The organism is Cellulomonas gilvus ATCC 13127 (assembly GCF_000218545.1).
Taxonomy (GTDB): Bacteria; Actinomycetota; Actinomycetes; order Actinomycetales; family Cellulomonadaceae; genus Cellulomonas; species Cellulomonas gilvus.
Genome location: NC_015671.1, coordinates 3313707 through 3429049 on the forward strand (window position 1 = coordinate 3313707; position 115343 = coordinate 3429049).

The 115343-nt window shown below is 74.7% G+C and carries 104 protein-coding genes, 1 tRNA gene and 1 riboswitch (2 of these 106 cut by a window edge); of the genes, 46 read left to right on the plus strand and 59 right to left on the minus strand.

From position 1 onward, the window contains the following. From CELGI_RS15150 to CELGI_RS15160, 3 genes are all read right to left on the minus strand, one after another. On the minus strand, positions 1 to 1755 hold the 5' portion of the coding sequence (locus tag CELGI_RS15150) for an ABC transporter ATP-binding protein (protein ID WP_150104762.1). It extends 267 nt beyond the left edge of the window; only the first 1755 of its 2022 coding nucleotides appear in the window; the start codon lies at positions 1753 to 1755; the stop codon falls past the left edge of the window. 166 nt (positions 1756 to 1921) lie between these two features. Then, positions 1922 to 2269, minus strand: a complete 348-nt coding sequence (locus CELGI_RS15155) for a hypothetical protein (RefSeq protein ID WP_013885017.1) — start codon at positions 2267 to 2269, stop codon at positions 1922 to 1924. A 92-nt stretch (positions 2270 to 2361) separates the two neighbouring features. Further along, a complete protein-coding gene (locus tag CELGI_RS15160; protein ID WP_013885018.1) occupies positions 2362 to 3846 on the minus strand; it encodes a glycoside hydrolase family 43 protein in 1485 nt (494 codons plus the stop codon). A gap of 125 nt (positions 3847 to 3971) precedes the next feature. Here CELGI_RS15160 and CELGI_RS15165 point away from each other — a divergent pair, with 125 nt between their 5' ends. Next, a complete protein-coding gene (locus CELGI_RS15165; protein ID WP_013885019.1) occupies positions 3972 to 5678 on the plus strand; it encodes a zinc metalloprotease in 1707 nt (568 codons plus the stop codon). A gap of 95 nt (positions 5679 to 5773) precedes the next feature. After that, positions 5774 to 7522 carry a putative bifunctional diguanylate cyclase/phosphodiesterase gene (locus CELGI_RS15170; protein ID WP_013885020.1) on the plus strand — a complete coding sequence of 583 codons (1749 nt, stop codon included), beginning with the start codon at positions 5774 to 5776 and terminating at the stop codon, positions 7520 to 7522. 4 nt (positions 7523 to 7526) lie between these two features. Here CELGI_RS15170 and CELGI_RS15175 read toward each other — a convergent pair whose 3' ends face one another. From CELGI_RS15175 to CELGI_RS15195, 5 genes are read right to left on the minus strand one after another with little or no spacing between them, the layout of a single operon-like run. Further along, positions 7527 to 7886: a fluoride efflux transporter FluC gene (locus CELGI_RS15175; RefSeq protein WP_013885021.1), complete on the minus strand. Its 360-nt coding sequence runs from the start codon at positions 7884 to 7886 to the stop codon at positions 7527 to 7529. Then, positions 7883 to 8317, minus strand: coding sequence for a fluoride efflux transporter FluC (locus CELGI_RS15180; RefSeq protein ID WP_013885022.1), 435 nt, complete (start codon positions 8315 to 8317; stop codon positions 7883 to 7885). The genes CELGI_RS15175 and CELGI_RS15180 overlap by 4 nt, the downstream gene beginning before the upstream one ends. Positions 8318 to 8324: 7 nt before the next feature. Further along, positions 8325 to 8870, minus strand: coding sequence for a universal stress protein (locus CELGI_RS15185; protein ID WP_013885023.1), 546 nt, complete (start codon positions 8868 to 8870; stop codon positions 8325 to 8327). Further along, complete coding sequence (locus tag CELGI_RS15190; RefSeq protein WP_013885024.1) at positions 8867 to 9169, minus strand: sulfurtransferase TusA family protein; 303 nt, start codon at positions 9167 to 9169, stop codon at positions 8867 to 8869. The genes CELGI_RS15185 and CELGI_RS15190 overlap by 4 nt, the downstream gene beginning before the upstream one ends. A gap of 57 nt (positions 9170 to 9226) precedes the next feature. Further along, positions 9227 to 10066, minus strand: coding sequence for an SDR family NAD(P)-dependent oxidoreductase (locus tag CELGI_RS15195; RefSeq protein ID WP_013885025.1), 840 nt, complete (start codon positions 10064 to 10066; stop codon positions 9227 to 9229). Positions 10067 to 10115: 49 nt separating this feature from the next. On the opposite strand from CELGI_RS15195, the gene CELGI_RS15200 reads away from it, so the two are divergent. From CELGI_RS15200 to CELGI_RS15210, 3 genes are read left to right on the plus strand one after another with little or no spacing between them, the layout of a single operon-like run. Then, positions 10116 to 11069: an LLM class flavin-dependent oxidoreductase gene (locus tag CELGI_RS15200; protein WP_013885026.1), complete on the plus strand. Its 954-nt coding sequence runs from the start codon at positions 10116 to 10118 to the stop codon at positions 11067 to 11069. A gap of 50 nt (positions 11070 to 11119) precedes the next feature. Continuing rightward, positions 11120 to 11542: an ArsR/SmtB family transcription factor gene (locus CELGI_RS15205; protein ID WP_013885027.1), complete on the plus strand. Its 423-nt coding sequence runs from the start codon at positions 11120 to 11122 to the stop codon at positions 11540 to 11542. Continuing rightward, on the plus strand, positions 11539 to 12465 hold the full coding sequence (locus CELGI_RS15210) for a cation diffusion facilitator family transporter (RefSeq protein ID WP_013885028.1): 927 nt from the start codon (positions 11539 to 11541) through the stop codon (positions 12463 to 12465). The genes CELGI_RS15205 and CELGI_RS15210 overlap by 4 nt, the downstream gene beginning before the upstream one ends. Before the next feature lie 6 nt (positions 12466 to 12471). Here the strand turns inward: CELGI_RS15210 and CELGI_RS15215 are convergent, their stop codons facing one another. From CELGI_RS15215 to CELGI_RS15235, 5 genes are read right to left on the minus strand one after another with little or no spacing between them, the layout of a single operon-like run. Beyond that, on the minus strand, positions 12472 to 13689 hold the full coding sequence (locus tag CELGI_RS15215; protein WP_013885029.1) for an MFS transporter: 1218 nt from the start codon (positions 13687 to 13689) through the stop codon (positions 12472 to 12474). 26 nt (positions 13690 to 13715) lie between these two features. Continuing rightward, complete coding sequence (gene narI / locus CELGI_RS15220) at positions 13716 to 14462, minus strand: respiratory nitrate reductase subunit gamma (RefSeq protein ID WP_013885030.1); 747 nt, start codon at positions 14460 to 14462, stop codon at positions 13716 to 13718. Then, positions 14462 to 15094 (minus strand): nitrate reductase molybdenum cofactor assembly chaperone, encoded by a 633-nt coding sequence (gene narJ / locus CELGI_RS15225; protein ID WP_013885031.1) that lies wholly within the window; start codon positions 15092 to 15094, stop codon positions 14462 to 14464. The genes narI and narJ overlap by 1 nt, the downstream gene beginning before the upstream one ends. Before the next feature lie 14 nt (positions 15095 to 15108). Next, positions 15109 to 16803: a nitrate reductase subunit beta gene (gene narH, locus CELGI_RS15230; RefSeq protein WP_013885032.1), complete on the minus strand. Its 1695-nt coding sequence runs from the start codon at positions 16801 to 16803 to the stop codon at positions 15109 to 15111. 13 nt (positions 16804 to 16816) lie between these two features. After that, positions 16817 to 20551: a nitrate reductase subunit alpha gene (locus tag CELGI_RS15235; RefSeq protein WP_013885033.1), complete on the minus strand. Its 3735-nt coding sequence runs from the start codon at positions 20549 to 20551 to the stop codon at positions 16817 to 16819. A gap of 113 nt (positions 20552 to 20664) precedes the next feature. Between CELGI_RS15235 and CELGI_RS15240 the strand changes: the two genes are divergently transcribed. Both CELGI_RS15240 and CELGI_RS15245 read left to right on the plus strand, forming a co-directional pair. Further along, positions 20665 to 22578, plus strand: a complete 1914-nt coding sequence (locus CELGI_RS15240) for a M3 family metallopeptidase (RefSeq protein ID WP_013885034.1) — start codon at positions 20665 to 20667, stop codon at positions 22576 to 22578. Next, the gene (locus tag CELGI_RS15245; RefSeq protein WP_013885035.1) at positions 22575 to 23276 is read left to right on the plus strand and encodes a nucleoside/nucleotide kinase family protein; all 702 of its coding nucleotides are present in this window, start codon (positions 22575 to 22577) and stop codon (positions 23274 to 23276) included. The genes CELGI_RS15240 and CELGI_RS15245 overlap by 4 nt, the downstream gene beginning before the upstream one ends. Positions 23277 to 23318: 42 nt before the next feature. Here CELGI_RS15245 and CELGI_RS15250 read toward each other — a convergent pair whose 3' ends face one another. Beyond that, positions 23319 to 23537: a hypothetical protein gene (locus CELGI_RS15250; RefSeq protein ID WP_013885036.1), complete on the minus strand. Its 219-nt coding sequence runs from the start codon at positions 23535 to 23537 to the stop codon at positions 23319 to 23321. Between the two features lie 123 nt (positions 23538 to 23660). Between CELGI_RS15250 and CELGI_RS15255 the strand changes: the two genes are divergently transcribed. The 4 genes from CELGI_RS15255 to CELGI_RS15270 all read left to right on the plus strand — a co-directional run bounded on the left by CELGI_RS15255 (position 23661) and on the right by CELGI_RS15270 (position 27845). Next, entirely contained in the window at positions 23661 to 24941 is a 1281-nt protein-coding gene (locus CELGI_RS15255; protein WP_041574839.1) for an MFS transporter, read from the plus strand. A 29-nt stretch (positions 24942 to 24970) separates the two neighbouring features. Further along, positions 24971 to 25552 carry an RNA polymerase sigma factor gene (locus CELGI_RS15260; protein ID WP_013885038.1) on the plus strand — a complete coding sequence of 194 codons (582 nt, stop codon included), beginning with the start codon at positions 24971 to 24973 and terminating at the stop codon, positions 25550 to 25552. A 3-nt stretch (positions 25553 to 25555) separates the two neighbouring features. After that, positions 25556 to 26434: a hypothetical protein gene (locus CELGI_RS15265; RefSeq protein ID WP_013885039.1), complete on the plus strand. Its 879-nt coding sequence runs from the start codon at positions 25556 to 25558 to the stop codon at positions 26432 to 26434. 163 nt (positions 26435 to 26597) lie between these two features. Continuing rightward, the gene (locus CELGI_RS15270; RefSeq protein ID WP_013885040.1) at positions 26598 to 27845 is read left to right on the plus strand and encodes an RNA polymerase sigma factor; all 1248 of its coding nucleotides are present in this window, start codon (positions 26598 to 26600) and stop codon (positions 27843 to 27845) included. Between the two features lie 3 nt (positions 27846 to 27848). Here the strand turns inward: CELGI_RS15270 and CELGI_RS15275 are convergent, their stop codons facing one another. Together CELGI_RS15275 and CELGI_RS15280 are read right to left on the minus strand one after the other, a co-directional pair. Beyond that, positions 27849 to 29036: an Nramp family divalent metal transporter gene (locus CELGI_RS15275; RefSeq protein ID WP_081465444.1), complete on the minus strand. Its 1188-nt coding sequence runs from the start codon at positions 29034 to 29036 to the stop codon at positions 27849 to 27851. A 289-nt stretch (positions 29037 to 29325) separates the two neighbouring features. Further along, positions 29326 to 29958: a YgjV family protein gene (locus CELGI_RS15280; protein WP_013885042.1), complete on the minus strand. Its 633-nt coding sequence runs from the start codon at positions 29956 to 29958 to the stop codon at positions 29326 to 29328. Positions 29959 to 30037: 79 nt separating this feature from the next. Between CELGI_RS15280 and CELGI_RS15285 the strand changes: the two genes are divergently transcribed. Beyond that, complete coding sequence (locus CELGI_RS15285) at positions 30038 to 31171, plus strand: GNAT family N-acetyltransferase (protein WP_013885043.1); 1134 nt, start codon at positions 30038 to 30040, stop codon at positions 31169 to 31171. Between the two features lie 91 nt (positions 31172 to 31262). Here the strand turns inward: CELGI_RS15285 and CELGI_RS15290 are convergent, their stop codons facing one another. After that, on the minus strand, positions 31263 to 32063 hold the full coding sequence (locus CELGI_RS15290) for a PadR family transcriptional regulator (protein ID WP_013885044.1): 801 nt from the start codon (positions 32061 to 32063) through the stop codon (positions 31263 to 31265). Between the two features lie 111 nt (positions 32064 to 32174). Here CELGI_RS15290 and CELGI_RS15295 point away from each other — a divergent pair, with 111 nt between their 5' ends. Further along, a complete protein-coding gene (locus CELGI_RS15295; RefSeq protein WP_150104766.1) occupies positions 32175 to 32441 on the plus strand; it encodes a hypothetical protein in 267 nt (88 codons plus the stop codon). A 49-nt stretch (positions 32442 to 32490) separates the two neighbouring features. Here CELGI_RS15295 and CELGI_RS15300 read toward each other — a convergent pair whose 3' ends face one another. The 5 genes from CELGI_RS15300 to map form a co-directional block, all read right to left on the minus strand. Next, positions 32491 to 33261 carry an SRPBCC family protein gene (locus CELGI_RS15300; RefSeq protein WP_013885046.1) on the minus strand — a complete coding sequence of 257 codons (771 nt, stop codon included), beginning with the start codon at positions 33259 to 33261 and terminating at the stop codon, positions 32491 to 32493. A 107-nt stretch (positions 33262 to 33368) separates the two neighbouring features. Next, positions 33369 to 34445, minus strand: coding sequence for an ABC transporter ATP-binding protein (locus CELGI_RS15305; RefSeq protein ID WP_245528121.1), 1077 nt, complete (start codon positions 34443 to 34445; stop codon positions 33369 to 33371). An 11-nt stretch (positions 34446 to 34456) separates the two neighbouring features. Beyond that, entirely contained in the window at positions 34457 to 36235 is a 1779-nt protein-coding gene (locus CELGI_RS15310; RefSeq protein WP_013885048.1) for an ABC transporter permease, read from the minus strand. Between the two features lie 7 nt (positions 36236 to 36242). Then, on the minus strand, positions 36243 to 37352 hold the full coding sequence (locus tag CELGI_RS15315) for a thiamine ABC transporter substrate-binding protein (protein WP_013885049.1): 1110 nt from the start codon (positions 37350 to 37352) through the stop codon (positions 36243 to 36245). Between the two features lie 72 nt (positions 37353 to 37424). Further along, positions 37425 to 37538: riboswitch (TPP riboswitch) on the minus strand. A gap of 44 nt (positions 37539 to 37582) precedes the next feature. Beyond that, positions 37583 to 38365: a type I methionyl aminopeptidase gene (gene map / locus CELGI_RS15320; RefSeq protein WP_013885050.1), complete on the minus strand. Its 783-nt coding sequence runs from the start codon at positions 38363 to 38365 to the stop codon at positions 37583 to 37585. Between the two features lie 109 nt (positions 38366 to 38474). On the opposite strand from map, the gene CELGI_RS15325 reads away from it, so the two are divergent. Continuing rightward, entirely contained in the window at positions 38475 to 38765 is a 291-nt protein-coding gene (locus tag CELGI_RS15325; RefSeq protein ID WP_013885051.1) for a DUF4235 domain-containing protein, read from the plus strand. A gap of 45 nt (positions 38766 to 38810) precedes the next feature. Here CELGI_RS15325 and CELGI_RS15330 read toward each other — a convergent pair whose 3' ends face one another. Beyond that, positions 38811 to 40298 carry a phytoene desaturase family protein gene (locus CELGI_RS15330; protein WP_013885052.1) on the minus strand — a complete coding sequence of 496 codons (1488 nt, stop codon included), beginning with the start codon at positions 40296 to 40298 and terminating at the stop codon, positions 38811 to 38813. A gap of 144 nt (positions 40299 to 40442) precedes the next feature. Here CELGI_RS15330 and CELGI_RS15335 point away from each other — a divergent pair, with 144 nt between their 5' ends. Beyond that, on the plus strand, positions 40443 to 40889 hold the full coding sequence (locus tag CELGI_RS15335; protein ID WP_013885053.1) for a hypothetical protein: 447 nt from the start codon (positions 40443 to 40445) through the stop codon (positions 40887 to 40889). Beyond that, on the plus strand, positions 40886 to 41797 hold the full coding sequence (locus tag CELGI_RS15340; protein WP_013885054.1) for an HTTM domain-containing protein: 912 nt from the start codon (positions 40886 to 40888) through the stop codon (positions 41795 to 41797). Before CELGI_RS15335 ends, CELGI_RS15340 begins: the two co-directional genes overlap by 4 nt. Before the next feature lie 30 nt (positions 41798 to 41827). Here the strand turns inward: CELGI_RS15340 and mnhG are convergent, their stop codons facing one another. From mnhG to CELGI_RS15370, 6 genes are read right to left on the minus strand one after another with little or no spacing between them, the layout of a single operon-like run. Continuing rightward, positions 41828 to 42202, minus strand: a complete 375-nt coding sequence (mnhG, locus tag CELGI_RS15345; protein ID WP_013885055.1) for a monovalent cation/H(+) antiporter subunit G — start codon at positions 42200 to 42202, stop codon at positions 41828 to 41830. Next, a complete protein-coding gene (locus CELGI_RS15350) occupies positions 42199 to 42594 on the minus strand; it encodes a monovalent cation/H+ antiporter complex subunit F (protein ID WP_013885056.1) in 396 nt (131 codons plus the stop codon). Before CELGI_RS15350 ends, mnhG begins: the two co-directional genes overlap by 4 nt. Beyond that, a complete protein-coding gene (locus tag CELGI_RS15355) occupies positions 42591 to 43157 on the minus strand; it encodes a Na+/H+ antiporter subunit E (protein ID WP_013885057.1) in 567 nt (188 codons plus the stop codon). Before CELGI_RS15355 ends, CELGI_RS15350 begins: the two co-directional genes overlap by 4 nt. Then, positions 43154 to 44725: a Na+/H+ antiporter subunit D gene (locus CELGI_RS15360; protein WP_013885058.1), complete on the minus strand. Its 1572-nt coding sequence runs from the start codon at positions 44723 to 44725 to the stop codon at positions 43154 to 43156. Before CELGI_RS15360 ends, CELGI_RS15355 begins: the two co-directional genes overlap by 4 nt. After that, positions 44722 to 45222, minus strand: a complete 501-nt coding sequence (locus CELGI_RS15365; RefSeq protein WP_013885059.1) for a Na(+)/H(+) antiporter subunit C — start codon at positions 45220 to 45222, stop codon at positions 44722 to 44724. Before CELGI_RS15365 ends, CELGI_RS15360 begins: the two co-directional genes overlap by 4 nt. A gap of 5 nt (positions 45223 to 45227) precedes the next feature. Next, entirely contained in the window at positions 45228 to 48302 is a 3075-nt protein-coding gene (locus CELGI_RS15370) for a Na+/H+ antiporter subunit A (protein ID WP_013885060.1), read from the minus strand. Positions 48303 to 48487: 185 nt separating this feature from the next. On the opposite strand from CELGI_RS15370, the gene CELGI_RS15375 reads away from it, so the two are divergent. Continuing rightward, positions 48488 to 50665: a (Fe-S)-binding protein gene (locus tag CELGI_RS15375; protein ID WP_013885061.1), complete on the plus strand. Its 2178-nt coding sequence runs from the start codon at positions 48488 to 48490 to the stop codon at positions 50663 to 50665. A gap of 51 nt (positions 50666 to 50716) precedes the next feature. On the opposite strand, the gene CELGI_RS15380 is transcribed toward CELGI_RS15375, so the two are convergent. After that, positions 50717 to 51856, minus strand: coding sequence for a hypothetical protein (locus CELGI_RS15380; RefSeq protein WP_013885062.1), 1140 nt, complete (start codon positions 51854 to 51856; stop codon positions 50717 to 50719). Positions 51857 to 51860: 4 nt separating this feature from the next. Further along, complete coding sequence (gene dcd, locus CELGI_RS15385; RefSeq protein WP_041574232.1) at positions 51861 to 52436, minus strand: dCTP deaminase; 576 nt, start codon at positions 52434 to 52436, stop codon at positions 51861 to 51863. A gap of 235 nt (positions 52437 to 52671) precedes the next feature. Between dcd and CELGI_RS15390 the strand changes: the two genes are divergently transcribed. The 4 genes from CELGI_RS15390 to CELGI_RS15405 all read left to right on the plus strand — a co-directional run bounded on the left by CELGI_RS15390 (position 52672) and on the right by CELGI_RS15405 (position 58008). Next, positions 52672 to 55140 (plus strand): GH36-type glycosyl hydrolase domain-containing protein, encoded by a 2469-nt coding sequence (locus tag CELGI_RS15390; protein WP_013885064.1) that lies wholly within the window; start codon positions 52672 to 52674, stop codon positions 55138 to 55140. A 1-nt stretch (position 55141) separates the two neighbouring features. After that, positions 55142 to 56110, plus strand: coding sequence for an aldose 1-epimerase (locus CELGI_RS15395; protein WP_013885065.1), 969 nt, complete (start codon positions 55142 to 55144; stop codon positions 56108 to 56110). Positions 56111 to 56203: 93 nt separating this feature from the next. After that, positions 56204 to 57061: a LolA-like protein gene (locus CELGI_RS15400; protein ID WP_013885066.1), complete on the plus strand. Its 858-nt coding sequence runs from the start codon at positions 56204 to 56206 to the stop codon at positions 57059 to 57061. A gap of 104 nt (positions 57062 to 57165) precedes the next feature. After that, positions 57166 to 58008: a hypothetical protein gene (locus tag CELGI_RS15405; RefSeq protein ID WP_150104768.1), complete on the plus strand. Its 843-nt coding sequence runs from the start codon at positions 57166 to 57168 to the stop codon at positions 58006 to 58008. Between the two features lie 20 nt (positions 58009 to 58028). Here CELGI_RS15405 and CELGI_RS15410 read toward each other — a convergent pair whose 3' ends face one another. Beyond that, positions 58029 to 58643, minus strand: coding sequence for a GNAT family N-acetyltransferase (locus CELGI_RS15410; protein ID WP_013885068.1), 615 nt, complete (start codon positions 58641 to 58643; stop codon positions 58029 to 58031). A 409-nt stretch (positions 58644 to 59052) separates the two neighbouring features. Between CELGI_RS15410 and CELGI_RS15415 the strand changes: the two genes are divergently transcribed. The 6 genes from CELGI_RS15415 to CELGI_RS15440 all read left to right on the plus strand — a co-directional run bounded on the left by CELGI_RS15415 (position 59053) and on the right by CELGI_RS15440 (position 64261). Beyond that, a complete protein-coding gene (locus CELGI_RS15415) occupies positions 59053 to 60750 on the plus strand; it encodes an AMP-binding protein (RefSeq protein ID WP_013885070.1) in 1698 nt (565 codons plus the stop codon). A gap of 64 nt (positions 60751 to 60814) precedes the next feature. After that, complete coding sequence (locus CELGI_RS15420) at positions 60815 to 61702, plus strand: hypothetical protein (protein WP_013885071.1); 888 nt, start codon at positions 60815 to 60817, stop codon at positions 61700 to 61702. A gap of 78 nt (positions 61703 to 61780) precedes the next feature. After that, positions 61781 to 61851 (plus strand) — tRNA-Gly (locus tag CELGI_RS15425). A gap of 47 nt (positions 61852 to 61898) precedes the next feature. Further along, positions 61899 to 62357 (plus strand): hypothetical protein, encoded by a 459-nt coding sequence (locus CELGI_RS15430; RefSeq protein WP_150104769.1) that lies wholly within the window; start codon positions 61899 to 61901, stop codon positions 62355 to 62357. A 252-nt stretch (positions 62358 to 62609) separates the two neighbouring features. Next, positions 62610 to 63863 (plus strand): ATP-binding protein, encoded by a 1254-nt coding sequence (locus tag CELGI_RS15435; protein WP_013885073.1) that lies wholly within the window; start codon positions 62610 to 62612, stop codon positions 63861 to 63863. A gap of 152 nt (positions 63864 to 64015) precedes the next feature. Beyond that, complete coding sequence (locus tag CELGI_RS15440; RefSeq protein ID WP_013885074.1) at positions 64016 to 64261, plus strand: hypothetical protein; 246 nt, start codon at positions 64016 to 64018, stop codon at positions 64259 to 64261. A gap of 58 nt (positions 64262 to 64319) precedes the next feature. Here the strand turns inward: CELGI_RS15440 and CELGI_RS15445 are convergent, their stop codons facing one another. Then, positions 64320 to 65939, minus strand: a complete 1620-nt coding sequence (locus CELGI_RS15445; RefSeq protein WP_013885075.1) for a methyl-accepting chemotaxis protein — start codon at positions 65937 to 65939, stop codon at positions 64320 to 64322. Positions 65940 to 66224: 285 nt separating this feature from the next. On the opposite strand from CELGI_RS15445, the gene CELGI_RS15450 reads away from it, so the two are divergent. Both CELGI_RS15450 and CELGI_RS15455 read left to right on the plus strand, forming a co-directional pair. Next, the gene (locus tag CELGI_RS15450; protein WP_041574235.1) at positions 66225 to 68738 is read left to right on the plus strand and encodes a circularly permuted type 2 ATP-grasp protein; all 2514 of its coding nucleotides are present in this window, start codon (positions 66225 to 66227) and stop codon (positions 68736 to 68738) included. Beyond that, positions 68735 to 69655: a transglutaminase family protein gene (locus CELGI_RS15455; RefSeq protein WP_013885077.1), complete on the plus strand. Its 921-nt coding sequence runs from the start codon at positions 68735 to 68737 to the stop codon at positions 69653 to 69655. The genes CELGI_RS15450 and CELGI_RS15455 overlap by 4 nt, the downstream gene beginning before the upstream one ends. Positions 69656 to 69670: 15 nt before the next feature. On the opposite strand, the gene CELGI_RS15460 is transcribed toward CELGI_RS15455, so the two are convergent. From CELGI_RS15460 to CELGI_RS15490, 7 genes are all read right to left on the minus strand, one after another. Then, complete coding sequence (locus tag CELGI_RS15460; protein WP_013885078.1) at positions 69671 to 70555, minus strand: hypothetical protein; 885 nt, start codon at positions 70553 to 70555, stop codon at positions 69671 to 69673. Positions 70556 to 70738: 183 nt separating this feature from the next. Beyond that, entirely contained in the window at positions 70739 to 71065 is a 327-nt protein-coding gene (locus CELGI_RS15465; protein ID WP_013885079.1) for a hypothetical protein, read from the minus strand. A gap of 2 nt (positions 71066 to 71067) precedes the next feature. After that, positions 71068 to 71598, minus strand: coding sequence for a DinB family protein (locus CELGI_RS15470; RefSeq protein WP_013885080.1), 531 nt, complete (start codon positions 71596 to 71598; stop codon positions 71068 to 71070). A 58-nt stretch (positions 71599 to 71656) separates the two neighbouring features. Then, positions 71657 to 72016, minus strand: coding sequence for a DUF779 domain-containing protein (locus CELGI_RS15475; protein ID WP_013885081.1), 360 nt, complete (start codon positions 72014 to 72016; stop codon positions 71657 to 71659). Positions 72017 to 72148: 132 nt separating this feature from the next. Then, a complete protein-coding gene (adh, locus tag CELGI_RS15480; RefSeq protein ID WP_013885082.1) occupies positions 72149 to 73672 on the minus strand; it encodes an aldehyde dehydrogenase in 1524 nt (507 codons plus the stop codon). 159 nt (positions 73673 to 73831) lie between these two features. Then, positions 73832 to 74611 carry a deoxyribonuclease IV gene (locus CELGI_RS15485; RefSeq protein WP_013885083.1) on the minus strand — a complete coding sequence of 260 codons (780 nt, stop codon included), beginning with the start codon at positions 74609 to 74611 and terminating at the stop codon, positions 73832 to 73834. Next, positions 74608 to 75858, minus strand: coding sequence for a GAF domain-containing protein (locus CELGI_RS15490; protein ID WP_013885084.1), 1251 nt, complete (start codon positions 75856 to 75858; stop codon positions 74608 to 74610). The genes CELGI_RS15485 and CELGI_RS15490 overlap by 4 nt, the downstream gene beginning before the upstream one ends. A gap of 127 nt (positions 75859 to 75985) precedes the next feature. Between CELGI_RS15490 and CELGI_RS15495 the strand changes: the two genes are divergently transcribed. The 3 genes from CELGI_RS15495 (at position 75986) to CELGI_RS15505 (ending at position 79906) form a co-directional block, all read left to right on the plus strand. After that, entirely contained in the window at positions 75986 to 76591 is a 606-nt protein-coding gene (locus CELGI_RS15495; RefSeq protein WP_013885085.1) for a TetR/AcrR family transcriptional regulator, read from the plus strand. Then, the gene (locus CELGI_RS15500) at positions 76588 to 77847 is read left to right on the plus strand and encodes a methyltransferase (RefSeq protein WP_013885086.1); all 1260 of its coding nucleotides are present in this window, start codon (positions 76588 to 76590) and stop codon (positions 77845 to 77847) included. Before CELGI_RS15495 ends, CELGI_RS15500 begins: the two co-directional genes overlap by 4 nt. Before the next feature lie 142 nt (positions 77848 to 77989). Next, positions 77990 to 79906, plus strand: a complete 1917-nt coding sequence (locus CELGI_RS15505) for an NHL domain-containing thioredoxin family protein (RefSeq protein WP_013885087.1) — start codon at positions 77990 to 77992, stop codon at positions 79904 to 79906. A gap of 14 nt (positions 79907 to 79920) precedes the next feature. On the opposite strand, the gene CELGI_RS15510 is transcribed toward CELGI_RS15505, so the two are convergent. The 4 genes from CELGI_RS15510 to CELGI_RS15525 form a co-directional block, all read right to left on the minus strand. After that, a complete protein-coding gene (locus tag CELGI_RS15510) occupies positions 79921 to 81333 on the minus strand; it encodes a GGDEF domain-containing protein (RefSeq protein WP_041574236.1) in 1413 nt (470 codons plus the stop codon). 88 nt (positions 81334 to 81421) lie between these two features. Beyond that, the gene (locus CELGI_RS15515; protein ID WP_013885089.1) at positions 81422 to 82096 is read right to left on the minus strand and encodes a biliverdin-producing heme oxygenase; all 675 of its coding nucleotides are present in this window, start codon (positions 82094 to 82096) and stop codon (positions 81422 to 81424) included. Between the two features lie 169 nt (positions 82097 to 82265). Further along, positions 82266 to 82487, minus strand: a complete 222-nt coding sequence (locus CELGI_RS15520; RefSeq protein WP_013885090.1) for a DUF6458 family protein — start codon at positions 82485 to 82487, stop codon at positions 82266 to 82268. Between the two features lie 93 nt (positions 82488 to 82580). Beyond that, positions 82581 to 84662 (minus strand): S9 family peptidase, encoded by a 2082-nt coding sequence (locus CELGI_RS15525; RefSeq protein ID WP_013885091.1) that lies wholly within the window; start codon positions 84660 to 84662, stop codon positions 82581 to 82583. A gap of 772 nt (positions 84663 to 85434) precedes the next feature. Between CELGI_RS15525 and CELGI_RS16640 the strand changes: the two genes are divergently transcribed. Further along, a complete protein-coding gene (locus CELGI_RS16640) occupies positions 85435 to 85827 on the plus strand; it encodes a hypothetical protein (RefSeq protein ID WP_150104770.1) in 393 nt (130 codons plus the stop codon). Between the two features lie 194 nt (positions 85828 to 86021). On the opposite strand, the gene CELGI_RS15535 is transcribed toward CELGI_RS16640, so the two are convergent. Next, positions 86022 to 88088 carry a cytochrome c oxidase assembly protein gene (locus tag CELGI_RS15535; protein WP_013885092.1) on the minus strand — a complete coding sequence of 689 codons (2067 nt, stop codon included), beginning with the start codon at positions 88086 to 88088 and terminating at the stop codon, positions 86022 to 86024. Between the two features lie 193 nt (positions 88089 to 88281). Between CELGI_RS15535 and CELGI_RS15540 the strand changes: the two genes are divergently transcribed. The 4 genes from CELGI_RS15540 (at position 88282) to CELGI_RS15555 (ending at position 91837) form a co-directional block, all read left to right on the plus strand. Further along, positions 88282 to 90108: an MDR family MFS transporter gene (locus CELGI_RS15540; protein ID WP_013885093.1), complete on the plus strand. Its 1827-nt coding sequence runs from the start codon at positions 88282 to 88284 to the stop codon at positions 90106 to 90108. A gap of 73 nt (positions 90109 to 90181) precedes the next feature. Next, the gene (locus CELGI_RS15545; protein ID WP_013885094.1) at positions 90182 to 90706 is read left to right on the plus strand and encodes a QcrA and Rieske domain-containing protein; all 525 of its coding nucleotides are present in this window, start codon (positions 90182 to 90184) and stop codon (positions 90704 to 90706) included. 2 nt (positions 90707 to 90708) lie between these two features. Further along, positions 90709 to 91125: a hypothetical protein gene (locus tag CELGI_RS15550; RefSeq protein WP_013885095.1), complete on the plus strand. Its 417-nt coding sequence runs from the start codon at positions 90709 to 90711 to the stop codon at positions 91123 to 91125. 10 nt (positions 91126 to 91135) lie between these two features. After that, positions 91136 to 91837, plus strand: coding sequence for a histidine phosphatase family protein (locus CELGI_RS15555; protein WP_013885096.1), 702 nt, complete (start codon positions 91136 to 91138; stop codon positions 91835 to 91837). A gap of 36 nt (positions 91838 to 91873) precedes the next feature. Here CELGI_RS15555 and CELGI_RS15560 read toward each other — a convergent pair whose 3' ends face one another. From CELGI_RS15560 to hisC, 4 genes are all read right to left on the minus strand, one after another. Continuing rightward, the gene (locus CELGI_RS15560; protein WP_013885097.1) at positions 91874 to 93340 is read right to left on the minus strand and encodes a dihydrolipoamide acetyltransferase family protein; all 1467 of its coding nucleotides are present in this window, start codon (positions 93338 to 93340) and stop codon (positions 91874 to 91876) included. 44 nt (positions 93341 to 93384) lie between these two features. Continuing rightward, the gene (locus CELGI_RS15565) at positions 93385 to 94503 is read right to left on the minus strand and encodes an alpha-ketoacid dehydrogenase subunit beta (RefSeq protein ID WP_013885098.1); all 1119 of its coding nucleotides are present in this window, start codon (positions 94501 to 94503) and stop codon (positions 93385 to 93387) included. Further along, entirely contained in the window at positions 94500 to 95657 is a 1158-nt protein-coding gene (gene pdhA / locus CELGI_RS15570) for a pyruvate dehydrogenase (acetyl-transferring) E1 component subunit alpha (RefSeq protein WP_041574850.1), read from the minus strand. Before pdhA ends, CELGI_RS15565 begins: the two co-directional genes overlap by 4 nt. Before the next feature lie 438 nt (positions 95658 to 96095). Further along, a complete protein-coding gene (gene hisC / locus CELGI_RS15575) occupies positions 96096 to 97163 on the minus strand; it encodes a histidinol-phosphate transaminase (protein WP_013885100.1) in 1068 nt (355 codons plus the stop codon). A gap of 93 nt (positions 97164 to 97256) precedes the next feature. Between hisC and CELGI_RS15580 the strand changes: the two genes are divergently transcribed. Continuing rightward, positions 97257 to 97646, plus strand: coding sequence for a phage holin family protein (locus CELGI_RS15580; protein ID WP_013885101.1), 390 nt, complete (start codon positions 97257 to 97259; stop codon positions 97644 to 97646). 4 nt (positions 97647 to 97650) lie between these two features. On the opposite strand, the gene CELGI_RS15585 is transcribed toward CELGI_RS15580, so the two are convergent. The 5 genes from CELGI_RS15585 to CELGI_RS16645 are packed head-to-tail and all read right to left on the minus strand — an operon-like array spanning position 97651 to position 101822. After that, positions 97651 to 98199, minus strand: a complete 549-nt coding sequence (locus CELGI_RS15585) for a hypothetical protein (protein ID WP_013885102.1) — start codon at positions 98197 to 98199, stop codon at positions 97651 to 97653. Next, positions 98196 to 99521 (minus strand): DUF58 domain-containing protein, encoded by a 1326-nt coding sequence (locus CELGI_RS15590; RefSeq protein ID WP_013885103.1) that lies wholly within the window; start codon positions 99519 to 99521, stop codon positions 98196 to 98198. The genes CELGI_RS15585 and CELGI_RS15590 overlap by 4 nt, the downstream gene beginning before the upstream one ends. Beyond that, positions 99518 to 100504 (minus strand): AAA family ATPase, encoded by a 987-nt coding sequence (locus tag CELGI_RS15595; protein WP_013885104.1) that lies wholly within the window; start codon positions 100502 to 100504, stop codon positions 99518 to 99520. The genes CELGI_RS15590 and CELGI_RS15595 overlap by 4 nt, the downstream gene beginning before the upstream one ends. Further along, entirely contained in the window at positions 100501 to 101097 is a 597-nt protein-coding gene (locus tag CELGI_RS15600; RefSeq protein WP_013885105.1) for a hypothetical protein, read from the minus strand. The genes CELGI_RS15595 and CELGI_RS15600 overlap by 4 nt, the downstream gene beginning before the upstream one ends. Continuing rightward, entirely contained in the window at positions 101094 to 101822 is a 729-nt protein-coding gene (locus CELGI_RS16645) for a DUF4129 domain-containing protein (protein WP_013885106.1), read from the minus strand. The genes CELGI_RS15600 and CELGI_RS16645 overlap by 4 nt, the downstream gene beginning before the upstream one ends. Positions 101823 to 101994: 172 nt before the next feature. On the opposite strand from CELGI_RS16645, the gene purB reads away from it, so the two are divergent. Together purB and CELGI_RS15615 are read left to right on the plus strand one after the other, a co-directional pair. Beyond that, positions 101995 to 103431: an adenylosuccinate lyase gene (gene purB, locus CELGI_RS15610; protein WP_095532388.1), complete on the plus strand. Its 1437-nt coding sequence runs from the start codon at positions 101995 to 101997 to the stop codon at positions 103429 to 103431. A gap of 252 nt (positions 103432 to 103683) precedes the next feature. After that, entirely contained in the window at positions 103684 to 104541 is an 858-nt protein-coding gene (locus CELGI_RS15615; protein ID WP_245528247.1) for a hypothetical protein, read from the plus strand. Between the two features lie 117 nt (positions 104542 to 104658). Here the strand turns inward: CELGI_RS15615 and CELGI_RS15620 are convergent, their stop codons facing one another. Next, positions 104659 to 105912 (minus strand): glutamyl-tRNA reductase, encoded by a 1254-nt coding sequence (locus tag CELGI_RS15620; RefSeq protein WP_150104771.1) that lies wholly within the window; start codon positions 105910 to 105912, stop codon positions 104659 to 104661. A gap of 45 nt (positions 105913 to 105957) precedes the next feature. On the opposite strand from CELGI_RS15620, the gene hemE reads away from it, so the two are divergent. The 6 genes from hemE to hemL all read left to right on the plus strand — a co-directional run bounded on the left by hemE (position 105958) and on the right by hemL (position 112846). After that, the gene (gene hemE / locus CELGI_RS15625) at positions 105958 to 107025 is read left to right on the plus strand and encodes a uroporphyrinogen decarboxylase (RefSeq protein WP_013885110.1); all 1068 of its coding nucleotides are present in this window, start codon (positions 105958 to 105960) and stop codon (positions 107023 to 107025) included. A 14-nt stretch (positions 107026 to 107039) separates the two neighbouring features. After that, a complete protein-coding gene (gene hemG, locus CELGI_RS15630; protein WP_013885111.1) occupies positions 107040 to 108506 on the plus strand; it encodes a protoporphyrinogen oxidase in 1467 nt (488 codons plus the stop codon). Between the two features lie 164 nt (positions 108507 to 108670). Then, positions 108671 to 109690 (plus strand): hydroxymethylbilane synthase, encoded by a 1020-nt coding sequence (hemC, locus tag CELGI_RS15635; RefSeq protein ID WP_013885112.1) that lies wholly within the window; start codon positions 108671 to 108673, stop codon positions 109688 to 109690. After that, the gene (locus CELGI_RS15640) at positions 109687 to 110532 is read left to right on the plus strand and encodes a uroporphyrinogen-III synthase (protein ID WP_013885113.1); all 846 of its coding nucleotides are present in this window, start codon (positions 109687 to 109689) and stop codon (positions 110530 to 110532) included. Before hemC ends, CELGI_RS15640 begins: the two co-directional genes overlap by 4 nt. Then, complete coding sequence (gene hemB, locus CELGI_RS15645; protein ID WP_013885114.1) at positions 110529 to 111530, plus strand: porphobilinogen synthase; 1002 nt, start codon at positions 110529 to 110531, stop codon at positions 111528 to 111530. Before CELGI_RS15640 ends, hemB begins: the two co-directional genes overlap by 4 nt. Then, a complete protein-coding gene (hemL, locus tag CELGI_RS15650) occupies positions 111527 to 112846 on the plus strand; it encodes a glutamate-1-semialdehyde 2,1-aminomutase (protein ID WP_013885115.1) in 1320 nt (439 codons plus the stop codon). Before hemB ends, hemL begins: the two co-directional genes overlap by 4 nt. Before the next feature lie 4 nt (positions 112847 to 112850). Here hemL and CELGI_RS15655 read toward each other — a convergent pair whose 3' ends face one another. From CELGI_RS15655 to CELGI_RS15670, 4 genes are all read right to left on the minus strand, one after another. Then, the gene (locus tag CELGI_RS15655) at positions 112851 to 113780 is read right to left on the minus strand and encodes a sulfite exporter TauE/SafE family protein (protein ID WP_013885116.1); all 930 of its coding nucleotides are present in this window, start codon (positions 113778 to 113780) and stop codon (positions 112851 to 112853) included. Positions 113781 to 113907: 127 nt separating this feature from the next. Next, complete coding sequence (locus tag CELGI_RS15660) at positions 113908 to 114366, minus strand: RrF2 family transcriptional regulator (protein WP_013885117.1); 459 nt, start codon at positions 114364 to 114366, stop codon at positions 113908 to 113910. Positions 114367 to 114420: 54 nt separating this feature from the next. Continuing rightward, positions 114421 to 114876, minus strand: a complete 456-nt coding sequence (locus CELGI_RS15665; protein WP_013885118.1) for an RrF2 family transcriptional regulator — start codon at positions 114874 to 114876, stop codon at positions 114421 to 114423. Positions 114877 to 114885: 9 nt separating this feature from the next. Next, positions 114886 to 115343: the 3' end of a sulfate/molybdate ABC transporter ATP-binding protein gene (locus CELGI_RS15670; RefSeq protein WP_013885119.1), read on the minus strand. Its footprint extends 562 nt past the window's final position; 458 of the gene's 1020 nt are visible here — the last part of the coding sequence; its start codon lies off the right edge, out of view — the gene reads right to left on this strand; its stop codon occupies positions 114886 to 114888.

Here is a 115343-nt window from a genome sequence, read left to right on the forward strand (position 1 = left end):
CAGCTCCGCGACGCGGCCGCCGTCGAGCACGACGATCCGGTCGGCGCGTCGCACGGTGGAGAAGCGGTGCGAGATGACCAGGCTGGTCACCCCGCGCGTGAGGTCCAGGAACGTGTCGTAGAACTCGGCCTCGCCGCGGGCGTCGAGCTGCGCGGTCGGCTCGTCGAGCACCAGCACGCGCGCGCCGTGCCGCACCGCGAACAGCGACCGGGCGAGCGCGAGGCGCTGCCACTGCCCACCGGACAGGTCCCGCCCGCCGGGCAGCGCGCGGGTCAGCGGCGTGTCCAGGCCCGCGGGCAGCTCGGCCAGCAGCCCGCCCAGGCCCACGCGCTCGATCTCGGCGATCAGCCCGGCGTCGTCGTCGCGGTGCGCGATCGCGGCCATCGCGACGTTCTCGCGCAGCGGCAGCTCGTAGCGCAGGTAGTCCTGGAACGTGATGGCGAACGCGCGCTGCCACGCGTCCACGTCGAGCGTGCGCAGGTCCCTGCCGTCGACGAGCACGCTCCCCTGGTCGGGGGTGTACATGCCGGTGAGCACCTTGACGAGCGTGGTCTTGCCCGCGCCGTTGACGCCGATCAGCGCGGTGGACGTGCCGACGGGCAGGTCGAGGTCGAGGCCGGCGAGCACGTCGTGCCCCGGGCGATAGGCGAACCGCACGTCCGCGAGCCGGACCCCCTCCTCGGGGACGACGCGCTCGCGCGTGCACCCGGCGGCGGGTTCGGGGCCGGACCGCCGCGCGATGTCCTCGAGCTCGAGGAGGGCCTCCCACGCGCTGCGGCCGTAGACGAGCTTGACGTCCGACTCGGGGAAGATCACGCCGAACCGGCCGCACAGGATGAGCGCCTGCACCGCGAGGCTCACGGCCGCGACGGACACGTCCGCGCGCGCGACCACCAGCAGCGCGACCACCGATCCGACGAGCGCCGCGAGCGTGTACGCGAGGAACGGTGCGCCGTAGACGCGGCGCCGCTCGCTCCACAGCCGGTCCAGCACGGCGCGGTTCTCGGTGACGTACCGCTGGTCCAGCCAATCGACCAGCCCGAGCGTCCGGATCTCCTTGGCGGCGCGCGTCCCGGTCGCGAGCTCGCGCACGTACGACGCGCGCCGACGCCCGGGCTGCAACGAGCGGATCACCTGACCCCACCGGTGGAACGCCTCCGTCTGACCCAGCCGCGCGACGAGCGCCACCAGACCGCCCGCGAGCGCGGCCCACGGTCCGGCGGCGACGACGAGCACGACGAGCGCGCCGACCAGCTGCGTGTACCGCGCGGTGAGTGCGAGCGCGCCCTCCACGGCGGCACCGGGTGTGAGCGTCCACTGCTCGAAGGCCTCGTCCGCCTGGCTGAGCCGGTCGGCGACCTCGGGCCGCTCGAGCCCGGCCAGTGACGCCCCGGTGAGCGCGAACGACGAGAGCCGCTCGAGACATGCGGCGTCCACGCGCCGCTGCACGCGCCGGGACAGCACCAGCTGCACGGGGGCCAGCAGCTGCTGGACCAGGAACGCGAGCGCGGCGACGACGAGCCACGCGCCCGGGCCGTCGCCCGCCGCGACGCTGCCGAGCGCGAGACCCGTCCCCACCAGGAACGCGACCGGCGCCGCTCCCGCGACCAGGTGCACGCCGACCGTCCCGGTCACCAGCGGCGCCCCCGCGTAGCGCGTGAGCTCGCGCAGCTGCGCGGCGGCCACGCGCCGCTCACGCCACCGGCGCGCGAGCGCAGCGGTGGGCGCCTCCCGACGGGAGGCCGGACGCGACACGGCCGGACGCGACACGGCCGGAAGCGACACGGCCGGAAGCGGGTCGCTCGGGCGTGGGTCGGGCGTCGTCATCGGCGGTCCTCTCGGCTCAGGTGCGGCGTGGGAACGCTCCCGCGCCGCACGTGCGCCGCGCCAGGGATTTCCGGCGGCGATGCGTCGGTCGGCGCTAGTCGGCGCCCAGGATGCGGCGACGCGCGCCGGCGCGCTCGTCGTCGGTGATGACGCCCCGGCGGTGGAGGACCTCCACCTCCGCCAGGCGCTGCTCGGTAGTCGCTCGGGTGTCCGGCGGCGCGAGCATCTGCGACTGGTGCAGACGCCCGAGCACCTGCACGTCGGCGGTGAGCGGGTCGAGGCCGGCGTCCTTGGCCGCGCGCCACCGCTTCACGGTGGAGATCACGCCCACGACGACGACCAGGAGGATCACGCCGAGCACCCCGACGAACAGGTAGCCGAAGCCGCCCCCGAACAGGTCCCTATCCTCGAGCGACGTCACAAGCCCGCGTGCGGTGTCCATGCCCGGCCGTCCTCTCCCCCGCGTCGCCCGGACCGCCCGTCAGGCCGCCCGCTGCTGGACGCAACCCTAGCGGCTCGCACGTCCCGGCCGGGTCAGCTCTCGGGAGGCGCGGTGCACCGGTAGGACCGCACGTCGATCGCGCCCTCCCGGCACACGAGCCCCACCATGCGACCCGTGAACCCGCCCGCGATCTCGGTGGAGACGTACCGGCCGTCGATCCGGCCGAGCTCGTGGGTGCCGTGCGCGTCGTGCAGCAGCGCGACCACCTCGTCGGGCCCCTGCTCGCGCGCGTAGGTCGCGGCGGTCGAGGGGACGACGCGCAGCTCGAGCGCCGCCTCGTCGTCGGCCTCCGCGGCGCCGAGCACGGAGGTCAGGTCACCCACGTGCGCGACGGCGCGGACGGTCCGGCCCTCGCGCTCGAGCGTGAGCGCGTGCCACGGGTCGAGGCGCACCTCGAGCCCACCCACGCCGGCCGCGGCGGCCACGGACGCGTGCGCGCTGACGAACCGGTGCTCCTGACGGTGGCCGACGAACGTGCGCTCGTCGTCGCGCGCGGTGAGCACCCACGCGTCGGGACCGGGCCGCAGCACGTCGTCGGGGAACACACCCGACCCCACCCACGCACGCGGCAGCGCACCCGTGGCGGCGCCCGGGAGCTCGTGCGCGGGCGCACCGTCCGGCCCGGCGACTGGCTCGATCGGACCGGCGAGGCGCGGCCAGCCGTCCTGCCAGGCGACGCGCACCGCGAACGTCTCCCGGCCCAGCACGTGCCAGCCCGGGAACCGGCCCGCGTGCCGCACACCCAGGAACACCGCGGCCCAGGTGCCGTCGGCGAGCTCGACCAGGTCGGCGTGACCGGTGCACTGCACGGGGTGGTCGGTGCCGCGCGCCGTGAGGAACGGGCCGGCGGGGTCCGGCTCGAACGGGCCCGCGGGCGACGGGCCGCGCGCCACCGAGACCGCGTGGCCCAGGCCCGTGCCGCCCTCGGACACGAGCAGGTACCAGTGCTCACCCACGCGGTACAGGTGCGGTCCCTCGGGGTCACGGCCCCCTGTGCCGCTCCACAGGCGCCGCGGCGTGGTGAGCAGCGCTCCGGTGCGCGGGTCCAGCTCGGCCTGGACGATCCCCCCGTCGGACCACGTGAGGTAGCACGTGCCCGCGTCGTCCCACGCGACGTCCGGGTCGATTCCACCGGCCTCGATGCGGACGGGGTCCGACCACGGGCCCGCGGGATCGGGGGCCGTCACCAGGAGGTGGCCGGGACCGTCGGTGACGTTCGTCGTGACGAGCCAGAACAGGCCGTCGTGGTGGCGCAGCGTCGGCGCGTACACGCCGCCCGACGGGCCGACGTCGCGCAGGCCCAGCTGCGTGGGCCGGTCCAGCGCGTGCCCGACCAGCTCGAACGACGCGAGGTCGCGCGAGCGGAACAGCGGGACGCCCGGCGCGTACTCGAAGCTCGAGCACGCCACGTACAGGTCGGGCCCCACCCGGCACACGGTGGGGTCGGGGTGGAAGCCGGCGATGACCGGGCGGCGGGGCAGGTGGCGGACGGCGGTGTCGTTCACGGCGTCGATCATGCCGCCCACCGGGGACGGGCGACGAACGGCGCACGGTCCTGGGTCCGTGTCGGCGCGCTGCCCTATCCTCACTCGGACCGCGATCCGCAGGGGGCCGCGGGTCCGGTCGAGAGCTGAGGCAGTCCATGGCACCACGTCCCGCGCGCCGCGCCCTGTCCGTCGGCGTGGGCGTCGCCCTGGCGATCACTGCGCTGGTCGGCCCGGCGTCCGCCCAGCCGGTCGACGAGCAGGTCACGGGCGAGCTGCTCCGCGCGCTCCCGGAGACGGGCTCGGCCGCGGGTCCGGGTGGCGCGGTGCACGCCGAGTCGTCCGACGAGGCGATGCTCCTGCTCGACACGGCCGAGGGCATACTCACGCTCGAGCCGACACCCGAGCTGGCGCGCGTCGCGACGGGGACGACCGTCACGGTCTCGGTGGACGACGCTGCGGTCGGCGGGACCACGCGCGTGCTGGACGTCGTGGACGTGCGGGACGTCGAGCAGACGGTCGGCACCGCGGAGGCACAGCCGGCGGCGACGTCGACGGCGCACCGCGCGTACGTCGTGGTCGTCAGCGACCCGACCGTCGAGGGTGACTTCACGCAGACGTCCGCGACCGCGCTGACCAAGCAGGCGGCGGCCTACTGGGTCACGCAGTCGCGCGGTGCGATCTCGGGCTTCACGCAGGCCGCCGTGCGGACGCGCACCATCGCCGACAGCTGCGCCGTGACCGCCTCCGACCTCTGGAACGAGGCCGCTGCCGCCTACCCGGGGGTCGTGTTCAGCGCGTCGTCCCGCAACCACCTCGTGGTCTACTCCCCGGCCGGGTGCGCCGAGTCCTACGGGTACGCCGGGCTGGCCACCGTGTCGGACACGAAGTTCGCGTCGGGTGGCTACGTGCACGTCGTGCACGACGCGATGGGCGTGCTCGCGCACGAGCTGGGACACAACTTCAGCCTGGGTCACTCCAACCTGGTGACGACCTCGCCGGCGCGCACGATCTTCGAGTACTGGGCGCTGTTCGGACCGCAGCAGCTCCAGTACGGCGACTACCGGCCCGGCGCGCTCGACGCCGCGTACCGGGCGTTCCTGCGGGTCCCGGACGTGGCGCGGCAGACGCGCACCGTGCGGTGGGGCGTCTCGACGACGCAGGCGCTGTCGCCCGTGACCGCGACGACCGGCACGACGGCGATCAAGTTCACGGACCCCTCGACGGGCGTGACGTACTTCCTGGAGCTGCGCGCGGGCGGCGGCGGTGACGCGGCCGCCTTCTACGCCGACCGGTCCGCGCGGTACGGGTTCGACTTCGACGGCCAGAAGGTCGTCTTCGCACCCGGCGTCCGGGTGACCCGGCTGCGGGGCGCCGCCATCGACACGCTCGCGCAGCGGGTCGGGGGCGAGCAGTGGACCACCGTGCGCGCGCGCGAGACCTATCGCGCGGCGGACGGCGCCTTCGGGTTCCAGGTCGTCTCGGCCACCCGCTCGGGCGCCGTGGTGCGGCTCGTCACCGGCTCCACGGCGGGCATCGCGGCGCCGGTCACCCGGCCCGCGGACGTCTCCTACGAGATCGCCGCACCGCGCGCCACGGTCGCATCCACCACCGCGGTGACCGCCACGCAGGCGGCCGCGGGCAGGCCCGTCGTCGTCAAGGTCGCGGTGAAGGCGGCACGCACCGTCGGCGGCTTCGTGTCGCTGTACGCGGGGACCACGAAGATCGCCGACGCGACGGTGATCGACGGGGTCGCCACGTTCTCCGTGACGCGTCCGCGGGGTGCCGTCACGTTCACCGCGAAGTACGCCGGCAACCCGGAGATCCGCGCGTCGAGCGGGAAGCGCACGTACGCCGTCCGCTAGCGATGCGCCCGTTCAGGTGACGCACGGGGTGAAAGCGTGCGTGGCATGGGGCGGCGCACCCTGGTGCGCGCGCGGGCGAGAGAGTCCAATGCCTCATGGCCACCATGGCGGCGCACAGCTGGGCCGGGAGGGTCCTGGCGCGTGCCACCGCGCTGCTGTACGGCGTCGGCGGCGCGGTGACGGGGCTCCTCGCGGCGAACGCGTCGGGCACCGACCCGGCGCGGGCCGCGACGCTCGGCACCATCGCGGTGGGTGCGCTCGTCCTCGGCTCGTTGCTCGCGTCGGCCGGCACGCGGCTGCCCGCACCCGCCATGAGCCTGGCGCTCTTCATGGCCGCACTGGTGCTCGCCGCCGGCACGTTCATCACGGACGAGCCGACGGTCGCCGTCGCCACGTCGTCGCTCACGGCGCTCGTGGTGATCGACGCGGTCGTGTTCTTCACGCCGGCCGTGGCGTGGACCCACGTCGGGCTCGCGACCGGCCTGCAGGCCGTCGCCCTGACGCTCGGGCCCGGCGTCCCCACGCTCGTCACGGCCGGGCTGGTGCTGTCCTGGTGCGGCATCGCGGTCGCCATCGGGTTGCTCGCCCGGCAGGCGTCGAGCGCGCGCGTCGACTCGCTCACGGGCCTCCTGAACCGCCGCGGCTGGGACACCGCGCTCGACGAGGCGATCGAACGCGCACAACGCCGCGGTGAGGACCTCTCGGTCGCGCTCATCGACGTCGACCACTTCAAGGCGGTCAACGACCTGCACGGGCATGCCGAGGGTGACGCGCTGCTGGCCACGATCGCCGCGACGTGGCGTGCGCACGTCGACGAGTCCGTGGTCCTCGCGCGCCGCGGGGGTGACGAGTTCGCGGCGCTCATGCCGGGTCGCGACGTCTACCAGGCGCTCGAGCAGGCCGAGGCGATGCGGCGCGTATCAGCGGCCCCGGTGTCCTGCGGCGTCGGCCAGCACGTGCCGGGTGAGCCCGCCGGTCATCTGCTGCGGCGCACGGATGCGGCGCTGTACGCGGCCAAGGCGGCGGGCCGTGGCCGTACGGTCGCGTCCGCCAACCCGGACGTGGGCCTGGTGCGGGACCTGGCCGACGCGATCGAGCACGGCCAGATCCACGTCGCGCTGCAGCCCGTGGTCGAGCTCGACACCGGGTACTCGCGCGGCATCGAGGCGCTCGCGCGGTGGCACCACCCGACGCTGGGCGACATCGAGCCGGACCAGTTCATCCCGATCGCCGAGGACGGCGGGCTGATCACCGCGCTCGGTGCCGCGGTGCTGCGCCAGGCGTGCGCGGACGCCCACGCGCTGTCCCGCACGTGGGACCGGGAGATGATCCTGGGCGTCAACGTCTCGGGACGTGAGCTGGTGTCCCCGGGGTACGCCGAGGAGCTGCTGCGCGTGCTCGAGGAGGTGCGGTGGCCACCCGAGCGCCTGGTGCTCGAGGTGACCGAGAGCCTGGTCGACGCGTCCTCGACCGAGGCGGGTGATGCGCTCGCGCGGCTGCGGAGCGCGGGCATCGCGATCGCGATCGACGACTTCGGCACCGGCTGGTCCTCGCTCAGCCGGCTCGACGAGCTGCCGGTCGACTGGCTCAAGCTGGACCGCTCGTTCCTCACGTCGCTCACCACGTCGGCACGCCGCCGCGCGATCGTGCGCGCGCTGATCCGGCTGTGCGACGAGCTCGGCATCCTGGTGCTCGCGGAGGGTGTGGAGAGCCGAGAGCAGGAGGACCTGCTGCGAGGTCTGGGCTGCCGGTTCGCGCAGGGGCACCTGTACGGTGCCGCGTCCCTGCTGGTCGACCTGCCGGCGCCACCCACGTTGCGAGCCGACCAGCCGCCGGGGCCGTGACGGCTCAGGACGTCAGCGCGAGCCCGGCCCAGGCCGCCGCCAGGCTGGTCAGCAGCATCACGGTCGCGTGCAGCACCGCGGCGCGCGGCCGGCCCGCGCGCAGCAGCCGTGCGGCCTCGACGCTCGCGGTGCTGAACGTCGAGTAGCCGCCCAGGAACCCCACGCCCAGCACGGCCTTCGCCCCCGAGCCGCCGTGCACGGCGACCCATCCGGTCACCATGCCCAGGAGCAGGCACGCGGTCACGTTCACGACGACCGTGCCCGCGGGCACGGACAGGCGCTGGTGCCGGGCCACGAACGCATCCACCTCGAAGCGCGCGACCGCGCCGAGTCCGCCGGCGAGTGCGGCGAGCAGCACGATCACGCGACCACCCCACGCGCGCGGCGCGCGAGCGTCATCCCCGCGCCGGCTGCCAGGACACCCAGCACCACGCTCGCCACGGGGTAGGCGAACGCGCGCGCGAGCTCACCGTCGGACGCGAGGCGCTCGACCTCCAGGACGAAGGTCGAGTACGTGGTGAACCCGCCCAGCACGCCCGTGCCGCAGGCGAGCCGGACCGCGCGCCGCCGCCCCACGTCGGGACCACCGCGCGCGAGCCGCTCGAGCAGCGCACCCAGCACGAACGACCCGACCACGTTGATGACGAACGTCGCCCAGGGCCAGCCCGTGGGGCGCGCCCACGTCTCCTCGATCACCCAGCGCAGGGCGGTGCCGAGCGCGCCACCGGCGAAGACCAGGCCGACGAGCCGCACGTGCGCGCGTCGCGCGGCCCACGCACGGGCGGCATCGGTCACGGGTCGGTCACCGGCCCCACGGCGACCGGGTCTGCGACCAGTCCACGACGTCGAGCGGGACCGTGAGCACGGGGCGGTGCTGGTGGTGGGCCAGGTGCACGGCGACCGATCCCTCGAGCAGCTCGCGCATGCGCGCCGCGGTACCGGGTGCGCGCGTGCCGACCACGATCGCGGCGGCGTCCACGGCGCGTGCCAGGTGCGTGAGCGCGCGATCCGGCCGGCCCGCGAGGTAGTGCAGCGACCACGGCACGTGCGTGGGCGCGAGCACACCCTCGGCCCAGGCCCGCAGGGCGGCCTCGGTGGCGCGCCAGTCCTCGTCGGCACCGTCGGGGTCGAGCGACGCGTGCCGCACCGAGCCGTCGGGCTGCTCGTCGACGACGTAGCGTGCGGTGTCGACGAACGCGAGGTGCAGCGCCCCCCGCGTCGCGGCGGCCCACCGCGCGGCCGTGAGCGCGACGAGCGCGGGCTGACCGGGGACCACGCCCACGACGAGCGGACGAGCCGCGGGGTCGACGATCCGCTCGACCGCGGGCTGCGGGACGCGACGGCTCACGAGACCCTCCCGTGCTCGGTGGCGGGACGCCGCCAGGGGTTGGTGGGATCGGTGGGTGCCGGGCTCGCGGTCACGCGCACCGCGTACGTCGGCACGTCGGTGCCCGCGACGGTGCCGAGGTAGTCGTGCCCGGTCATGCGGCACCACACGGGCAGGTCGATCGGCGCGACGGGGTCGGACGTGGACAGGTGCACGACCGTCCCCTCGTCGAGCTCGGCGACGCGGGCGCGCAGCAGCACCAGCAGGCGCGCGCAGCCCAGATCACCCCCCTCGATGACGACGACCTCATGTGGCACCACCCGCTGATCGTCCCACCCGGCGCTGCTCGGTCGCACAGGACCCGCGAGACGGGCGGCTCAGCCGTGCGGCGTGAGCCCGAGCATCGCGGCGCTCGCGTCCCACAGCGCGGCGGCGAGCGCGGGGTCGGCGGCCTCGGGCGGGCCGGGCACGCGCACGTCCCGCTCGTAGTACGCGCCCGGCTCCCAGTCGCGGCCGGGCGTGCCGCACGCGAGCCGGACCAGACGCTCACCGCCGCGGACGGGGGCCTCGAGCACCAGGCGGGACAGCGGCGTGCGGTAGACGTACCGGAACCAGCTGGTCGATCCCGCGGCGAACGACGTGGCGATCATGCCGGGGTGGAACGCGACCGCGGCGAGGCCGTCGGGTCCGCCGTGGCGACGTTGCAGCTCCGCGGTGAACAGGATGTTCGCGAGCTTCGCGTCCCCGTACGCCGCATTCGGCGTGTAGCGGCGCTCGTTCTGCAGGTCGTCGAGGTCGAGGTGCCCGAAGCGCCGCGCGGCGACGGACGACGTCTGCACCACCACGGCGCGGCTCTCGAGCAGGCGGGGCAGCAGCAGGTGCGTGAGCAGGAACGGCGCGAGGTGGTTGACCTGGAACGTGGCCTCGAACCCGTCGGCCGTGACGTGGCGCGCGCCCATGATCCCGCCCGCGTTGTTGGCCAGCACGTCGATGCGCGGGTACGCGTCGCGGAGCTCGTCGGCCAGGCGCCGCACCTGGGCCAGCTCGGCGAAGTCCGCCACGTGCGCGGGCGCCCCGAGCTCGTCCGCGAGCGCGCGCGTCTTGGCGGGTGACCGGCCGACGAGCACGACGCGCTCACCGGCCGCGGCGAGCAGTCGTGCAGCGGCGGCACCCACGCCGTCGCTCGCTCCGGTCAGGACGACGGTGCGTGCGGTCACGGCCCCACCCTGCCACCTGACCTGCGGCGGCGTGCACCACACTGGAGCCATGGCCTCTCCCGCGATCGGTGTCCTGCTCCCCCGCGACCTGCCGGCCGGCGAGGTCCTGGACTTCGCGCGGCGCGCCGACGCGCTGGGGTTCGACGAGCTGTGGGTGGTCGAGGACCTCGGGTTCCGGGGCGGCGTCGCGCAGGCGGCGGCGGCGCTCGCGGCGACCACGCGCATCCACGTCGCGGTCGGCATCCTGCCCGCGGCCGCGCGCAACGCCGCGTTCGCGGCGATGGAGGTCGCGACGCTCGCGCAGCTGTTCCCGGGCCGGCTGACGATCGGCGTGGGCCACGGCATGCCGGACTGGATGCGCGCAGCGGGCGCCTGGCCCGACCGGCCCCTGGGGCTGCTGGGGGCGCACGTGCGCGCGCTGCAGGACCTCCTGCGGGGCCGGCACGTGACGCTCGACGAGGCGGGTGTGCGGCTCGACGTCGCGCTGGACGCGTCGGCCGTGCCGGAGGTCGTCCCCGACGTGCTGCTGGGCGTGCGCGGCCCGCGCTCGCTCGCGCTGTCCGGGCAGGTGGCTCAGGGCACGGTGCTGGCCGAACCCACCACGCCCGAGTACGTCACGGCCGCGCTCGCGCACGTCGCGGCCCCCGGTCCGCACCGGATCGCGGGGTACAACGTGACGGCGGTGCACGACGACGAGGCCACCGCGCTGGCCGCGGCCCGTCCGGCACTCGCGTGGATCGGCGACCCGGACTGGGCGCCGCACCTGGCGCCGCTGCCGTTCGCCGACGAGATCGTGGCGCTGCGGGCCGCGAGCGCCACGCGCGAGGAGTTCGCGCAGGCGCTGCCCGACGCCTGGGTGGCGCAGCTCGCGCTCGCGGGCACGCCGGAGCAGGTGCGGGCGCGTCTCGGGGCGCTCGCGGACGCGGGTCTCACGAGCGCCGTGCTGCTGCCGGCCTCGGGTGACCCGGCCGAGGGCCTGGAGTCGTTCGCGCGGCTGCTGTGACGCGCGGGCTTCCCGGCACGCATCTCGCGGGCTAACATCGCCGAGTGACGATGGAATCGACTCAGGACGATGAGTTGGGCGTGGCCGCGGCCGCCACTCTGTACCGCGCCCTGGGCGACCCCACGCGCCGGCTGATCGTGCAGCACCTGTTCAACGGCCCGCACCGCGTGCGGGACCTCACCGACCACCTGGGCCTGGCGCAGAGCACGGTCTCCGCGCACGTCGCATGCCTGCGCGAGTGCGGCCTGGTGGACGCCGAGCCGCAGGGCCGCGCCACGCGGTACTCGCTGTCCGAGCCCGAGCGTCTGACCGAGCTGCTGCGGGCCACCGAGGGGCTGCTCGCTGCGACGGGCGCGGCGGTCACGCTGTGCCGCCACCTGCGCGCCGACGACGCCGGGTCCACCGCGGCCCACGCGTCCGGCGAGGCCGTCGAGTCCGTCGGGGCCACGACGGCCGCGGAGGCCGCACGATGAGCCACGACCACGGCCACGCGCACGGACACGGTCACGGTCACGACGACCGCCGGCGCCTCGCGATCGCGTTCGGGATCACCGCGACGATCCTGGTGGCCCAGGCGCTCGGCGCGCTGCTCACGGGCTCGCTCGCGCTGCTCGTGGACACCGCGCACATGCTCACGGACGCCGCGGGGCTGCTCATCGCGCTCGTGGCGGCGACGCTCGCCGCACGCCCACCGACGCCGCGGCGCACGTGGGGCTTCCGGCGCGCGGAGGTGCTGGCCGCGCTCGCGCAGTCGGCCGTGCTGCTCGCGGTCGGGGTCTACGTGCTGGTGGAGGGTGTCCGACGGCTCGTCGAGCCCCCCGCCATCGCGCCCCGTGAGCTCGTCGTGTTCGGCGTCGTCGGCCTCGTCGGGAACGTCGTGGCGCTGCTGGTGCTCGCGCGCGGGCGCTCGTCGAGCCTCAACCTGCGCGCCGCGTTCCTCGAGGTGGTCAACGACGCGCTCGGCTCGGTGGGCGTGATCGTCGCGGCCGTGGTCATCGCGACCACGGGCTGGCTGCAGGCCGATGCGGTGGCGGGCCTGCTGATCGGCGCGCTGATCCTGCCGCGCGCGCTGACGATCCTGCGCGAGGCCACCGCGGTGCTGCTCGAGACCACACCGCCGGGCCTCGACCTCGCGGACGTGCGCCGCCACCTGCTCGAGGTCGAGCACGTGAGTGACGTGCACGACCTGCACGCGTCGCTCATCGCCACGGGCCTGCCCGTGCTGTCCGCGCACGTCGTGGTGGACGCACGCTGCTTCAGCACGGGCCACGTGCCGCACATCCTGGACACGCTGCAGGAGTGCGTCGCGACGCACTTCGACGTCGCGGTCGAGCACTCCACGTTCCAGATCGAGCCCGCGGCGCACGCCGCGCACGAGGCGCCCGGCCACCCCTGACCGGCGTCAGGGTGCCTGACGCGCCTCACGGGGCAGGCGCCACAGCGTGAACGCGAACGCGACCAGCGCGGTCGCCACCAGGAGCGTGAGCCCGACGGTGTACGACTGCGCCTCCGCGTCGTACGTCGCACCCATGACGAGCGGCGGGAAGTAGCCGCCCAGCCCGCCCGCGGCACCCACCACGCCGGTCACGGCACCCACGCGGTCCGCCGGCACCCGCCGCGCGACCCACGCGAACACGCCACCCGAGCCGAGGCCCAGGAAGAACGCCATCGAGATCGAGACCAGGCCAGCCGGCACCTCGGGCGCCGGCTGGAGCGCCATGAGCACGGCCGAGACGGCGGCGCCCCCGAGCGAGATCAGCACGATGGTCTTGGGGTGCACGCGGTCGGACAGGATGCCGCCGAGCGGGCGGGCCACCACGGCCGCGATCGCGAAGCCCGCGGTGCGCGTCCCGGCTCCGGCGAGGTCGAAGTCGTACACGTCCTTGAGGTACGTCGGCAGGTACGTCGAGAACGCGACGAAACCGCCGAACGCGACCGCGTACAGGAAGGACATCTGCCAGGTCACCGCGAGACGGGACGCCGCGCGCAGCTTCGGCAGCACCGACTCGGGGTTGGGCCGCCACGCGGGGGCGTCACGCGCCAGGAGCAGCACCGCGACACCCGTGACCGCGAGCGCGGCGGCGACCGTCAGGTGCGCGGGCACGTACCCGAACCAGCCGACGAAGCGCGGGGTGAAGAACGACGAGAGCGCGGTGCCGCCCATGCCGATGCCGAACACCCCGGTCGCGAAGCCGCGGCGCGCGGGCTCGTACCAGGCGTTGACGAACGGGATGCCCGCGGCGAACGACGTGCCGGCGACGCCGAGCAGGAACGCGAACGCGAGCAGCAGCGCGTAGGACCCCGCACTGCCCGCCCACATCACCAGAAGCACGGGCACCACGGACAGGAAGCACAGCGTGGACAGCATCCGCCGGCCGCCCAGGCGGTCGGTCAGCGCACCCACCGGGATCCGGCCGAGCGCGCCGACGAGCACGGGCGTCGCGATCAGCAGCGCCTTCTGGCTCGCGGACAGGCCCATGTCCTCGGCGTAGCGGACGGCCAGCGGCCCGATGAGGTTCCAGGCCCAGAACGTGATGGCGAAGACCCACGCCGCGAGGGCGAGGTTGAGGGCACGCGGCGTGGTGCCCCGCGTGACCGGTGCGCTCGTCGTCGAGCTCATGTGCTGCCTCTCGGTGATGATCGCGCTCAGCGGTCCCGGTCCCGGGTCCCGACCGGGTCCCAGCCCCGCTTCGGTGCGCTCGCACCGGGGATGGGCCGGCGGTCGCGGCTGCGGTAGACGATGTACGGACGGAACAGGTAGTGCACCGGCGCCGTGAAGGCGTGCACGAGCCGGCTGAACGGGAACAGCAGGAACAGGCCCAGGCCCAGCAGGACGTGCAGGTGGAACTGCAGCGGCGCGGCGGCCATGGCGTCGACGTCCGGGCGCAGCACGAACAGCGAGCGGAACCACGGCGAGACCGACTCGCGGTAGTTGTGCGCGTCTTGACCGTCGGAGAACGCGATCACCGTGGTGGCCAGCCCGAGCACGATCGTCGTGGTGAGCACCAGGTACATGAGCTTGTCGTTCTTCGTCGTCGCCATGAACACCGGACCGGTGCGCCGTCGCCGCAGGATGAGGATGGCGATGCCCGCGAGCGTGCAGATGCCCGCGATCGTCCCCAGGCCGAGCGCGCCCGCGTGGTACATCGACTCGGTCACGCCCACCGACGCGGTCCACTCCTCCGGGATGAGCAGGCCGACCACGTGCCCGCCGATCACGAACACGAGGCCGAAGTGGAACAGCGGCGAGCCGATGCGCAGCAGGCGCGACTCGTACAGCTGCGACGAGCGTGTGGTCCAGCCGAACTGGTCGTACCGGTACCGCCACACGAGCCCGCCGACGAACGTCACGACGACGAGGTACGGCAGCACCCCCCACAGGACGACGTCCATCAACCTCTCCCGTTCCCGTACCCGGCGAGCGGCAGCAGCCGGGGGTCGGCCGAGTCCAGTCCCACCGACTCGGTGGGCGGCCCGGCGGCGGCCATGCGGTGCACCGCGGCGCGGTCGGCGGGCGACTCGCCCGGCAGCGTCGAGCACACGGCCTCGAGCACGCCCGCGTACGGCGTGCCCGCGTCGATCAGTGCGAACCGCGTGAGCTCGAGGCTCGCGCGGTACTCCTGCAGCAGCGCGGTCCCGTCCTGCGGGTCGGCGACCGCGGCGTACTCGAGCACCAGCGGCAGGTGGTCGGGCAGCTCACCGCGGGTGTCCACCAGGAACCCGCTCGCGCGGTACCGCTCCTTGAAGCCCGCGAGCACCTCGCCGCGGCGGCGCGTGTCGCCGTCGGTCCAGTAGGACAGGTACAGCGCCTGCTTGCGGGACAGGTCGAAGATCCGCACGTAGTCGGTCCGCAGCACGTCGGCCGGCGTCGCCACGGCGTGGTCCAGGAACCCGCGCAGCCCGTCGCGCGCACGTCCGCGCGGCAGCTCCTCGGTGGCCGCCGTCAGGAGCGGGAGCCGCTCGACGAACGCGTCGTCGGGGTAGCCCAGGCACCACGACGCGATCTGGTGGACCAGACGCGTCATGTCCGTGCGGCGCCTCACGACGCACCCCGCTCGTCGTCGGCCCGTGGTGGTGGCGCGTCCTTGCCCGGGAACAGGCCCGGGGGCGTACCCACACCGTCCCAGTTGAGCAGGTTGACGCGGCCCCTCATCTCGTCCGAGGGCGCGATGCCCTCGGACGTCTGGCGCTGGCGCAGCGCGTGGAACGTCTCCACGGCCACCGGGACCGGGCGCCCCGAGGCCTCGCCGAACGCCGCCGACTCGTACATGCCGGGACCCTCGTCGTAGTCGAGCGAGCAGCCCAGCTCCTCGAGCTCGTGCCCGCGCTCCTCGTGCGCCTTGGGGATCACGTAGCGGTCCTCGTACTTCGCGATCGCCAGCAGGCGGTACATCGCGTACATCGCCTGACCGGTCATCCCCACGGCCCGCGCCACGGACTCGTCGGCGCCGTCGCCCATGGTGATGCCGCGCAGGTAGGAGCGCATGGCCGCGAGCCGCTTGAGCACGTTCGTCACGATCTCGGTGTCGCCCGCCGTGAAAAGCTCGGCCAGGTACTCCACCGGGATGCGCAGCGCGTCGATCGCGCCGAACAGGTTGCCGTGGTCCTCCGCGTCGTGCCCCTGCTCGCGCAGCAGGTCCACCACGGGCGACAGCGGCGGGACGTACCAGACCATCGGCATCGTCCGGTACTCCGGGTGCAGCGGCAGCGCGACGCGGTACGTCTTGGCCAGCGCGTACACCGGCGAGCGCCGCGCTGCGTCGATCCAGTCCGCCGGGATGCCCTGCTCACGCGCGGCCGCGAGCACCGCGGGATCCTCCGGGTCGAGCATGAGGTCCAGCTGGGCCTCGTACAGGTCCTTCTCGTCGGGCACCGACGCGGCCTCGGTGACGCGGTCCGCGTCGTACAGGAACACCCCGATGTAGCGCAGCCGGCCCACGCACGTCTCGGCGCAGACCGTCGGCAGGCCGACCTCCAGGCGCGGGTAGCAGAACGTGCACTTCTCGGCCTTGCCGGTCTTGTGGTTGAAGTACACCTTCTTGTACGGGCAGCCCGTGATGCACTGCCGCCAGCCGCGGCAGCGGTCCTGGTCCACCAGGACGATGCCGTCCTCGGCGCGCTTGTAGATCGCACCCGACGGGCACGACGCCATGCAGGACGGGTTGAGGCAGTGCTCGCAGATGCGCGGCAGGTAGAACATGAACGTCCGCTCGAGCTCGAAGCGGATCTTGTCCTCCGACTCGCGCCGCACCTTCTCGACGATCGGGTCCAGGTGGCCCAGCTCGGACGTGCCGCCCAGGTTGTCGTCCCAGTTGGCCGACCAGCGGATCTTGGTGTCCTCACCCGTGATGAGCGACTTGGGCCGGGCGACCGGGAAGTCGTCACCCAGCGGCGCCTCGACGAGCGTCTCGTAGTCGTACGTCCACGGCTCGTAGTAGTCCTCGAGCTCGGGCTGCACGGGGCTCGCGAAGATCGAGAGCAGGCGCTTGGCGCGTCCACCGGTCCGCAGCTCGAGGCGGCCGCGCTTGTTCAGGTGCCAGCCGCCGCGCCACCGCTCCTGGTCCTCGTACCGGCGCGGGTACCCCTGACCGGGCCGCGTCTCGACGTTGTTGAACCACACGTACTCGACGCCCGCGCGGTTCGTCCACGCCTGCTTGCACGTCACCGAGCAGGTGTGGCACCCGATGCACTTGTCGAGGTTCATCACCATGGCGACCTGGGCCATCACGCGCATGTCCCCACCCCCCTCAGTACTCGACGTCCTGCGCACGGCGCCGGATCGTGGCGACCATGTCGCGCTGGTTGCCGGTGGGTCCCAGGTAGTTGAACGCGTAGGACAGCTGCGCGTACCCGCCGACGAGGTGCGTCGGCTTGACCATCACGCGCGTCACCGAGTTGTGGATGCCGCCGCGCCGGCGGGTCTTCTCCGTCTTCGGGACGTCGATCGTGCGCTCCTGCGCGTGGTGCACGAACACCACGCCCTCCGGCATGCGGTGGCTGACGATCGCGCGCGCCACGAAGATGCCGTTCGCGTTGCTGCACTCGATCCACTCGTTGTCCTTGGCGCCGATCGCCTCGGCGTCCGCGGGGCTCAGCCAGCACGTCGGACCGCCGCGGGACAGCGAGAGCATCAGCAGGTTGTCCTGGTACTCCGAGTGGATCGACCACTTGTTGTGCGGCGTCAGGTACCGGACCGTGACCTGCTTGGAGCCGTCGGGGCCCAGCTCGGGCTCGCCCAGCAGCCGGTGCAGGTCCAGCGGGGGCCGGTAGATCGGCAGCATCTCGCCCAGGTCCTTGAGCCAGCCGTGGTCCAGGAACAGGTGCATGCGGCCGGTCAGCGTGTGCCACGGCTTGAGCCGCTCGACGTTGAGCGTGAACGGCGCGTACCGCCGCCCCCCGGTCTCCGAGCCCGACCACTCGGGCGACGTGATGACCGGCACGGGCCGCGCCTGCGTGTCCGGGAACGTGATCCGCTTCTCCTGCGAGCCCTCGGCCAGGTCGCTCAGCTGCTTGCCCACGCGCCGCTCGAGCGAGCGGAAGCCCTGCGTCGCGAGCTCGCCGTTCGTCGTGCCCGACAGGGACAGGATCGCCTCGGCCATCTTCACGTCGGTGTCGAGCGCGGGCCGGCCGTCACCCGCACCGCCCAGCATGACGCCGTTGAGCCGGCCGAGCCGCTCCACCTCGTGCTCGAGGCGGAACGTGACGTTCTTGACCGTGAAGCCGAGCGAGCTGGCCAGCGGGCCCAGGCTGCCGAGCTTGTCCGCGATCGCGGTGTAGTCACGCTCGACCACCTGCAGCACGGGCATGGTCACACCCGGGACCGCGGGTGCGTCGCCGCGGCGCCAGTCGCCGCTCTCGCCGCCGTCGCGCGGCATCTCGCCCGGGGTGTCGTGCTGCATCGGCACGCTCACCAGGTCGTGCCGGACACCCAGGTGCGTGCGCGCCAGGTCGGAGAACCGGCGGGCCACCAGGTGGAACGCGTCGAAGTCGCTGCGCGCCTCCCAGGGCGGGTCGATCGCCGGGGAGAACGCATGCACGAACGGGTGCATGTCGGTCGAGGACAGGTCGTGCTTCTCGTACCAGGTGGCCGCGGGCAGCACCACGTCGGACAGCATCGTCGTGGACGTCATCCGGAAGTCCGCGCTGACCAGCAGGTCGAGCTTGCCCTCGGGGATGTCGTCACGCCACGCCACGTCCTGCGGACGCGCCGTCGGCTCGGGCGCCTGCACGTTCGAGTGCGTGCCCAGGAGGTACTTGAGGAAGTACTCGTCGCCCTTGGCGGACGAGCCCAGCAGGTTGGACCGCCACAGCACGAGCGTGCGCGGCCAGTTCTCCGGCGCGTCCACGTCCTCGACCGCGAACCTGAGGCTGCCCTCCTTGAGGCGGCCCGCCACGTGCGCGGCCGCGTCGGGCGCCGTGCCCTCGTCGGCCGCGGCGCGCGCCTCGTCGGCCAGGTCCAGCGGGTTGCGGTCGAACTGCGGGTAGAACGGCATCCACCCGCGCCGCGCCGAGGACGCGATGGTGTCCGCGGTGTGCATGCCCGCCAGGTGCCCGTCGGCGAGCGGCCACGCGAGCTCGTCGGCCGCGTAGCCGTCGAACCGCCACTGGTCGGTGTGCATGTACCAGTAGGACGTGCCCGTCATGGTGCGCGGCGGACGGGACCAGTCGAGCGCGTTGGCCAACGAGATCCAGCCCGTCAGCGGCCGGCACTTCTCCTGACCCACGTAGTGCGCCCAGCCGCCGCCGTTGCGCCCGAAGCAGCCCGTGAACGCCAGCAGCGCCAGGATCGCGCGGTACGTCGCGTCGCCGTGGAACCACTGGCAGATGCCCGCGCCCATGATGATCATCGAGCGGCCCTGCGACTTCTCGGCGTTCGCCGCGAACTCGCGCGCGATGCGCGTGCACGCCGCGGCCGGGACCGACGTGATCGCCTCCTGCCATGCGGGCGTGCAGCCTGCCGACGCGTCGTCGTAGCCCGTGGGCCACTCGCCGGGCAGGTCCTCGCGGCCCACGCCGTAGTGCGCGAGCGTCAGGTCGAACACCGTGGTGACCAGGTGGCCGTTCACGCGCGTCACCGGCACGCCCCGGCTCTGCACGCCGCCCGCACCGCCCGGCTCGTCGAACCGTGGGAGCAGCACCTCGACCGCCTCGCGCGGCGCGTCGGCCGCGTCCCGGATGCTCAGCGCGGGCGTCACGCCCTCGAGGTCCAGGTTCCACCGGCCCTCGCCCGAGTCGGTGTACCGGAACCCGAGCGAGCCGTTCGGCACCACCGGGCGGCCCGTGGGCCCGTCCAGCAAGACCGTCTTCCAGTCGGCGGCCTCGCCGCGCGGGCCCGCGACGTCGTCGGTGGCCTGCTCGTCGGACAGGTCCGAGGCCCGCAGGAACCGGCCCGGGACGTACGCGCCGTCGCGTTCGGTCAGCGTGACCAGGAACGGCAGGTCGGTGTACTGCCGCACGTAGTCCGCGAAGAACGGCACCTGCCGGTCCACCAGGAACTCGCGCAGCACCACGTGCCCCATGCCCATCGCGAGCGCGCCGTCGGTCCCCGCCGCTGCGGGCAGCCACTCGTCGGCGAACTTGGTGTTGTCCGCGTAGTCGGGCGAGACCGTGACCACCTTGGTGCCGCGGTAGCGCACCTCGGCCATCCAGTGCGCGTCGGGCGTGCGCGTGACCGGCACGTTCGAGCCCCACATGAGCAGGTACGTGGCGTCCCACCAGTCACCCGACTCCGGGACGTCCGTCTGGTCGCCGAACATCTGCGGGCTGGCCACGGGCAGGTCCGCGTACCAGTCGTAGAAGCTGGTCATCACGCCGCCGATGAGCTGGATGAACCGCGTGCCCACCGCGTGCGAGACCATCGACATCGCCGGGATGGGCGAGAAGCCCGCGCACCGGTCCGGCCCGTACGTCTTGATCGTGTGCACGTGCGCCGCGGCCACCATCTCCACGGCCTCGTCCCACGAGACCCGGACCAGGCCGCCCTTGCCGCGCGCCTGCTGGTACCGCCGGCGCCGCACCGGGTCGCCCACCACGTCGGACCACGCGAGCACCGGGTCCTTGAGCCGCGCCTTGGCCTCGCGGTACATCTCGACGAGGACGCCGCGCGCGTACGGGTAGCGCACGCGCGTCGGCGAGTACGTGTACCAGGAGAACGCCGCACCACGCGGACAGCCCCGCGGCTCGTAGTCCGGGCGGTCGGGGCCCGCCGACGGGTAGTCCGTCTGCTGCGCCTCCCACGTGATGATCCCGTCCTTGACGTAGACCTTCCACGAGCACGACCCCGTGCAGTTCACGCCGTGCGTGGACCGGACCACCTTGTCGTGCCGCCACCGGTCCCGGTAGAAGACGTCGCCGCGTCTGCCACCCTCCCGGAACACCGCGCGACCGTCGTCGGTCTCGTCCCATCGCGTGAAGAAGCGTCCGGCACGCAGCAGGGCGTCCGACGCGGGTCCGTCGAGTCCGGGCAGCTGGGGGTCCGCCATGCGCACGACCCTACCGATGCCTGTGACCTGCGCCACCTGGTTCCGGCCGTGGAAAATCCGAGCCGCGGGAATCCCTGCGCGTCGTGTCGCAGGCCGTGTGTACGGTCGGCGCCATGACGCTCGAGCCCCTGCAGCTGCCCGCGGACGCGGACGCCTGGCCAGACTTCCTGACGACCGTGGTGGACGCCGCGCTCGACGAGGCGCGCGCCCACGTGGCCACGCTGAAGGACGGCACGCCGCGCAGCGCCGCCCAGGTGCTCGAGCTGTGGAACGCGAGCGACGCGGCGCTCGGCCAGGCGTCGGCGGCGGCCCACCTGCTGGCCGAGGTGCACCCCGACGCCGAGGTCCGCACGGCGGCCGAGGAGCGTGCGCAGGCCGCCGAGGACTTCGCGACCGAGCGCGGCCTGGACCGTGAGCTGTGGGAGGCGTTCGCCGCGACGGACCCGTCCGGCCTGGACGCGGACGCGCGGCGCGTGCACGCGCACGTGCTGCGCGACTTCCGGCGCAGCGGCGTCGACCGCTCGCCGCAGGAGCGCGAGACGCTGCGGACGCTCGCGCAGCGGTGCACCGAGCTGGGCCTGGAGTTCGCGCGGAACATCCGGGAGGGCGCCCGCAGCATCCGGGTCCGCCCCGAGCAGCTGGCCGGACTGCCCGCGGACTTCCTCGAGTCCCACCCGGCGGACGACGAGGGCCTGGTCACGCTCACCACCGAGTACCCCGACCTCATCCCCGTGCGCACGTACGCCCGTGACGCGCACGTGCGCCGTGCGCTGACCAGCGAGTACCTGCGCATCGCGTCGCCGGTCAACGCACCCGTGCTCGCGGAGCTGCTGCGCCTGCGCGACGAGCGCGCGCACCTGCTGGGCTACCCGGACTGGCCCACGTACGACGCCGAGGTCAAGATGATCGGCTCGGGCGCGGCGATCGCGGACTTCATCGAGCGCCTCGACGCGCTGACCGTCGAGGCGGCGCGGCGCGACGTCGCGGTCCTGCTCGAGCGCTTCCGCGCCGACGACCCGTCCGCGAGCGCGGTCACGCCCGCCGACAGCCTCTACTACGACCAGGTGATCCGGCGTGAGCAGTACGACGTCGACGCCCAGGAGGTCCGGCGCTACTTCCGGTACGCCCAGGTCCGCGACGGCGTGATGTCCACGATCGGGCGCCTGCTCGGCCTGACGTTCGAGCGTGTGGACGTCCCCGCGTGGCACGAGAGCGTCGAGGCGTACGACGTGCGGTCCGAAGGCGAGCGCATCGGGCGGTTCTACCTCGACATGCACCCGCGCGCGGGCAAGTTCAACCACGCCGCGCAGTTCTCCCTGGTGCCCGGCCTGGCCGGTGTGCGGCTGCCCGAGGGCGTGCTGGTGTGCAACTTCCCCACCGGGACCATGGAGCACGACGACGTCTGCACGTTCTTCCACGAGTTCGGGCACCTGGTCCACGAGATCGTGGGCGGGCACCAGCGCTGGGCCGAGTTCAGCGGCGTCGCCACCGAGTGGGACTTCGTCGAGGCGCCCTCGCAGCTGCTCGAGGAGTGGGCCTGGGACGCCGGGGTGCTGCGCACGTTCGCCACCGACGAGTCGGGTGAGCCCATCCCCGAGGCGCTCGTGGAGCGCATGCGAGCGGCCGACGCGTTCGGGCGCGGCTCGTGGACCCGGCGGCAGCTGAACTTCACCGCGCTGTCCTACGGGCTGCACGCGGACCCGCCCGCCGACCTGGACGCGTTCACCGCGCAGGTGGACGCGCGCTTCGGGCCGTTCGCGCCGCTGCCGGACACGCACCAGACCACGGGGTTCGGGCACCTGGACGGGTACGGGTCGGGGTACTACACGTACCTCTGGAGCCTGGTCATCGCCAAGGACCTGCTCACGGCGTTCGGGGGCGACCTGATGAACCCCGAGGTCGGCCGTCGGTACCGCGAGGCCATCCTGGCCCCCGGCGGCTCGCGCGACGCGGCGGACCTGGTGACCGGGTTCCTGGGGCGGCCGCACACGTTCGACGCGTTCACCTCCTGGCTCGCCGCGACGTGACCGCGCCGCGCGTGCGGCCGGACTCCGACGCCGGGCCATCCGGTCGGGACCAGGTGCTCGCGGTCGTCGCCGACCGGGTCGAGGTACTGCGCGGGCGCGGCCGGCCCGTGCGGGTCGGGGTGGACGGTGTGGACGGTGCGGGCAAGACCACGTTCGCGGACGCGCTGGGCGCGCACCTCACGGACCGGGGCGTCCCCGTGGTGCGGTCGTCCGTCGACGGGTTCCACCGGCCCCGCGCGCAGCGGTACCGGCAGGGCCCGGCGTCACCGCGCGGCTTCTTCGAGGACTCCTACGACTACGCCGCGCTGCGCCGCGAGCTGCTCGACCCCCTCGGCCCGCACGGCGACCGGCGGTACCGCACCGCGGTGCACGACGTGCGTTCCGACGAGCGCGTCGACGAGCCCGTCCGCACGGCACCGGACGACGCGGTGCTCGTGGTCGACGGGATCTTCCTGCACCGCGACGAGCTCGCGGGCGTGTGGGACCTGTCGGTGTTCCTCGACGTGCCGTTCGCGGTGACCTATGCGCGCATGGCCGTGCGGGACGCGTGCCCGCCGGACCCCGCGGACCCCGCGAACCGCCGCTATCTCGAGGGTCAGCGGCTGTACCTGGCGGCGTGCGACCCGGCCGCGCGCGCGAGCCTCGTGGTCGACAACACCGATCCCGCGCACCCGCGGGTGCTGGCGGGGCGGGACTGACCCGCCGGCTCGTCGTCGAGGCGGCGGGTCAGCGGACGGGGCTCAGGAGACCAGCGCACCCAGGAGCGCGGACACGGCCAGGCCGAGGGCCATCCACGCGAGCATCGAGCCGGCGACGTAGCCGACGAACGCCCAGCGGTGGGCGGCGGAGCCCTCGAACCGCGGCGCGGGTGCGAAGCGCACCATCTCGACGAAGCGGCGGACGCGCATCGCGCGCGAGGACGGGGTGGGGCGGGACGGGGTCAGGGCGAGCGCGGACACGACGGGGCTCCTCGTGGGATGGGTGCTGGAGTTGTGGCCGGGGTCGCCGGCCCGGCCATCGTCTCACAGTCTGGACACTCGCCCTGGGTCCGGGGTCCCACGCGCGGGTACCGTCACCCGGTGCTGCACCGGATCGTGGAGACGCTCGTGCCCGCCCGGCTCGGCACGGGCTTCCGTTGGGTGCTTGCCTCGTCCTGGACGACGAACCTGGGCGACGGCATCGTGCTCGCGGCCGGGCCGCTGCTCGTCGCGTCCCGCACCGACGACGCGTTCCTCGTCGCGCTCGCGGCGCTGCTGCAGTGGCTCCCGCCGCTGCTGTTCGGGCTCTGGGCGGGCGCGCTGACCGACCGGCTGGACCGGCGTCGGCTCATCATCACGGTCGACACCGCGCGGGCCGTCGTCGTCGGGCTGCTCGCGGCAGCGGTCGCGCTGGACCATGCCTCGATCGCGCTGGTGCTGACCGCGATGTTCCTGCTGGGCACGGCGGAGACGTTCGCGGACAACGCCTCGAGCACGCTGGTGCCGATGCTGGTGCCGCGCCTGGACCTGGCTGCGGCCAACCAGCGCATCCAGGCCGGCTTCATCACGGTCAACCAGCTGGCCGGGCCGCCGCTGGGTGCCGCGCTGTTCGCCGCTGGTCAGGCGACGCCGTTCGCCACGCATGCGGTGCTCGTGGCCGCGGGCGCCGTGATGGTCTCGCGCCTGCGCCTGCCCCCGCACGCGACGGACCGCGGCGAGCGCACGCACATCCGCGCGGACATCGCCGAGGGCGTGCGCTGGGTGTGGCACCACGCCGCGGTGCGCACGCTCGTGCTGACCATCCTCATCTTCAACGTCACGTTCGGTGCCGCCTGGTCCGTGCTGGTGCTGTACGCGCAGCAGCGCCTCGGGCTGGGCGACGTGGGCTTCGGGGTCATCACCACCGTGCAGGCGGTGGGCGGGCTCGTCGCGACCGCGGGGTACGGCTGGCTCACGCGCCGGGTCACGCTCGCCGACCTCATGCGCATCGGCCTGGTCATCGAGACGCTCACGCACCTCGCGCTCGCGCTGACGACCACGGCGTGGGTCGCGATGGTCGTGTTCCTCGTGTTCGGCGCGCACGCATTCGTCTGGGGCACGACGAGCGTGACGATCCGCCAGCGCGCGGTCCCGACCGCGCTGCAGGGCCGCGTCGGGTCCGTCAACCTCGTCGGCGTGTTCGGCGGGCTCGTCGTCGGCGCGGGCGTCGGCGGCGTGCTCGCGCAGCACGGCGGCGTCACCGCACCGTTCTGGTTCGCGTTCGTGGGCTCGGCGGTCTTCGTCGTGCTCATCTGGCGCCAGCTGCGGCACGTCGCGCACGCCGACGAGCAGGACGCGCCGCTGGACTCCCCCGCGCCGCCCGCATCCGACGCACCGGCGACGTAACCCCCGGCCCCGTGCGAACACTTCCAGGTGTGAGCGACGACGAGACGCCCGACGCCCGACGGTTCTCCGAGCTGTGGGACCGCTACGCACCCCGCATCCAGGCCTACGCGCTGCGGCACGTGGACCGGGACGAGGCCCCCGAGATCCTGGCGGAGACGTTCCTGGTCGCGTGGCGCCGCCTGGTGGACGTCCCCGGTGAACCGCTGCCGTGGCTGCTGGTCGTCGCGCGCAACACCATCGCCAACCACCACCGGTCGCGGCACCGCGCCCGCGTGCTGGCCGACGAGCTCATGCGGCTCCAGCTGGTCGCCGCACCCGGACCGTCCCCCGCGGACGGCGTCGCCGAACGTGACGCGCAGCTGCGCGCCCTCGCGGCGCTGACCACGACCGAGCGCGAGGCGCTCCTGCTCGTCGCGTGGGACGGCCTGGCCCCGGCGCAGGCGGCGCTCGTCGCCGGCTGCTCCACCTCCGCGTTCAAGGTGCGCCTGCACCGCGCCCGCCGGCGCCTCGACTCGAGCCTCCAGCAGGGGGACCTCGACGAGCGCGCCGCCGGCCCCGCCAGCACGCCCCCGTCCGACGCGGCCCTGTCCCTCGTCCCTCAGGAAGGCTGACCCGTGCACCTCACCGACCTGCGCCCGGACCGGACCGTCGACCCCGACGGCCTGACCGCCGCGCACACCCTGCTCCGCACCCGGATCGACGCGTCGAGCCACCCGGCCGACGACCTCGCACCCCGCCGCCGCCGCCGCGGCGCGCGGCGCCTGGCCCTCGTCGGGGTGGCCGCGGTCGCCGCGGCGGGCGTCGCGCTCGCCCTGCCCAACCCCACCGACGCGCCGGCGTTCGCGGGGTGGACCGCGCTGCCGGCCCAGTCCTCGCCCGCCGACCTGGCGACCGCGGGCGCGCAGTGCCTCGAGCTGCGCACCGCTGCCGCACCCGACGACCCGCAGAACCTCGCGGGTGCGCACCCCGTGGTGACCGACCGCCGCGGGTCGACCACGTTCACGGTGCTCGCGTCCGAGGCCGGCCTGCAGTCGTGCCTCATCGGGCCGCACGTCAGCTCGTCCACGGTCGTCACCGGGCAGGGCGGCTCGAGCCTGCAGTCGTCGTCGGACGACGAGACCGGGTCGAACGTGCACATCGGCACCATCCGGGAGGACGTCCCGCCCCCCGCGGACGGCGCGACGTTCGTCGGCGGCGAGACCCAGGGCTTCGGCAGCGACGAGCCATGGGGCTCGGCGGTCGGACGCGTCGGCGCGCAGGTCACCTCGGTGGAGGTCGGGCTCAGCGACGGCACGACGCTCACCGCGAGCGTGCACGACGGCGTGTGGGCCGGCTGGTGGCCGGGCGAGAGCCACGTCGCGTCGGTCACGCCGACGCTCGCCGACGGCAGCACAGGGACCGCGCCGGAGATCGAGCGGTACGACCTCACGGTGGTCGAGGGCTCGCAGTCCGGCGGCAGCGCGGAGGGCACCGAGGTCGTCGAGGACGACTGACACCCACGACGAGGGCCCCGGGGACGTCGATCCCCGGGGCCCTCGCGCGTCATCGTCGCGACGGGCACGTCGCCGGCGCATCCGGCGGCCGGACGGACGCGTGGGACGCGCTGACGGGACGGGGCCCGCACGGCACAGTGGTGCCCCGGCGGAGAGGAGCCCCATGGACGACCCGGCCCAGCAGGCGTTGGCGGCGGCCTGGCGTGACTCGTGGTCGCGGGTCGTCGCGCTGCTCGTCGCGCAGTACCGGCGGCCCGACCTCGCCGAGGACGCGGCCGCGGACGCGTTCGAGGCGGCGGCGCGGACGTGGCCGAGCGCGGGCGTGCCCACCAACCCGGGCGCGTGGTTGCTCACCGCGGCGCGGCGGCGCGTGCTGGACCGGCTGCGCAGCGAGGTGGTGCACCGCCGCAAGGAGCCGCTCATGGCGGTCGACGACGAGATGCGCGCGCTGGCCGCCGCCGCGGTGGACCCGGGTGCGCACGTGGCCGACGAGCAGCTGCGGCTGGTGTTCGCGTGCGCGCACCCCGCGCTCACGCCCGACGACCGCGTCGCGCTCACGCTGCGGTTCGTCCTGGGGCTGTCCACGGCGGAGATCGCGCGCCTGCAGCTGGTCCAGGACACCGCGATGGCGGCACGGCTCACGCGGGCCAAGAAGCGGCTCGCATCCTCGGGCGTGCCGTTCCGCACCCCCGAGCCCGCCGAGCTGCCGGACCGCCTCGACGTCGTCGCGACCGTGGTGTACCTCGCGTTCACGTCGGCGTACCAGCCCGGCGCGTCGGGCCTGCACACCGACCTGGGTGACGACGCGATCCGGCTGGCGCGCACGCTCGACGCGCTCCTGCCGGGCCACGACGCGGTGCGTGCGCTGCTCGCGCTCATGCTGCTGCAGCACTCGCGCCGCGACGCACGCGTGGCCGACGACGGGACCCTGGTGCTGCTGCCCGACCAGGACCGCAGCCGCTGGCACCGCGACGAGATCGCGCAGGGCGTCGCGCTGCTCGCCACGCTGCCGGACCAGCCCGAGACGCGGCTGGGTGCCGAGTACCGCCTGCAGGCCCGGATCGCTGCGGAGCACGCGACCGCCGCGACCTCGGCGGACACGCGCTGGACCGTGATCGCGGAGCACTACGCCACGCTCGAGCAGCTCACGGGCTCGCCCGTGGTGCGCCTCGCGCGGGCGGTCGCGGTCGCCGAGGTCGCGGGCCCCCGCGCAGGCCTCGAGCTGCTCGAGGGTCTCGAGGTCGGACTCCCCCGCCACCACCGGCTCCCGGCCGTGCGGGCGGAGCTGCTCACGCGTGCGGGCCGGCCGGATGCCGCACGCGCCGCGTACGACCGCGCGATCGCGCTGACACCCAGCCCCGCGGAGGCCACGCTGCTGCGCGCGCGCCGCGCCGCGCTGCCGCTGACGTGAGGGCTACCCCGCCACGAGCAGCGCGAGCAGCGTCGCGTTGAGCCCGACGACGAGCACGCACACGGTGACGAGCGCCGCATGCAGCCGGGCGCCCGTGCGCGCCTCGCCCATCACGTCCCGCGACCGCGTCAGCCGCACCAGCGGGATCACGGCGAACGGGATCCCGAAGCTCAGCACCACCTGGCTCACCACGAGCGTCCACGTGGGGTCCGCACCCGCCGCGAGCAGCACCACCGCCGGGATGATCGTGACCACGCGGCGCACGAGCACCGGGATCCGCCGGTGGATCAGGCCCGCCATGATCGTCGCGCCCGCGTAGGCACCCACCGACGTCGACGCGAGGCCCGACGCGAGCAGCCCGACGGCGAACGCGACGCCCACCACGGGGCCCAGCGCGGACGTGATCGCCGCGTGCGCGCCCTCGATCGAGTCCGTGCCGGGCACGCCCCGCAGGCCCGCGGCGGCCAGCAGCAGCAGGCCGATGTTGACGACACCGGCGACCACCAGCGCGATACCCACGTCCCATCGCGTCGCACGCAGCAGACGGTCCCGCCACGGTCCGGGCTCGGCGTGGCCGTGGCGGTCCCGCGCGAGTGCGGAGTGCACGTAGATCGCGTGCGGCATGACCGTGGCCCCGAGCATGGACGCCGCGAGCAGCACCGAGTCCGTGCCCTCGAACCGCGGGACCAGGCCCGCCGCCATGCCACCCGCATCCGGCGGGCTCACGACGAGCCCCGCGAGGAACCCGAGCGTGATGACCGCGAGCAGCGCCACGATCACGTGCTCGAACCGCCGCTGGCCGAACCGGTCCTGCGTGGCCAGCAGCGCGAGCGAGACCAGCCCGACGACGACACCGCCCAGCCACAGCGGCAGACCGAACAGCAGGTGCAGCGCGATCGCCCCGCCGACCACCTCGGCCACGTCGGTCGCGGCCGCGACGAGCTCCGCCTGCGCCCAGTACCCGAGCCGCGGCCCGCGGCTCAGCCGCTCGCCCAGCACGTCCGGCAACGACCGGCCCGTGACCAGCCCGAGCTTGGCGGACTGGTACTGGACCAGCACCGCCATCACGTTCGCGGCGACCAGCACCCAGAGCAGCAGGTAGCCGTACCGCGCCCCGGCCGTCAGGTTGGCCGCGACGTTGCCGGGGTCCACGTACGCGATGGCCGCGACGAAGGCCGGCCCGAGCAGCATCGCCCGGCCCGGGACGGACCTGACCGTGACGTCGCGCACCTGCGTCACACGCCCCACCCCACTCCAAAGTTCGGCTCTCCGAACTCTACGCCACCCCGTCCCCGCGACCTGGCGGACACCACCACCCGCGAACTGGCGGATAGGTACCAGTTCGGCGGGGTGGGGAGGCGAGCCGGGCACGCCCCACCGCGAGCTGGCGGATAGGTACCAGGTCGGCGGGGTGGGAGGGGAGCCGGGCGCCCGGTCACCCGCGAACTGGCGGATAGGTACCAGTTCGGCGGGGTGGGGGTCAGGGGGTGGGAGGGAGGGGGTGGGTCCAGGGGGTGGAGGGGGTGGCGGGGGCGACGAAGCCGACGCGGCGGAAGTAGTCCTGGTTGGCCGGCACGGGCTCGACGACGAGCCGCTCGAACCCGCGCTCGCGGAACACGCCCGAGCGCCGGTAGACGAACTCGCCGGGCGTGAAGTCGCGGAACCGCGGCGTGACGTAGTCGAGCTGCACGCGTCCCGTGCCGGCGCCCTCGTCGTGCACCTGGACCACGCCGACCGTCTCGTCGCCGCGGACCACCAGGAACGCGACCGAACCGCTGCGCGGCCCGGCGTAGCCCGGGGCGAACCGCGCGATGTCGGCGGCGTGCACGTCGAGCACGCGGGCCAGGTACGCGTCGTCCGGGCGGACCTCGACCACCTCGTACGCGGCCTCGTCGTGCCGCTCGCGCAGCAGCCGGGCGAGCCAGTACACGTCGATGATCGCGATCGCGCCGTTCATGGCGGCGAACGGCCACACGCCGATCGCGATGTTGTAGCCCGTGGCGATCACGGCACCCACCAGGTTGAGCACCCGGAAGCGGAGCACGCGGGCCTGCATGAGCGAGACGACGACCAGCACGGAGCCGATCCAGCCGATGACCTCGAGCCAGTTCATGGCCCCGAGGCTAAGCCCCACCGCGCGCGGCGCCGGAAATCGGTGGCGCCGGCCGCGCGACCGCCGGAGGGTGGCACGCATGACGACGGTCCGGCGGGTCCTGCCCACGGCCACGGCGACGGAGCCGGCGGCCGCCCTCCTGCGCGGCTACGTGGACGCGCACAACGAGATCTCGCTGCACACGTGGGGGGACGACGACTACGTCCGCACGCCCCAGGAGGTGCACGGGGCCACGCGCGACGACGCGTACGAGAAGGTGGTGCGCCTGGTCGCGCTCGACGACGACGCGCCCGACGAGCCGGAGCCCGACGCGGTGCACGGCCTCGGGATCGTCGTGCTGCCGATGCAGGACAACACGGCGTGGGCGTACGTGGGCGCCGAGGTCCGGCCCGGACGTCGCGGACGCGGCGTGGGCACCGCGCTGTACGGCGCGGCGCTCGAGATCGCGCGGGCGCACGGGCGCACCACGCTCATGGCGGAGACCGACCACGCGGCCGAGCCCGCGCCCGGCGCGGCGTCGCTGGCCGCACCGACCGGCTCGGGCCGCGTGCCCGCGGACGACGCGGGTGCGCGGTTCCTGACCGCACGGGGCTGGCAGCTCGAGCAGGTCGCGCGTCGGTCGATCGTCCGGCTGCCGCTCGACGCCGACGAGGTCGAGCGGGCGCGCGCCGAGTCCGCCGCGATCGCGGGCCCCGAGTACCGGACCGTCGGCTGGGAGGGGCCCGTGCCGCCGCGGTGGCGTGCGGGCATGGCCGCGCTGTTCACGGTCATGAGCGACGGGGTCCCGCTCGCGGGGCTCGAGTACGAGCAGGAGCGGTGGGACGACGAGCGCGTCCGCCTGCGCGACGACGAGCACGCGCGCCGCGGCATCGTCGACTGGACCACGGCGGTCGAGCACGTGCCGTCGGGCACGCTCGTCGGCTACACGGTGCTGCAGGCGATCCCCCCGGCGGTCCACTACGTGCACCAGGAGGACACGCTCGTGGTGCCCGGGCACCGGGGGCGCCGGCTCGGCATGCTGCTCAAGGCGACCAACCTGCAGCGTCTCGCGGCGGCCCGTCCGCAGACGCGACGCGTGGGCACGTGGAACGCCGAGGAGAACGACCACATGCTCGCGATCAACATCGCGCTCGGCTTCCGCCCCGCGGGGTGCTCGGGCGAGTGGCAGCTCCGGCTCGGCGACGCCGCACCCGGGGACGTCGCCCGGCCGTGAGCAGACCCGGCAGCCGGCTGATGCGGGCTGCCGGGCCTCGCTGCGAGCGCGCGGCGCGGCGGCCGCCGCAGCGGCCGGTCGGTGCCGACGGTCAGGCGTCGACGGGCCCGGTGGGCTCGGCAGGCGTCGCCGGTGCCGTGGTCGGCGGGGCATCCGTCGGCTCGTCGGCCAGCAGGCGGTACAGCGCCCGCCGCGTGGCGTCGATGGACGCCGCCGCGCTCGCGACCTGCTCGGGCGTGCCGGTGCGCGCGACCTGCTCGGCCGCGCCCGCGAGCGCGTGCAGCGCCGAGCGCAGCACGTGCGCGGGGTGCTCGGACCGCTCGTTGGCGGCCTGCCACGGGTCGCCGAGCTCGTCGGCGCGTTCGGTCACGTACGTGCGGCCCGCCTCGGTCAGGGTCGCGAGCTTGCGGCCCGACGCGCGCTCGATCGTGACCAGGCCCTCGTCCTCGAGCATCGCGAGCGCGGGGTAGATCGCGCCCGGGCTCGGGCGCCACCGCCCCTGCGTGCGCTGGTCGATCTCCTGGATCAGCTGGTAGCCGTGCATCGGCTGCTCGGCGAGCAGCAGCAGGACCGCGGCCCGGATGTCCCCGCGGCCGGCGCGACGGCCGCGGTGCCCGCGCCCGCCCGGGCCCGGGCCGTGCGGTCCGCCGGGGCCGAAGAACCGGCCCCCGCGCGGGTCGTCGTCCGGGCCGAACCCGGGACCGCCGGGCCCGCCGAAGCCGGGACCGAAGCCCGGGCCGCGTCGGCCCCGGGAGGGGCCCCAGGTCGGGTCGGCGGCGAACGGACCGTCCGGGCGCCGACGGCGCTCGTCACGGTCACGGGGGAAGAAGGTGTCGGTGGGGTCGGGGCGCTGGTCGCGCCGCTCGAACCCCGCGTCGTGGTGGTGTCGCATGAGGTTCTCCTCAGGTCAGGGGCCACCGGATGTCGGCGACACGGTCACGATATATCGTTGATACATCGCTGACAACCCCGATGGGCATCCGCGTACAGTCCGGACCCGGAGGTGGCCATGCCCGTGGTGCTCGCGGCAGTCGGCGGCGTGATCGTCGGGCTGTTCGTCGCGCACGTGCGCCGGACCGGCCGGACGCCCCTGATCGTCCTGGTCGGTGCCGCGCTCACGCTCGCGTTCGTCGCGACCGCCTACCTCGCGTGGTCGTCGGCCGCGGGCCGGCTCCCCTGGATCGCGTTCCTGGTGGCCTACGTCGTCACGTACGCCGTCTCGCCGCTCGAGCCGCGACGGAGCCCGGACGGCCGCGCACCGACGTCCTGAGCGTCACCACCCGCGCCCGCCCGGACGCACCCGGTGGGGCCGCGCCCGCCTACCGGCCGCCGACGACCGCGGGCGGCGCGCCCGCGGCCTGCCACCAGCCCGACCAGCGCTGCATGACCTGCTCGAACGTCTCGTCGTCGATCCCGTAGACCGACAGCACCGCGTCCACGGTGCCGTGCGGCGGGTGGCTGCCAGCGGGCCGTTCGCGGATCACCAGCAGCGACTCGGTGATGCCGTGCAGCTGGAGCCCCAGCTGGTGCTCGGTCTTGTACAGCACCGTCCCGCCCAGCAGCGTGCCGTCCGGGCGTCGCGCCTGCAGGTGCCCGCCCACCGGCACACCACGCACGCCGTGCAGCCCGGCCCGGTCGAGCAGGCGGTCATGACGGTCGCCCGCGTCCAGCCCGTCGGCGGACAGCGTGCGCCGCTCCTGGCCCGGGTGCACGCGCAGCGCGAACCGCAGCTGGTGCGCATCGGCGAGCCAGCGCTCGTCGCGCTCGTCGAGCACGCCGTCGTAGTCGTCGGAGTACCGGTCGTGGCTCGGCCGCGTGACGGTCAGGCGCGTGGTGTGCGGCTCGTGCGCCGAGCTCGCGACCGTGACCGCGTCGTGGTTCGGCCACGTCAGCGTGCGCACCGCGCGGTCGCCCTCGAGGTCGCGCGTCTCGACCGCCGAGGTGACCAGCGCACGGATCTCGTCCTCGAGCCCGGCGTGCTCCCACGCGTGCCAGCGGCGGACCAGGGCCGGGTCGCGCAGGTGCGCCCACACGGTCGCGGGATCGGCGGGGATCTCGAGCGACACGATCTCGCGGCGTTCCAGGGACATCGCGCATCACCTCTGACCGTCGACGTCGACGGACGAGCTCCGTCCCGTTCGACGCTAGCCCGGGCCTCCGCGCGCCGCACGTCGGTCCGGCGGCGCCGGGCCGCACGTCACGCGGCGGGCAGCACCACCACGGCGTCCGGAGTCACGCCGAGCGTCACCGCCGTGCCGGGCGCGGGCAGCACCGCACCGGCCACACCGGACGCGCTCGCGGTGACCTCGCCGAGCCCGGGCACCACGACGCTCAGGGTCGGCCGCCCGCGGCGCGTGTGGACCGCCAGCACGGTCCCGACGAGGCCGCGCTCGTCGTCCGCGGTCACGACGAGCGCCCCGGGCGCGAGCGCGAGCTGCGCACCGCCCGCGGCGGGCCCGGCCGCGTCCCGCAGCGGCGCGGGTGCGTCGCGCACCGCGACGAACGCCTCGTACCCCAGGAACCGTGCCACCTGCTCGTCGGCCGGGGCCCGCCACAGCGCGCCGGGCGCGTCGACCTGCAGGAGGCGCCCCGCGGCCATCACCGCGACGCGGTCGGCCACCGTGAACGCCTCGTCCTGGTCGTGCGTGACGAACAGGGCAGTGGTGCCCGTGGCCAGCAGAGCCGCACGCAGGTCCAGCGCGAGCCGTTCGCGCAGCGACCGGTCGAGCGCCGACAGCGGCTCGTCCAGCAGGAGCAGCCGCGGCCCCGGGGCCAGCGCACGTGCGAGCGCGACGCGCTGGCGCTCACCGCCCGAGAGCGTCGCGACGGCGCGCGGACCCGCGCCCGGCAGGCCGACGAGCTCGAGCAGGTGCGTGACGCGCTGCGCGACCGCGGCGCGCGGCCGGCCAGCGAGCCCGTAGGCGATGTTGCCCGCGACGTCGCGGTGCCCGAACAGCTGCCCGTCCTGGAACATGAGCCCGAAGTCGCGGCGGTGCACGGGCACGTCGGTCACGGGCTCGCCCGCCCACGTCACGGCGCCCGCGGCGAGCGGCTCGAGGCCGGCGACCGCACGCAGCAGCGACGACTTTCCGCACCCCGAGGGACCCAGCAGCGCGAGCACCTCACCACGTGCGACGTCGAGGCTCACGCCGTCGACCGCCGTCGTCCCGGTCCGCCCCCGCCGCGCGGCGGGGTACCGCACGACCGCGTCCCGCACCCCGAGGCCGTCGCGGGCCGGCGCGCCCGCGCGGCGGGGCCCGGTCAGGGAGGTCACCGTCGGATCCGTCACCACTCGCCTCCATCGCCCGTGCGCCGCAGCCGCTCGCACAGTGCCACGACCGCGGCGGTCAGCGCCGCGAGCACCACCGATGCCGCGAGCGCCATGCCGTAGGACTCGGGCCCGGGCCGGCCGATGAGCCGGAACACGACCACGGGCAGCGTGGGGTTCTCCGGCCGCGCCAGGAACGACGTGGCGCCGAACTCCCCCAGCGACGCCGCGAACGCGAAGCCCGCCGCGAGCCCGATCGAGCGGGCCGCGAGCGCGAGGTCCACGGTCCGCAGCACGCGCCCCGGCGCGGCGCCGAGCGTCGCGGCCGCCTCCCGCAGGCGCGGGTCGATCGCGCGCAGCACGGGCAGCACGGTGCGCACCACGAGCGGCACGGCCACCACGGCCTGGGCGACCGGCACCAGCAGGGGCGAACGTCGCAGGTCCAGGGGCAGGCCCAGCGGCTCGTGCATCGCGAGCAGGAAGCCGAACCCGACGGTCACCGCGGACACGCCGAGCGGCAGCATGAACAGCGCGTCGAGCCCCGCGACCGCGCGGCGCGCGGCGGGGCGACGCGGCCGACGTGAGACCACGAGCGCGACGAGCCCGCCGACGACGAGCGCGAGCACGGTCGCGTCGACCGCGGTGCGCAGCGACGTGAGCGCGGCCTGCCACACCGTCACGGTGACGCCGCCGCCCACGGTGCCGAGCGCGCGGTAGTGGTCCAGCCCCCAGCCGTCGCCGACCCGCAGCGAGCGCACCACCAGGTTCACCAGCGGGAGCGCGAGCAGCACGACGACGAGCGCCGTGACGCCCGTGGCGGCCAGCAGCAGCGCGTGCCCGTCGTGGCGCGGGGTCCCGGCGGGGCGGCGCAGCCGCAGCGGCCGGACCACGAGCTCGGGCTCCGCCAGGTGCAGGGCACGTTCGCGACGGCCCCGGGCACGGCCCGCCACGGTGAGCGCCGCGCCGACCACGACGAGCTGCACCACGGACAGCACGGCCGCCGCGCGCAGGTCGAGGAACTGCGTGGTCTGCACCCAGATCTCGGTCTCGACCGTGCCGAACCGCAGACCGCCCAGCACCAGGACGGTGCCGAACGCCGTGGCGCAGAACAGGAACGCGAGCGACGCGGCGGACGCGATCGCGGGGGTCAGCGCGGGCAGCGTGACCGTGCGGAACGCGCGCCACGGCGTGGCGCCCAGCGCCCGGGCGGCCTGCTCGGCCCGCGGGTCCAGGCGCTCCCAGAGCCCACCGACGCCCCGGACCACCACGGCGTAGTTGAAGAACACGAGCGCCGCGACGATCGCCACGAACGTCCCGTCCAGGTGCAGGAAGCCGAGCGGCCCGCCTTCGACGAGCAGCGACCGGAACGCGACGCCGACCACCACGGTCGGCAGCACGAACGGCACGGTCACGAGCGCCCGCACCGCCGCGCGTCCGGGGAACCGGTGGCGGTGCAGCACGTACGCGCCGGGCACGCCGAGCAGCACGCTGACCGTCGTCGCGACCCCCGCCTGGGCGAGCGTCTGCCCGATGATCCGCCACGTCCGCGGCCGGCCGAACACGTCGGCGAACCCCGACAGGTCCAGCCGTCCGTCGACGACGAACCCGCGGCCGACCATCGTCGCGACGGGGTAGGCGAAGAACACGAGCAGGAAGGCGAGGGGCAGCGCGACCGCGACCGTCCAGCCGAGCCCGCCCCACCCGGACCGGGGCGCCCGACCACGACCCGACGCCGTGGGCGTCGCGTCCCCCTGCGTCGCGCCGTGCGCGCGCCGGGTCGTGGTCGTGGCGGTCATGGGGTGCTCAGCCGATCACGGTGTCCGACCACTGCTCGAGCCACGTGTCGCGCTCGGCGGCGATCTCGTCGGGCGCCACCTCGAACGGCTGCTCGGCCAGCGGGGCCCACTGCTGCCACTCCTGCGGCAGCTCGACGGCCGTGCTCACGGGGTACATGTACATCGAGCCCGGGATGTCCGCCTGCACGGCGTCCGAGAGCAGGAAGTCGATCAGCTGCTGCGCACCGGAAGGGTTCTGCGCGTTCGCGAGCACACCCGCGTACTCGACCTGCCGGAAGCACGTGCCGAGCAGCGCACCCGTGGTGGGCTCGGTGCCGCCCTCGGGCACGGTCGACGGCGGCGAGCTCGCGTACGACAGGACGATCGGCCGCGGCCCGTCGCCCCCGCCGCCCGAGAAGTCGGTGAAGTACGCGTCGGACCAGCCGTCGGCGACCTTGAGGCCGTTGTCGACGAGCCCCTGCCAGTAGTCCTGCCACCCGTCCGACGAGGCCGCGACCGTGGTCAGCAGGAACGCGAAGCCCGGAGAAGACGTCACGGGGTTGGGCACCACCAGCAGGTCCTCGTACTGCGGGTCCAGCAGGTCGTCGAGCGTCTCCGGCTCGGGCACGTCGTGCTCGTCGAACCAGGCGTGGTCCACGTTGAGGCACACGTCGCCGTAGTCGACCGCGGTGAGCGCACCCTCGTCGTCACCCGCCAGCGCGTGCGTCGCGGCGTCGGCCGCAGCCGGGGCCGCCGACGTGTACGGCGCGAGCACGCCCTCGTCGAGCGCGCGTGAGGCGAACGCGTTGTCGATCCCGAACACGGCGTCGCCGAGCGGTGCGTCCTTCGTCAGGACCAGCTGGTTGACCAGCGTGCCGGCGTCGCCCGGCTGCACCACCTCGACCGTGATCCCGGTGCTCGCGGTGAAGTCCTCGAGCAGGCCGTCGGCCAGCGCGAACGAGTCGTGCGTGACGAGCGTGACCGTGCCCGGCGCGCCGCTCGACGGCCCGGCGCTCGCGGACGTGCTCGGCGCCGCGGGGTCGTCGGTGGAGGTCAGCGAGCACGCCGCGAGCGCGGCGATCGGGACCAGGGACAGGGCCGCACGCAGCGTGCGGCGGTGAGCGAGCGTGCTCGCCATGGGTGGTGCTCCTCCTCGTCGGCAGGAGGGGTGCCCCGCACCCGCCGACGACCGTGGTCGCCGACGACCACGAGGAGAGAAAGCCCGACTCCCTACGCCGGTATCACCCGGATCAGGTTCGAGGGTCTGCGGTGGTCCGCACTCTCAGCGCCCGGGCCGTGGCCCGACGCTCCCCTGTCGTTCGGCCCGATCCTACTGCCGCCGCGCGCGGCCCCCGTCCCGCGGCCGCGTCAGGGGGCGTCGACCGAGGGCAGCGTGAGGATCTCGGCGCCGTCGTCGGTGATCGCGATGGTGTGCTCGCTGTGCGCGGTGAGACACCCCGTGGCGCTGCGCAGCGTCCAGCCGTCGTCGTCGGTGGTGAGCTCGTCGGTGTCGGCCATGACCCACGGCTCGAGCGCGAGCAGCAGGCCCGGGCGCAGCCGGTAGCCGCGGCCGGGGCGGCCGGTGTTGGGCACGTGCGGGTCCTGGTGCATCGTCGTCCCGACGCCGTGCCCGCCGAACTGCGTGTTCACCGGGTAGCCCGCCGCGCTCAGCACCGTGCCGATCGCGTGCGACACGTCGCCCAGCGCCACGCCGGGGCCCGCGACGGCGATGCCCGCGTCGAGCGCGCGCCGCGTGGCCTCGATGAGGGCCTCGCTCCCGGCCGGTCGCGCGGTGCCCACCAGGAGGCTGACCGCCGAGTCCGCGACCACGCCGTCGAGCGAGACAGCGAGGTCGAGCGTGAGCAGGTCGCCGTCGGCCAGCGCGTAGTCGTGCGGCAGCCCGTGCAGCACCGCGTCGTTCACGGACGTGCAGATGACGTGGCCGAACGGGCCCCGGCCGAACGACGGTGCGTAGTCGACGTAGCAGGACTCGGCCCCCGCGGCGTCGATCATGCGGCGCGTCCACGCGTCGACCTCGAGCAGGTTGGTGCCCACCGTGACGTTCTCGGTGAGCGTCTGGAGGATGTCGGCGACCAGCGCGCCGGTCCGGCGGGCGCGCCGCAGCTCGACGGGGCTGAGGATCTCGATCATGCGGGGTCTCCGACGTCCGGTGCGTGCATGTGACCCGGCAATGGCATCACACCGCCGGCGCGGCCCCGACCGGGAGCGCGGTGGCGCGGCGGCCGGTACGTTCGTCGTCATGGTCGACAAGCCCTCCACGCCCCTGCTCGCGAAGGCCGTGGGTCTCGCCACCGCCGCAGCCGCCGCCTGGATCGCCTCGCAGGCGGTCACACAGGGCTGGAAGGCCACGCGCGGGCACAAGCCGCCCAAGGCCGAGGACCCGGGCGACGCGGGACTCGCCGAGATCGTCGCGGCCGCGGCGCTCACGGGTGCGCTGGTCGCGGTCGCGCGCGTGTTCGCCACGCGCGGCACGGCGCGGTTCGCCGAGCGCACCAAGCGCGATCCGGACCTGCCCGACCTGACCGCCTGACGCGAGGCGCGCCACCGGACCGGGGAACCGTCGCGGTCCGGTCGGTCAGGGCCGCAACGACGGCGCCTGCGTGATGCCGAAGACGTCGCGCAGCGCGCGCTGCGCGGCGAACCAGCCGCCGAGCCCGTGCACGCCCGGCCCGGGCGGCGTGGACGCCGAGCAGAGGTACACGCCGTCGGCCCCGGTCGCGTACGGGTCCGGGCGCAGCGTCGGGCGCGCGAACATCTGCGCGATGGTCGCCGCTCCCGCGGAGATGTCGCCCCCGACGTAGTTCTCGTTGTGGTGCGCCAGGTGCGCGGCGGGCACGCACCGGCTCGCGACGACCACGTCCCGGAACCCGGGGGCGAACCGTTCGATCTGGTCGGTGACGGCCTGCGTGACGTCCAGGTCGGAGCCGTGCGGCACGTGCGTGTACGCCCACAGCGGCCTCAGCCCGCCGACCGCACGGGAGGGGTCGACGACGGTCGGGTCGCTCACCAGCGTCATCGGGTGCTCGGCGTGCCGGCCGGCCGCGACCGCGGACTCCGCCTCGGCCATCTGCGCCCGCGTGCCGCCGACGTGCACCGTCCCGGCCCGGGCGACCTCGGGCGCCGCCCACGGCACGGGACCGGACAGCACGAAGTCCACCTTCGCGGCGCCGTCGCCGTAGCGGAACCGCTCCAGCGCGCGGCGGCTGCGCGCGGGCAGGCGTTCGCCGAGGATCGCGACGAGCGTGCGCGGCGTGGTGTCGAACAGGTAGGCGTGCGCGTGCGGGAGGTCCGCGGCGCTGCGCACGCGGTGATCGGTGAGCACCTGCCCGCCGTGCGCCTCGAGGTCGGCGATCAACGCATCGGTGATCGCGCGTGAGCCGCCGCGCGGCACCGCCCACCCCGCACCCGCGTGCGCCAGGCTCGCCAGGAGCAGCGCGGTGCCCGCGGACGCCAGCGACGGCATGGGCGTGATCGCGTGCGCCGCGACGCCCGTGAGCAGCGCGGGCGCGACGTCGCCCCGGAACCGTGCGTCCCAGGCGCGCGTGCCCTGCTCGAGCACCGCGAGCCCGAACCCCGCGGCCGCCGGCAGACCCCGCGGCAGCAGACCCGGCGGGATGCTGCGCTTGTCGCCCAGCGCGACGCGCACCACGTCCTGCCAGTGCTCCGACCGGCGCCCGACCAGCGCGTGCCACGCGGGCCCGTCCTCGCCGAGCCCGTCGACCGTGCGCGCCAGGTCCCGGTACGCGATCCCTGCGCGCCCCCCGGGCAGCGGCTGCGCGAACGAGACCTCGGGCGTGAGCAGCTGCACGCCCCGCGCACGCAGGTCGAACGCGCGGAAGAACGGCGAGGCCCAGGCCATCGGGTGCACGGCCGAGCAGATGTCGTGCACCACTCCGTCCGCGAGGCCGAGGTCGAGCGTGCGGGCGCCGCCTCCCGCGGTCGGCTGCGCCTCGAGCACCGTGACGCCCAGCCCCGCACGCGCGCACGTCACCGCGGCCGCGAGCCCGTTCGGCCCCGACCCGACGACGACGACGTCCGTGTGACCCTCCCGCTGCCCGCGCACCTGGACCTCCGCCCGCTCGTCGTCCGTCCATCCAACCACCCCGACGATCCACCACCCCGAACCCGCCCCCTCGCTCCGGGGCGTCTGGCAGGGTGGCCACATGGCCACAGGGGGCCACGTCAGGGCGCGGAAGTGTGGGCACGGATGGACCGGGTGGACGAGGGGGCGGCCGCGCGCCGCGAGCGACGCACCGCACGGTGGGTCACCGGGAGCGTGGTCGGCGTGCTGCTGCTGGCCGCCGCCGCGGAGGCGGAGATCTGGCCCGTGACGGCGTTCCGCCTGTTCAGCACGGTGCGCACCGCCCACGGTGCCGCCACCACGCTCGTCGCCGTCGCACCCGACGGCGCGCGCACGGTCGTCCCGATGCCCCGGGGCCAGCTGCTCGCGACCACGAGCCACCAGCTCGCGCGCCTCGACGAGGACCCCCCGCAGACCCGGCACGACAAGGTCGTGGCGTGGTTCGGCCTGGCCGGGCTGGACCCGGCCGACTTCGACACGGCCGTGGTCGAGCGCACGCCCTGGACCATGGACGCGCGCACCCACGAGCGCACGTCCGGGACGCCCGAGATCGTGACGGAGGTCGACCTGTGACGGGGCGCGCGCTGCGCCGCATCGACGCCGCGCTCACCGCCCCCGGGGCCGGCTACCGGCTGCTCGAGGTCCAGACGCTCGTCGCGCTCGTCATCGGCATGCGGCTGGTCGCCCGGGACTGGGCCTCGATCGCGGACCGGCCCGCGGCGCTCGTCGACGGCCTGACCGTCGTGTCCTGGCTGCCCCCGCACCTGCCCGCCTGGATCCCCGTGGTCCTGGCGGTCGTGGGGGTCGGCGGAGTCGGGCTGGTCGTGGCGCGCACGCACGCACGCGCGGGGTTCGCCGTGGCGTGGGGCGCCTACGTGGTGCTGTGCGCGCTGTGGAGCTCGTCGGGCAAGGTCATGCACAACGACGCGCTGACGGTCTGGGTGGGGCTCGCGCTGCTGCTGGCCCGCCCACCCGCACGCGGGCAGGACGACCGTCGCACCGTCGGGTTCGGCTGGCCCCCGCGGGCCGCGCTCGCGGTGCTGGCGTGCGTGTACTGGCTGACCGGCGTGCAGAAGCTGCGCCACTCGGGCCTCGGCTGGGCGTTCGGCGACAACATGTCCTGGGTGCTGCGGCAGGGCACGTCCCCGTTCGTCCCCGGGCTGTCCGACTGGGTGGCCGACCACGCCGCGGTGGCCGCCGCGATGGCCACGGGCGCGCTGCTGCTCGAGCTCACGGCGCCGGTGTGGCTCGCGTGGCGGCGCACGCGCGCGCTGTTCGCGCTCGCGGTCGCGGTCATGCACGGCAGCATCTGGCTGTTCCTCGGGATCGACTACCTGCCGTGGGTGCTGACCGCGGCCGCCGTGGCCGTGCCGATGTCGCTGCGCTCCGACGTGCGCCTGACCGATGCGCTGCGGCCACGACCCCGCCCGGGTGCCGCACCCGACGTCACGCGCGAGCCCGCGGCACCGGCCCTGCGCTGACGCACGGGCCGACGTGGCACCCGGGGCGGCTCAGGCCTCGTCGCGACGCTGCGCGGACTCCAGGTCACGCGTGAGCTCGTCGGTCACCAGCAGGTCGCTGCGCACCTTGCCCGTGCGGTAGCCCGCGCGGCCCACCATGTGCGCCCCGACGGGAGCCGTCAGCAGGCCGAGCACCACCACCAGCACCAGCGCCCACACCGCCCCGCCCGAGCGCAGCCGCAGGCCCAGCCCGATCAGCACGAGGATGAGCCCGAGCGTCTGGGGCTTGGTGCCCGCGTGCATGCGGGACAGCAGGTCCGGGAAGCGCAGGGCCCCCACACCCGCCGCGAGCACGAAGAACGCGCCGCCCAGCAGGAACAGCGCGGACGCGACGTCCGCGACCGCGTCCCAGTCGGAGCCCGTCATCGCACCTCTCCCTCCGCGCCGCCCCCGTGGTGCTCGTCGGGCACGTGGCCCTCGCGCATCTCGTCGAGCTCGGCCTGACGACGCGCGGCCTCCTCGGCCGCGATCTCCTCACGCGTCCGGACCCGCCCCTGCCCCTCGGGCTCCACCGACGCGAAGCGCGCGATGGTCACCGAGCCCACGAAGCCGACGAGCGAGAGGACCACCAGCACGGGCACCACGTCGGTGCGCCGGTCCGACGCGGCGTACAGCGCGACCGCCGCGATCACCGCGGTCACGCAGATGTCGAGCGCGACGGTCCGGTCCAGCATCGACGGACCCTTCTCCGCGCGGATGACCGCGAACAGCGCCCCGAGCGCGATCAGCACGCCCGCGCTCCACACCACCCACGTCATGCGCGCACCTCCTCGCGTCGCGGCGTCAGCCCCGCGGCCCGCTGCTCCGCCGGGGAGGCGAACGCCCGCAGCACGCGCTCCTCCTGGTCGAGCACCGCCTGGCGCGCCGCCTCGATGCCGCCCGCCTGCCGCACGTCGAGCACGTGCAGGTACAGCACGCCCGTGAGCCGGTGGGCCTCGACCACCAGCGAGCCCGGCACCAGCGAGCACAGCTCGGCGGTCATCGTCAGGTACAGGTCGGAGTGGCTGCGCAGCTGGACCCCGATCACCGCGCCGTGCGGCACGTAGCGGGGCCGCAGCGCGATGAACGCGACCTCGAACGAGGCCCGCACCAGATCCACGCCGAACCGCGTGAACAGCCGCACGACACCCCACGGGTGCACGCGGCCGTGGAAGTCCACGGGCGCCATGTGCAGCCCCGTGGTCACCGCGAGCGCGATCGCGGCTCCCGCGAGCACGTTGCCGACCGACAGGTCGCCCCACAGGAAGACCCACACGACCGTGAGCCAGACGATGGTGCCCCAGGCAACCGCGGGACGGGCGCGACGGGGGTGCAGGCTCATGAGTCGTCACCACCGGTCGGCGCGGCCTCGTCGTGGTCCGTCGCGTCGGCGGACTCGCCCTCGCCGCGCTGCCCGTCGGGGAGCACCGCCTCGACGTACGGCGTGCGCTCGCGCAGCGTCTGCGCCGCGCGAGCGGTGTAGGCGTACAGCGGGCCACCCGCGAACGTCAGCACCAGGCCCACCGTGATGAGCGCCGCCGTGGGACCGACCATGCCGAGCGGCAGCCGGCCCGGCCGCGGGCGCTCCTCGGGCGTCTGCCAGAACGCCTTGTTCCACGCCTTGATCAGCGCGTAGAGCGTCAGCAGCGACGTGATCACGGAGCCGGCCACCAGCAGGTACGCCAGCGGCGTCCCGGCCGCGACGCCCGCCTGCAGGAGCCCGAGCTTGCCCAGGAAGCCGGACAGCGGCGGGATCCCGGCCAGGTTCATGGCGGGCACGAAGAACAGGATCGCCAGCAGGGGTGCGAGCTTGGCCAGGCCGCCCAGCCGGGTGAGCGACGTCGAGCCGCCCACGCGCTCGACCAGGCCGACCACCAGGAACAGCGCCGTCTGCACGGTGATGTGGTGCGCGACGTAGTAGATCGCCGCGGTCCAGCCGGCCTCCGAGGACAGCGCGATGCCGAAGATCATGTAGCCGATGTGACTCACGAGCGTGAAGGACAGGAGCCGTTTGATGTCGTCCTGCGCCACCGCGCCCAGGATGCCGACCACCATCGTCGCGAGCGCGAGCCACATCAGGACGTCGTCCAGCCGACCCTCGGGGAACAGGAGCGTCTGGGTGCGGATGATCGCGTACACGCCGACCTTCGTGAGCAGGCCCGCGAACACCGCGGTGACGGGCGCCGGCGCGGTCGGGTAGGAGTCCGGGAGCCACGCCGAGAGCGGGAAGACCGCCGCCTTGACCGCGAACGCGAGCAGCAGCAGCACCTGCAGCACCAGCCGCACTCCCGGGTCGATCTCCGGCAGACGGATCGCGAGCTGCGCCAGGTTCACCGTGCCGGTGGCCGCGTAGACCGCCGCGAGGGCCACCAGGAACAGCACCGAGGACAGCAGCGCGACGACGACGTAGATGGTCCCCGCGCGGATGCGGTCGCGCGTGCCGCCGAGCGTGATGAGCACGAACGACGCCGCCAGCAGGATCTCGAACCCGACGTAGATGTTGAACAGGTCGCCCGAGAGGAACGCGTTGCCGACGCCGGCTGCGAGCACCAGGAACGTCGGGTGGTAGATCGAGATCGGGGCGGACTCCTCGTCGTCGTCCCGGCCCTGCGCGAGGGAGTAGAGCAGGACGCACAGCGTCACGGCCGACGAGATCGTCAGCATGAGCGCCGAGAGCCGGTCCGCGACCAGGTTGATCCCCACGGGCGCGGCCCAGTCGCCGACGTCGACCACGAGCGGCCCGTCGTCGACGACCACGAGCAGCGTCACCGACGCGATCAGCACGAGGGACAGCGCGGTGACCGAGACGATCGGCTGCAGCCGCGGTTTGCGGTAGAGCGCGAGCGTGAGGCCGGCGGCGAACAGGGGCAGCACCACGGGCAGGGGCACGAGCCAGGACAGGTCCGTCACCGCGCACCCCCCTCGCCGGCGTTCGCGGGGGCGGGACCGGGCGCGCCCTCGTCGGTCTCGTCACGGGCCTGCTCGGCCTCCTCGTCGAGCGTCTGCCCCGCCTCCTCGGTGTCGTCGTCCGTCATGGCGCGCACGTCGATCGCGGCCAGGCGGGCGATGCGGCGGTCCTCGACGTCGTCCTGCACCTCGTCGTGCCGGTGCAGCTGCCAGGACCGGTAGGCCATCGCCAGCAGGAACGCGGTCATGCCGAGCGTGATGACGATCGCGGTGAGCACCATCGCCTGAGGGAGCGGGTCGCTCATCCGACCCTCGGGCTCGAGGCCGACGATCGGCGGCCGGCCGGCGGCGCCCCCCGCCACCAGGAACAACAGGTTCACCCCGTTGCCCAGCAGCACCAGGCCGATCAGCACGCGGGACAGCGAGCGCTCGAGCAGCAGGTAGACGCCCGCGGTCACCAGCACCGCGATCGTCACGACGAGCACGAGGTTCGGGGACATGTCGATCACGGCGCACCCCCGTCCGCGGTCGAGCGGGCCGGGGGCTCGGTCGAGCCCAGCTCGGCCAGCCCCGCGTCGGGGCGTTCGGCGTCACCGAACGGCTCGTCCTCACCGCTCTCCGCCCGGCGGTCGAGCTCGGCACCGAGCGAGCGCAGGATGTCCAGGACCAGTCCGATCACCACCAGGTACACGCCCACGTCGAAGAACAGGCTGGTCACCAGGTGCACGTCGCCGATCACGGGCACGTGCAGGTCGATGATCCGCGACTCCAGCACCGTGCCGCCCAGCATCATCGCGACCAGACCCACGCCCGCGGACAGGAACAGGCCCGTGCCCAGGAGCGCACCCGGCTGGACCGGGGCCGCCTCCCCGAGCTCGTACCGCCCGCCGGCCAGGTACCGCACGATCAGTGCGATACCCGTGACCAGGCCGGCCGCGAACCCGCCACCGGGTGCGTTGTGCCCGCTGAACAGCAGGAACGCCGAGTAGACGATCATCGTGTGGAACAGCAGGCGCACCACGACCTCGAACACCACCGAGCGGCGCTGCGGCGCCAGGGTGTGCCCCGCGCGCAGCCACTCGCGGTCGGTGGACACCGCGTCGAGCCGGACCTGGTCCACGCCGCGGCGCAGCGGCGCCATCGGGTCGGGCCCGCCCCACACGGCGCGGTCGTCGGAGGCGTCCTGCGCGCGGAAGATCGCGCCGCCGCGGCGTGAGAGGAACACGAGCGACGCGACGCCCGTGGCCGCGACCAGCAGCACCGAGATCTCGCCCATGGTGTCCCACGCGCGGATGTCCACCAGCGTGACGTTGACGATGTTCTTCCCGCCGCCCCACGTGACGGCCTCCTCGGCGAAGTGCTCGGTCACGGGTGCGTGCACGCGCGCGCCCGGGACCGCGAGCGCGATCCCCGCGACCGTGAGCCCGACCGCGAGCGCGACCGCGAGCCGCACCCACCGGGACGCCGCGAGCGGCCGGTCGGAGAAGTAGGGCGGCAGCCGCCGCATCGCCAGGACGAACACCACGAGCGTCACGGTCTCGACGAGCACCTGCGTGAGCGCCAGGTCAGGCGCACCGTGCAGCAGAAACAGGCCCGCCACGGCGTACCCGCCGATGCCGAGCAGGATCACGGCCTTGAGCCGCCGGCGCGCGCGCGTGGCCAGGATCGCGGACACGATCGCGGCGGCACCGAACGCGACCTGCGCGGGCTTGTCGAACGCCGTGACCCGGTCCGGCCAACGCGTGCCCGCGAGCAGCGCCCACGCGGTGCCGATGACGAACACGAGGAGCACCAGGCCCAGGTACAGCGGCAGCGAGCCGCGCTGCGTGGTGCCCGTGACGTCCGCGGCCACGTCGTCGAGGCGCCGCATGAACCGCCGGTACACGCGGTCGGCCTCGGGCCCGCGGTACGCGGCGACCTGCCACCGCTCGACGCGCTCGCGCACGACGAACAGCGCGGCACCGGCCGCGAGGATCCCGAGCGTCAGCACGAACGTGGGGGTCAGGCCCGCCCACAGCGCCAGGTGGCCCGGCTCACCCACCGAGAACGTCTCCGCGTAGGGCGCGAGCAGGTCCTCGCCCAGGTGGGGCAGCAGCGCGACGGCCAGGCCGAGCACCGCGAGCACCATGGCCGGCCACACCAGCAGCAGGCTGGGCCGCGAGATCGCGGCGGGCTCGGCGTCGGGCTGCGTCGCGGCCTGGCTCGTGGTGCCGGGGCTGACCGCACCGTCCTGCTGCGTCGCCACCGCGTCCGCGACGAGCGCCGACTCCGGCACCACGGCGGACTTCGTCGCGAACGCGCCCCACCACAGCCGCAGGCCGTACGCGACGGTCAGCACCGAGCCGATCGCGACCGAGACGAGCACCACGACACCCAGCGCGCCCTGCTCGAGGTGCTCGATGCCCTCGAGCCCCGCCTCCTTGGCGACGTACCCCGCGAACGGCGGCAGCCCGATCATGCTCGCGGTGCCCAGCGCACCCGCGAGCGCGGTGAGCGGCAGCTCGCGTCCCACACCGGACAGGCGCCGCAGGTCACGTGTGCCCGTCGCGGCGTCGACCACGCCGACCACCAGGAACAGCGTCGCCTTGAACATCGCGTGCGCGCCCAGCATCGCGAGGCCCGCGAGCGCGGTGGCCTGCGTGCCCAGCCCGACCAGGAGCGTGATCAGGCCCAGCTGGCTGACGGTGCCGAACGCGAGCACCAGCTTGAGGTCGTGCTGGCGCAGCGCGCGGTAGCCGCCCAGCAGCAACGTGCCGCACCCGAGCACCACGACCGTCCAGCGCCACAGCTCGTGCTGCGCGAACGCGGGCGCGAATCGCGCCACCAGGTACACGCCGGCCTTGACCATCGCGGCCGCGTGCAGGTACGCGCTGACGGGGGTCGGGGCGGCCATCGCCGCGGGGAGCCAGAAGTGGAACGGGATGAGCGCGGACTTCGTCGCGGCGCCGGCCAGCAGGCAGCCGATCGCGACCGTCGTCGCGGCCCCGCCGGGCGGGTGCGCGACCACCTCGCTCAGCCGGTACGTCCCGGCGGCCTCGCCCAGCAGCACCACGCCGACGAGCATCGCGAGCCCGCCCGCGGTCGTGATGACGATCGCCTGCATCGCCGCGCGCCGGCTCGCCTTGCGGTCCGTGTAGTGCCCGATGAGCAGGTACGACGTGACCGTCGTCAGCTCCCAGAAGACGAACAGCAGGATCATGTCGTCGGACGTGACCAGGCCGAGCATCGCGCCCGCGAACGCGAGGAACACGCCGCCGAACCGGCCCAGGCCCTGGGCCGCGACCGAGAAGTAGCCCGCGCAGTAGACCAGGACGAGCGCGCCCACGCCGCCGACGACGAGCGTCATCAACCAGGACAGCGTGTCCAGGCGGAACGTGAGCTCGAGCCCGAGCGCGGGGATCCACCGCACGCTCTGCACCGGGCCGTGCCCGTCCTGCACACGGCCGGTCCAGGACAGCGCCCAGACCGCCGCGCTCGCGGGGGCGGCAGCGAGCGCCCAGAAGGCCTTGCGTCCCCACAGCCGGACGAGTGCGGGCGCGATGAGGGCTGCTACGAGGTGCACGACGAGCAGCAGCAGCACGCGCGTGGACTCCGTCCTGTCGGGGCGGTGAGCCGGGGCAGGGGATCGGTCAAGACTCTACCAACCGACTCCCACCCATCCGCCTGCCGAGGGGCCGAAGGTGACCACCCTCACCCCACGCGCGCTGTCACCTGGCGCACGGGCGCCCGGGTCACGTGCGGGGCCGGGTGGGTAGGTTGTGCGCCGTGAGCGCGGTGCAGTGGGTGTGTGTGGCGGTCGTCGCCGTGGCGACGGTGCTGGGCGTCGGCCTGTTCGCGCGCGGCGCGACGACGATCGCGCGGACCGTCGCGGTCGGCCGGCCCGCCTCGCGCGACCGGCTGCGGCCCGTCGGCCGCCGGCTGCGCACGCTCGCGCGCGAGGTGCTCGGCCACGAGCGGTTCCAGCACCGCCCCGTGGTCCGGCATGCGCACTGGGTCGTGATGGTGTCCTTCCCGGTGCTCGCGGTCACGCTCGCCACCGGGTACGTCCAGGTGGTCGACCCGTCCGCGACGCTCCCGCTGATCGGGCACCTGATCCCGCTCGAGTGGGCCGTCGAGCTGCTGGCGTGGACCTCGCTGCTCGGGATCGTCGCGCTGATCGTGCTGCGTCTGCGGATCCGCCCGCGCGCGTCCCAGCCGCTCGACGAGCAGCGCCGGTCCCGCTTCTTCGGCTCGACGCACTGGCAGGCGTACTACGTCGAGGCGACCGTGCTCGTCGTCGTCCTCGCGGTGATCGGTCTGCGCGGGCTCGAGCATGCGCTCGCCACGCACGAGGGCGATGCGGTCGCGAGCGCGTGGCACTTCCCGCTGACCGCGTGGCTGGGTCACGCCTGGCAGGGCGCGTCGACCGGTGCGCTCGAGACCGCCGTCGTCGTGCTCGCCACGGTCAAGATCGTGGTGTCCATGACGTGGCTCATGGTCATCGGCCTGCAGCCCACCATGGGCGTGGCCTGGCACCGGTTCCTGGCGATCGTCAACGTCTACGCACGCCGCGAGCCCGACGGCGGCCCCGCGCTCGGCCCGCTGCAGCCGCTCACGCTCACCGACGGCACGCCCGTGGACCTCGCGGCGCTCGAGGACCTGCCCGACGACGCGCGCCTGGGCGTGGGGGCCATCGAGGACTTCACGTGGAAGGGCCTGCTGGACTTCTCGACGTGCACCGAGTGCGGGCGCTGCCAGGACCAGTGCCCCGCATGGGCCACGGGCAAGCCCCTGTCCCCCAAGCTCGTCACGCTCGCGCTGCGGGACCACGCCGCGGCGACCGCGCCGTACCTGCGCACGCCGCCGGGCGATCCCGCCGAGCCGTCGCACGCGGGCCTGGACCTGATCGGCACGGGTGTGGTCGACGCCGACGCGCTGTGGGCGTGCACGTCGTGCGGGGCGTGCGTGCAGCAGTGCCCCGTGGACATCGAGCACGTCGACGCGATCGTCGACATGCGCCGCTACCAGGTGCTCATGGAGTCCGCGTTCCCCAAGGAGCTCGGTGGCACGTTCACCAAGCTCGAGCGGCAGGGCAACCCGTGGGGCCTGCCGGCACGCGCGCGGCTGGACTGGGCCAAGGGGCTGGACTTCGAGGTGCCGGTGGTGGGTGCCGACGTCGAGTCCGCCGCGGACGTCGAGTACCTGTTCTGGGTGGGCTGCGCGGGCGCGTACGAGGACCGTGCCAAGCGCACGACGAGGGCCGTGGCCGAGCTGCTGCACGCCGCCGGGGTCACGTTCGCGGTCCTGGGCGACGGCGAGACGTGCACGGGCGACCCCGCGCGCCGCGCCGGCAACGAGCTGCTCTACCAGATGCTCGCCGGACAGAACGTCGAGGTGCTCAACGAGGTGGGCGCGCAGCGGATCGTCGTGACGTGCGCGCACTGCTTCAACACCCTCAGCCGCGAGTACCCGCAGCTGGGCGGCCGGTTCGAGGTGGTGCACCACACCGTCCTGCTGGACCGCCTGGTGTCCGACGGTCGCCTCACGCTGCTGCCCGCCGACGACGAGCGCCGCATCACCTACCACGACCCGTGCTACCTGGGCCGGCACAACCAGGTCTACACCCCGCCGCGCGAGCTGCTGGGCGCGATCCCGGGCGTGCAGGTGACCGAGATGCCGCGCTCGGGTGCCGACGCGTTCTGCTGCGGCGCAGGTGGGGCACGCGTGTGGATGGAGGAGTCGATCGGCACGCGCATCTCCACCGCGCGCGCCACGGAGGCGATCGCCACGGGTGCCGAGGTCATCGCGACCGCGTGCCCGTTCTGCACGGTCATGCTCTCCGACGGCGTCGCGGCGGCGAGCTCGGCCACCTCGGGCGACGCGGGAGCGACCGTGGGCGTGCCCGAGGTCGCCGACATCGCGGTGCTGCTGCGCGCCCGCCTGGCCGAGGCACCGGGCGCCTGACGGCTGCCGCGGCCGCCGGCTGCGGGCCCGGCCGGCGGGCTCACCCCGCGGTCAGACCTCCGCGGGGTCGATCAGGAAGTCGGCCTCGTCGGCGATCTCCCCGCCGACCGCGGCGTGCAGCGCACGCGCGACCGCCTGGATCACCGGGGCCGCACGCGTGCGCGCCACGCGGTGCTCGAGCGACGGGCGCTCGACCTCGAGCTCCTCGATGAGCAGCGGCTCCCACCGCACGCGGTAGGCGACCACGCGGTCCTGCGTCCACGGCAGACCGCGCAGCAGCGGCGGGAGGTCGGTCTCCTCGGAGACCTCGACGTACACCGTGCCGTCGACCCCCAGGTCCACCAGGACGCCGAACGACTCCGCCGCGGGCGGCGCCGCGAGCATGAGCTCGTCGAACGCGGCCGCCTCCATCATCAGGCGCCGCCGCTCGTCGGCGTCCAGCACGCCGTGCTCGCGCAGCGCGTCACGCAGGCCCGTGCCGCCGGGCTCGGGCATGCCGGCCACGACGTGCCCCTCCTCGCGGCCGGCGCCCGCCATGGGGCCGTTCCACTCGCGCGACGCGACCGACAGCCGCGCGCGCGGCGCGACGCGCTGGACCATCGCGAGCGCCTCGGCGGGCTCGACCCAGCGATCGGTGAACACCGTGAGGTCGATCGCGCTCTCCATGTCCGGCACCAGCACCACGCCGGTCTCCCCCGTGCGCACGGCACCGCCCAGGCGGCGCGCGGCCGCGACGAGCCACAGGAGCACGCGCTCCTCCTCGCGCACCGGCAGGCCTTCGGGGAACGCGCGCTTGAGGCCGTGCCGGTCGCCGCCCGGGTACGGGCGCTCGCCGCGCTCGCGCGAGCACGCGACGTCGAACACCGTGACCGTGGACGCGGGCAGCCCGAGCGAGACCGCGTCCTCCGGCGCGACCGCGTACGGACCCGTGAGCGTCGAGTGGCGGGACAGCCGCAGCAGGCGGGCGGCGGGCCGCGCGCCGGACACGCGCAGCCCGAACGCCGCGGTCAGCGGGCGGCTGCGCTGCGTGGGCGTGTCCCCCGCGGGCTCGACCCAGCGCGCGTTGAGGAAGCGGCTCGCGGCGAGCACCTCGACCTCGTCGGGCTCGACGCCCTCCGGCAGCGCGAGCAGGTGACGGCTGCGCAGCCCGGGATCGGCCGCGAGCGGCAGGCGCGGGAGGTCGGCCGCCACGGGGTCAGACCTCCGTGCGGTGGAAGCTCTGCCAGGAGCGCGACGCCGTGGGCCCGCGCTGCCCCTGGTACCGGGACCCGTACCGCGCGGAGCCGTAGGGGTGCTCGGCCGCCGAGGACAGCCGGAAGAAGCACAGCTGGCCGATCTTCATGCCCGGCCAGAGCATGATCGGCAGCGTCGCGACGTTGGACAGCTCGAGCGTGACGTGACCCGAGAACCCGGGGTCAACGAAGCCGGCGGTCGAGTGCGTGAGCAGGCCCAGCCGGCCCAGCGAGGACTTCCCCTCGAGCCGCGCCGCGACGTCGTCGGGCAGGGTGACCTGCTCGAACGTCGAGCCCAGCACGAACTCGCCGGGGTGGAGCACGAACGCCTCGCCCGCAGCCACCTCGACCAGGCGCGTGAGGTCCGGCTGCTCGGCCGCCGGGTCGATCACGGGGTACTTGTGGTTGTCGAACAGCCGGAAGAAGCGGTCCAGCCGCACGTCGATGCTGGAGGGCTGGATCATGGCGGGGTCGTACGGCTCGAGGCCGACCCGACCCGACTCGAGCTCGGCCCTGATGTCACGGTCGGAGAGCAGCACGCGCCCACGGTAGTGCCCGCGCCGGGCCCCCGTGACGCGCGGACCACGGCTCCGCGCGGGTGATGCGGAACTGGGTGGTGCCAGGAGCCCGGATGCGCGGCTATAGTCCTGTCTCGTGAGGCGCATGGGAGCGCTCTCGCACCCACCCTCAGGGGGTCGACGACACGCATCGGGCGCACTGCAGCGCCGCAGCCTGCGTCCGGCCCCGTGAACGAGCACCGCGAGAGGCACCTCCATGCGTTACGGGCACTTCGACGACGAGGCACGCGAGTACGTCATCACGACGCCGCACACGCCGTACCCGTGGATCAACTACCTGGGCTCGGAGCAGTTCTTCTCGCTCCTGTCGCACCAGGCCGGCGGGTACTCGTTCTACCGCGACGCCAAGATGCGGCGCCTGACGCGGTACCGCTACAACAACATCCCCGCGGACGCGGGCGGCCGGTACCTGTACGTCAACGACGGCGGCGACGTGTGGACCCCGTCGTGGCTGCCGGTCAAGGCGGACCTGGACCACTTCGAGGCGCGGCACGGCCTGGGCTACTCGCGCATCGCGGGTGAGCGCAACGGCCTGCGCGTCGAGACGCTGTTCTTCGTGCCCGTCGGCGAGAACGCCGAGGTCCAGAAGGTCACCGTCACCAACACCTCCGACGCCTACAAGAGCGCGACGCTGTTCTCGTTCGTCGAGTTCTGCCTGTGGAACGCCCAGGACGACCAGACGAACTACCAGCGCAACCTGTCCATCGGCGAGGTCGAGGTCGAGCAGGACTCGCCGTACGGCTCGGCGATCTACCACAAGACCGAGTACCGCGAGCGCCGGGACCACTACGCCGTGTTCGCGGTGAACACGGCCGCGGACGGCTTCGACACCGACCGCGACACGTTCGTCGGCGCGTACAACTCGCTCGGCGAGGCCGCGGTGCCGTTCAAGGGCGAGTCGGCCAACTCGGTCGCGTCCGGCTGGTACCCGATCGGCTCGCACTCCGTCTCGGTCTCGCTGGCCCCCGGCGAGTCGCGTGAGCTCGTGTACGTGCTCGGCTACCTGGAGAACCCCGACGAGCAGAAGTGGGCGGACGACGCCCACCAGCTCATCAACCGCGAGCCCGCGCACGCGCTGCTGAGCCGGTTCGCGACCTCGGAGCAGACCGACGCCGCGTTCGCCGCGCTGCAGCAGCACTGGACGCAGCTGCTCTCGACCTACTCGGTGAGCTCGACCGACGAGAAGCTGGACCGGATGGTCAACATCTGGAACCAGTACCAGTGCATGGTCACGTTCAACATGTCCCGCTCGGCGTCGTTCTTCGAGACCGGCATCGGCCGCGGCATGGGCTTCCGCGACTCCAACCAGGACCTGCTGGGCTTCGTCCACCTGATCCCCGAGCGCGCGCGTGAGCGGATCATCGACATCGCCTCGACGCAGTTCCCCGACGGCTCCGCGTACCACCAGTACCAGCCGCTGACGAAGCGCGGGAACAACGACATCGGCTCGGGCTTCAACGACGACCCGCTGTGGCTGATCGCGGGCGTCGCGGCGTACGTCAAGGAGACGGGCGACTTCTCGATCCTCGACGAGCCCGTGCCATTCGACAACGAGCCCGGCACCGAGGTGCCGCTGTTCGAGCACCTGACGCGGTCCTTCGAGTTCACGGTCACGCACCGGGGCCCGCACGGCCTGCCGCTCATCGGGCGTGCGGACTGGAACGACTGCCTCAACCTCAACTGCTTCTCCACCACGCCCGGTGAGTCCTTCCAGACCACCGAGAACCAGGAGGGCGGCGCTGCGGAGTCCGTCTTCATCGCGGCGCAGTTCGTGCTGTACGGCGAGCAGTACGCGCAGCTCGCGGAGCGCCGCGGCCTGGCGGACGTGGCGACGCGCGCCCGTGGCCTCGTCGAGGAGATGCGCGCCGCGGTGCTGAGCGACGGCTGGGACGGCCGCTGGTTCCTGCGCGCGTACGACTACTACGGCAACCCGATCGGCACCGACGCGCACGACGAGGGCAAGATCTGGATCGAGCCGCAGGGCTTCGCGGTCATGGCCGGGATCGGCGTGGGCGAGGGCCCCGCGGACACCGACGCCCCCGCGGTGCAGGCGCTCGACGCGGTCAACGAGATGCTCGCGACCGACCACGGCATGGTGCTGCAGTACCCGGCGTACACCACCTACCAGGTGCACATGGGTGAGGTCTCCACGTACCCGCCGGGGTACAAGGAGAACGGCGGGATCTTCTGCCACAACAACCCGTGGGTGATCATCGGCGAGACGGTCCTGGGCCGTGGCGCGCGCGCGTTCGACTACTACAAGCGGATCACGCCCGCCTACCGGGAGGACATCTCCGACGTGCACCGGCTCGAGCCGTACGTGTACGCGCAGATGATCGCGGGCAAGGAGGCGGTCCGGCACGGTGAGGCCAAGAACTCGTGGCTCACGGGCACGGCGGCGTGGAACTTCGTCACGGTCTCGCAGCACCTGCTGGGCGTCCGGCCGGACTTCGACGGGCTCGTCGTCGACCCGCAGATCGGTCCCGAGGTCCCGTCGTTCACGGTGACGCGCGTGGCGCGCGGCGCGACGTACGAGATCTCGGTGACGAACTCGGGTGAGGACGGCGCACGCGGCTCGCTCGTGGTGGACGGCACGCCGATCGACGGCAACCTGGTCCCGTACGCGCCCGCCGGCGCCACGGTCCGCGTCCAGGTCACGGTCTGACGTGAGCACGTCGGAGCGCACCGACCCCCGCGTGGCGACGCTGCGCTCCGACGTGTGGGAGCTCGACGTGCTCCCCGGCACCGGGGCGTCGATCGGCGCGGGCCGCATCCGCACCCCCGACGGGGTGTGGCGCGACCTGCTGCGGCCCACGCGCACCGCTGCCGGGCTGGGTGAGCCGGAGAAGTGCGCGAGCTTCGTCATGATCCCGTGGTCCAACCGCGTCGCGGGTGGGCTGCTGCGCTTCGGCGGCCGCACGTGGCGCCTGCAGCAGAACGCGGCGGACGGCACCGCGATCCACGGCACGGTCCGGTACGTGCCGTGGGACGTGACCGCGCGCTCCGAGAGCGCGATCTCGCTCGAGCTCGACACGGGCGAGTTCGTCGGGATGAACTTCCCGTGGCGGTTCACCACGCGCGTGACGTACGCGCTGGACGGTCCGGTCCTCACGGTCACGACGAGCGTGCGGAACGTCGACGACGAGGCCTTCCCGGTCGGGTTCGGCCACCACCCGTACTTCCAGCGCGCGCTGGTGCCCGTCGGGCAGCCGGTCCCGCAGGACAGCCCCGGCCCCGTGCTGGAGATCCCCGCGCACCGCAGCTACGCGCTCGAGCACGCGCTGCCGAGCGCGGCCGCGGTGCCCGTCGCCGCGCGTGCGGACTTCCGTACGCCGCGGCGGCTCGGGACCGGGCTGGTCGACGACGTGCTGACCGGCTTCGAGCCCGGCCGCCCCGTGCGGCTGCAGTACGACGAGCCGGACGTGACCGTGGAGCTCACGCAGGACGCCGTCTTCGAGCACATGGTGGTCTACGCCCCCCGTGGCCGGACGTACTTCGCGGTCGAGCCCGCGACCAACGTCAACGACGGTGTCGCGCTGCACCAGGCGGGCGTGCCCGGGACGGGCGTGCTCGTGGTCGAGCCCGGCCAGGAGGTCGCGGGGACGTTCTCGATCGCGGTGCACGCAGCGGGCTGACGCAGGATCACCCGGACGGCGCACGCCCCGGGTTCGGCGCGGCGGTGTCCGGCATGTGAGGATTGACCGCTCAACGACCAGGGGAGAACTCTCATGCGCGCCATCCATCGGATCGTCAGCGCCGGCGCCGCCGCGGCACTGGCCCTCACGCTCACCGCCTGCGGTGGTTCGGACGACACCACGCCCGACGACGCGCCGTCCTCGGGCGGTGCCGTCGCCACCGAGCCGGCCGACGACGAGACCTCGGAGGCGCCCGAGCCCTCGGGTGACGAGCTCACCGCCGAGAACTTCGCCGACGTGCTCGCCGCGTCCGTCGCCGACGGCGTCTCCTACCGGATGACCATGGAGATGACGAGCGACAACGCCGACGTGTCCTCGACCAGCGAGGCCGAGGTCGAGATGCTCGACGGCAGCCCGGCCATGCGCATGACGTCGACGTCGATGGGCATCGAGACCGAGACGATCCTGCTCGACGGCGTCTACTACATGAACCTCGGCGAGATGACCGGCGGCAAGTTCCTCAAGATCGACGCCTCCGACCCCGACAACCCGTTCGCGGAGTCGGTGCAGGGTCTCGACGACGCGGCCGACCCGGCCAAGAGCATCGAGGCGTTCAAGGACTCGATCGAGTCGCTGGAGAAGGTGGGCGAGGAGGACGTCGACGGCGTCCCCACCACGCACTACCGCCTGGTGGTCGACAGCAGCGCGATGTCCGAGCAACTGGCCGGCCTGACCGGTGGCGAAGGCACCGCGCCGTCCCTGCCCGCCACGTTCGACTACGACATCTGGGTTGACGGCGACAACCGCCTCGCCAAGATGGAGACCGAGGTCATGGGCTCGACCGTCGTGACCACGTACTCCGACTGGAACGACTCCAGCATCAAGGTGACCGCTCCCAGCGCGGACGAGATCACCACCGAGGACCCGTTCGCGTCGCTCGGCGGCAGCTGACGCACGCGTCGCGAGGCGGGGTCGGCGTGCGCGCCGGCCCCGCCTCCTGCGTCCGGGCGGCGAAGTCCCCCACCAGCCGCCCCGCGACCTGCGACGATCGTCGGGTGACCGGCACACCTCGACGAGCCCGCGCGCACCTGGCCCTGGGCGTGGCCGTGACGTGCGCCCTCGTCGCGTGCGCGCCGCACGACGACGTGCCGCGCGAGTCGCGCCGCGGTTCCGCACCCACCGCGGGCGCTCCCGCCCTGCTCCCGGACGGATCGCCCGCGCTCACGACCGCCACGTTCCTCGACTCGATCCGTGCGCGCATGGCGGACGACGTCCGGTTCCGCGTCGCGCAGTCGAAGTCGGTCGCCGAGGGGACCGACGTCCTGCAGGCCGAGGTCGTGAGCGTCGACGGCACGGCGGCCACCTCGGTGCACCACACGCCGCCCGACGGCGTCACGTACGACCAGATCGTCGTCGACGGCACCATGTACGTGCGGATCGAGGGGGAGAACGACGACCGGTACGTCGTGCTGGACCTCGCCCGGGCAGCCGCGGAGCACCCCGAGGTCCCCGCGCCCGACGCGCCGACCGCGCTGCTGGACCCCTTCGGCTGGGCCGAGGGCGCACTGCTCGACGTGGAGTACGTCGGCATGGACACCATCGGCCGGCAGGACGTCGCGCACTACCGGTTGCGTCTCGAGACCGACGCGCTGCTCGCCGACCTCGCCGAGGACCCGGACGGACCGGCCCCCACGCGGTCGGCGGGCGAGCCGCCGACCGTCACCGTCACGTGCTGGCTGGACGTGACGGGGCTGCCGATCCGCTCCACGCTCTCGTTCGAGGGCCGCCGGAGCACCACCACGTGGTCCGGCTGGCAGGACCCGTCGATCGAGATCACTCCCCCGCCCGCGGACCAGCTCTCCGACGTCGACCCGTTCGTCGACGCCGCGGGCGTCTGACACCGGCGCCCACCGCGGCGCTACCCGGACGAGCCCAGGCCGAGCGTGAGGGTGCGGCCCCACTCGTGCGTCGCGAACGTCTCGAACCCGAGCCGCGTGTAGAACGCGATCGCACCGGTGTTGCGCTCGCTGACGCCCAGGTGCACGCCGGGCACGCCCCGCGCGCGCAGCGCGTGGGCGAGGGTCCCGATCAGCCGTCGGCCCCAGCCCTGGCCCTGCAGGCGTGGGGCCAGGTCGATGTGCAGGTGCGCGGGGAAGTCGGCGTACTGCGGCAGGGGGTCGGTGGGCCAGTCGTGCAGGCGGTCCACCAGCACGTGGTCCTGGCTGCCGTCGCCGGGGTCGGGCCGCCGCGGGTGCTGCGCGCGCAGCACCGGCCACCAGTGCTCGTCGAGCCAGCGCGCGAACCCGAGCGAGTCCGCGGTCGCGACCACGTAGCCGCCCACACCCTCGTCGTCCGCGACGACGAACGTGAGCGTGGGGTCGGCGACCGGGTACGGGCCCGCGTACAGGTGGCCCAGCAGGTCCGGGTCCCGGTACAGGCCGGTCGCGTCGCCCCCCGCGTCACCCGTGATCAGGCACAGCCGGTAGAGCCCGGGCACGTCGGCCGGGTGGAACGGCCGGATCGTCGGCGCCATCCCCCGATCCCACCACACCCCCGGCCGCCCGCCGCCCGGTCACGCGTGACCATCTCCACCCGCACAACCCCCGACCGCAGCGAACCCACCCCGCGCTCCCCACCCGGCGGCGCGACGGGAGGCGCTAGTGGGTGGAGACAGTCACGGTGGGCGTGACCATCTCCACCCACTACACGCCAGACCGCGGCGACCACACCCCGCCCGCGCGCCCCCGGTCACGGCCGGAGGCGCTCCGCCCTCCCCACCCGGCCGCGCGGGCGGCGGAGCTCGTGGGTGGAGAAGTGACCATGTCCACCCACAGCGGCTGGGACGCGGGCGAGCCGGCGGGCTGAGCGGAGCGGGTCCGGTCAGGTCGGGTCGGCGAACCTACGCACTAGTAACTTACGGTTGCGTAGGTTAACGTCTGCACATGAGCACGTCTCCGGCCGTCGGATCCCCCGCCGTCGTCCACGCCTCACCCGTCGCGTTCGACACCGTCCCGCACGAGCCGCTCACGGCGGCCCTCGACAGGGCCGCCTCCGAGCACGGCGCGCGCATCGCGGTCGACTTCCTGGGAGCCACCACCACCTACCGCGAGCTGGCCGACGAGGTCGCCCGCGCCGCGGGTGCGCTCCTCGCGCTGGGCGTGCAGCGCGGCGACCGCGTCGCGATCGCGCTGCCCAACTGCACGCAGCACCTGGTCGCGTTCTACGCCGTGCTGCGGATCGGCGGCGTCGTCGTCGAGCACAACCCCACCTACTCGGCCGACGAGCTCGCGCACCAGCTCGCGGACTCCGGCGCGAGCGTCGCGCTCGTCTGGACCAAGGCCGTGCCCGCCGTCCTGGCCGCGCGTGAGCGCACCGCGCTGCGCACGGTCGTCGCGGTGGACCTGGTGCACGACCTGCCCCGGCACTCGCGGTGGGCCCTGCGTCTGCCCGTGGCCAAGGCGCGCCGCACCGCTGCGGCCATGCGCGGACCGGTGCCCGCGGACGTGCCCCTGTGGCACCGCCTGGTCCACGCCGCTGCGCCGCTGCCCGCCGACCACCCCACGCCTACGCCCGAGGACGTCGCGCTGCTGCAGTACACGGGCGGCACCACGGGCACCCCCAAGGCCGCGGTGCTGACCCACCACAACCTCGTCGCGAACGCCGAGCAGGGCCACCTGTGGACCCGCCATGCGCGCGGCCAGGAGGTCGTCTACGGCGTGCTGCCGTTCTTCCACGCGTTCGGGCTCACGCTGTGCCTGTCCTACTCCGTGCGGATCGCCGCGACGCTCGTCGTGCTCCCGTCGTTCGACCCCGCGCTCGTGCTTGCGGCGCAGCGTCGCCGCCCCGGGACGTTCCTGCCCGCCGTGCCGCCCATGCTGGACCGCCTGGTGACCGCCGCCGCGGCCGCGGGCGTCTCGCTGCGCTCGTTCTCCCGCGCGATCAGCGGCGCGATGGCCCTGCCGCCCGCGACCGCGCAGCGCTGGGAGCAGGCCACGGGCGGACTCGTGGTCGAGGGGTACGGCATGACCGAGACGTCGCCCGTGGCGCTCGGCAACCCGTTCGACTCCTCGCGTCGCCCCGGCGCGCTGGGCCTGCCGTTCCCCGGCACGCAGGCGCGCGTGGTCTCGCAGCAGGACGTGACCGCCGACGTCGCACCCGGCGAGGCGGGCGAGCTCCTGGTCCGCGGGCCGCAGGTGTTCACGGGCTACTGGAACCGGCCCGAGGAGACCGCGGGCCAGCTCCTGGCCGACGGCTGGCTGCGCACGGGTGACGTGGTGCGCGTCGACGAGGACGGGTTCGTCCTCCTGGTCGACCGCATCAAGGAGATGATCGTCACCGGCGGGTTCAAGGTGTACCCCTCGCAGGTCGAGGACCACCTGCGCACCATGCCCGGCATCGCGGACGTCGCGGTGGTCGGCGTCCCGGGCGGCGACATGGGCGAGTCGGTCGTCGCGGCCGTCGTCGTCGCCGACGGGCACGACGTCGACCTGGCCGCGGTGCGCGAGTGGTGCGGCCAGCGCCTCGCGCGGTACGCGGTGCCGCGCCGCCTCGTCGTGCTGCCGGACCTGCCCCGCTCGCAGGTCGGCAAGGTGCTGCGCCGCGTGGTGCGGGACCAGGTGCTGGCCTCCCCCGCGGCCTGACCCGCGGTCGCGTTCGCCCGATCGGACGACGCGCTCGACGAGCCCCCGCTGGGAGCGTGCTGACATGCGCGTGCGCCCGCCCCTGGTGATCGTCGGCGTCGGCCTCGTGGCCGGCGCCCTCGCCGGGGTGCTGGGCGCGCAGGCGTTCGCCGACGACCCCGCCGCACCGGCACCGGGTGCCGCACCCTCCGCCCAGGGCCGGGTCGCCTCGCCGGCCGGCACGCACTCCGCCTCGCCGTCCGGATCGCCGTCCGGTTCGCCGTCCGCCGAGCCGTCGGCCACGTCCGACGAGACCCCGCCCGGCTTCCGGACGACCGCGCAGCACCTGCTGCCCGATCTCGCTGCCGCGGTGGCGTCCGCGGGCACGTTCACGTTCACGATCGAGCTCGGCGACGAGACGCCCCCCTTCACCGGCGCCGCTCGCGTCGTCGGGACGCGGAGCGACGTCGTGGCGGAGATGCACGAGGGACCGGACCACGTCGAGATCCGGCTCATCGGCGACGACATGTACGCCTCGATGGGCGCCCTCACCGGGGGCGGCTGGGGCCACGGCCCGCGCGGGTTCCCCGCCGACCCGTTCTCGGGTGTGTACGCCCAGCTGGTCGAGATCGCCGACCTCGCCGCGGTCCTGGCCGACGCGCAGCCCGGGGTCGTCTCGGTGGGCCCCGCGGGCGACCCGGAGTCGGTCGGCGGGTTCTCCGCGACGCCGTACGACGTGGTGATCGACATGAGGAGGGCCTCCGGCTCCATCCGGGCCTCGTACGAGCAGAACCTGAGCTCCAGCAGCGAGTACGACCCGATGTCGACGATGCGGCTCTGGGTCTCGGGCGACGGCCTGGTCCGGCGGCTCAGCGACCCGGACTCCGGCGGCGGCATCACGTACGGCGACTTCGGTGAGCCCGTCGAGATCGAGGCGCCCGAGACGTTCACCGAGATCGAGTACACGCACTGATCGAGGTTCGCGTCCCCGCGCGCGGCCGGTATGCTGTCGGGGCCGACCACGGCCCGTCGCGGGTCACGGGACGGCGACGCGGGTGTAGTTCAATGGTAGAACTTCAGCTTCCCAAGCTGATGGCGCGGGTTCGATTCCCGTCACCCGCTCCGAGATGGACGCACAGGTCGCAGACCTCCCGGGGGCGGTGCGCACGATGAGTCAGGCCGAAGCCCTCCCGGTACCCGGACCGGCTCCCTTTGCGCTCGTGGGCGTCGAGTACGTCAAGCACGTGGCCGCACTGGTGTGCGCGGGGGCCGTCCTGCTCGTGGGCCCGCTCGGCTCGAACCTGGCTGACGGTTGGGACGCCGAGAGCGCCCTCGGCCTGCTCCGGCTGGTCGCAGGGCTCGCCGTGATCGCGCTGCTCGGGCACGCGCTGCCCGCGTGGCGGCTCGGGAGGGTGAGCTGGCCGCGTTCGCTGGCGGGGCTGCTCGCGGTCTGGTCTGCCGGGGACGTGGGCACGGGCGTCATCGACGGCTCCGGCACGAGCGCCGGCGAGCTCGTCCTGGGCCTTCTCGTCGTCGTCCTGCCCGTCACCCTCCTCGCGCTCGGGCTGCGTGCACTGATCCCCCCGTGGCGCCCCGACCCCCGCCTGCGCCCCGACGCGCCGCGCTGAGCTGCCGGTCTCGGCGGAGCCGCCGCGGCGCGCGTAGACGCGTTGAGCCCTCGCCGCCGCGGTCGCCTGCAGCCCCGAGCTCATCCCGCTGGTCACGCGCGGGGGCGGCTGACCAGCGCCCCCACGACGCAGCGCGGTTCCTCCACCACCGACTCGACTGTTGCCACGTGCTCACGTTCCGCTCTGCAAACTGTCTAGATTCAGACCTGCAAAGTGTAAGGTCAGACGACAGGTGCGACGAGAGGGGTGCCCGTGGAGTACCTGCCCCGTGTGCTCGACGACCTCCTCGCGGCCCGCCTCACGTCCGCGGGCGCCGTCCTCATCGAGGGCCCGAAGGCCTGCGGCAAGACGCGGACGGCGCAGCAGGTGGCGCGCAGTGCCGTGCATCTCGACCGCGACGAGGCGTCCCTCCATGCGCTCCAGGTCGACCCAGCACTCGTCCTGGCCGGTGACCCACCGCAGCTCGTCGACGAGTGGCAGCTGGACGGCACACGGGTCTGGAACCACGTCCGCGCCCAGGTGGACCTCCGCGGCGCCCCGGGCCAGTTCATCCTCACCGGCTCCGCAGTCCCCGACGACGACGCCCGTCGGCACTCCGGCGCGGGCAGGTTCGCGCGGCTCCTGATGCGGCCGATGAGCCTGTACGAGTCCGGCGACTCCGACGGCTCGATGTCCCTGCGCGCGCTGCTCGCCGGCGAACGTCCCCACGCACGCGCAGGCGCGATGACCGTCCCGGGGATCGCCGAGCTCATCGTCCGCGGCGGTTGGCCTCTCAACCTCCGGATGGGAGCGGACGCGGCCGCCGCCGCGAACCGCGACTACCTGCGCACGGTGGCCGAGATCGACCTGCCGCGCATCGCGGGGCCACGGCGCGATCCTGCCCGCGTCACGAGGTTCATCCAGGCGCTCGCCCGCAACACGGCGATGGAGCACGTCGTCACCAGGCTGGCCGCCGAGGCCGACGGCGACGACGTCTCCGTGTCGCGTCTGACCGCCCACGAGTACCAGGACGCGCTCACGCGGCTCATGCTCCTCGAGGTGCAACCTGCGTGGTCCACGCACCTCAGATCGCGTGCGCGACTGCGCGACCGCCCCCGCACCCACCTGATCGACCCGTCGCTCGCCGCGGCAGCGCTCGACGCGACGCCCGAGAGGCTCCTGCGCGACCTCAACACCCTCGGCCTGCTCTTCGAGTCGCTCGTGGTGCGTGACCTGCGCGTGTACGCCGACGCGGCCGACGGTGCGGTTCATCACTACCGGGACTCCGACGGGCTCGAGGTCGACGCCATCGTCGAAGCACGGGACGGTACGTGGGGCGCGTTCGAGGTCAAGCTGGGCGCAGGCCAGATCGACCAGGCGGCGAGCAGGCTCCTCAAGTTCGCCGAGAAGATCGACACCGCGAAGGTGGGCGCACCCGCGGTCCTCGGCGTCGTCACGGCGAGCGGGTACGGCCTGACCCGCCCCGACGGCGTGGTCACCATCCCGATCGGCGCCCTCGGGCCCTGAGAGCGCCGGCGGCCTGAGCCCGTGGAGCAGCCGATCGACGTGCAGGCCTACCTGGCGCGCGTCGAGTCCGACCCGCGCTCGGTGCCGAAGGCCGCGAGCCTGGGTCTGGGCTACGTGATCAAGATGCACCGGCCGACTCGTCGACCACCGCGGTGTTCCAGTCCGCATTCGACGAGTCCGCGCGCGGGGGCTCGCGCATGTACGACTGGCCCGCATGCTGGCACGCCGTGTGGACCGTGGTGCCCCGCTCCCCCGTGACGCCCGTGGGCGGGGTCCGGTGGCGGGTGCGCGTCCAACGCACGTCGCGCGAGCGCCTCCAGTACTGGGTCGCGGTGACGAACGAGACCGACCAGGACGTCCAGGTCGAGGGCCGGTACGAGGTGCTCGCGACCGTCTGAGACGGCCGAGCCGCACGGGAGGAGCACGAACATGCAGGTGCGCGCGCGGGCGCCGGGCTCAGAGGCGGAAGGCCGTGATGGTCCCGGCCATCTCGCCCGCGAGGTCCACCACGCCGCCGATGTGGTCGTCGACCTCGGCCAGCGCATGCGAGCTCGCGGCCGCCGCGTCGGCCACCGCGCCGATGCTCGCGGCGATCTCGCCCGCGCCGAGTGCCGCGTCGGCGACGCCGCGCGACATCTCGTTGGTCGTCGCGGTCTGCTCCTCGACCGCCGACGCGATGGTCATCTGGTAGTCGTTGATCGACGCGATGATCTGCGCGATCTCGTCGATGGCCGCGACGGCACCGGTCGTGTCGCGCTGGATCGCGTCGACGCGGCGCGCGATGTCCTCGGTGGCCTTGGCGGTCTCGTTCGCGAGCTCCTTGACCTCACCGGCCACGACCGCGAAGCCCTTGCCGGCCTCACCGGCACGTGCGGCCTCGATGGTCGCGTTGAGCGCCAGCAGGTTCGTCTGCTCGGCGATCGTCGTGATGACCTTGACGACGTTGCCGATCTCCTGCGAGGAGACGCCCAGCTTGGCGACGGTCTCGTTGGTGGTCGCCGCGACCGCGGTGGCCTGACCCGCGACCTTGGCGGCCTCGGTGGCGTTCTGCGCGATCTCGCGGATCGAGGCACCCATCTGCTCGGCACCGGCCGCGACGGCCTGCACGTTGCGGGACACCGCATCCGCCGCGGCGGCGACGACGCCGACCTGCGTGGACGTCTCGTGCGCGGCGCGCGCACCCTCCGTGGCCGTGCCGCGCAGGTGCGCCGCGGTGCTGCTGGTCTGCTCGGCGGTCCCGGCGACCTTCCCCACGAGCTCGGCGGTCGCGGAGATCGCCTGGTCCAGCGCGGAGCCGGCGAGCGAGATCTCGCCGCCGCCGGTCAGGCCGGTGCGCTGCGTGAGGTCGCCGGCCGCGAGCGCGAGCGCGACCTCGCGGATGCGCGTCGCGGGGCCCGCGACGTCACGCGTCACCTTGCGTGCGGCGTACGCGGCGAATAGCGCGCACAGCACGCCGAGACCCACCAGCAGCTGCGTGCCGCGCTCCTGCGCGGCCCGCTGGTCGGCTCGCAGCGCGTCGACACGTGCGCTGGCCGAGGCCTGGATCTCGTCCGCGAGCGTGATGACCTCGTCGTACGCGGCTCCCGCGGAGCCGGAGTTGATGAGCTCGAGGGCCGCGCGGTAGTCGTCCTGGTCGCCGGTCTCCAGGAGGGCCACCACATCGTCGTCGCCCGCGAAGAACTGGTCCCAGGCGTCGTCGAGCGCGTCGAACGCGGCCTGCTCCTGCGGCGTCGCACCCGTGGTGTCGACGGTCGCGAGCCACGTGCGCACGTCCTCGTTCATGGCCAGCAGCGACGAGCGGTTGTACGCGTCGGCCGCGAGGCCGGCCTCCGGGCCGACGGCCGCGACGTCCGCGACCACGAGGCCCTGCCAGCCCGTCGCGTCGGCGATCTGGTAGCGCGCCTCCTCGGACAGGCGCAGGATGCGGTCCGCCTGCGTGGTCCGGTCCGCGTAGCCGCGCTGCGTCTGCGCCGTCACCACGCCCAGGCCGATCGCGACGACGACCAGCGCCGTCATCAGGCCGAAGACCGCGTACATCCGCAGCCCGATCGACTGCCCGCGCCAGCCGCGCATCATGCTTCCCGTCTCGTCGAGGTCGGGCGACAGCCCGCTCGTCCCGCCGATCGGACGCGGGGTCCCGCGGCTGAGCGGACCGGCGTGTGGCGGGCGCCACAGCGGTGGCGGCGAGGGGGCCGCCCACGTCCCCCGACGGTCGGCCCCCTCGCATCGGGTGCGCAGCCCGAGGTCGCCAGTCTGGCTATAACCGACCTATCAAGTCAAGATTATGGCCTCGCGACCCCGGTGACGGCTCACCATGCGAGACGCCGTCGGAACGCACGCCCCGTGCTGCACACTCGCGGTGTGATCGACGTGCTCTCCTCCGGCCCCGGGGCGGGAGCGCGCGCGGACGGCCCCTGGCACTGGCTCCCGCCGGACGCGACCGCCCCCACCGACGAGGAGCTGCGCCGGGCCCGCGCCGACGCCGAGTCGCTGCTCGCCGACCACGGCGTCACGTACGGCGCCGAGGACGAGCACGGCCCGTGGCGTCTGGACCCCGCGCCCGTCGTGGTCGACGAGGACGAGTGGGCGCGCCTGGAGGCCGGGCTGGTGCAGCGCGCCGAGCTCCTGGACGCGCTGCTCACCGACCTGTACGGCGCGCGGCGCCTGCTCACCGACAGCCTGCTGCCGCCCACGTCCGTGGTCGCGCACCCCGGGTTCCTGCGGGCCGTGGACGGCGTGCGGCTGCGCGGCGGACGTGAGCTGGTGCTGGCCGCGACCGACCTGGCCCGCGGCGACGACGGCGGCTGGTTCGCGCTCGTCGACCGGACCCAGGCGCCGTCCGGAGCGGGCTACGCCATGGAGGGTCGCCGCGTCGTCGCGCAGGTGCTGGCGGGGCTCTACCGTCAGACGCCGATCCAGCGGCTCGGACCGTTCTTCCGCGCGCTGCGCCACACGCTGTACGACGTCGCACCGCCGTCCGCCGACGAGCCCCGCGTCGCGCTCCTGACGCCCGGGCCCGGCAGCGAGACGGCGTTCGACCAGGCGTACCTGGCCTCCATGCTCGGCCTCCCGCTGGTCGAGGGCTCCGACCTGGTGGTCCGCGAGGGACGGCTGTGGATGCGCGCGATCGGCGGCGCCGAACCCGTCGACGTGCTGCTGCGCCGCGTGGACGCGCCGTGGTGCGACCCGCTCGACCTGCGCACCGGCTCCCGGCTCGGTGCACCCGGGCTGGTCCGCGCGGTGCGCGCCGGCACGCTGTCCGTGGTCAACCCGCTCGGCTCGGGCGTGCTCGAGAACCCCGCGGTGCTCGCGTACCTGCCGCGGCTGGCGCGCACCGTGCTCGACCAGGACCTGCTCCTGCCGTCCGCGCCCACGTGGTGGTGCGGCGAGCCCGCGGGCCTCTCGCACGTCCTGGCGCACCTCGCCGAGCTGGTGCTGCTGCCCCCGTCGCGTGAGGACCGGGCCGTCCTGGGCTGGACCCTGGACGCCGACGAGCGCGCCGCGCTGGCCGCGCAGATCGCCGCGCAGCCGTGGCGCTGGTCCGGGCAGGAGCGCGTGGGCGGTGGTGCGGTGCTGGACGTGACCGCGCGCGGCACGCAACGGGGCACCGGTGTGGGGGTGCTGCGCACGTTCGCGGTGGCGCACCGCGGCACGTACACGGTCATGGCGGGCGGGCTCGCGCGCGTCGCGGACGGACCCGTCGTCTCCTCCGCGGCCGGGGCGGTCGCCAAGGACGTCTGGGTGCTCACGGCACAGGCCGACCCGACCCCCGAGCCCGCGGACGTCGCGGGCACCGGTGCGGTCGCCCGACGCGGCCCCGTCGGCATCTCCCCCCGCACCGCCGAGAACCTGTTCTGGCTGGGCCGGTACGCCGAACGCGCCGAGGACCAGGCGCGTGACCTGCGCGTCGTCGTCGACCGCTGGGACGACTTCCACGGGCGGCCCCGCTCGTCCGGCGGGCGCGCGCTGGCCGTGCTCGTCGCCGCGCTGCACGACCCGGGCGCGCCAGGACCCGGGCCCTCGCTGCGGGACCTCGCGCTGGACCGGTCTCGGGCGCAGTCGGTCGCGGGCGCGGTGCGCGGCATCGGCACCGCGGCCGCCGCCGTGCGTGACCAGCTCTCGACCGACACGTTCGGCCCGCTCGCGCGCATCGAGCGCGCGCTGCGCGCCGAACGCGCGCGCCTGCGCGTGCCCGAGCCGGACGCGCTCGACCTGGGGGCCGCCGCACCGCGGCCCGGTGCGGCCGCCACGGCCGGGCTGCGGCCGGTGCTGGACCGCACGCTCGAAGGGCTGCTGGCGATCGCGGGCATCGTCGCCGAGGGGCTGGTGCGTGACGCGGGCTGGCGCCTGCTCGACGCGGGGCGGCGCATCGAGCGCGCGCAGCACGTGGTGGCCTCGTTGCAGCGCACGCTCGTCGACCTGCTGCCCCGTCCGGTCGAGGCGCACGTGGTCGACTCGATCGTGCTCGCGCACGACTCGTCGATCACGTTCCGCCGGCGCTACGCCGACGACGCGGGCGTGCCGGCGGTCCTGGACCTGCTCGTCGTCGACCCCACCAACCCCCGGTCGCTCGCGTTCCAGCTCGCGCGCCTGCAGGAGGCGCTCGCGGGCGTGCCCGTGCGCTCGCGCAGCACCGAGCAGCGCGACCGTCTGCTGACCGACGTCGTGGACCTGGTGGCCGAGCTCGACCCGGTCGCGGTGTCCGTCCCCGACGCCGACGGCCGCCGCACGCGCCTGGCCGAGCTGCTCGAGTCCATGCAGTGGCGGCTGCTCGCGGTCGCGGACGAGGTCGAGGCCGTGCACTTCGCCCGCCCCGCGCAGGCCCGCGCGCTGGACGACCCGTGGGACGCCGGCGACGAGGAGGACGCGCCGTGACGCGCACGTACGACCTGGTGCACCGCACCACGTACACCTACCCGCAGGAGGTCACCGACTCCTACGGCCGCACGACGACGACGCCGCGCGACGTGCCCGGCCAGGCGGTGCTGCACGCGCACGTCGAGGTGGACCCGGCGCCCGCGGACACGGCCACGCACGTCGACTACTACGGCAACCGCACCACGTACTACGGCGTGACCACGCCGCACACGCGCCTGGTCGTGACCGCGCGCTCCACCATCGAGGTCAGCCGCCCGCGCCCCGAGCCGACCGCGCTGCCCGACGTGGCCTGGGACGACACGGCCCGTTCGGTGGCGTCCGGCGACCAGGCCGCCGCCGCCGCGCCCGAGATCCTCGTCGCGCTGCGCGAGATGGTGCTGCCGTCGGCCCACGTCGCGTTCGTTGACGCGGTGCGCACGTGGGCCGCCCCCACGTTCACGCCGGGGCGTCCGCTGGGTGAGGTCGTCGTCGAGCTGTGCCACCGGATCCGTCACGAGCTCACGTACCGCACGGGCTCGACGACCGTGCACACCACGCAGGCCCAGCTGCTGGCGCAGGGTGCGGGCGTCTGCCAGGACTTCGCGCACCTGATGATCGCCGCGCTGCGCGTGCACGGCGTGCCGGCGCGGTACGTGAGCGGGTACCTCGAGACGCAGCCGCCGCCCGGCCGGGCCAAGCTGCGGGGTGCGGACGCGTCGCACGCCTGGGTCTCGGTGTGGCTGCCCGGCGCCGGCTGGGTGGACGCCGACCCCACCAACGACCAGCTGGTCGACGACCGGTACGTGGTGCTCGGCTGGGGACGCGACTACCACGACGTGCCACCGCTGCGGGGCGTGATCTTCACCGAGGGCTCGGGTTCGCGGCTCACGGTGCAGGTGGACCTGGTGCCCGCGGGATCGCCAGCGTTCACCTGAGGAGCGCGCCCCGGCTCAGCGGTGCTGCACCGCGCGTTCGGCCAGCTCCTGCGGCCCGACGACGAACCCGCCCGCGTCCACGACCGTCCCACCGGCGGCCGCGTGCAGCGCCGCGGCCACGCGCGCCACGGTCGGAGCCACGCGCTGGCGCGCGATGTCCGCGAGCGCCGAGCCCTCCTGCTCGTCGGGTGCGGTCCACGTGATCCGGTACGCCCACGGGCCGTAGTCGCGCCAGCTCAGCGTCGAGAGCACCACCGGGACCTCGGTGGACCTGCTGGTGCGCAGCGTGACGTCGCCGTCGTAGTCGAACGCCGCGGTGACCGCGTACGTCTGCGGCCCGGGCGCATCGGGTCCGGGTGACGGGGTGACGCGCGCGCCGACCATCGCGGGCCGGACCAGGGGAAGCACGTCCGCGAGCGTCAGCGGCACCGCGGACCACAGCGTGAGTGCCACCACCGAGCCCGGTTCGGGCGCCATGACCTGCGCGCGCTGCGCGGGGACGACCAGCCCGCCCGTCCGCCGTGCCGCGGCGACGAACCACGCGCGCACCTGTGACGACGCCTCGCCGTCGAGCGCGAACAGGTCCAGCGGGCCGGGCACCCGCAGGCCGTCGCGGGCCGTCTGCTCGTCCAGGGGGTGCGGACCCGCGAGCGCGGCGTCGTCGGTGAGGCGCAGCCGGCCCGGCTGCGCGGGCACCTCGTCCTGCACCACCAGGCCCCGGAACCGCGCACCCGTCATGGGGCGGCTGCTCGCGGCGACGGCCGCCACGGGGTCCTGCTCCCACGCCGCACCCGGGAACCAGGCGCGGGCCAGGGCCTCGACGTCGCGCCCCGGCGGGAGTCCGGCGGGCAGTGCCAGGACATGACGACCGTCGTGCTCGGCAGGAAGCGCGGCATCCATGACGGGACCCTAGGCCCGGCGTGTTACCCCCACATTGCCGCCCCCACCCCGCCGACCTGGTACTTGTCCGCCAGCTCGGCGGGGGGTGGCCGGGGGGTGGGGCGGCGGTTGTGCACCGGTTGTCCACAGGGGGCACGCCTGGGATATCCACGGTGTGGGTAAGCCTGTGGACAAGTCCGAGGGTCAGAGGACGAAGACCGCCGCGAGGAAGCACGCGTAGCTCGCGCCGCCCGCGACGGCGAGCGTCTGCGAGAGCCGGTCCCAGCCCGGGCGCCGCGCCGCGTTCAGCAGCGCGGCCGCCAGGAGCGCCCACGTCACGGTGTGCGCATGCTCGACCACCGCACCGCGCAGCCCGTCGGCCTCGGGCACGTCGACACCGTCACCGACGGTCGCGAACACCACCGCGACCACCAGCGCACCCGCCCCGCCCAGCACGTACGGCCAGCGACGCGCTGCGGCCGGCGCGGCAGGACCGGGCGCGGCGGGACCCGGCGCGGCGGGGTCCGGCACCGTCAGGCCCGGACGTCGTGCAGGTGGTGGACCACGTCGTGCAGGAAGTACTGGCCCAGGGTGCGGACCGTGAACACCGACCCGTTGGAGCGACGGCCGGTGCGGTCCCACGCGTCGCCGGGGACCGCGTCGAACCGGTCGGCCGTCGCATCGGCCGCGACCACGAGCTCGTCGGCCACGACCGTCGGGTCCTGCAGGTCGTACCGGTCCTCACGCGCGGTGGCGTCCTGGTCCCAGTTGGCGAACAGCGGGTCGTCGTGCTCGAGCATGAGGTCCAGGCGCTCGCCGAACAGGCGGAACACGTCCCGCACGTGCGCGCCGTACTCGAGCGGCGACCACGTGGTGGGCGCGGGGCGCTCGCGCGCGTCGGCGCGGTGCAGCGCGGAGACGTACCGCGGCGCGAGGTCGCGCACGGTCGCGCCGATCTGTGCGGGCTCCACGTCCGACGCGGTGAACCCGCACTCGTCGCAGCGCTCCTGGAGCACCCAGGTCCAGTCCTTCTCGTCGGGCACGATCGGGTCCGCGTCGCTCATGGGCAGCACGCTAGCAACGACGTCCGGGCGCGCGTCAGAGGGTTCCGGCCGCCAGCAGCTAGGCGTACTCGTCGTCGGACAGGACACGGGACCGGATGAGGAACCGGACCCCCTCAGGCGCCTCGAGCGAGAACCCCGCACCGCGGCCGGCCACCACGTCGATGGTCAGGTGGGTGTGCTTCCAGTACTCGTACTGCGCGCGGGTCATCCACACCGGGACCAGTCCGCCGTCGCCCAGGTCCAGGTCCCCCAGGTGCACGTCCACGTCACCCGTGAGGAACTCGCCCGCGGGGTAGCACATGGGCGACGAGCCGTCGCAGCACCCGCCGGACTGGTGGAACATCAGCTCGCCGTGCTGAGCCCGCAGCGAGCGCAGGAGCTCCGCCGCCGCCGGGGTGACCGCCACACGTTCGACCATGCCGCCATCTCCTTCGTCGTGCACCGCGTCCGGCCGGACACAGGTCCGTGGCCCCGCCGCCGCGCGTCCCGTGGACCGCGCACGTGCCACGCGGTCCACGGGACGGCCCCGGACGACGGGGCGCCGGCCGGCTCAGAAGAACCCGAGCTTGGTCCCCGAGTAGCTGACCAGCAGGTTCTTGGTCTGCTGGTAGTGGTCGAGCATCATCTTGTGGTTCTCGCGGCCGACGCCCGAGCCCTTGTAGCCGCCGAACGCCGCGGCGGCCGGGTAGGCGTGGTAGCAGTTGGTCCACACGCGCCCGGCCTCGATGTCGCGGCCCGCCCGGTACGCGACGGCCTGCTCACGCGACCACACCCCCGCGCCGAGGCCGTACAGCGTGTCGTTCGCCGTGTGGATCGCGTCGGAGTAGTCGCTGAACGACGTCACGGCGACCACGGGCCCGAAGATCTCCTCCTGGAAGATCCGCATCGAGTTCTTGCCCTCGAAGATCGTGGGCTGCACGTAGTACCCGCCGGACAGGTCGCCGTCCAGGTGCGCGCGCTCGCCGCCCGTGAGCACCTTGGCGCCCTCGGCCTTGCCGATGTCGATGTAGGACAGGATCTTCTCGAGCTGGTCGTTGGACGCCTGCGCACCGATCATCGTCTCGGTGTCCAGCGGGTTGCCCTGCTTGATCGCCTCGACGCGCGCGATGCCGTCGGCCAGGAACCCGTCGTAGATCGACTCCTGGATGAGCGCGCGCGACGGGCACGTGCAGACCTCGCCCTGGTTGAGGGCGAACATCGCGAAGCCCTCGAGCGCCTTGTCGTAGTAGTCGTCCTTGGCGCGCGCGACGTCCTCGAAGAAGATGTTCGGGCTCTTGCCGCCCAGCTCGAGCGTCACGGGGATGATGTTCTGCGACGCGTACTGCATGATCAGCCGCCCCGTGGTGGTCTCACCCGTGAACGCGATCTTGCGGATCCGCGACGACGACGCGAGCGGCTTGCCGGCCTCGACGCCGAACCCGTTGACGACGTTGACCACGCCCGGCGGGAGCAGGTCCGCGATGAGCTCCATGAGCACCAGGATCGACGCGGGCGTCTGCTCGGCGGGCTTCATCACCACGCAGTTGCCCGCCGCGAGCGCGGGCGCGAGCTTCCACGTGGCCATGAGCAGCGGGAAGTTCCACGGGATGATCTGGCCGACCACGCCCAGCGGCTCGTGGAAGTGGTACGCGATGGTGTCCGCGTCGATCTCCGAGATCGACCCCTCCTGCGCCCGGACCGCACCCGCGAAGTAGCGGAAGTGGTCGATCGCCAGCGGCAGGTCGGCGGCGAGCGTCTCCCGCACCGGCTTGCCGTTCTCCCACGTCTCGGCGACCGCGAGCATCTCCAGGTTCTGCTCCATGCGGTCGGCGATCTTGTTCAGGACCAGGGCGCGCTCGGTGGCGGACGTCCTGCCCCACGCGCGGGCGGCGCCGTGCGCGGCGTCCAGCGCGAGCTCGATGTCGTCGGCGTCGCCGCGGGCCACCTCGGTGAACGTGCGGCCCGTGACGGGCGTCGGGTTCTCGAAGTAGCGGCCGTTCTTGGGTGCGACCAGCTCGCCGCCGATCCAGTGGTCGTAGCGCTCACGGAAGGTGGCCGGGCTGCCGGGGGTGCCGGGTGCTGAGTAGACGGTCATACGTCTGGCTCCCTTCGGGTGCACGGGCGCCAGGGGGCTGGGCGCCCGGTGGCGCGGCGTCGTTGCCGCGCTCTGCCGCGACGCTAGGCACGCGGACGTTGCAGCACCGTTGCAGCCGCTCGACAGCCGCTCGACGTCCGACGAGGCCGCCCACCCGCCTCAGCCCGCGAGCGCCGCCCGCAGGAACGCGATGTCCTCCGCCTGGCGCTCGGCCGGCGTCTCCACCAGCGCGTCGCACCCCGCCTCACGCACCACGTGCGCGATGAGCTCGGGCGGGATGGTGCCCGTGGCGAAGTTCGCGTGCCGGTCGCGGCCCGAGCCCGCCTCGTCCCGGGAGCTGTTGGCGTGCACCAGGTCGATGCGGCCGGTGATGGCGCGCACGCGGTCCACCACGGTCTCCAGGTCCTCGCCCGCGGCCCACGCGTGGCACGTGTCGAGGCACAGCCCCACGTCGTACCCGCCGATCGCGTCCCACAGCATCGCGAGCCGGTCCAGCGACCGCGCGCACGCGTTCTCCCCGCCCGCGGTGTTCTCCACCAGCACGCGCACGCCGAACGTGGCGCGCTCGAACAGCTTGCGCCAGTTCTCGACCCCGACCGCGACGTCGTCGCCGTCGCCCACGTGGCCGCCGTGCACGACGAGCCCGCGCGCCCCGAGCACGGCCGCCGCGGCACTGTGCTGCGCGACCATGGTCCGGCTGGGGATGCGGACGCGGTTGTTGGTCGAGGCGACGTTGACCAGGTACGGCGCGTGCACGTACACGCCCAGCCCGCTGTCCAGCAGCGCCTGCGCATCCTCGCGCGGGACGGGCTTCTTCCACCCCTGCGGGTCCGCGAGGAAGATCTGCACGCACTGCGCGTCGATCTGCGGGGCCGTGCCCACCGGGTCGTCGTCCCGCACGTGCGCGCCGATCAGCACCCGGTTCTCGTCGTCGGTCATGCCTGCGACAGTAGGCGAGACCGGTGACGCCCGTCCGGCGGGGCCAGGTCGGCCTCGAGCCGCGCGAGCCGGGCGACCGCACGCAGGTGGCTCGCGGAGCCGGGTGGGCTCGCGGCGACGAGCGCCTGCCACGCGCCGTAGTCGTCGGCGCCCTCGTCGGACGCCGCCCACCGGACGATCACGCGCGGGTCGCGCGTGGCGAGCACCGCGGCGCGCACCTCCTCGGTGACCGCCGTGCGCACGCGCAGCACGCCGGGCGACGACGAGCGCGGCAGCACGGGCCCCGTGTAGGAGCCGACCGCCTGCTCGACGTCCCCGAGCGCGAGCGCGTCCCGCACCGCGTCCACGTCCGTGCGGACCGGGCGCGTGAGCCGGTACGGGCGCGACTCGCTCAGCAGCGGACCGACGATCCGGCGCAGCCGCGAGACCTCGGCGCGCACGGTCACGCCGGACAGCTCCGCCTCGCTGAGCAGCACGGCGAGCCCGTCCGCCGTCAGGCCGCCCGGGTGCTCGGCGAGCAGCAGCAGGATCTCGGCGTGCCGGCCGGACAGCCGGTGCGCCGACCCGTCCACGACGAGCGTGCCGCCCTGGCTGCCGAGCACGCGCAGCGTGGGTGCGGGCGGCCCGGCCGCGCGGCCCGCGGCGTTGCCCACGGTCGCCTCGACCGCGGTCGCGGTGGCGCGCACCAGCTGCATCGCCAGGCTCGTCGCGACCACCGGCCCGCCCGTGATGTCGAGCACGCCGAGCATGCGCCCGTCCGCGTCGTGCACGGGTGCGGCGGCGCAGTTCCACGGCTGCACGGGCCGCGCCCAGTGCTCGGAGCCGATGACCTGCACGTCCCGGTTGGTCGCGAGCGCGGTGCCCGGTGCGTTGGTGCCCGCGCAGTCCTCGCTCCAGACCGCACCCTCGACGAACCCGGCCCGCCCGATCGCGCGGCGCACGCGGCGGTTGCCGTCCACCCACAGCAGGCGGCCGCTCGCGTCGGTGAGGGCCGCGACCCACTGCGGGTCCTGCGAGAGCAGGAGCTGGCGCACCACGGGGATCGCGGCGGACAACGGCGTCTGCCGCCGCAGGCCGGCCAGGTCGTTGTCGGACAGGTCGTCGCGCGGCGCGGGGCGCTCGGGGTCCACGCCGCTGCGGCGGCTGCGCTGCCAGGAGTCCGCGACCAGCCGACGGACCCGGCCGGGCACGCGGCCCGTGCTCACGAACGCGTCCTGGTCCGCGCGCACGTCGGCGGTGGTGGTCACGCGCACCTCCCGTCGTCCGGGGACGCCGCGGCGGGGACCGGCCACGGCGCCGACCGTTCGAGTGTAAGGACCAAGGTCCTATCCCGGCAGGTCCGGGTGATCTGACGTTCTGTGCGAGACTGTCAGCATGCCCAAGATCATCGGCGGGTCGCTCCACGAGCACCGCGAGCAGACCCGACAGAAGCTGTTCGCCGCGCTGTCGACGCTCATGGCCGAGCAGGGCTTCGACGCCATCACGCTCGCCGAGATCGCGCAGGCCGCGGGCGTCGGGCGCACCGCCGTCTACAACCACTTCCCGGACAAGGAAGCCCTCCTGGTCGGGTTCATCACGCACGAGACCGAGCAGTACGCCGCGACGCTGCAGCGCGCGCTCGACGACATCGACGACCCCGTCGAGCGGCTGCGCACCTACGTGAGCCAGCAGATCCAGCTCAAGCGCGTCTACCACCTGGCCCCCGGACCCGAGCTGCGCTCCGTCCTGTCGCGTCAGACGCAGGCCCGCGTGCGCGAGCACGTCGTCGTCGTCGAGCGGATCCTGCGGGACATCCTCACCGACGGCATCGCGTCGGGCGCGTTCCCCGAGCAGGACCTGGACACCACGGTCCCGCTGGTCAACGCGTGCCTGTCCGGGCGCGGTGTCCCCGACGAGGGCCCCGAGCGGGACCGTGCGATCGAGCAGACCGAGACGTTCGTGCTGCGCGCGGTCGGCGCTCCCGTCCTGATCCCCGCGTGAGCGGCCGGGGCCGCGGTCGTCGGCCCGCGAGCGCCGGTGACCCGGGCCGCGGCACCGGACGCGGCGGCACCACCCGACGGCCCGCACGTCCCGGCCCCGCCGAGCGCGCGGCTCGCCCGCGCCGCGACGACGAGCAGCCCGCGGGCCGCCCGCGCGGCGAGCGCTCGGCGGGACGTCCGGCGGCCGGACCGCCCCGCCCCGCACGCACGCGCGTCGAGCTGACGTTCCTGCCCGGCCTGGGCGAGGTGCTCGCCGACGAGGCCGCCGAGGTGCTGGGGGCCCGCCCCCGTCCCGTGCCCGGTCGCGACGACGCGCTCGTCGTCGACCTGCCCGGCGCGCTCGCCGACGTGCGCCGCCTGCGGACGGCGGTCGCCGCGTTCGTCGCGCTGCACTTCGACGTCCCGCGCCCCCGGGCCCTCCTGAGCGGGGACCACCTGGCCCGGATCGTCGCGGCCGCGTACGCGTCGCTGCGCGTCGCGGGCTCCTCGACGTTCCGGTTCGAGGCCGCCGGCGCCGACTCGTCCGTGTTCGCCCGCCTGGGCGACGAGCTCGCGTCGGCGACGGGCCTGCGGCACGACGAGCAGGACGGCGAGCTCGTCGTGAAGGTGCGTCGGGGCGCTCGTCGGGACACCGCCGCGGCCGAGCAGGACCCGGGCTGGGACGTGCTCGTGCGCGTCGGACCCCGGCCGTTGTCCGCGCGCACCTGGCGCGTCACCGACTTCCCCGGCGCCGCGAACGCGACCATCGCGGCCGCCATGGTGCGGCTCGCGGGCCCGCGGGACGACGAGCGCGTCCTCAACCTCATGTGCGGCTCGGGCACGCTCCTGGTCGAGCGCCTCCTCGCGGCCCCGGCCGCCGCGGCCGTGGGGTTGGACCTGGCCGACGACGCGCTGGACGCGGCGCGCGACAACCTCGAGGCCGCGGGCCTGACCCGCCGCGCGTCGCTGGTCCGCGCCGACGCGCTCGACCCGTCGTCGTGGCCCGCGGGCACCGCACCGGCCGACCTGATCCTGGCCGACCCGCCCTGGGGCACGCTGCACGGCTCGCACGCCGACGCCCGCGCCGTGCACGCGGGGCTGCTCCGCGCGGCCCACGCCGCCGCAGCGCCCGGTGCGCGGCTCGTCGTGCTCACGCACGAGGTCAAGGTCATGGAGCAGGCGGTCCGGGACGCCGACGCGCTGTGGCGCGCTCACCCGCCGGTCCGGGTGTTCGCCAAGGGCCACCACCCCCGCATCTGGCTCCTCACCCGCCCCTAGCCCCTTTCCCCCCGGCCCCACGCCGAGCTGGCGGATAGGTACCAGTTCGCGGGATGGGTGCGCCGGGGGCGTGCGCCGAACTGGCGGATAGGTACCAGTTCGGCGGGATGAGGGGGGTGGCGGGGTGGGGGAGGATGGGGGCGTGACTGGGCGACTTCCTCGGGTGCGGGCCTCGGAGCTGGTGGGGCGGGGGTGGCTCAACACCGGCGGACGGGACGTGAGCCTCGCCGACCTGCGGGGCAAGGTCGTCGTGCTCGACTTCTGGACGTTCTGCTGCATCAACTGCCTGCACGTCCTGGACGAGATGCGCGAGCTCGAGGCGGAGTTCTCCGACGTGCTCGTGGTGGTGGGTGTGCACTCCCCCAAGTTCGTCCACGAGGCGGACCCGGTGGCCCTCGCGTCGGCGGTGGAGCGGTACGAGGTGCACCACCCGGTGCTGGACGACCCGGACCTGGTGACGTGGCGCGCCTACACCGCGCGAGCGTGGCCCACGCTCGTCGTGATCGACCCGGAGGGCTACGTCGTCGCGCAGATGGCGGGCGAGGGGCACCGGCACAACCTCGAGGTGCTGGTGCGCGAGCTGGTCGCCGAGCACGACCCGAAGGGCACCCTGCACCGCGGCGGGGGCCCGTACGTGCCGCCCGCCCCCACGCCGGGCACGCTGCGCTTCCCCGCCAAGGCGGTCGCGCTGCCGGACGGGAACCTGCTGGTCGCGGACGCGGGGCATCACAGCCTGGCCGAGCTCGCGCCGGACGGGCAGACGCTGGTGCGGCGCATCGGCTCCGGTGAGCGCGGACTGGTGGACGGCGGTCCCGACGACGCGCGGTTCAGCGAGCCGAACGGCCTGTGCCTGGTGCCCGACGAGCTGCGCCCCTGGGTGGGCTACGACGTGCTCGTCGCGGACACGGTGAACCACGCGCTGCGCGGCGTGCGGCTCGCGGACGGGCACGTCAGCACGGTCGCGGGCACGGGTGAGCAGTTCATGGTCGGCGCGGCGGACAACGTGCTGCCGGGGTGGGGCGGGGACGACCGCAGCGGGCGGGCGTACGCGGGCGCGCCGCTCGCGGTGCGGCTCTCGTCGCCGTGGGACGTCACGTGGTCGGCGGCGTGGGGTGCGTTCGTCGTCGCGATGGCGGGCAACCACACGCTGTGGGCGTTCGACCCGAAGGAGCCGTCGCTGCGGCACGTCGCGGGGACCATGAACGAGGGCCTGCTGGACGGGCCGCTCGCGGACGCGTGGTTCGCGCAGCCGTCGGGCCTCGCGGTGGACGACGAGGGCGGCATCTGGCTCGCGGACTCGGAGACGTCGGCGCTGCGCGTGGTCGAGCCGGTGCACGGCTCGGCGGGTGACGGCTCGGTCCGCACCGTGGTGGGTGCCGGGCTGTTCGAGTTCGGGCACCGCGACGGTGCGGCCGACGAGGCCCGGCTGCAGCACCCGCTGGGCGTCGCGGTGCTGCCCGACGGCTCGGTCGCGGTCGCGGACACGTACAACGGCGCGGTCCGCCGGTTCGTCGCCGGTACCGACGGTGCGGGCGGCGCGGTCACGACGATCGCGACGGGCCTGGCCGAGCCGAGCGGGCTCGTCGTGCTGGACGGCGCCGACGGGCCGGTGCTGCTGGTCGTGGAGTCCGCGGCGCACCGGCTCACGCGGGTACCGCTCGCGGGGGTGGTGGCGCGCGCCGTGGACGGTGGCGTGCACCGCACGCAGCGGCCGGTCACGGACCTCGGGGAGCGCGTGCGGCTGGACGTGGTGTTCACCCCCGCGGCGGGCCAGAAGTACGACGACCGCTACGGCCCGTCCACCCGGCTGCAGGTCTCCGCGACTCCGCCCGGGTTGCTGCTCGCGGGCGCGGGTGACGACGTCGCGTTCGAGCGCGAGCTCGTGCTGGACCCGGCCGTGGGCGAGGGCGTCCTGCACGTGACCGCGCACGCGGCCTCGTGTGACGACGACCCCGCGGTCGAGTACCCCGCCTGCCACCTCAACGCGCAGGACTGGGGTGTCCCGGTCCGGGTGACGGCCACCGGCGAGACCACCCTCACGCTGCCGCTGCACGGCTGACGCGGGGACCGTCGCTAGGACGCGCCGTCCACCGCGACCGCGGCCAGCGCGTGCAGCGCGGTGGTCACGGCCTGGCCGGTCGCGGCGTTCGCCGACGCGCCGACCTCGACGATCCAGGTCCCGTGCGTCACGCGCGTCACGGTCTGCTGGCGGTCCAGATCCGCGGGGCTGCCGCCGCGCGCCACGGCCGCGGCGTCGCCGTCGCGCTGCATGAGCACCGCCCAGTCCGAGCCGCCGAGCGTCTCGGTGGTGGCCGCCGCCATGGCGCACAGCCGCGGGACCACGCCGGGCTGTGCGGCGGTGATCGCGGCCGCACCGGAGACCACCACGCGCTCGGCCGTGACCGCGGGGTCCGCGATCGGCACCGCGGACTTGCGCGCGCGGGCCCGCGCGCGCTTGACCCGGTACTGCGCGATGTCCGCGCGGCGGAACAGGTGGCGCGCGGAGACCTCGCCCGTCACGGCCGTCGACGCCAGGCCGTAGGAGATCGCCGCACCGTGCGGCAGCGGGAGCTCCGCGGTGGTGCTGGCCATGACCTCGGCCACCTCGGAGCGGTGGTGGCCCACCACCACCAGGCAGAACTCGTCGCCACCCAGGCGCGCGGCCGTCGACCCGGGCAGGCGCTCCGCGGCGCGGCTGAGCACGTCCGCGACGGTCCGCAGCAGGTCGTCGCCCGCGTCGTGGCCCAGCCGGTCGTTGACACGCTTGAGGCCGTCCACGTCGCACATGACGATGCAGACCTCCTCGCCCGACTCGAGCGCGGACTCGGCCTCGGCGTCCGCGACGCGGCGGTTGGCGAGCCCCGTCAGCGGGTCGTCCGCAACCAGGTGCCGGATCTGCGACTCGAGGTCCACGCGCGCGATCGCGCCCGCAGCCAGCGCGCCGATCACCTCGGCGCGCGCCACGTCGTCGTCGGTGAACAGGCCGAGCGTCCTGTCCCGCATCGCGAAGACCTGACCCCACACGATGCCGTTCACGACGATCGGGGCGCCCAGGCCGCTGGCGGCACCCACGTCCCGGAGCGTCGCGACCTCGATCGGGTCGCCCGCTCCCTCGTCGCCCGCCTCGACCGGCTCACCCGTGATGTCCATGGCGTGCGCCAACCAGCTCTCGCGGTCGCGGATGAGCCGGCGCAACGCGGGTCGCTCGTCGGCCCGGTACGTCATGCGCAGCCGCCACAGGTGGCGCTGGTCCGTGGGGGTCGGCTCGACCGCGAGCACCGTGCACGTGTCCTGCTCGATGCGGCACACGGCCGCGGTCCGCGCGCCCAGGATGTCGGTAGCCAGCGCGGCGGCGGCCTGCACCACGTCCTCGAGCGTGCGGCACCGGTCGAACCGGTGCGCCGCCGTGGCGAAGCCGCGAACGCCGCCGAGTGCCGCGGCGGCACGTCGTCCCGCACGCGCGTCAGCACTGGCTCTCCGCGTCACGGGGACATCATCGCGTGCCGAACCGCATGGTGGGCGACCGTGCGGGCCGGAATCACTCTTTTTCGCACAATCCGGGTACCTGCGGTAGTCAGCCGTTCAGGTGGTGCTCCCCCAGCTCGGCGAACATCGCCTGGTTGAGGCGGAAGGCGACCCGGGCCTCGTCGACCACCGCGGCCCGCTGCGCGGCGTCCAGCGGGAGGCGGTCCAGGCGGTCGCGGTACACGTCCTTGAACGGCTTGAGCTTGTGGATCTCCGGGAAGTCGTAGAACTGCACCCCGGCATCCCCGAGCCCGTAGTGGCGCTGCACCATGCGCTTCACCACCTGGCCACCGGACAGGTCGCCCAGGTAGCGCGTGTAGGCGTGCGCGGCGTACCGGCACAGGTCGGTCGCGCAGTCGCCCAGCCGTTCGGCGTACGCGCGCGTGGCCGGCAGGACCTCGACGCGGTCACGCCAGGCCGGGCCGAGCAGGTACGCCAGGTCCCGCTCGATCGCCGGGACGCGGGTCAGCTCGTCGAAGACGAGACCGTGGTCCGCACCCGCGCCGCGCAGCAGGCCACCGGCGTGCTCGAGCGCGGTGTAGACGGCGAGCTGCTGGACTGCGAGGTCCGTGTACGCGGCCCGGCCCAGCCGTCCGGCCAGCAGCGCCTCGACGAACTGCATCCCCTCGGCCTGGCCGTGCTGCTCCCGAGTGCCCTCGCGCAGCGCGGTCGAGAGCGGTGCGGCGGTAGCGACGGGCGTGGGCGGGGACGCGGTGGTCGTCACGGGCGGTCTCCTCCGGGTCGGGGCAGGTCGTCTGCGCACGTAGGTGACGTGCCGTCATCAAACGTACGGGAGGAAGTTAGGTTGCCTACCCTCTGCGATGCGCTCCCGGACGACGGACGCCGCACCACCTCGGCGGGTGGTGCGGCGTCCGTGTGCCGGTGAGCGGGGATCACACCGTGGGGGGCGGCACCTCGCGGTGCTCGACCACGGCGACGTGCGACGTGTTCCTCCGCTGCGCGTTGAGGATCAACGCCAGGATCAGCATGAGCGCACCCGCGCCCATGCAGATGTAGCCGATCATCTCCAGGTTCACGCCCTCGATCGCGTCGCTGACCGCGAACGACAGGATGGCGCCGATCACGAGCAGCGCGATACCGCCTCCGATACCCATGCTGAGCTCCCTCTCGTCGGCCGGCCGCGGTGGCCGGGTCCAGGTTCGGGAGTCTTCCCCCGCCCGGCGCTCAGCGCGCGCCGGGCGCCCTTTTCATCCCAGTACGTCCGGGTATGGCACGGCCTGATCGCCCGTCCGGCCCAGCACGTGCTCGGCCAGGAAGGCCTCGACCACCTGGTACCAGACCACCGCGTGCTGCGGGCTCAGGACCCAGTGGTTCTCGTCCGGGAAGTACAGGAAGCGGTGCGGCGTGCGGCCCTCGTCGTCGGCCGGCAGACCCGACTTGGCGAGCAGCTCATACCAGAGGCGCAGCCCCTCCCCGATCGGCACGCGGTAGTCCTTGTCGCCGTGGATGACCAGCATCGGCGTGACGATCTGCTCCACGAACCGGTGCGGCGAGTTCGCCCAGGCCATCTCGGGCGTCATCTCGCGCTGCCAGTAGTACGACGCGTCCGTCGTCGGGCCGAACTGGTCGAGCGCCCACAGGCTCGCATGCGTGACCACGGCGCGGAACCGGTCCGTGTGCCCCGCGACCCAGTTGGCCATGTACCCGCCGAACGAGCCGCCCAGCGCAGCCGTGCGCGTCTCGTCGACCGCGGGGTGGGCCTCCGCGACGTCCGTGACCGCCATGAGGTCGGTGAACGGCGCCTCGCCCCACGCACCCCACCCCGCCTGCACGAAGTCGCGGCCGTAGCCGGTCGACAGCGCCGGGTCCGGCAGCAGCACCGCGTAGCCGCGGGCCACCAGCAGCCACGGGTTCCAGCGCCACGACCAGGCGTTCCACGAGCCCAGCGGGCCGCCGTGGATCCACAGCAGCAGCGGGGCACGCTCGTCGGCGTTCGCGCCGTGCGGCAGCGCGAGCCACGCGCGCACGCGCCGACCGTCCGCCACGGTCGTCTCGACCTCCTCGAGCCGGCCCGGCAGGTCGAGTGCCGGGGCCGGGGACCTCAGCGGCACGGCCGCGGACGGGACTGCGGTGAGGTCGATGCGCACCGGGTGCGCGGGGGCCAGGTACGACGAGCGCAGCGCGTACGCCGTGCGGCCGTCCGGCGCCACCTGGACATCGGTGAACGCCGCATCGTCGCTGGTCACACGCGTGACGGTGTCACCGGCGGGGTCGAGGTCGATGCGGAACACCGGCGCCCGGCCCTCGTCGTCCGCCACCACGAGCAGGCCCGACGAGTCCGGGAGCCACACGGGGCTGCCGGGCCAGCGGTCCCAGTCCGCCGCGACCAGCCGCACCTCGCCACCCGCGAGCGGCACGAGCGCCAAACCGGCCTGCGGCGCGTCGTGCGGCGTCGAGATGGTCTCGCGGCCGAACACCACCCACCGGCCGTCCGGGGAGATCACCGGGTCGAACGCGTCGAACGCGTCGTCGCTCACCAGCGTGCGGCGCTCGCCCGTGGCCACGTCGACCGCGACGAGACGGCCCCGCTGGTCCCCGCGCGCGCGGGGCTCGGTCCAGCCCGTGACGATCGTCGTGCCGTCCGGTGAGATCGCCGCATGCTGCTCGACCAGCGCGGCGCCCGGGCTCGGCGTGCGGTCCACCAGGGTGAGACGCTGCTCGTCGTCACCCGCGAGCGGGGCCGTGTCCGGGGTCAGCGCGGCCAGGTCGGCGGTGAACAGGTGCGGCCGGCCCGGGCCCAGGTCGTGGTCCCAGTACCGGACCGGGTAGCCCGCGTGCAGGATCGCGGCGACCTTCTTGTCCTTGCGAGCCGTGCGCAGCTTCTCGTCGTGCTCGGCGTCGGTCGCGTGCGGCAGCACGTCGCCCGTGAGCAGCGCGACATCGGCGTCCTTGGCCACCGTGACGCCCCCGAGCCCGCCCTTTCGGGACGCGACCACGCGCGCCTCGGCACCGTCCCGGGGCAGGAGCCACAGCGCGGGCGGGGCCTCGTCGTCCGCGTCCTTCGCGCCCGGGTCCGGGCGAGCGCTCGTGAACAGCACGTCGCCGTCACGCGTGAACGCCGCGCCCCCCTCGCTCTTGGCGGACCGGGTCAGGCGGCGCGCGGGGCGCTCACCCGTCGGGTCGACCTCCCACAGCGCGGTCAGGTACTTGGTCTTCTTAGCGTCGAGCGTCGCCACCGACGTGACCAGGCGTGTGCCGTCGGGTGACAGCACCAGCCCGCCCACCCGTGGCACGCCGACGTACTCCTCGAGGTCTCCCACATTCACCATGCCCCCGTCCTACCACCCCCCACCCACCCATCCCCCCCTCCAGCCGAACTGGCAGTTGTCCGCCAGCTCGTGCGAGTGCCCGCCCCGCCCCTCCAGCCGAACTGGTAGTTGTCCGCCAGCTCGCCGACGTCGTGTCGCAAGCCGACCCCAGCCTCGGCCCCCGCGCCCTCGACCACCGGGGCACCCCCCGCTCCGGCGGCACACGCCGGAGCACGCTGGGGTCGTTCCATGCGTAGCGACGACGTGCCTTGGGCGCTGCAGACCGTGGCCCGAGGCCAAGGCGGGCTGGCGGGGTGGTGGCAGTGCGACGAGCACGGCGTGCACACCGACGCGCGGCGCCGCCTGGTCCACGCGGGAGCCTGGACCAGCCCGACTCGCGGCGTCTTCGCGCTCACTCCCGCACAACCGGAGCAGCACGACGCGATGAGGCTCCGCGCCGCGTGGCTGGGGCTGCTGGCATATTGGTCGCGACGCTGTCGCAGTCGGCACCAGCGCACTCGCGCTCCACGGTGTGCAGGGACTGCCGACCGCGACGACCCCCGAGATCTCGATGCCGGGTCGCCGCTTCGGGAGACGACGGGACGGTGTGCAGGTCCGCTACTTCGGGGACTTCCCGACGACGACGGTCGGCGGCAGGCTTGTCGCCACCCCTGCAGCCGCGTTGGCGCAGGCCTTGCCCGAGCTGCGGCGGCGCGACGCGTTGGCCGTGGCTGACTCCGCGCTACACCGTGGGCTGATCGGGGCAGACGACCTCGGCAGCGTGCGGGACGCCATGCGTGGTCGACGAGGCGCCGCGTCTATCGACACCTGGTGGCACCTCGTCGACGGCCGCGCCGAGTCCCCGCTGGAGTCCTTCGCCAGGCTCGAGTGTGTCGACCTGGGTATCCCGCCGCACGAGCTGCAGGTCGTGGTCCGCACCCCCGGCGGCGCGTTCGTCGGCCGGTGCGACCTGGGCTGGCGACTGCGCGACGGGCGCTGGCTGATCGCCGAGGTGGACGGACGAGAGTGGCACTCGTCGGCTGCCGCCCAGGCCAAGGACCAGCTCCGGCAGGACGCGCTCCTGCGGTCCGGAGCGGTCGCCTGGCTGGGCCGCTTCACCGCGCACGACCTGTCCGACCTACCCGGAGCCGTGCAGGACGCCCGCCGCCGGCACGAGTCAGCCTGAACAGCGGCACTCGGCGGGTCGCGACAGACGCGAACTGGCGGACAGGTACCAGGTCGGCGGGTGGGATGGGCGCGAACTGGCGGACAGGTACCAGGTCGGCGGGTGGGATGGGCGCGAACTGGCGGACAGGTACCAGGTCGGCGGGTGGGATGGGCGCGAACTGGCGGATAGGTACCAGTTCGGCGGGTTGGGGGTCAGTCGGCGAGGGACTTGAGCATGGCGTTGTAGGCGTCCAGCTCGGGATCCTCGTCGCGTGTGCGGCGGTCGCGCCGGCGGGCCTGCCGGTCGTCGTCGCGGGACCAGGACAAGGCGACCGCGATGGCGAGCGCGAGCGTGGGCAGCTCACCGATCCCCCACGCGACGGCACCGCCCTCCTGCTGGTCGGCGATCGCGGACGCGCCCCAGGGTCGGCCCAGCAGGCCGAACCAGTCGGCGACGAGCAACGCCTCGCCGCTGACCAGCGCGACACCGAAGAACGCGTGGAACGCCATGGTCGCGAACAGCGTGAGCAGGCGCTGCGGGTACCCCAGCCGCTGCGGGCCCGGGTCCACGCCCACCAGCGAGTTGGCGAACAGGTATCCCGCGGCGGTGAAGTGCACGACCATGAACAGGTGCCCGACGCTGCTGCGCAGCGACCACTCGAACAGCCCGGTGTAGTAGAACGCGACCATCGACCCGGCGAAGTTCACCGCCGCGACCACGGGGTGCGCGAGGAACCGGCCCACGTGGCTGTGCACCAGCGTGAGGATCCACTCGCGTGGTCCGCGTGAGGCGTCGTCGGCCAGCGTGGAGGCCCGGACGGGCAGCGCGCGCAGCGCCAGCGTGACCGGCGCGGACAGCACCAGGAAGATCGGCACCACCATCGCCAGCACCATGTGCTGGACCATGTGCGCGCTGAACAGGACGTGCCCGTAGGTGGCGGGCCCGCCGTTGGTGGTCCAGAAGAGCACGACCATGCCGACCGTCCACGCTGCGGTCCGCTGCCACGGCCACGCGTCGCCGCGCCGGGCCAGACGGCGCACCCACCGCCAGTACACGACGAGCGCCGCGACGGCCGCGAAGGCCATCAGCAGGTCCCAGCGCCACTCGGTGAACCACCGCACGAGCGTCGGCTCGGGCGGCAGGTCGTGCCCGGTGACCTGGTAGGCCACGCTCGGCGTCACGGGCGGCTCGTCGGGCACGGGCGGCGCGCTCGAGCCGAGCGCCACGGCCACACCCGACACGGCCCCCATCACCACGAGCTCGACGCCGACCAGGCGCCAGAACAGCCCGGGCCGCGGTGCGGGTGCCGCGTCGAGCGCGGCGATGGTCCGGCGGCGGTGCAGCAGCCCCAGACCCGCGAGCACGACGAGCAGCGCGGCCTTGACGACGAGCAGCACCCCGTACCGCGTGCCCAGGTCCGCCCACTGGCCGAGCCGGATCCAGCCGCTGACGAGTCCCGAGACGGCGACCGCGGCCACGCACCAGCCGGCGACGACGGAGTACCGCGCGACCGCGGGGGCCACGTCGCGGCCGAGGCGGCCGACGAGCAGCGCGAGCGCCGCGAGCGCCCCGATCCACACCGCCGCGCCGACCAGGTGCACGAACATCGCCGACGTCGCGAGCTCGTGGCCCGCCGCACCGGCCGCGTGCCCGAGCTGCGCGACCTGCCACAGCGCGACGAGCGCGAGGGCGAGCGTCCACGCGGCACCCGTGGGCGTCCGCACGACGAGCGCGAGCGCCGTCACCACGGCGGCGACGACCACGGCGGACCCCAGCGTGCGGCCCTGCTCGATCTGCGACACGTACAGCCACAGCTCGTCGCCGAACGACTGCTCGGTGAGCGCGCGCCCCGCGACGGACGCGTAGCTCAGCACCAGGTGCAGCACCGCGGCCAGCGTCCAGGCGCCCGCGGCCCAGCCGGCCACACGCAGGGTCGCGGGGTACGCGGTGCCCTCGGCACGTGCGGCACCCGCGCGTGCGCCGCGACGCGGGGCCGCGGACTCGTCGCGACGCGGCAGCACGCCGACGGCCAGGACGAGCGCCCCGACGACGACCGCGCCCAGGAGCTCGGTGAGCGTCTCCGTGACCGGCAGCCCCCAGCGCACCCACGGGCCCGCGTCCCGCACGAGCGAGGCGACCGCGGCTCCCGTGAACCACACGCCGACCACGACCGCGACGACCGCGGCGCCCACCAGCCCGAGCACCCGCCGCGGCCCCGCGCCGGGTGACGCGCCCCGGGCCGGTGCCGTCGGGACGGCACGCGCGACGGGCGTGCTCATGCGCGCGCTGCCATGCTGCGGACGGGGGCGGGGCTCACGGACCCAGCATCCCCCAGGCGCGCGCGGCGGACCGACGCCCGCACGCGTGCCGTGACCGGGAACACACCCACGGCCCCCGATTGTTGCTGACGGGCACGCCCTCGGGGGCGGATCGTGGGCCAGCCCTCTGGCCGCCCTCCTGCGGAAGGTCCCCATGCAGCAGCAGCACACCGAGGCCGACGAGCAGACCGGCCCGACGTTCACGGCACCCACGCACCGCGAGATCGTCACGATCCTCGGCGGGCTCATGATCGGGATGTTCCTGGCCGCGCTGGACCAGACCATCGTCGCGACGTCGATGCGGACCATCGGCGACGACCTCAACGGCCTGTCGCTGCAGGCCTGGGTCACGACCGCCTACCTGCTGACCGCGACGATCTCCACGCCGCTGTACGGCAAGCTCTCCGACATCTACGGCCGCAAGCCGTTCTACCTGCTGGCGATCAGCCTGTTCGTCGTCGGGAGCCTGCTGTCCGGGACGGCCGACTCGATGTACCAGCTCGCGGTGTACCGCGGCATCCAGGGCCTGGGTGCGGGTGGCCTGATGTCGCTCGCCATCACGATCCTGGGCGACCTGGTGCCGCCCCGCGAACGTGCGCGCTACCAGGCCTACTTCCTGGCCGTGTTCGGCACGTCGTCCGTGCTCGGCCCCGTGATCGGCGGGTTCTTCTCCGGTGCGGACCAGATCGCCGGGATCGCCGGCTGGCGGTGGGTGTTCCTGGTCAACGTGCCGCTCGGGCTGATCGGGCTCGTGGTGATCACCCGGGTGCTGCACCTGCCGCCGCTGCGCCGGATCGAGCACTGGATCGACTGGCCGGGTGCGCTCGCGCTCGTCGTGGGCCTGGTGCCGCTGCTGGTCGTGGCCGAGCAGGGACGGCTGTGGGGCTGGACGTCGCCCCGCGCGCTGACCTGCTACGCGATCGGGCTGGTGGGTCTCGTGGCGTTCGGGCTGCTCGAGCGGCGGGCGGGCGCGGACGCCATCCTGCCGCTGCGCATGTTCGCCAACCGCACGTTCTCGGTGGGCGCGGCCGCCAACACCGTGATCGGCCTGGCCATGTTCGGCGGGCTCGCGGTGCTGCCGCTCTACCTGCAGATCGTGCGCGGCCAGACGCCCACCGAGGCGGGCCTGACGCTCATCCCGTTCACGCTCGGCATCATGAGCGGGTCCGTGATCGCGGGTCAGCTCACGTCCCGCACGGGCCGGTACAAGGTCTTCCCGGTGGTCGGCACCGTGCTCATGGTCGCCGGCGGGCTGCTGTTCTCCACGCTCGGCGTGACCACTCCGCTGGGGCTGCTGTTCGCGTACTCGATCGTGTTCGGCCTCGGGCTGGGCCTGACCATGCAGCCGCTGGTCCTCGCCGTGCAGAACGCGGTCCCGGTGCGGGACATGGGCGTCGCCACGTCGTCGTCGCTGTTCTTCCGGCAGATGGGCGGCACGCTCGGTACCGCGGTGTTCCTGTCGATCCTGTTCTCGACGGTCGGGACCACCATCGGCGACGCGATCGAGCGCGCCGCACGCACACCCGCGTTCCAGGCGGCGCTGGCGGACCCGAAGGTCGCCGCCGACCCCGACAACGCCCCCGTGCTCGCGCTGGTCAAGGGCACCGGTGGCGGCCTGAGCCTCGACGACTCGTCGTTCCTGTCCGGCATGGACCCGCGGCTGGCCACGCCCCTGCTCGAGGGGTTCGCGCAGTCGGTGGACCTGGTCCTGCTCATCTCCGGGCTGATGATGCTGGCCGGTGTGGTGCTCACGCTGCTGATGCCCGAGCTGCCGCTGCGCAACGTCTCCGGCATCGAGGGCCGCCTGGCCGACGACGCCGCGCTCGACGCCGCAGCTGCGCCGGCGCCCGCGCCCGGGGTGGGCGTCACGCCTGTGGGTGCCGTGCAGGCAGCGACGGCCGACCTGGACGCGACGCGCCGCGTGAGCGACGCCGGCACCGGGACCCCGCCCCACCAGGAGATGCACAGGGACGACCGCTAGCCTCCCGACTGAGCCGGGGTCCGCGAGGGACGGACCCGTGCCGCAGGGGCAGGACGACCAGACGGAGGCAGACATGACCCATCTGACGGCTGGCACGGCCGGCAAGGCTTCCGGTACGACGACGGACGCGACCTCGCACGCGGGTGAGCACACGTGCGGCGGCTGCCTGGACCGCCGCACGCTGCTGTCCCGCGCGGGCGGCGTGGGTCTCGCGGCGGCGGGCGTCGCGGTGCTCGCGGCGTGCGGCGGCTCGAGCGACCCGGGCGGCGCGGCCGCCACGACCCCCGCGGGCGGCGGCTCCGACGGCCCGCTGGCCCAGCTCGCCGACATCCCGGTGGGCGGCGCGCTGAGCGCCGACGACGGCGCGGGCAACAAGATCCTGCTGGTCCAGGCCACCGAGGGCACGGTCACCGCGGTGAGCGCGGTGTGCACGCACCAGGGCTGCGAGGTCCAGCCCGACGACGCCGAGCTGCGCTGCCCGTGCCACAACTCGGTGTTCGGCCTGGACGGCGCACCCGTGTCCGGCCCCGCCGACGAGCCCCTGCCCGCGTTCGAGGTCCACGTGCGCGACGGCGCCGTGTACGCCGGGGCGGCCTGACCGTGCCCGGCGAGGTCCCGGCGCGCCGGACCGCCTGGGCGCTGCGTGCGCTCGTGGCGCTCGCGGTCGCCGTGTCCGCCGTGGTGCACCTGTACCTGGTGCTCGCGCAGGACTACGGCGGCGGCGACGGGAACTGGTTGTTCTACGCGTTCTGGGCGCAGGGCGTGGGCGGCGTGCTCCTCGCGGCGCTGCTGCTGGTGTGGCGATCGGCGCTGCCGCTCCTGGGTGCGGTGGCGTTCGGGGCGGGGACGCTGGGCGGGTTCCTGCTCGCGGTGTACCTGCCCGACGGCCTGCTGGGCGTGCAGTCGCGATGGTTCGGCTGGCCCGAGTGGGTGTCCGCGATCACCGAGGCGATCGCGATCGTCGGCGGAGTGGCGGCGCTCGCGGCCGAGCGCGGACGGACACGCGTCACGGGATAGCCTCGCCACCATGCGCGACTCCGCACTCCTGCTCTACCTGGTGCGGCACGGTCGCACGCACGCCAACACCGACGGGCTGCTGCAGGGCTGGAGCGACACCGACCTGACGCCCGACGGCCTGGACGGCGTGCGGGCGACCGCGCGCTACCTGGCGCCCGTGCCGTTCACGGCCGCGTACACCAGCCCGCTGGGCCGCACGCGCGCGACCGCGCACGAGATCCTCACGCACCACCCGGACGTGCAGGTGAGCGACCACGCCGGGCTCAAGGAGTTCTCGTTCGGCGACCTCGAGCTGCTCCCCGAGTCCGCGCTGTTCTCCCGCGTGGACCCGGTGGACATGTTCCGCGAGGTGTTCGAGGGCACGTTCGCGGGCCTGCCCGGCGGCGAGCCCGCGCAGGTGTACCTGGACCGCGTGACGGACGCGTTCACGACGATCGAGCAGCGGCACCGCGGCGGCGGACCCGTGCTCGTGGTGAGCCACGGCGTGACCCTGATGGTCTACCTGACCCTGCACGGGGCCGTGCCGATGCAGGCGCTCGCCAACGCGAGCGTGACGGTGGTGGCCGTGCACCCCGACGGACGCCGGGAGGTCCGCGCGGTGGGCATCGACCCGTCGGGTCACGGGGACGACGTGCCGGACCTTCCGCAGGACGCCGCGGTCGCGGGCGACCTGGCCGCGCACGACGCGACCGCGCTCACCCCGCCGGCCTGACGCGAGCCGGCACGGCCGAGCGCGGCGTGCCCGGCGTCAGCCCCAGACGAGGGCCTGCGCCGGGTCCGCGAGGACCGCGGCCACGTCCGCGAGCACGCGCGAGCCGAGCCCGCCGTCCACCAGGCGGTGGTCGAAGCTCAGCGCGAGCTGCGTGACGTGACGGACCTTGACCTTGCCCTTGTGCACCCACGGCTGCAGGCGGATGGCGCCGAACGCCAAGATCGCCGCCTCACCCGGGTTGAGGATCGGGGTGCCCGTGTCGATGCCGAACACGCCCACGTTCGTGACCGTGATGGTGCCGTCGGCCATGTCCGCGGGCGACGTGCGGCCCGCGCGCGCCGTGGCCGTGAGCTCGCCCAGCGCGGTCGCGAGCTCGAGCAGCCCCAGCCGGTGCGCATCCTTGACGTTGGGCACGACGAGCCCGCGCGGCGTGGCCGCGGCGATGCCCAGGTTCACGTAGTGCTTGTAGACGATCTCCTGCGCGGCCTCGTCCCAGCTCGCGTTGATCTCCGGGTGGCGGCGGACCGCGAGCAGCAGCGCCTTGGCGGCGATGAGCAGCGGCGTGACGCGCACGTCCGCGAAGTCGCGGTCGGCACGGAGCTTCTCGACCAGCTTCATGGTGCGCGTGACGTCGACGGTGTGGAACACCGTGACGTGCGGCGCCGTGAACGCCGAGGCGACCATCGCCTCCGCGGTGCGCTTGCGCACCGACTTCACCGGGACGCGCGTGGCCCGGCCGTCCGCGGAGACCGTGCCCGACGCGAGCCAGGGCATGTCGTCGCCCGGGTAGGTGGCGAGCGTGCGCGCCTCGGCCTGGGCCGCGCGGCCCAGGACGTCCTCGCGCGTCACGATGCCGCCCGGGCCGGTGGGGCTGACCGAGTCGAGGTCCACGCCCAGGTCACGCGCGAGCTTGCGCACGGGCGGCTTGGCGAGCACGCGCCCGGCGCGCGCGGGGGTGGTGGGTGCGGGTGCGGCGGCCGCGGGTACGGCCGGCGCGGCGGCGGGGGCGCTCGCGACGGCGGCCGGCGCGTCGCCCTGCGCGCCGCGGGGCCGGCGGGTCGCACCCGCGTCGGCGAGCCCGTACCCGACGAGCACCGCCTCACGCGCGGGCGTGACGTCGGCGGCGGCGGCGCGGGCCGCCTCGATCTCGTCCGACCCGCCCGGCTCGACGCCGCGGTGCCGCTCCGCACCGCCGACGTGGTGCACGGGGCCGGCACCCTGGCCCGCGACCTCCGGGGCCGCGGGTGCGGCACCCGTGGGGTCGGTGTCGATCTCGATGATCGGGGTGCCGACGTCCACCGTGGTGCCCGTCTCCACCAGGATCCGCGTGACGACACCCGCCCACGGGCACGGCAGGTCGACGAGCGACTTGGCGGTCTCGATCTCGACGATCGTCTGGTTGACCTCGACCGTGTCACCGACCGCGACGTGCCACTCGACGATCTCGGCCTCGGTGAGGCCCTCCCCCGCGTCGGGGAGCGGGAACTGCTGGTACGTCGGCACGGTCGTCGTCTCCTGGCCGTTCGGGTGCGGGTACGGGTGCGGGGTCAGAACGCGAGCGCGCGGTCCACCGCGTCGAGCACGCGGTCGAGGCCCGGCAGGTAGTCGTGCTCGATCTTGGCCACCGGGTACGGCGTGGCGAACCCGCCGACCCGCAGCACGGGCGCCTCGAGGTGGAAGAAGCACTCCTCGGTGATGCGTGCCGCGACCTCGGCGCCGCTGCCGTACGTCACGGGCGCCTCGTGCACCACCACGCAGCGGCCGGTGCGGCGGACCGACTCGGCGACCGTGGCCGTGTCCAGCGGGGACAGCGTGCGCAGGTCCACCACCTCGATGCTCGTGCCCTCGGCCGCGGCGGCCTCGGCCGCCTTGACCGCGGTCGCGACCGTGGGGCCGTACGCGACGAGCGTCAGGTCGGAGCCGGTCCGCACCACGCGCGCGCGGTCCATGCCGGTGGCCTGGTCGCCGTGCGGTGCGAGCGCGGGCGTGTCCAGGTCGACGTCGCCCTTCTCCCAGTACCGGCCCTTGGGCTCGAAGAACAGGACCGGGTCCGGCGAGGCGACGGCCTGCTGGATGAGCGCGTAGGCCTCGGCGGGCGAGGACGGCGTGACGATCCGCAGGCCGGGCGTGTGCGCGAACAGCACCTCGGGCGACTCGCTGTGGTGCTCGACCGCGCCGATCCCGCCGCCGTACGGCACGCGGATGACCACGGGCAGCGTCAGGCGGCCGCGCGAGCGGTAGTGCATCTTGGCCAGCTGCGTCGTGATCTGGTCGTACGCCGGGAAGATGAACCCGTCGAACTGGATCTCGCACACCGGGCGGTAGCCGCGCATCGCCAGGCCGATCGCCGTCCCGACGATCCCGGACTCCGCGAGCGGGGTGTCCACCACGCGGTCGTCGCCGAACTCGGCCTGCAGCCCGTCCGTCACGCGGAACACGCCGCCCAGGCGGCCGATGTCCTCGCCCATGAGCAAGACCTTGTCGTCGTCCGCGAGCGCGCGGCGCAGCCCGAGCGTGATCGCCTTGGCGAACGTCAGGCGCTGCGTGCCCGTGGGAGCGGGCGGGACGGCCTTCGCGGGCGGGGTCGCCGGCGCAGCGGGTGCGACGGTCGCGGGCTGCGGCGTGGGCGCCGCCTCGGGGGCGGGTGCGTGCGTCGTCGCGCTCATCGGTGGCTCCCCTCCTGGGGCGCGTGGCCGGTCTGGTCCAGGAACGAGGTCTCGTACCGCTCGAACCACGCGCGGTCGGCCTCGACGCCCGCGTGCGGGGTCGCGTACACGTGCTCGAACATCGACGCCGACGACGGGTGGCCCATCGACCGCACCGTCTCACGGATGTGCTCGCCGAGCGCGTCGGCCTCGGCCGTCAGTCCCGCGACGAACTCGTCGGGGAGCGCGCCGCGCGCCTCGAGGTGCAGGCGGAGCCGCTCGATCGGGTCCCGGCGGCGCCAGTGCTCCTCCTGCTCGGACGAGCGGTAGCGCGACGGGTCGTCGGACGTGGTGTGCGCACCCATGCGGTACGTGAACGCCTCGACGAACGTCGGGCCGCCACCGCTGCGCGCGCGGGCGAGCGCCTGCGCGGTCACGGCGTAGCTGGCGAGCACGTCGTTGCCGTCCACGCGCACCGCGGGGATGCCGAAGCCCGGCGCACGCGCCGCGAGCGGTGCGCTCGCCTGCCGTGTGGTGGGCTCGGAGATCGCCCACTGGTTGTTCTGGCAGAACAGCACCACGGGTGCCTGGTTGACCGCCGCGAACACGAGCGACTCGCTCACGTCGCCCTGGGACGTGGCGCCGTCCCCGAAGTACGCGACCACGGCCGTGTCGCGCTCGTCGTCGCCCGTGCCCACCAGGCCGTCGCGCTGGACGCCCATCGCGTAGCCCGTGGCGTGCAGCGCGTGCGACCCGATGACCAGCGTGTACAGGTGGAAGCCGTGCGCCACGGGGTCCCAGCCGCCGTGGTCGACGCCCCGGAACAGTCGGAGCACGTCCGTCAGCTCGACGCCGCGCACGTGCGCGACCCCGTGCTCGCGGTAGCTGGGGAACACGTGGTCCTGAGGTCGCAGCGCGCGCCCCGAGCCGATCTGCGCGGCCTCCTGCCCGAGCGCCTGCGCGAACAGCGCGAGCTCGCCCTGCCGCTGCAGCGCGGTGGCCTCGGTGTCGAAGCGGCGGACCAGCACCATGTCGGCGTACATCGCGCGCAGGTCGTCGTCCGTCAGGTCCGCGACGTACTGGTCGTACACCGGGTGCGCGACGCGTTCGCCCGTGGGCGTGAGCAGCTGCACCAGGCCCTCGTCGGCCAGGGGCCCGCCCTCGACCGGCGGCAGGACGCCGACGGCGGGGCCGCCGGCGGACGACGAGAGGGCCGCGGCCCCTCCACCCGGGGTGGGGGCGGGGGCCGCGGCCGGCCCACCGAGGGTGTCGGTGGGAGCCGGGGGCGTGGTCGACGCGGCCTGCGGGCGCACGCTCCAGGGGGCGGCGGGAGCTGTGGCGGACGGGACGGGACGGGCGGCGGGCGGGTCGGCGGGCGAGAAGCCTGACGAGCTCACGCGGTGCTCCTTCGCGTGCGGCGGCGGGTGGCCGCGCGGGCGGGGGCCGGGTCGATCACCCAACCTACGTCACCGTAGCCTACGCATCCGTAGGTTCGTGGCAAGCCCCCGGCACAACGTTCGTCGGCCCGGCTTGTGGGGACCCCACAGGCACCCGCGGCGCCGCCCGGAGGCACACCGCTGGCCCGCGCGGGCGGCTCGACGTCGCCGCGCGTGTCAGCGGGGCGTGTGCCCCGCGGCGACCTCGAGCAGCAGGTCCGTGGCCTCGGGCTCGCCCACGCTCACGCGCACGCCGTCACCCGCGAACGGCCGCACCAGCACGCCCGCACGCGCGCACCGCTCCGCGAACGCGGTCGCGTGGTCGCCCAGCCCGAGCCAGACGAAGTTCGCCTCGCTGTCCGGCACCGTCCAGCCCTGGTCGCGCAGCGCCGTGAGCATGCGGCCCCGCTCCTTGACCACGGCGTCCACCCGCGTCATGAGCTCCGTGCGGGCGCGGAGCGACGCGAGCGCGGCGAGCTGGGCCACGTGCGAGACACCGAACGGCGTCGAGGCGACCCGGATGCCCGCGGCCAGGCGCGGACGCGCCACGGCGTACCCGACACGCAGGCCCGCGAGCCCGTAGGCCTTGGAGAACGTCCGCAGCAGCACCACGTTCGGGCGCGCGGCCAGGACCGCCAGCCCGTCCGGCGCGAGCGGGTCCCGCACGAACTCGACGTAGGCCTCGTCGAGCACCACCACGACGTCCTCGGGGACCGCGTCCAGGAACGTCTCGAGCTCGTCGGCGCGCACCGCGGGGCCGGTCGGGTTGTTGGGCGTGCACACGAGCACGACGCGCGTGCGCGGCGTGACCGCGGCCGCGAGCGCGGGCAGGTCCAGCCGTCCGTCGTCACCCACCGGCACCCGCACGCCCACGGCCCCGACCAGCGTGATGGCGATCGGGTACGCCTCGAACGAGCGCCACGGCAGGACGACCTCGTCGCCCGCGTCGCAGAACGCCGCGAGCACGTGCCCGAGCACCGCGACCGAGCCGCATCCCGGCACGATCGACGCGGCGGGCACGTCCAGCATCTCGCCCAGCGCCTCCGCGAGCTCGGTCGCGTACATGTCCGGGTAGCGGTTGACGTCCACCGCGGCGTCCGCGATCGCGGCCATCACCGACGGCAGCGGCGGGTACGGGTTCTCGTTGGACGACAGCTTGAACGCCGCGGCGCCCACGGGCGAGCGTGCACCCGGCACGTAGGGCGGCAGCTCGGCGAGGGCGGGGCGCAGGGAGGGGCGGCTCACCGGGACAGGATGCCACCGCGTGCGCGCGCGTCGTCGGGACGATCGCACCCGCACCCCTGCCCGCGGCGGGTGCGCACCTGGCACGATCGGGCCATGGCCTTCGTGATCCGTGTCCTCATCAACGGCGTCGCCATCTGGCTCGCGACGCTCCTGCTGTCCGGCGGGCTGGCGGTCGTCGGCGCGGACGACGGCGGGGACAAGGCGCTGATCATCCTGGGGATCGCGCTCGTCTTCGGCATCGTCAACGCGATCGTCAAGCCCGTGGTGCAGGTGCTGTCGATCCCGCTCTACATCCTGACCCTGGGCCTGTTCACCCTGGTGGTGAACGCGCTCATGCTCATGCTCACCGCGTGGATCACCGAGTTCACGCACTGGGGCCTGCGGATCGACGGGTTCTGGTGGGCCGTGGGCGGTGCGCTCATCGTCTCGCTCGTGAGCTTCGCGCTCTCGGTCCTGGTGCCCGAGAGCCGCGGCCGGCGCTGACGCGTCAGTCGCCGCTGCGCGGCAGCACGACCGCCGCGACCGCGGCGGCCGCGAGGATCGCGACGACGCGCACGACGTCGCCCGCGGCGAGGTCACGCCCGCCGACGACGAGCGCCACGACCGCGAGCGTCTGCGCACCGACCTGCACGCGCGCCACGTCCGCGAGCCCGTCGCGCAGCACGCCGAGCTCCACGCGCATGCGCCACGTCACGCGCCCCGCCGTCGCGGACGCCCACACCACGAGGTGCACCAGCAGCACCAGCGTGAGCGTGCGCACCACGGACGCGGGCCCGCCGACGAGCACGAGCACGCCGGCCGCCAGCAGCGCCACACCCACCCGCGCGGGTGAGGGCAGCAGCCCGGTCAGCACGCCGGCGAGCACCATCACGAGCACGGTCACCGGTCCCACCGGCCACGCGGCGGACCAGGCGACCAGCAGCATCGTCGTGACCAGCACCGCGGCGCCCGCGCGCACCAGCGCACCCGGCACCGCACGGTCCAGCACGGGCTCGGCCTCGGGCGCGGGCGGAGTCGGGAACCAGGGCAGGCTCATCGCGCACCCGCCCCGGCCCGGCGCTGTGCGCGACGCGCGAGGCCGGCGAACGCGACCTGCGGGTCGCCGTGCCACGTCACGAGCTCGACGTCGGCGTCCTCGAGCGCGGCGAGGCGGTCCTCGCGGGCGAGACGCACGAACCGCAGCGCGAGGTGCTCACGGTCGTCGAGCAGCTGCTCGCGCAGCGTCGGCAGGACGTCGACCGCGACCACCCGGTGCCCCGCGGCGCGCCACTGGGCCGCGGCCGACGCGGCGGCGTCGTCGAGGAACGTCGAGAACACGAGCACGAGCGCACCCGAGGGCAGCTGGGGTGCGCGCGTGCGGCGCACCGGATCGCCCTCGGGACGCGTCACGGCCAGCGCGTTGCGGATCCGGTCGAGCTGGCGTCGGCCGCCACCCGGCGGCAGCGGGCGGCGCAGCACGCCCAGGTCGTCCAGGCCCACGCGGTCCCCCGCGGCGAGGTACGCCTGCGCGAGCGAGGCGGCCGCGGTGCGCGCCAGGTCGAGCGACGTGGGGTCCTGCGCGCGCGGCCGCATGAGGCCGCGCCACGTGCGCGGGTCCGGTCCGACGTCGTCGCGCGAGTCGACGACGAGCATGACGACCGCTTCGGCGAGCGCGTGCTCGCGGCGCACGTACAGCTCACGCAGCTGCGGGGACCGGCGTGCGGTCACCCGCCAGTCGATGCGCCGCAGCCGGTCGCCGGGCGCGTACGGGTGCACGTCACGCAGCCCGCCGCCCTCGCCCGGCCGCCGCGACTCGTGCCCGCCGGACAGGCCACGCAGGCGCGCGGGCAGCGGGAGGGCCCCGAGCGGGCGGACGGACGGCAGCACGAGCGCGCTGCGGTCCGCGGGATCGGCCGTCTCCGACACGCTCGACGCACCGGGCCCGAGCGCGGTCGCGTCGACGTCCGCGACGCTCTGCGGACCCGTGCGGACCGTGTGCACGACGAACGGCACCTCCCGCACCTGCCCGGTGACGCGCACGAGCGCGCGCGCCTGCGTGCGGTTGTTGCGGCGCAGGCCCAGCACCACGGCGGCCGTGCCCGCGGGCGCCTCGACCCGGACGCGCGCCCGCAGCTGACCCGGCTGCGGGGCCACGTCGTCGTCGACCAGGTGCACCGCGGGGTCGCCCGCGGGCCGGCGCGCCCACGTCCAGGCGGCCCACACCACGAGCGGCGCGCCGATCGCGCCCACGTCGGGGCGGCCCGTCCACGCCGCCGCCACGAGCAGCACGCAGCCGACGACCGCGCCCCAGGCCGTGGTGCGCGCGCGCGACCAGGCGACGGGCGCGTCGACCGCGCTGCTGCTCGGGCCCGTGGTCATCGCGCGGCGTCCACCCGGCGCGCCGTCGTCGGGCCGGGGACCGCGCGCAGGACCTCGTCGACGATGCGCTGCGGGGCGAGGCCCGCGGCCCACGCCTGCGGGGACAGCGACAGCCGGTGCGCGAGCGTCGCGACGCCCACGGCCTTGACGTCCTCCGGTGCGACGAAGTCCCGCCCGGCGAGCACCGCGACCGCACGCGCCACCAGCACGAGTGCCTGCGAACCGCGCGGCGATGCGCCGACCTCGACGGACTCGTGGCGGCGCGTCGCGGCCGCGAGGTCCACGCAGTAGCCGAGCACGTCGTCGTCCACGGACACGGCCTCCACGCCCTGCTGCATCGCGCGCAGCGTCGCGGCGTCCACCACCTGACGCACGGTCGCGGCCTCCTGGCGGCGCGCCAGGCGCCGCGCGAGCACGTCGACCTCCGCCTCGTGCGCCGGGTAGCCGACCGCCAGGCGCACCATGAAGCGGTCCAGCTGGGCCTCGGGCAGCGGGTACGTGCCCTCGTACTCGACCGGGTTGGACGTCGCGACGACGTGGAACGGCTCCGGCAGGCGACGCGTGACGCCGTCGACCGTGACCTGCCGCTCCGCCATGGCCTCGAGCAGCGCGGACTGCGTCTTGGGAGCGGTGCGGTTGATCTCGTCCGCGAGCAGCAGCCCGGCGAACACCGGACCGGGGCGGAACTCGAACGTCGCGCTCGCGGGGTCGAACACCGAGGACCCCGTGATGTCCGACGGGAGCAGGTCGGGCGTGCACTGCACGCGGTGGAAGTCGAGCCCGAGCGCGGTCGCGAGCGAACGCGCCGCGAGCGTCTTGCCCAGGCCCGGCACGTCCTCGAACAGCACGTGGCCGCCCGCGAGGATCGCCGCGAGCGCCACCGTGAGGGGTTCGCGCATGCCGACGACGACGGTCGCCACCTCGTCGAGCACGGCACGGCCGCGTTCGGCGACCTCGGGGACGGACAGGTGCTGCTCGGTCATGACTTCCTCCGGGTCGAGCGGGCGGTGCGGGCCGGCGGTGCCGGGACGGATGGGTCGGTGGCGCCGGGCGCACCGGTGGAGCCGGGGGCCGGGCCCACGGACGGGTCTGCCGCCTCCGGGCGGGGGCCCAGCCGCTCGAGCACCTCGAGCGTGTGCTGCACGTCCCGCACGGACGGCAGCGGGGCGGACCGCCGGCGCAGCGTCGCCACGGCGCGGTCACCCAGCGCGGTGCGCAACGCGCGCGTCGCGCTCTCGTCGTCCAGGTCCAGGCCGTGGCGCGCCAGCCGCACCGCGGCGATCTCGCGCAGCCGGCGCATCGCGCGCTCGCCGGCCCGGCCGTCGCGGCCCGTCATGGACCAGGCCAGGTCCTGCAGGTCGCCCCGCGCGCCGTCCTGCCGCGCGCGCCGCTCCTGCTCGGCCTCGGGCTCGAGCTCGGGGTCCAGCCGCCGCGCGAGCACGACGACCGCGGCGACGCCGACGCCGAGCACGAGCGCGTCGCGCAGCGCGAGCCCCACCGCGTACGCCGCCGCCGCGGACAGGACGAGTCCCACGACCTCGCCGGCCCAGCGGCGCAGCACGCCGCGCACGCTCATGACGCGTCCCGGGCGGGCGGGTCGTCGTGCCGCAGGTGACCGACCCCGCGCGCGACCACGTCCAGCGCGCTGCGGGCCTGGGCCACGTCGTCGGCCGTCAACCGGTGCTCCGAGAACCGCGCGGCCAGGTAGAGCGCGAGCAGCGCGCGGCTGGCCTCGCCGTCGGCCTCGGTCGCGTCCAGCAGCTCGAGCGTGAACTCGCTCGCGGTCTGCGCGGGTTCGCGCAGCACGCCGCTGCGCTCGGCGGCGTGCTCGAGCGCCACCCACGCGGCGACCACGGCGTCACCCGGCGGGACGTCGCGGTCGAGCTCGAGCACCGCGGCCTCGACGCCGCGGACCAGCGCGGGCCGGGCCAGCACCCCGACCTCGCCGTGCAGCACCTCGCCCGGGTCCGTGTCGTCGACCAGGGGCGGGCGGCGCGCGATCGCCCAGCGTCGCACCGCGCGCACCAGCCGCGGGCCCAGCACCGCGAGGATCAGCAGGAGCAGGGCGAACAGCGCGTAGCCCACCCACTGCGGCATGCCGCCCGCGGCCTCCGCGATCGGCTGCGCGGTCTCCTCGGGGCGGGGCGGCGGCGTCGGGACGGGCAGGTCCAGCCCGATGTCGATGCCCGAGCCGGGCCGCTGCTCGGGCCGCCACGGCCCGGCGAGCGCCGCGGCGAGGACCGCGACGGCCACGAGCGCGCCCGAGACGAGCGCCGCTCGTCGCGCATCCTGCCGTGCCACCCGCGTCCCCGATCGTCGCCACGTCGTCGGGCGTCCAGCGTCCCGGCGGCTCACGGTAACGACAACGACGCCGCACCGACGACGCCGCGGGCGTTTCACGCCGGTCCGTCCCACCGGACCGCACCGCGGGACGCCCCGACCGGACCACGGCCCGCAGGGGATGATGTGCGCCATGACCACCCCCGCGCGCGTGAGCCTCGCCGACGTCACCCCGCCGATCGCCCTGGGGCCGCTCGACGGCCGCTACCGTCCCGCGGTCGCGCCGCTGGTGGACCACCTGTCCGAGGCAGCGCTCAACCGCGCGCGCGTGCACGTCGAGGTCGAGTGGCTCCTGCACCTCACGGGCACGGGCGTGGTGCCGGGCGCCCCGACGCTGACGGACGCCGAGCGCGCGTACCTGCGGGACGTCGTGGCGACGTTCGGCGCGGCCGAGGTGGCCGAGCTCGCGGAGATCGAACGCGTCACGGTGCACGACGTGAAGGCCGTCGAGTACTTCCTCAAGCGTCGGCTGGAGGCCGCGCCCTCCGTGCTGGGCAGCACGGTCCTGCCGTCGGTGTGTGAGCTGGTGCACTTCGCGTGCACCAGCGAGGACGTCAACAACCTGTCCTACGCGCTCATGGTGCGCGACGCGGTGCAGCAGGTCTGGCTGCCCGCGGCGCACGCGCTGACCGACGAGGTCGCGGCCCTCGCCCGCGAGCACGCCGCGCAGCCGCTGCTCGCGCTCACGCACGGCCAGCCCGCGACCCCGACGACGCTCGGCAAGGAGCTCGCGGTGACGGTCCACCGCCTGCGCCGCCAGCTGCGCCGGATCGCGGCCGACGAGTACCTGGGCAAGATCAACGGCGCGACCGGCACGTTCGGTGCGCACGTGGTCGCAGTGCCGGGCGCGGACTGGCAGGAGGTCTCGCGCACGTTCGTCGAGCATCTGGGCCTGACCTGGAACCCGCTGACGACGCAGATCGAGTCGCACGACTGGCAGGCCGAGCTGTACGCGGACGTCGCGCGGTTCAACCGGGTGCTGCACAACCTCGCGACCGACGTGTGGACCTACATCTCACGCGGCGTCTTCATCCAGATCCCGGTGGCGGGCGCGACCGGCTCGTCGACCATGCCGCACAAGGTCAACCCGATCCGGTTCGAGAACGCCGAGGCGAACCTCGAGCTGTCCTGCGCGCTGCTCGACACGCTCGCGTCGACGCTCGTCACCTCGCGCCTGCAGCGCGACCTGACGGACTCCACCACGCAGCGCAACATCGGGCCCGCGTTCGGCCACTCGCTGCTGGCCATCGACAACGTGCGGCGGGGCATGCGCGCGCTCTCGGTCGACGCCGACCTCCTGGCGCGCGAGCTCGACGAGAACTGGGAGGTGCTGGGCGAGCCCGTGCAGTCGGCCATGCGCGCCGCCTCGGTCGCGGGGGTCACCGGCATGGAGAACCCGTACGAGCGGCTCAAGGAGCTCACGCGCGGCCGCCGCCTGACGGCCGACGACATGCGCGAGTTCATCGGTGGCCTGGGCCTGCCCGCGGACGTCGCGACCCGCCTCCAGGAGCTCACGCCGGCGACGTACACGGGCCTCGCGGCGGACCTCGTCGCGCACCTCGACGACTGACGGCACCGCCTCCCGCGGCGGAGGCGGGGGTTGCGTCACGGCTGCGGCGTGGGAGCGCGTCCGTGCTGGTCACGGGCGCGCCGCGCTGGGAACGGTCACGGCGGCGTGACCACGGACAACTCGGGCGCTCGGGGCGATCTGGACATGTGATCGGTTTGCCTGCACAATCGGGCCCGTTCCATCCCATTTGTCCCGTCCCCCGTTCGTGTCACCGCACGTCCCGAGCCAGAGGCGAGGTAGCCCGTGACCTTGATGCAGAAGGCGATCACGCCCGCGCAGTCGCGGGCGCACGTCCAGGGCGGGTACGACCGCGTGGCCGGGTACGTGGTGCGCGCCGACGACGTCGCGTTCGCGACGACGCCCGCGCACCTGTTCGAGGTGCACGGCCTGGGGTACCCCGGGTCGCCGTTCTCGCCCGACGCGCCGTACCTGGACCTGCTGCGGTTCGAGTCGGGCCCGCAGCTGCAGTACCGGGACGTGCCCGGCTACATCGTGCCGCTGTGGTGGCTGCGCCACTCGCGCATGACGCCGGGTGCCGAGCTGGTGCGTGTGTTCGCCGACGGCTCGGTGACGCTGCTGGCCCGCTACGGGGACGTGGGCACGGGCTGGTCCGTGACGCAGCTGGGCCACCGGCCCGGGCTCGCGTCGCTGTCCCGCTGCGTGGGGCCGGTCGCCAAGTGGCACAGCGCGTACCTCGAGGCCGACGTCGTGGACGGCGGGCAGACCGTGGTGCTCGCGCTCGCCAACCCGCCGCTCGCGGAGACGGGCTTCCAGCAGGCGCCGTCCGGTCGCTGGTTCCGCCGCGTCCCGCGCGAGGACGTGAGCGAGCTGTTCGAGCTCGACCTCACGGCGCGGTGGAACGGGCTGTCGGTCCGCGTGGTCGACCAGTGGCAGGACGCGCAGCGCTACGTGGTGGCCCGGATCTCGCACCTGGGTGACGACCTGGACCACGCCGAGCACCTGCGCCTCGACCGCGTGGAGGCCGGCGTGTACGAGGCCGTGGTCTACGCGGCCGAGCTCACGGACATCCAGACCAACCAGGTGGTCCCTCACACGTGGGCGCCCGGCCCCGCGGCGACGCAGCGTCGCGCGGTCTCGCAGACGTACTGACCCTCCCCCGTCTGCGGGTCTGGCCCCGCTGAGGCAGGTGGGTGCCCGCCGCCCCTGCGTGCGGGCACCCACCTCCGCCCGGTGCCGCGCGCACGTGCTGCCCCCGCCGGGGCACGGTCAGGCGGGCTGCACCTGCGGGACGTCGATCGCGGCCAGCTCGGCCAGGGCCCGCGCGTACGCCGCACCGTCGCCCGTGCGCGCGGCCTCACGTGCGCGGACCGTCGGCCCGTGCAGCGCGGCGCGCGTCCGGCGCCGCAGCGCCCGCTCGGCCCGCTCGTCGCGCAGCCCGTCCGCGAGGCCCGTGAGCGCCTGCTCGAGCCCGCCCAGCACGCGCGTGCGCTCCGCCACCACCGCGGGGTTCCACTCGCGTGAGCGGCGCTCGGCCTCGTACTGCTCGGCGGCCTGCTCCACCAGGTCGCGTGCGGCCGCCACCGCGCCGTGCTCGGCAGGCGCGTGCTCGGCCACGGTCGTCAGCGAGACCAGCCGGACGCCCGGCAGCGTGCGCACGCCCGGGTCCACGTCATGCCGCAGCGCGAGGTCCACCACGGTCAGCGGCCGCGCGTCCTCGGCCCGCGCCGCGGCGAGCGCGTCGACCGTGAGGACCGCGCCGGCGGCGCCGGAGCACGCGACCACCAGGTCCACACCCGCGAGCTCGGCCGCGAGGTCCGTGCCGGCGGGCACGGCCGCGACGCCACGCGCGGCAGCGAACTGGCCGGCGCGGCCGCTGGGCGAGTAGACCCGCACGTCGCGGCAGCCGCGCGCCTTGAGCGCCGCGAGCGAGGCGCCCGCATACGACCCGGTCCCGACGAGCACGCACCGCACGTCGGCCCACGCCGGCAGGTCGCGCTCCGCGATGTCGAGCGCGACGCCGACCACCGAGCGCCCCGTGGCGCCCAGGCCCGTCGCGGCCTCGACGCGGCGCGACACGCGCGAGGCGGCCTGGAACAGCTGCTCGAGCGCACCCGTGGTGGTGCCGTCCTGCCGCGCGGTGCTCAGCGCGCGGCGCACCTGGCCCGCGATCTCGCGCTCACCCACGACCATCGACTCGAGCCCGCTCGCGACCGCGAACAGGTGAGCGGCGGACTCGCTGCCGGTCCCGACGGCCAGGTGCGCCGCGACCTTGCGCGCGTCGTACCCGGAGCGGGCCGCGACCGTGGCCGCCACCGCGTCGCGCGCCTCGGGCGTGTGCGCGGCGTCGTCGACATCCAGGTACAGCTCGAACCGGTTGCACGTCGCGAGCACGACGGCACCGGCGATCGAGGGGGACGCACCGACGAGCTCCCGGCCCACGGCGTGCACGTCGGACGAGAGACGCTCGAGCACGGCCAGGTCGAGTTCGCGGTGCGATGCGACGAGTGACAGCAGCACCACGGCGCAGATTCTGCCACCCCGGCATTTGTCGGGCACAATCGGCACGTGCTTTCTGAGGGTCATCCGCTCGTCGACGGGCGTACGTCACATTCTGCGCTGGTGCGCGCCTATTCCGGTGAGCGGACGGACCGGCTGCCGGTCTGGTTCATGCGCCAGGCGGGCCGGTCGCTGCCCGAGTACCGCGAGCTGCGGGTCGGCACCGCGATGCTCGACGCGTGCCTGGACCCGGCGATGGCGTCCGAGATCACGCTCCAGCCGGTGCGCCGGCACGGCGTGGACGCCGCGATCTTCTTCTCCGACATCGTGGTGCCGCTGCGCCTGGCGGGGGTGGACGTCGAGATCAAGCCGGGCGTCGGCCCGGTCATGGGCGCCCCGGTGCGCACGGCCGGGGACGTGGCCCGCCTCACGGCGCTGACGCTCACGGACGAGGCGCTCGCACCCGTCGCCGAGGGTGTCGCCCGCACGGTCGCCGAGCTCGGCGGCACGCCGCTCATCGGCTTCGCGGGCGCGCCGTTCACGCTGGCCGCCTACCTGGTCGAGGGCGGGCCGTCGCGTGACCACCTGGCGGCCCGGACCCTCATGCACGCAGACCCCGCCACGTGGCAGGCCCTCATGACGTGGGCCGCGGACGTGACCGGCGCGTTCCTGCGCGCCCAGGTGCTCGCGGGCGCGTCCGCGACGCAGCTGTTCGACTCGTGGGCCGGTGCGCTCTCGCTCGCCGACTACACCGCACACGTGGCGCCCTCGTCGGCGCGTGCGCTCGGTGCGATCGCGGACCTGCGCGCCCAGGGCGTGCGGGCCGTGCACTTCGGCACGGGCACGGGCGAGATCCTGGCGGCGATGCGGGACGTGGGTGCGGACGTCGTCGGCGTCGACTACCGGATCCCGCTGGACGAGGCGACGCGCCGCGTGGGCGCCGCCGTGCCGCTGCAGGGCAACATCGACCCCGCGCTGCTCGCGGCGCCCTGGCCGGTGCTCGAGGCGCACGTGCGTGACGTGGTGGACCGGGGCCGCGGCGCGGCCGCGCACGTGGTCAACCTGGGCCACGGCGTGCCGCCCACCACCGACCCGGACGTGCTGACGCGCCTGGTCGACCTCGTCCACAGCCTCTGACCGAAGGGCTCCCCGTGAGCACCCCCGCGCCCGACGACCGCCCCGGCACGCCCCCGAAGCCAGCCGCCGACGAGCGCTGGGGGGCGGTGGTGGTCGGCGGCGGGGTCGCGGGCCTGGTCGCGGCGCGCGAGCTCGCGCGCGCGGGTGTGCGCACGCTCGTCGTCGAGGGACGCGACGCCGTGGGTGGTGCGGTGCGCGGGCACGTCGTGGGCGGCCTGCGCCTGGACGCGGGTGCCGAGTCGTACGCCACGCGTGGCGGGGCGGTGGCGGCCTATCTCGAGGACCTGGGTCTCGCGGACGCGATCGTGGCTCCCGGGCCGCTCGGGTCCTGGGTGCAGCTACCGGGCGGGGCCGGCCCGCTGCCGCGCACCGGGCTGCTGGGCATCCCGTCGAGCCCGTGGTCGGCGGACACCCGCCGCACGCTCGGCTGGGCGGGCGCGGCGCGCGCGAGCCTGGACCTGGTGCTGCCGCGCCGGGTGGGTGCGCGGGCGGGCAGCCTGGGCGCGCTGGTCCGGGCGCGCATGGGTGAGCGCGTGCTCGCACGCCTGGTCCGGCCGGTGGTGGGCGGTGTGCATGCCGCGGACCCGGACGACCTCGCGGTGGACGCCGTCTCCCCGGGGCTGCCCGCGGCGCTGCGCGAGCACCGCTCGCTGGCCCGCGCGGTGCGGCAGCTGCGTGCCGCCGCCCCGGCGGGCGCCGCGGTGCAGGGCCTGGCCGGCGGCATGCACGTGATGGTCGACGCGCTCGCGGACGACGTCCTGGCCCACGGCGGGGCGCTGCGCGTGCGCACGCGCGCGGTCGCGACCCGGCCCGGGCGGCTGGTCGCGGTCGAGCTGTCCGACGGCACGGTGGTGCACGCCGAGCGTCTGGTGGTCGCGGCTCCCGCCTCGGCGGACCTGCTGCGCCCGCTGCTCTCGGCGGACGGCGATGCGCAGGACGAGGTCCTCGGGTTCGACGACGGCGCCGACGTCCGGCTGGTCACGCTGGTGCTCGACGCGCCCGAGCTCGACGCGGCGCCGCGCGGCACGGGCGTGCTGGTGGCGCGTGAGGTCGAGCAGGTGGCCGCCAAGGCCCTCACGCACGGCACCGCCAAGTGGCCGTGGCTCGCCGCGGCGACGCCTCCGGGCACGCACGTGGTCCGGCTGTCCTACGGACGGTCCGACGACGAGCCGGCCGACGACTCCCCCGCGGGTCCCGACGCGCGGCCCGAGCTGGTGGCCCGCGCGCTCGCCGACGCGCGCGTGCTGCTGGGTGTGCCGCTGCGCGACGAGCAGGTCCTGGCGAGCGCGGTGGTGCGCTGGACGCAGTCGCTGCCGCGGCCCAGCGCACGGCACCGGGACGCGACGGCCGCGCTGCGGGCTGCGGTCGCGGCACGCCCGGACGGCACGCGGGTCGCGGTGTGCGGGGCGTGGGTCGCGGGCAACGGGCTCGCGTCGGTGATCCCCGACGCGGTCGCCGCGGCGCGTACCGTGCTCGACTGAGGCGTTCTGACAACTCGTCGGGAAAGCGTCACACAATGCACCGGCCGGCCATTTCCGCGCGCCGGCGAGAAATGCGTGCGGAATCGTCCTGACACACTGTCAGGACCCCGTCACGTCGGGTGTCCGGTTTCGACACGCCCGCCTCCCCGGGGGAGACTGCGGGCATGTCTGCGGTCCGGATCGGCACGCGCGCCTCGACGCTGGCGCTCACCCAGACGGGCCACGTCGCGGACGACCTGGCGCGCCTGGGCGGGCTGACCACCGAGCTGGTGCACGTCCGCACCGACGGGGACCGGCTCACGGGCAGCCTCGCGTCGCTCGGCGGCACAGGCGTGTTCGTCACCACGCTGCGCGACGCGCTGCTCGACGGCCGGTGCGACGTGGCGGTGCACTCGCTCAAGGACCTGCCCACCACCCCCGCGCCCGGCCTCACCATCGCGGCGGTGCCGGTCCGCCAGGACCCGCGCGACGCGCTGTGCGCGCGTGACGGCCTCACGCTGCGCGAGCTGCCGCCCGGTGCGCTCGTCGGCACGGGCTCACCGCGCCGCGCCGCGCAGCTGCTGGCCGCACGGCCCGACCTGGTGGTCGTGGACATCCGCGGCAACGTCGACACGCGCCTGGGCCGCGTCGCGGGGGCGGAGCACGGCCCGGGCGACCTGGACGCCGTGGTGCTGGCCCGCGCGGGCCTGGCCCGGCTGGACCGCCTGGACGCGGTCACCGAGGCGTTGGACCCCGCGACCATGCTCCCGGCGCCGGGCCAGGGGGCGCTCGCGGTCGAGGTGCGCACCGCGGACCTCGCGGACCCCACCCACCCGCTCGCCGCCGCGCTCGCGGCGCTCGACCACACCCCGACGCGCCTGGCCGTGGTGGCCGAGCGCGCGCTGCTCGCCCGGCTCGAGGCCGGCTGCGCCGCGCCGGTCGGCGCGCTGGCGCGGGTCGAGGGCGCGACGATCGACCTGTCCGCTGTGGTCGCGCGCACCGACGGGACGCAGACCCTGCGGCACGGCCTGACGGTGACGCGCCGGGTCGCGTGGGAGCAGGCCGACGAGCCGCCGTCGGCTGCCGAGGCGGCCGTGCTCACGGCGGTCGACGAGGCGACCGCGCGCGCGGCGGGCACCGACCTGGCGGACCTGCTGCTCGAGCTCGGCGCGGCCGACCTGGCACCGCTCGGCCCCGCGGCATGACCGCGGCCCTGCCCACGCCGGGCGACGGCCCGCTGGCGGGTCTGCGCGTCCTGGTGCCGCGTCCCACCGCCGGCCAGTCCGCCGCCGCGATCGCGCTGACCGCCGCGGGTGCGACGCCCGTCGTCGTGCCGCTGATCGCGATCGAGCCACCGGCCGACCCGGGCCCGCTCGACGACGCGCTGCGGGCCCTGGGCGCGGGCTGGTACCGCTGGCTCGTGGTGACCAGCGGCGCCGCCGTGCCGGTCCTCGCCGACCGTGCCGCCGCCGCGGGCCGCGCGCTGCCCGACCTGGTCGCGGGCGGCGGCGTGCTCGTCGCGGCCGTCGGCCCCGGCACCGCGCGTGCGCTGGCCGCCGCGGGCCTGACCGCGGCCCTGACGCCGCGCGGCGCGTCCACGGGCGCGAACCTGGCCGCCCAGTGGCCCGCGCCGCGCGCCGACGAGACCGCGCGCGTGCTGTTCGCGCGCGGCGACCTCGCGGCCTCCACGGTGGCCGACGGCCTGCGCGCGCGCGGCTGGCTGGTCGACGAGGTGATCGCGTACCGCACGGTCGCGGCACCGGCCCCGCCCGACGACGTGCGCGCGGACTGGCAGGCCGGCCGCATCGACGCCGCGCTGCTCACGTCCGCCAGCACGGTGCGCGCGCTGGTGGACTCGCTCGGCATGCCCCCGGCCGGGACCGCGCTGGTCGCGATCGGCCCGACCACCGCCGCGGAGGCCGCGCGCCTCGGCGTGCCCCTGGCCGCGACCGCGGCCGAGCAGACCATGAGCGGCCTGGTCGAGGCGCTCGCCGCGCACGTCGGTCAGTCGTACACCCCGCCCCTTCCCCCCTCGGAGGCATCGTGACGCACCCGCTCCCGCACCCCGGCCGGGTCCGCCCCCGCCGGCTGCGTGCCACCCCCGCGATGCGCCGTCTGGTGCGCGAGGTCGACGTCCACCCGCGCCAGCTGGTGCTGCCCGTGTTCGTCCGCGAGGGCCTCGACGCGCCCCGCCCGATCGCCTCGATGCCCGGCGTGCAGCAGCACACGCTCGACTCGTTGCGCGCGGCCGTCGCCCAGGCGGCCGACGCCCGTCTGGGTGGCGTGATGCTGTTCGCGGTCCCCGAGGTCCGGGACGCGGTCGGCACGCAGGCCACCGACCCGGACGGCATCCTCAACCGCGCGATCGCCGCCGCGACGGCCGAGGCGGGTGACGCGCTCGTGGTGCAGGCCGACCTGTGCCTCGACGAGTTCACGGACCACGGCCACTGCGGCGTGCTGACGTCGGACGGCCGTGTGGACAACGACGCGACGCTGGTCCGGTACGCGGACATGGCGCTCGCGCAGGCCGCCGCGGGCGCCCACCTGGTGGGCCTGTCCGGGATGATGGACGGCCAGGTGGGCGTGGTGCGCGACGCGCTGGACCAGGCCGGTCACGACGACGTGGCCGTGCTCGCCTACGCCGCCAAGTACGCGAGCGCGTTCTACGGCCCGTTCCGGGACGCGGTCGAGTCCCAGCTCGAGGGCGACCGCCGCACGTACCAGATGGACCCCGCCAACCGGCGCGAGGCGGCGCGCGAGGTGGCCATCGACGTGACCGAGGGTGCCGACGTGGTCATGGTCAAGCCCGCGCTCGCGTACCTGGACGTGCTCGCCGACGTCGCGGCGACCAGCCAGGTGCCGGTCGCCGCTTATGCCGTCTCGGGCGAGTACGCCATGATCGAGGCGGCCGCGGCGGCCGGCTGGATCGAGCGCGAACGGGCGATACGCGAGTCCGTGCTCAGCATCCGGCGCGCCGGTGCCGATCACGTACTGACGTACCACGCGACGGAGCTGGCCGGCTGGCTGGCGGAGGAGTACCGATGAGCCCGACGAACGCCGAGGTGTTCGCGCACGCGCAGTCCGTCATCCCGGGCGGCGTGAACTCCCCCGTGCGCGCGTACGGGTCGGTCGGGGGCACCCCACCGTTCCTGGCGTCGGCACGCGGCGCGTACGTCACGGACGTCGAGGGGCGCGAGTACGTCGACCTCGTCGGGTCGTGGGGTCCCGCGCTGCTCGGGCACGCGCACCCGGCCGTGGTCGAGGCCGTGCAGCAGGCCGCCGCGCGCGGCCTGAGCTTCGGCGCGCCGACCACCACCGAGACCGAGCTCGTCGCGGCGATCCGGCACCGCGTCCCCTCGGCCGAGAACGTCCGCCTGGTCTCCACGGGCACCGAGGCGACCATGACGGCGCTGCGCCTGGCGCGTGCCGTGACGGGGCGCGACCTCGTCGTGAAGTTCGCGGGCTGCTACCACGGGCACGTGGACGCGCTGCTCGCGCAGGCCGGCTCCGGGCTCGCGACGCTCGCGCTGCCCGGTTCGGCAGGCGTGTCCGCCGCGGTCGCCGCCGAGACGATCGTGCTGCCGTACAACGACCTGGCCGCGGTCGAGGCCGCGTTCGCCGAGCACGGGCCGCGCATCGCGGCCGTCATCACCGAGGCCGCGCCCGCCAACATGGGCGTCGTCCCGCCGGTGCCCGGCTACAACGCCGCGCTGCGCCGCCTCACGCTCGAGCACGGTGCGCTGCTCATCCAGGACGAGGTGCTCACGGGCTTCCGCGTCGGGTTCTCCGGCTGGTGGGGGCTCGAGGGCCTGCGCGAGGGCTGGTCGCCCGACCTGTTCACGTTCGGCAAGGTGATCGGCGGCGGGCTCCCGGTCGCGGCCGTCGGCGGTCGTCGGGACGTCATGCGCATGCTCGCGCCGGTCGGTCCCGTCTACCAGGCCGGCACGCTGTCCGGGAACCCGGTGGCGACCGCCGCGGGCCTGGCCACGCTGCAGCACGCCGACGCCACGGTCTACCGGACGGTCGACGAGGCCTCGACGCGCCTGCGCGAGGCCGTCACGCACGCGCTCGCGCACGCCGGGGTGCCGCACGCGATGCAGTGGGCGGGCTCGCTGTTCTCGATCATGTTCGGGCCGGGCGCCGCGACGGGCGGCGCACGCGACTACGCGGCGGTGCAGGCCACCGAGCACTGGCGCTACGGGCCGTTCTTCCACGCGCTGCTCGAGGCCGGCGTGTCCGCGCCACCGTCGCCGTTCGAGGCGTGGTTCGTCTCGGCGGCGCACGACGACGAGGCGCTCTCCCGCATCGAGGCCGCCCTGCCCGCTGCCGCCCGCGCGGCGGCGGAGGCGTCACCCGCCTGACGCGTCAGGCCGTCGGCACCAGGTCGGCGGGCTCGGCGGTGAGCCGCTCGAGCTCGCGCTCCTGCGTCAGCTCGCGGCGGTGCGCGCGCACGGACCAGGCGATGGCCAGCACCCACACGACGGCGAGCGCACCCAGGACCCAGGCCTGCGCGGGCGTGCCCTTCAGGCCGACCCACTCGGAGCGGATGATCGTGCGCGTGTTGGTCAGCACGATCACGCCGCCCACGGCCGAGCCGAGGATGCGCGCGGGCAGGATGCGGACGAGCCACGCGGCGATGGGTGCCGCGATCAGGCCGCCGACGAGCAGCGCGAGCACCCAGCGCGCGTCGATGCCCGCCGAGCCCAGCGAGAACAGGAAGCCGAGCGAGGCCGCGATCGCGACCAGGAACTCGGACGTGTCGATCGAGCCGATGACCTTGCGCGGCTCCATGCGTCCCGACGCGAGCAGCGCGGGCGTCCCGACCGGTCCCCAGCCGCCACCGCCGGTCGCGTCGACGAAGCCCGCGACCAGGCCCAGCGGCGCCAGGAACCGCTTGCGCTCCGCAGTCCCGAGCCGGTCCTTGCGCAGCCCCTTGAACGTGAACCGGATGAGGATGTACGTGCCGAGCGCGAGCAGGATGCCGGACATCACGGGTGCCGCGGCATCGGTCGCCAGGCGCGAGAGCACCGTGGCGCCCAGGAACGCGCCGATCGCCCCGGGCACGCCCACGCGCCACACCACGCGCCAGTCCACGTTGCCGAACCGCCAGTGCGAGACGCCGGACGCGAGCGTGGTGCCGATCTCGGCGAGGTGCACCGTGGCCGACGCGGCGGCGGGGTTGGTGCCGATCGCCAGCAGCAGCGTGGTCGACGTGACGCCGTAGGCCATGCCGAGCGCGCCGTCCACGAGCTGGGCGGCGAGGCCGACGACGGCCAGGAGGACGAGCTGGGGCATGGCGGGTCACCTCGGGAGCAGCGGGCAGGACGCGATATCCGATAATCCCGACCGGCAGACTCGATATTCAACCCCGGTCCGGCATCCGAGACGGATCGGCTCACCGGACGCGCACGCGGCACGCGGCCTACGGGTTCTCCCACGCGTCGGCGCGCTGCAGCATCGCCTGCACGGGAGCAGGCAGGTCGCCCGAGGCGAGCGCCTCGAGCGTGACCTCGTCGAGCACGTCGCGGACGCTCACGCGCAGCGCGACCCACACGTCGAGGAGCGCGGTGGCCGACCCCTCGTACGACAACGAGGGCGGACGCTCGTCGCGCACCGTGACCAGCGGGCCCTCGGTCGCGCGCATCACGTCCGCGAGCGTGATCTCGGACGCGGGACGCGCGAGCTTGTAGCCCCCGGACCGGCCGCGCACGCTCACGACGACGCCACCCCGGCGCAGGTCGCCGAGGATGCGCTCCAGGAAGCTCGTCGGCAGGCCCTGGCCGGCCGCGAGCGTCTCCACCGCGACCGGCTCACCGGTCGGGTTGGTCGCCAGCTCGGCGCACGCCCGCACCGCATAGTCCGCCTTCGCCGAGACCCGCATGCGCCCATTGTGCCCGGCCGAGCGCGTCCGCCCGCGCCGACCCCGTGACCCGGGTCAGGTCCGGAGCGTGGGCGCGGGGCGCGCGTCGGGCGGCGCGGCCTGGGTCGGGATGTGGCCCACCAGCAGGTCGGCGAGCGTCACCGAGTCGAGGACGCCGTGCAGCGACTCGTCGAGCGCACCCCACAGGGACGGCAGGTGCTGTGCGACGCCCCGGTACGCGATCGCCTCGGGCGGCGTGGCCCGCACGGTCACGAACGGCCCCTCGAGCGCGCCGACCACGGGCCCGACGAGGATCTCGCCCGCCGGCCGGGCCAGCTGGAACCCGCCTCCCGCGCCGCGCTTGCTCACCACGTACCCGAGCTTGCGCAGCTCGGTGAGGATCGCCTCGGCGTACTCACGCGGCAGGTCCTGCTCGGCGCTGAGGGCCTCGGCGGTGACCAGCTCGGGGGCGCGCTGCGCGAGCAGCAGGAGAGCGCGGACGGCGTAGTCCACCTTCGCGGAGATGTGCACGCGCGCGCCTCAGGCCGACCGGCCGGCGGTCACGGCCCCGGCCGCGGCGAGCGGGGTGGGCACCAGGGCGCGCAGCCACACGGTGGCACCCGTGCGCAGCCCGAGCTCCTCGACCTGGGCCCGCGTGAGCTGGACCCACGGCGTCGAGCCGTCGGCGGCGCGCGTCTCCACGCGCACCTCGTAGCCCACCCGCAGCAGCCGGGTGACCTCGGCCTGCACGGCGCCCGCGCGCTCGTCGGTCAGGACCTCGATGTCGTGCGGGCGCACGAGCGTCCCCGCCAGCCGCGTGACCGGGCCCAGGAAGGACATGACGAACTCGTTGGCGGGGTGGTCGTACAGCGCGCTGGGCGAGCCCATCTGCTCGATGCGGCCGTCGTTGATCACGACGATCTCGTCGGCGACCTCGAGCGCCTCCTCCTGGTCGTGCGTGACGAACAGCGTGGTCACGTGCACCTCGTCGTGCAGGC

Coding starts and splice junctions, on each gene's coding strand:
- CELGI_RS15590 (WP_013885103.1), bottom strand. CDS start 99,521: ATGACCACGGGCCCGAGCAGCAGCGCGGTCGACGCGCCCGTCGCCTGG.
- CELGI_RS15495 (WP_013885085.1), top strand. CDS start 75,986: ATGCCCAAGATCATCGGCGGGTCGCTCCACGAGCACCGCGAGCAGACC.
- CELGI_RS15355 (WP_013885057.1), bottom strand. CDS start 43,157: ATGAGCCTGCACCCCCGTCGCGCCCGTCCCGCGGTTGCCTGGGGCACC.
- CELGI_RS15170 (WP_013885020.1), top strand. CDS start 5,774: ATGGCCACCATGGCGGCGCACAGCTGGGCCGGGAGGGTCCTGGCGCGT.
- CELGI_RS15660 (WP_013885117.1), bottom strand. CDS start 114,366: ATGCGGGTCTCGGCGAAGGCGGACTATGCGGTGCGGGCGTGCGCCGAG.
- CELGI_RS15415 (WP_013885070.1), top strand. CDS start 59,053: ATGAGCACGTCTCCGGCCGTCGGATCCCCCGCCGTCGTCCACGCCTCA.
- CELGI_RS15165 (WP_013885019.1), top strand. CDS start 3,972: ATGGCACCACGTCCCGCGCGCCGCGCCCTGTCCGTCGGCGTGGGCGTC.
- CELGI_RS15485 (WP_013885083.1), bottom strand. CDS start 74,611: ATGACCGACGACGAGAACCGGGTGCTGATCGGCGCGCACGTGCGGGAC.
- CELGI_RS15235 (WP_013885033.1), bottom strand. CDS start 20,551: ATGGCGGACCCCCAGCTGCCCGGACTCGACGGACCCGCGTCGGACGCC.
- hemL (WP_013885115.1), top strand. CDS start 111,527: ATGAGCCCGACGAACGCCGAGGTGTTCGCGCACGCGCAGTCCGTCATC.
- purB (WP_095532388.1), top strand. CDS start 101,995: ATGACCACCCCCGCGCGCGTGAGCCTCGCCGACGTCACCCCGCCGATC.
- CELGI_RS15470 (WP_013885080.1), bottom strand. CDS start 71,598: ATGAGCGACGCGGACCCGATCGTGCCCGACGAGAAGGACTGGACCTGG.
- CELGI_RS15460 (WP_013885078.1), bottom strand. CDS start 70,555: ATGGATGCCGCGCTTCCTGCCGAGCACGACGGTCGTCATGTCCTGGCA.
- CELGI_RS15445 (WP_013885075.1), bottom strand. CDS start 65,939: ATGATGCGCGGCTGGCGCGGGCAGTCGATCGGGCTGCGGATGTACGCG.
- CELGI_RS15555 (WP_013885096.1), top strand. CDS start 91,136: ATGCGCGACTCCGCACTCCTGCTCTACCTGGTGCGGCACGGTCGCACG.
- CELGI_RS15410 (WP_013885068.1), bottom strand. CDS start 58,643: ATGGCGCCGACGATCCGGCCGTTCCACCCGGCCGACGTGCCCGGGCTC.
- CELGI_RS15270 (WP_013885040.1), top strand. CDS start 26,598: ATGGACGACCCGGCCCAGCAGGCGTTGGCGGCGGCCTGGCGTGACTCG.
- CELGI_RS15580 (WP_013885101.1), top strand. CDS start 97,257: ATGGCCTTCGTGATCCGTGTCCTCATCAACGGCGTCGCCATCTGGCTC.
- narH (WP_013885032.1), bottom strand. CDS start 16,803: ATGCGCGTGATGGCCCAGGTCGCCATGGTGATGAACCTCGACAAGTGC.
- CELGI_RS15290 (WP_013885044.1), bottom strand. CDS start 32,063: ATGCGACACCACCACGACGCGGGGTTCGAGCGGCGCGACCAGCGCCCC.
- CELGI_RS15655 (WP_013885116.1), bottom strand. CDS start 113,780: ATGCCCCAGCTCGTCCTCCTGGCCGTCGTCGGCCTCGCCGCCCAGCTC.
- narJ (WP_013885031.1), bottom strand. CDS start 15,094: ATGACGCGTCTGGTCCACCAGATCGCGTCGTGGTGCCTGGGCTACCCC.
- mnhG (WP_013885055.1), bottom strand. CDS start 42,202: ATGACGGGCTCCGACTGGGACGCGGTCGCGGACGTCGCGTCCGCGCTG.
- CELGI_RS15325 (WP_013885051.1), top strand. CDS start 38,475: ATGGTCGACAAGCCCTCCACGCCCCTGCTCGCGAAGGCCGTGGGTCTC.
- narI (WP_013885030.1), bottom strand. CDS start 14,462: ATGGACGTCGTCCTGTGGGGGGTGCTGCCGTACCTCGTCGTCGTGACG.
- CELGI_RS15335 (WP_013885053.1), top strand. CDS start 40,443: ATGGACCGGGTGGACGAGGGGGCGGCCGCGCGCCGCGAGCGACGCACC.
- CELGI_RS15525 (WP_013885091.1), bottom strand. CDS start 84,662: ATGGTGAATGTGGGAGACCTCGAGGAGTACGTCGGCGTGCCACGGGTG.
- CELGI_RS15430 (WP_150104769.1), top strand. CDS start 61,899: ATGAGTCAGGCCGAAGCCCTCCCGGTACCCGGACCGGCTCCCTTTGCG.
- CELGI_RS15585 (WP_013885102.1), bottom strand. CDS start 98,199: ATGAGCCTGCCCTGGTTCCCGACTCCGCCCGCGCCCGAGGCCGAGCCC.
- CELGI_RS15200 (WP_013885026.1), top strand. CDS start 10,116: ATGGCCTCTCCCGCGATCGGTGTCCTGCTCCCCCGCGACCTGCCGGCC.
- hemC (WP_013885112.1), top strand. CDS start 108,671: ATGTCTGCGGTCCGGATCGGCACGCGCGCCTCGACGCTGGCGCTCACC.
- CELGI_RS15285 (WP_013885043.1), top strand. CDS start 30,038: ATGACGACGGTCCGGCGGGTCCTGCCCACGGCCACGGCGACGGAGCCG.
- CELGI_RS15535 (WP_013885092.1), bottom strand. CDS start 88,088: ATGAGCACGCCCGTCGCGCGTGCCGTCCCGACGGCACCGGCCCGGGGC.
- CELGI_RS15315 (WP_013885049.1), bottom strand. CDS start 37,352: ATGGCGAGCACGCTCGCTCACCGCCGCACGCTGCGTGCGGCCCTGTCC.
- CELGI_RS15540 (WP_013885093.1), top strand. CDS start 88,282: ATGCAGCAGCAGCACACCGAGGCCGACGAGCAGACCGGCCCGACGTTC.
- CELGI_RS15210 (WP_013885028.1), top strand. CDS start 11,539: ATGAGCCACGACCACGGCCACGCGCACGGACACGGTCACGGTCACGAC.
- CELGI_RS15420 (WP_013885071.1), top strand. CDS start 60,815: ATGCGCGTGCGCCCGCCCCTGGTGATCGTCGGCGTCGGCCTCGTGGCC.
- CELGI_RS15205 (WP_013885027.1), top strand. CDS start 11,120: ATGGAATCGACTCAGGACGATGAGTTGGGCGTGGCCGCGGCCGCCACT.
- CELGI_RS15310 (WP_013885048.1), bottom strand. CDS start 36,235: ATGACCGCCACGACCACGACCCGGCGCGCGCACGGCGCGACGCAGGGG.
- CELGI_RS15640 (WP_013885113.1), top strand. CDS start 109,687: ATGACCGCGGCCCTGCCCACGCCGGGCGACGGCCCGCTGGCGGGTCTG.
- CELGI_RS16640 (WP_150104770.1), top strand. CDS start 85,435: ATGCGTGGTCGACGAGGCGCCGCGTCTATCGACACCTGGTGGCACCTC.
- CELGI_RS15350 (WP_013885056.1), bottom strand. CDS start 42,594: ATGACGTGGGTGGTGTGGAGCGCGGGCGTGCTGATCGCGCTCGGGGCG.
- CELGI_RS15275 (WP_081465444.1), bottom strand. CDS start 29,036: ATGCTGCTCGGGCCGGCCTTCGTCGCGGCCATCGCGTACGTGGACCCC.
- CELGI_RS15365 (WP_013885059.1), bottom strand. CDS start 45,222: ATGTCCCCGAACCTCGTGCTCGTCGTGACGATCGCGGTGCTGGTGACC.
- CELGI_RS15390 (WP_013885064.1), top strand. CDS start 52,672: ATGCGTTACGGGCACTTCGACGACGAGGCACGCGAGTACGTCATCACG.
- CELGI_RS15160 (WP_013885018.1), bottom strand. CDS start 3,846: ATGATCGACGCCGTGAACGACACCGCCGTCCGCCACCTGCCCCGCCGC.
- adh (WP_013885082.1), bottom strand. CDS start 73,672: ATGACCGTCTACTCAGCACCCGGCACCCCCGGCAGCCCGGCCACCTTC.
- CELGI_RS15240 (WP_013885034.1), top strand. CDS start 20,665: ATGACGCTCGAGCCCCTGCAGCTGCCCGCGGACGCGGACGCCTGGCCA.
- CELGI_RS15280 (WP_013885042.1), bottom strand. CDS start 29,958: ATGAACTGGCTCGAGGTCATCGGCTGGATCGGCTCCGTGCTGGTCGTC.
- CELGI_RS15565 (WP_013885098.1), bottom strand. CDS start 94,503: ATGAGCGCGACGACGCACGCACCCGCCCCCGAGGCGGCGCCCACGCCG.
- CELGI_RS15475 (WP_013885081.1), bottom strand. CDS start 72,016: ATGGTCGAACGTGTGGCGGTCACCCCGGCGGCGGCGGAGCTCCTGCGC.
- CELGI_RS15400 (WP_013885066.1), top strand. CDS start 56,204: ATGCGCGCCATCCATCGGATCGTCAGCGCCGGCGCCGCCGCGGCACTG.
- CELGI_RS15595 (WP_013885104.1), bottom strand. CDS start 100,504: ATGACCGAGCAGCACCTGTCCGTCCCCGAGGTCGCCGAACGCGGCCGT.
- CELGI_RS15545 (WP_013885094.1), top strand. CDS start 90,182: ATGACCCATCTGACGGCTGGCACGGCCGGCAAGGCTTCCGGTACGACG.
- CELGI_RS15520 (WP_013885090.1), bottom strand. CDS start 82,487: ATGGGTATCGGAGGCGGTATCGCGCTGCTCGTGATCGGCGCCATCCTG.
- CELGI_RS15215 (WP_013885029.1), bottom strand. CDS start 13,689: ATGAGCTCGACGACGAGCGCACCGGTCACGCGGGGCACCACGCCGCGT.
- CELGI_RS15300 (WP_013885046.1), bottom strand. CDS start 33,261: ATGTCCCTGGAACGCCGCGAGATCGTGTCGCTCGAGATCCCCGCCGAT.
- CELGI_RS15615 (WP_245528247.1), top strand. CDS start 103,684: ATGCAGAAGGCGATCACGCCCGCGCAGTCGCGGGCGCACGTCCAGGGC.
- CELGI_RS15600 (WP_013885105.1), bottom strand. CDS start 101,097: ATGAGCGTGCGCGGCGTGCTGCGCCGCTGGGCCGGCGAGGTCGTGGGA.
- map (WP_013885050.1), bottom strand. CDS start 38,365: ATGATCGAGATCCTCAGCCCCGTCGAGCTGCGGCGCGCCCGCCGGACC.
- CELGI_RS15155 (WP_013885017.1), bottom strand. CDS start 2,269: ATGGACACCGCACGCGGGCTTGTGACGTCGCTCGAGGATAGGGACCTG.